General features: G+C 44.9%; 97 protein-coding genes, 1 tRNA gene and 2 pseudogenes (1 of these 100 running past the window's edge). 49 read left to right on the forward strand and 51 right to left on the reverse strand.

Annotated features, from left to right (window positions below):
• Window positions 1-175: 175 nt before the first annotated feature.
• Both QUA97_RS02510 and QUA97_RS02515 read right to left on the reverse strand, forming a co-directional pair.
• Window positions 176-1,363, reverse strand: coding sequence for a tetratricopeptide repeat protein (locus tag QUA97_RS02510; RefSeq protein ID WP_333192762.1), 1,188 nt, complete (start codon window positions 1,361-1,363; stop codon window positions 176-178).
• A gap of 62 nt (window positions 1,364-1,425) precedes the next feature.
• A complete protein-coding gene (locus tag QUA97_RS02515; RefSeq protein ID WP_194069855.1) occupies window positions 1,426-1,632 on the reverse strand; it encodes a hypothetical protein in 207 nt (68 codons plus the stop codon).
• 104 nt (window positions 1,633-1,736) lie between these two features.
• On the opposite strand from QUA97_RS02515, the gene QUA97_RS02520 reads away from it, so the two are divergent.
• On the forward strand, window positions 1,737-2,006 hold the full coding sequence (locus tag QUA97_RS02520) for a GlsB/YeaQ/YmgE family stress response membrane protein (RefSeq protein ID WP_194069857.1): 270 nt from the start codon (window positions 1,737-1,739) through the stop codon (window positions 2,004-2,006).
• Window positions 2,007-2,259: 253 nt separating this feature from the next.
• On the opposite strand, the gene sppA (QUA97_RS02525) is transcribed toward QUA97_RS02520, so the two are convergent.
• The 3 genes from sppA (QUA97_RS02525) to QUA97_RS02535 form a co-directional block, all read right to left on the reverse strand.
• A complete protein-coding gene (gene sppA / locus QUA97_RS02525) occupies window positions 2,260-4,080 on the reverse strand; it encodes a signal peptide peptidase SppA (RefSeq protein WP_194069859.1) in 1,821 nt (606 codons plus the stop codon).
• A gap of 284 nt (window positions 4,081-4,364) precedes the next feature.
• On the reverse strand, window positions 4,365-5,414 hold the full coding sequence (gene fni / locus QUA97_RS02530; RefSeq protein WP_194069861.1) for a type 2 isopentenyl-diphosphate Delta-isomerase: 1,050 nt from the start codon (window positions 5,412-5,414) through the stop codon (window positions 4,365-4,367).
• Between the two features lie 143 nt (window positions 5,415-5,557).
• Window positions 5,558-6,241, reverse strand: a complete 684-nt coding sequence (locus tag QUA97_RS02535) for an SDR family oxidoreductase (RefSeq protein WP_194069863.1) — start codon at window positions 6,239-6,241, stop codon at window positions 5,558-5,560.
• Window positions 6,242-6,320: 79 nt separating this feature from the next.
• On the opposite strand from QUA97_RS02535, the gene QUA97_RS02540 reads away from it, so the two are divergent.
• Both QUA97_RS02540 and fghA read left to right on the forward strand, forming a co-directional pair.
• Window positions 6,321-7,430 carry an S-(hydroxymethyl)glutathione dehydrogenase/class III alcohol dehydrogenase gene (locus tag QUA97_RS02540; protein ID WP_333192771.1) on the forward strand — a complete coding sequence of 370 codons (1,110 nt, stop codon included), beginning with the start codon at window positions 6,321-6,323 and terminating at the stop codon, window positions 7,428-7,430.
• 89 nt (window positions 7,431-7,519) lie between these two features.
• A complete protein-coding gene (gene fghA, locus QUA97_RS02545; RefSeq protein ID WP_333192774.1) occupies window positions 7,520-8,374 on the forward strand; it encodes an S-formylglutathione hydrolase in 855 nt (284 codons plus the stop codon).
• Between the two features lie 22 nt (window positions 8,375-8,396).
• On the opposite strand, the gene QUA97_RS02550 is transcribed toward fghA, so the two are convergent.
• The gene (locus QUA97_RS02550; RefSeq protein ID WP_194069869.1) at window positions 8,397-8,681 is read right to left on the reverse strand and encodes a tetratricopeptide repeat protein; all 285 of its coding nucleotides are present in this window, start codon (window positions 8,679-8,681) and stop codon (window positions 8,397-8,399) included.
• A gap of 167 nt (window positions 8,682-8,848) precedes the next feature.
• Entirely contained in the window at window positions 8,849-9,763 is a 915-nt protein-coding gene (locus QUA97_RS02555; RefSeq protein WP_333192777.1) for a branched-chain amino acid transaminase, read from the reverse strand.
• A 465-nt stretch (window positions 9,764-10,228) separates the two neighbouring features.
• Between QUA97_RS02555 and QUA97_RS02560 the strand changes: the two genes are divergently transcribed.
• Entirely contained in the window at window positions 10,229-10,597 is a 369-nt protein-coding gene (locus QUA97_RS02560) for a Lin0512 family protein (RefSeq protein WP_194010532.1), read from the forward strand.
• A gap of 150 nt (window positions 10,598-10,747) precedes the next feature.
• Here the strand turns inward: QUA97_RS02560 and QUA97_RS02565 are convergent, their stop codons facing one another.
• The gene (locus QUA97_RS02565; RefSeq protein WP_333192779.1) at window positions 10,748-11,815 is read right to left on the reverse strand and encodes a hypothetical protein; all 1,068 of its coding nucleotides are present in this window, start codon (window positions 11,813-11,815) and stop codon (window positions 10,748-10,750) included.
• Between the two features lie 386 nt (window positions 11,816-12,201).
• Here QUA97_RS02565 and QUA97_RS02570 point away from each other — a divergent pair, with 386 nt between their 5' ends.
• The 3 genes from QUA97_RS02570 (at window position 12,202) to QUA97_RS02580 (ending at window position 14,337) form a co-directional block, all read left to right on the forward strand.
• Window positions 12,202-12,369 (forward strand): hypothetical protein, encoded by a 168-nt coding sequence (locus tag QUA97_RS02570; RefSeq protein WP_194069873.1) that lies wholly within the window; start codon window positions 12,202-12,204, stop codon window positions 12,367-12,369.
• A 132-nt stretch (window positions 12,370-12,501) separates the two neighbouring features.
• Window positions 12,502-12,984 carry a YqhA family protein gene (locus QUA97_RS02575; protein WP_194069874.1) on the forward strand — a complete coding sequence of 161 codons (483 nt, stop codon included), beginning with the start codon at window positions 12,502-12,504 and terminating at the stop codon, window positions 12,982-12,984.
• 633 nt (window positions 12,985-13,617) lie between these two features.
• Entirely contained in the window at window positions 13,618-14,337 is a 720-nt protein-coding gene (locus QUA97_RS02580; RefSeq protein ID WP_333192784.1) for an SAM-dependent methyltransferase, read from the forward strand.
• A 139-nt stretch (window positions 14,338-14,476) separates the two neighbouring features.
• Here the strand turns inward: QUA97_RS02580 and QUA97_RS02585 are convergent, their stop codons facing one another.
• Window positions 14,477-15,577, reverse strand: a complete 1,101-nt coding sequence (locus QUA97_RS02585; protein WP_194069878.1) for an iron-containing redox enzyme family protein — start codon at window positions 15,575-15,577, stop codon at window positions 14,477-14,479.
• 836 nt (window positions 15,578-16,413) lie between these two features.
• Between QUA97_RS02585 and QUA97_RS02590 the strand changes: the two genes are divergently transcribed.
• Window positions 16,414-17,472 (forward strand): potassium channel family protein, encoded by a 1,059-nt coding sequence (locus tag QUA97_RS02590; protein WP_194069880.1) that lies wholly within the window; start codon window positions 16,414-16,416, stop codon window positions 17,470-17,472.
• Between the two features lie 275 nt (window positions 17,473-17,747).
• Here QUA97_RS02590 and QUA97_RS02595 read toward each other — a convergent pair.
• Both QUA97_RS02595 and pyk read right to left on the reverse strand, forming a co-directional pair.
• Window positions 17,748-17,819: transfer RNA gene (locus QUA97_RS02595), tRNA-Thr, on the reverse strand.
• A 196-nt stretch (window positions 17,820-18,015) separates the two neighbouring features.
• Window positions 18,016-19,803, reverse strand: coding sequence for a pyruvate kinase (gene pyk / locus QUA97_RS02600; RefSeq protein WP_194069882.1), 1,788 nt, complete (start codon window positions 19,801-19,803; stop codon window positions 18,016-18,018).
• A gap of 517 nt (window positions 19,804-20,320) precedes the next feature.
• Between pyk and QUA97_RS02605 the strand changes: the two genes are divergently transcribed.
• Together QUA97_RS02605 and crtR are read left to right on the forward strand one after the other, a co-directional pair.
• Window positions 20,321-21,580 carry an RNA-guided endonuclease InsQ/TnpB family protein gene (locus QUA97_RS02605; protein ID WP_194069884.1) on the forward strand — a complete coding sequence of 420 codons (1,260 nt, stop codon included), beginning with the start codon at window positions 20,321-20,323 and terminating at the stop codon, window positions 21,578-21,580.
• Between the two features lie 77 nt (window positions 21,581-21,657).
• Window positions 21,658-22,548 (forward strand): beta-carotene hydroxylase, encoded by an 891-nt coding sequence (gene crtR, locus QUA97_RS02610; protein ID WP_194069886.1) that lies wholly within the window; start codon window positions 21,658-21,660, stop codon window positions 22,546-22,548.
• Window positions 22,549-22,740: 192 nt separating this feature from the next.
• On the opposite strand, the gene aroH is transcribed toward crtR, so the two are convergent.
• Both aroH and sppA (QUA97_RS02620) read right to left on the reverse strand, forming a co-directional pair.
• The gene (gene aroH, locus QUA97_RS02615; RefSeq protein ID WP_228050234.1) at window positions 22,741-23,148 is read right to left on the reverse strand and encodes a chorismate mutase; all 408 of its coding nucleotides are present in this window, start codon (window positions 23,146-23,148) and stop codon (window positions 22,741-22,743) included.
• 317 nt (window positions 23,149-23,465) lie between these two features.
• Window positions 23,466-24,284 (reverse strand): signal peptide peptidase SppA, encoded by an 819-nt coding sequence (gene sppA, locus QUA97_RS02620; protein ID WP_194069888.1) that lies wholly within the window; start codon window positions 24,282-24,284, stop codon window positions 23,466-23,468.
• Between the two features lie 65 nt (window positions 24,285-24,349).
• Here sppA (QUA97_RS02620) and QUA97_RS02625 point away from each other — a divergent pair, with 65 nt between their 5' ends.
• The gene (locus QUA97_RS02625) at window positions 24,350-24,523 is read left to right on the forward strand and encodes a hypothetical protein (protein ID WP_194069890.1); all 174 of its coding nucleotides are present in this window, start codon (window positions 24,350-24,352) and stop codon (window positions 24,521-24,523) included.
• A gap of 130 nt (window positions 24,524-24,653) precedes the next feature.
• On the forward strand, window positions 24,654-25,724 hold the full coding sequence (locus tag QUA97_RS02630; RefSeq protein WP_194069892.1) for a DMT family transporter: 1,071 nt from the start codon (window positions 24,654-24,656) through the stop codon (window positions 25,722-25,724).
• 223 nt (window positions 25,725-25,947) lie between these two features.
• On the opposite strand, the pseudogene QUA97_RS02635 reads toward QUA97_RS02630, so the two are convergent.
• Window positions 25,948-26,349: pseudogene (locus QUA97_RS02635) on the reverse strand (hypothetical protein); the annotation flags it as partial.
• 17 nt (window positions 26,350-26,366) lie between these two features.
• On the opposite strand from QUA97_RS02635, the gene QUA97_RS02640 reads away from it, so the two are divergent.
• From QUA97_RS02640 to QUA97_RS02650, 3 genes are all read left to right on the forward strand, one after another.
• Window positions 26,367-26,546 carry a hypothetical protein gene (locus tag QUA97_RS02640; protein ID WP_333192796.1) on the forward strand — a complete coding sequence of 60 codons (180 nt, stop codon included), beginning with the start codon at window positions 26,367-26,369 and terminating at the stop codon, window positions 26,544-26,546.
• Window positions 26,547-26,779: 233 nt separating this feature from the next.
• A complete protein-coding gene (locus QUA97_RS02645) occupies window positions 26,780-28,261 on the forward strand; it encodes an S-layer homology domain-containing protein (RefSeq protein WP_333192799.1) in 1,482 nt (493 codons plus the stop codon).
• A 331-nt stretch (window positions 28,262-28,592) separates the two neighbouring features.
• On the forward strand, window positions 28,593-29,267 hold the full coding sequence (locus tag QUA97_RS02650; RefSeq protein WP_194070439.1) for an acetoacetate decarboxylase family protein: 675 nt from the start codon (window positions 28,593-28,595) through the stop codon (window positions 29,265-29,267).
• Window positions 29,268-29,558: 291 nt separating this feature from the next.
• Here QUA97_RS02650 and QUA97_RS02655 read toward each other — a convergent pair whose 3' ends face one another.
• From QUA97_RS02655 to QUA97_RS02675, 5 genes are all read right to left on the reverse strand, one after another.
• Window positions 29,559-30,038 (reverse strand): orange carotenoid protein N-terminal domain-containing protein, encoded by a 480-nt coding sequence (locus tag QUA97_RS02655; RefSeq protein ID WP_194070440.1) that lies wholly within the window; start codon window positions 30,036-30,038, stop codon window positions 29,559-29,561.
• Between the two features lie 383 nt (window positions 30,039-30,421).
• Entirely contained in the window at window positions 30,422-33,547 is a 3,126-nt protein-coding gene (locus QUA97_RS02660; protein ID WP_333192808.1) for an MFS transporter, read from the reverse strand.
• A gap of 409 nt (window positions 33,548-33,956) precedes the next feature.
• Complete coding sequence (locus tag QUA97_RS02665; RefSeq protein WP_228050282.1) at window positions 33,957-34,298, reverse strand: hypothetical protein; 342 nt, start codon at window positions 34,296-34,298, stop codon at window positions 33,957-33,959.
• A gap of 84 nt (window positions 34,299-34,382) precedes the next feature.
• Window positions 34,383-35,336, reverse strand: coding sequence for a hypothetical protein (locus tag QUA97_RS02670; protein ID WP_333192810.1), 954 nt, complete (start codon window positions 35,334-35,336; stop codon window positions 34,383-34,385).
• 387 nt (window positions 35,337-35,723) lie between these two features.
• The gene (locus QUA97_RS02675) at window positions 35,724-35,900 is read right to left on the reverse strand and encodes a hypothetical protein (protein ID WP_228050283.1); all 177 of its coding nucleotides are present in this window, start codon (window positions 35,898-35,900) and stop codon (window positions 35,724-35,726) included.
• An 85-nt stretch (window positions 35,901-35,985) separates the two neighbouring features.
• Between QUA97_RS02675 and proS the strand changes: the two genes are divergently transcribed.
• The 3 genes from proS to QUA97_RS02690 all read left to right on the forward strand — a co-directional run bounded on the left by proS (window position 35,986) and on the right by QUA97_RS02690 (window position 43,159).
• Window positions 35,986-37,791, forward strand: a complete 1,806-nt coding sequence (gene proS, locus QUA97_RS02680) for a proline--tRNA ligase (RefSeq protein WP_194070443.1) — start codon at window positions 35,986-35,988, stop codon at window positions 37,789-37,791.
• A gap of 185 nt (window positions 37,792-37,976) precedes the next feature.
• Window positions 37,977-40,949, forward strand: coding sequence for an adenylate/guanylate cyclase domain-containing protein (locus tag QUA97_RS02685; protein ID WP_194070444.1), 2,973 nt, complete (start codon window positions 37,977-37,979; stop codon window positions 40,947-40,949).
• 152 nt (window positions 40,950-41,101) lie between these two features.
• Complete coding sequence (locus QUA97_RS02690) at window positions 41,102-43,159, forward strand: adenylate/guanylate cyclase domain-containing protein (protein ID WP_333192815.1); 2,058 nt, start codon at window positions 41,102-41,104, stop codon at window positions 43,157-43,159.
• Window positions 43,160-43,316: 157 nt separating this feature from the next.
• Here QUA97_RS02690 and rpmB read toward each other — a convergent pair whose 3' ends face one another.
• The 4 genes from rpmB to rppA form a co-directional block, all read right to left on the reverse strand.
• Complete coding sequence (gene rpmB, locus QUA97_RS02695) at window positions 43,317-43,553, reverse strand: 50S ribosomal protein L28 (protein ID WP_194011072.1); 237 nt, start codon at window positions 43,551-43,553, stop codon at window positions 43,317-43,319.
• An 85-nt stretch (window positions 43,554-43,638) separates the two neighbouring features.
• On the reverse strand, window positions 43,639-45,627 hold the full coding sequence (gene htpG, locus QUA97_RS02700; protein WP_333192819.1) for a molecular chaperone HtpG: 1,989 nt from the start codon (window positions 45,625-45,627) through the stop codon (window positions 43,639-43,641).
• 288 nt (window positions 45,628-45,915) lie between these two features.
• Window positions 45,916-47,247, reverse strand: coding sequence for a two-component system sensor histidine kinase RppB (rppB, locus tag QUA97_RS02705; RefSeq protein ID WP_194070447.1), 1,332 nt, complete (start codon window positions 47,245-47,247; stop codon window positions 45,916-45,918).
• 113 nt (window positions 47,248-47,360) lie between these two features.
• Window positions 47,361-48,059, reverse strand: coding sequence for a two-component system response regulator RppA (gene rppA / locus QUA97_RS02710; protein ID WP_194070448.1), 699 nt, complete (start codon window positions 48,057-48,059; stop codon window positions 47,361-47,363).
• A gap of 408 nt (window positions 48,060-48,467) precedes the next feature.
• Between rppA and QUA97_RS02715 the strand changes: the two genes are divergently transcribed.
• Both QUA97_RS02715 and QUA97_RS02720 read left to right on the forward strand, forming a co-directional pair.
• Window positions 48,468-49,472, forward strand: coding sequence for a multicopper oxidase domain-containing protein (locus tag QUA97_RS02715; protein ID WP_194068010.1), 1,005 nt, complete (start codon window positions 48,468-48,470; stop codon window positions 49,470-49,472).
• 162 nt (window positions 49,473-49,634) lie between these two features.
• Window positions 49,635-50,660: a helix-hairpin-helix domain-containing protein gene (locus tag QUA97_RS02720; RefSeq protein WP_194068009.1), complete on the forward strand. Its 1,026-nt coding sequence runs from the start codon at window positions 49,635-49,637 to the stop codon at window positions 50,658-50,660.
• Between the two features lie 99 nt (window positions 50,661-50,759).
• Here QUA97_RS02720 and QUA97_RS02725 read toward each other — a convergent pair whose 3' ends face one another.
• Window positions 50,760-50,954, reverse strand: a complete 195-nt coding sequence (locus tag QUA97_RS02725; protein ID WP_194068014.1) for a hypothetical protein — start codon at window positions 50,952-50,954, stop codon at window positions 50,760-50,762.
• Between QUA97_RS02725 and QUA97_RS02730 the strand changes: the two genes are divergently transcribed.
• Window positions 50,929-51,885 carry an FTR1 family iron permease gene (locus QUA97_RS02730; protein WP_333192832.1) on the forward strand — a complete coding sequence of 319 codons (957 nt, stop codon included), beginning with the start codon at window positions 50,929-50,931 and terminating at the stop codon, window positions 51,883-51,885. The genes QUA97_RS02725 and QUA97_RS02730 overlap by 26 nt on opposite strands.
• 81 nt (window positions 51,886-51,966) lie before the next feature.
• Complete coding sequence (locus QUA97_RS02735; protein ID WP_333192834.1) at window positions 51,967-53,439, forward strand: sensor histidine kinase; 1,473 nt, start codon at window positions 51,967-51,969, stop codon at window positions 53,437-53,439.
• Between the two features lie 651 nt (window positions 53,440-54,090).
• Here QUA97_RS02735 and QUA97_RS02740 read toward each other — a convergent pair.
• Window positions 54,091-54,573, reverse strand: a complete 483-nt coding sequence (locus QUA97_RS02740) for a hypothetical protein (RefSeq protein WP_333192837.1) — start codon at window positions 54,571-54,573, stop codon at window positions 54,091-54,093.
• Window positions 54,574-55,010: 437 nt separating this feature from the next.
• On the opposite strand from QUA97_RS02740, the gene QUA97_RS02745 reads away from it, so the two are divergent.
• Window positions 55,011-55,319 carry a hypothetical protein gene (locus tag QUA97_RS02745; protein ID WP_194068005.1) on the forward strand — a complete coding sequence of 103 codons (309 nt, stop codon included), beginning with the start codon at window positions 55,011-55,013 and terminating at the stop codon, window positions 55,317-55,319.
• A 520-nt stretch (window positions 55,320-55,839) separates the two neighbouring features.
• Here the strand turns inward: QUA97_RS02745 and QUA97_RS02750 are convergent.
• The 7 genes from QUA97_RS02750 to QUA97_RS02780 form a co-directional block, all read right to left on the reverse strand.
• A complete protein-coding gene (locus QUA97_RS02750; RefSeq protein ID WP_333192841.1) occupies window positions 55,840-56,460 on the reverse strand; it encodes a phosphatase PAP2 family protein in 621 nt (206 codons plus the stop codon).
• Window positions 56,461-56,621: 161 nt separating this feature from the next.
• Window positions 56,622-57,869, reverse strand: a complete 1,248-nt coding sequence (locus QUA97_RS02755; RefSeq protein ID WP_194068003.1) for a sensor histidine kinase — start codon at window positions 57,867-57,869, stop codon at window positions 56,622-56,624.
• Between the two features lie 174 nt (window positions 57,870-58,043).
• Window positions 58,044-58,721, reverse strand: a complete 678-nt coding sequence (locus QUA97_RS02760) for a response regulator transcription factor (protein WP_194068002.1) — start codon at window positions 58,719-58,721, stop codon at window positions 58,044-58,046.
• 143 nt (window positions 58,722-58,864) lie between these two features.
• Window positions 58,865-61,960 carry an efflux RND transporter permease subunit gene (locus QUA97_RS02765; RefSeq protein ID WP_333192845.1) on the reverse strand — a complete coding sequence of 1,032 codons (3,096 nt, stop codon included), beginning with the start codon at window positions 61,958-61,960 and terminating at the stop codon, window positions 58,865-58,867.
• A gap of 213 nt (window positions 61,961-62,173) precedes the next feature.
• Window positions 62,174-64,102, reverse strand: a complete 1,929-nt coding sequence (locus QUA97_RS02770; protein WP_370589101.1) for an efflux RND transporter periplasmic adaptor subunit — start codon at window positions 64,100-64,102, stop codon at window positions 62,174-62,176.
• 189 nt (window positions 64,103-64,291) lie between these two features.
• Window positions 64,292-64,489, reverse strand: a complete 198-nt coding sequence (locus QUA97_RS02775) for a hypothetical protein (protein WP_194068000.1) — start codon at window positions 64,487-64,489, stop codon at window positions 64,292-64,294.
• A 284-nt stretch (window positions 64,490-64,773) separates the two neighbouring features.
• A complete protein-coding gene (locus QUA97_RS02780; protein ID WP_194067999.1) occupies window positions 64,774-65,472 on the reverse strand; it encodes a DUF305 domain-containing protein in 699 nt (232 codons plus the stop codon).
• 223 nt (window positions 65,473-65,695) lie between these two features.
• Between QUA97_RS02780 and QUA97_RS02785 the strand changes: the two genes are divergently transcribed.
• The 4 genes from QUA97_RS02785 to gloA all read left to right on the forward strand — a co-directional run bounded on the left by QUA97_RS02785 (window position 65,696) and on the right by gloA (window position 69,478).
• On the forward strand, window positions 65,696-65,941 hold the full coding sequence (locus QUA97_RS02785) for a heavy-metal-associated domain-containing protein (protein ID WP_442922474.1): 246 nt from the start codon (window positions 65,696-65,698) through the stop codon (window positions 65,939-65,941).
• A gap of 216 nt (window positions 65,942-66,157) precedes the next feature.
• Complete coding sequence (locus QUA97_RS02790; RefSeq protein ID WP_333192848.1) at window positions 66,158-68,413, forward strand: heavy metal translocating P-type ATPase; 2,256 nt, start codon at window positions 66,158-66,160, stop codon at window positions 68,411-68,413.
• A gap of 19 nt (window positions 68,414-68,432) precedes the next feature.
• Window positions 68,433-68,942 carry a cupredoxin domain-containing protein gene (locus QUA97_RS02795; RefSeq protein ID WP_333192851.1) on the forward strand — a complete coding sequence of 170 codons (510 nt, stop codon included), beginning with the start codon at window positions 68,433-68,435 and terminating at the stop codon, window positions 68,940-68,942.
• A gap of 110 nt (window positions 68,943-69,052) precedes the next feature.
• Window positions 69,053-69,478 carry a lactoylglutathione lyase gene (gene gloA / locus QUA97_RS02800; protein ID WP_333192854.1) on the forward strand — a complete coding sequence of 142 codons (426 nt, stop codon included), beginning with the start codon at window positions 69,053-69,055 and terminating at the stop codon, window positions 69,476-69,478.
• Between the two features lie 232 nt (window positions 69,479-69,710).
• On the opposite strand, the gene QUA97_RS02805 is transcribed toward gloA, so the two are convergent.
• Complete coding sequence (locus tag QUA97_RS02805; protein ID WP_333192857.1) at window positions 69,711-70,811, reverse strand: SGNH/GDSL hydrolase family protein; 1,101 nt, start codon at window positions 70,809-70,811, stop codon at window positions 69,711-69,713.
• Window positions 70,812-71,107: 296 nt separating this feature from the next.
• Window positions 71,108-72,523: an MBOAT family O-acyltransferase gene (locus QUA97_RS02810; protein ID WP_333192859.1), complete on the reverse strand. Its 1,416-nt coding sequence runs from the start codon at window positions 72,521-72,523 to the stop codon at window positions 71,108-71,110.
• A 383-nt stretch (window positions 72,524-72,906) separates the two neighbouring features.
• On the opposite strand from QUA97_RS02810, the gene QUA97_RS02815 reads away from it, so the two are divergent.
• The 3 genes from QUA97_RS02815 (at window position 72,907) to QUA97_RS02825 (ending at window position 76,433) form a co-directional block, all read left to right on the forward strand.
• Window positions 72,907-75,867, forward strand: a complete 2,961-nt coding sequence (locus tag QUA97_RS02815; RefSeq protein WP_333192861.1) for an ATP-dependent Clp protease ATP-binding subunit — start codon at window positions 72,907-72,909, stop codon at window positions 75,865-75,867.
• A gap of 87 nt (window positions 75,868-75,954) precedes the next feature.
• The gene (locus tag QUA97_RS02820; protein ID WP_193972510.1) at window positions 75,955-76,185 is read left to right on the forward strand and encodes a DUF433 domain-containing protein; all 231 of its coding nucleotides are present in this window, start codon (window positions 75,955-75,957) and stop codon (window positions 76,183-76,185) included.
• On the forward strand, window positions 76,182-76,433 hold the full coding sequence (locus QUA97_RS02825) for a DUF5615 family PIN-like protein (RefSeq protein WP_333192863.1): 252 nt from the start codon (window positions 76,182-76,184) through the stop codon (window positions 76,431-76,433). Before QUA97_RS02820 ends, QUA97_RS02825 begins: the two co-directional genes overlap by 4 nt.
• Before the next feature lie 214 nt (window positions 76,434-76,647).
• Here QUA97_RS02825 and QUA97_RS02830 read toward each other — a convergent pair whose 3' ends face one another.
• Window positions 76,648-76,875 (reverse strand): photosystem II protein, Psb35-related, encoded by a 228-nt coding sequence (locus QUA97_RS02830; RefSeq protein ID WP_194061113.1) that lies wholly within the window; start codon window positions 76,873-76,875, stop codon window positions 76,648-76,650.
• A gap of 465 nt (window positions 76,876-77,340) precedes the next feature.
• On the opposite strand from QUA97_RS02830, the gene treS reads away from it, so the two are divergent.
• Window positions 77,341-80,736: a maltose alpha-D-glucosyltransferase gene (gene treS, locus QUA97_RS02835; RefSeq protein ID WP_194067992.1), complete on the forward strand. Its 3,396-nt coding sequence runs from the start codon at window positions 77,341-77,343 to the stop codon at window positions 80,734-80,736.
• A gap of 149 nt (window positions 80,737-80,885) precedes the next feature.
• Here treS and QUA97_RS02840 read toward each other — a convergent pair whose 3' ends face one another.
• Window positions 80,886-81,206, reverse strand: coding sequence for a 2Fe-2S iron-sulfur cluster-binding protein (locus QUA97_RS02840; protein ID WP_194010552.1), 321 nt, complete (start codon window positions 81,204-81,206; stop codon window positions 80,886-80,888).
• 119 nt (window positions 81,207-81,325) lie between these two features.
• On the reverse strand, window positions 81,326-81,973 hold the full coding sequence (locus tag QUA97_RS02845; RefSeq protein WP_194010551.1) for an RNA polymerase sigma factor: 648 nt from the start codon (window positions 81,971-81,973) through the stop codon (window positions 81,326-81,328).
• A gap of 222 nt (window positions 81,974-82,195) precedes the next feature.
• Between QUA97_RS02845 and QUA97_RS02850 the strand changes: the two genes are divergently transcribed.
• Window positions 82,196-82,990, forward strand: coding sequence for a DUF5131 family protein (locus tag QUA97_RS02850; RefSeq protein WP_333192869.1), 795 nt, complete (start codon window positions 82,196-82,198; stop codon window positions 82,988-82,990).
• On the opposite strand, the gene QUA97_RS02855 is transcribed toward QUA97_RS02850, so the two are convergent.
• The 3 genes from QUA97_RS02855 to QUA97_RS02865 all read right to left on the reverse strand — a co-directional run bounded on the left by QUA97_RS02855 (window position 82,965) and on the right by QUA97_RS02865 (window position 88,787).
• Window positions 82,965-84,107: a three-Cys-motif partner protein TcmP gene (locus QUA97_RS02855; protein WP_333192871.1), complete on the reverse strand. Its 1,143-nt coding sequence runs from the start codon at window positions 84,105-84,107 to the stop codon at window positions 82,965-82,967. The genes QUA97_RS02850 and QUA97_RS02855 overlap by 26 nt on opposite strands.
• 51 nt (window positions 84,108-84,158) lie before the next feature.
• A complete protein-coding gene (locus QUA97_RS02860; protein ID WP_333192989.1) occupies window positions 84,159-87,857 on the reverse strand; it encodes a hydantoinase B/oxoprolinase family protein in 3,699 nt (1,232 codons plus the stop codon).
• A gap of 69 nt (window positions 87,858-87,926) precedes the next feature.
• Complete coding sequence (locus QUA97_RS02865; RefSeq protein ID WP_194067989.1) at window positions 87,927-88,787, reverse strand: M20/M25/M40 family metallo-hydrolase; 861 nt, start codon at window positions 88,785-88,787, stop codon at window positions 87,927-87,929.
• 590 nt (window positions 88,788-89,377) lie between these two features.
• Between QUA97_RS02865 and QUA97_RS02870 the strand changes: the two genes are divergently transcribed.
• Window positions 89,378-89,566 carry an AAA family ATPase gene (locus tag QUA97_RS02870; RefSeq protein ID WP_228050047.1) on the forward strand — a complete coding sequence of 63 codons (189 nt, stop codon included), beginning with the start codon at window positions 89,378-89,380 and terminating at the stop codon, window positions 89,564-89,566.
• A 490-nt stretch (window positions 89,567-90,056) separates the two neighbouring features.
• Here the strand turns inward: QUA97_RS02870 and QUA97_RS02875 are convergent, their stop codons facing one another.
• Window positions 90,057-90,200 (reverse strand): hypothetical protein, encoded by a 144-nt coding sequence (locus tag QUA97_RS02875; RefSeq protein ID WP_333192876.1) that lies wholly within the window; start codon window positions 90,198-90,200, stop codon window positions 90,057-90,059.
• A gap of 17 nt (window positions 90,201-90,217) precedes the next feature.
• On the opposite strand from QUA97_RS02875, the pseudogene QUA97_RS02880 reads away from it, so the two are divergent.
• Window positions 90,218-90,619: pseudogene (locus QUA97_RS02880) on the forward strand (hypothetical protein); the annotation flags it as partial.
• A gap of 226 nt (window positions 90,620-90,845) precedes the next feature.
• Here QUA97_RS02880 and QUA97_RS02885 read toward each other — a convergent pair.
• Both QUA97_RS02885 and QUA97_RS02890 read right to left on the reverse strand, forming a co-directional pair.
• Window positions 90,846-91,832 (reverse strand): DUF6263 family protein, encoded by a 987-nt coding sequence (locus tag QUA97_RS02885; RefSeq protein ID WP_333192877.1) that lies wholly within the window; start codon window positions 91,830-91,832, stop codon window positions 90,846-90,848.
• Window positions 91,833-91,836: 4 nt separating this feature from the next.
• A complete protein-coding gene (locus tag QUA97_RS02890; RefSeq protein WP_194067985.1) occupies window positions 91,837-92,526 on the reverse strand; it encodes a polysaccharide deacetylase family protein in 690 nt (229 codons plus the stop codon).
• A gap of 80 nt (window positions 92,527-92,606) precedes the next feature.
• Here QUA97_RS02890 and QUA97_RS02895 point away from each other — a divergent pair, with 80 nt between their 5' ends.
• The 6 genes from QUA97_RS02895 (at window position 92,607) to QUA97_RS02920 (ending at window position 96,000) form a co-directional block, all read left to right on the forward strand.
• Complete coding sequence (locus QUA97_RS02895) at window positions 92,607-92,900, forward strand: DUF433 domain-containing protein (protein WP_194067984.1); 294 nt, start codon at window positions 92,607-92,609, stop codon at window positions 92,898-92,900.
• Window positions 92,897-93,268, forward strand: coding sequence for a DUF5615 family PIN-like protein (locus QUA97_RS02900; protein WP_194067983.1), 372 nt, complete (start codon window positions 92,897-92,899; stop codon window positions 93,266-93,268). The genes QUA97_RS02895 and QUA97_RS02900 overlap by 4 nt, the downstream gene beginning before the upstream one ends.
• Entirely contained in the window at window positions 93,261-93,446 is a 186-nt protein-coding gene (locus QUA97_RS02905; RefSeq protein WP_194067982.1) for a hypothetical protein, read from the forward strand. Before QUA97_RS02900 ends, QUA97_RS02905 begins: the two co-directional genes overlap by 8 nt.
• Window positions 93,443-94,210 (forward strand): ChaB family protein, encoded by a 768-nt coding sequence (locus QUA97_RS02910; RefSeq protein WP_333192882.1) that lies wholly within the window; start codon window positions 93,443-93,445, stop codon window positions 94,208-94,210. Before QUA97_RS02905 ends, QUA97_RS02910 begins: the two co-directional genes overlap by 4 nt.
• A 326-nt stretch (window positions 94,211-94,536) precedes the next feature.
• Complete coding sequence (gene rd, locus QUA97_RS02915) at window positions 94,537-94,698, forward strand: rubredoxin (RefSeq protein WP_333192885.1); 162 nt, start codon at window positions 94,537-94,539, stop codon at window positions 94,696-94,698.
• A gap of 24 nt (window positions 94,699-94,722) precedes the next feature.
• The gene (locus QUA97_RS02920) at window positions 94,723-96,000 is read left to right on the forward strand and encodes an NAD(P)/FAD-dependent oxidoreductase (RefSeq protein ID WP_442922475.1); all 1,278 of its coding nucleotides are present in this window, start codon (window positions 94,723-94,725) and stop codon (window positions 95,998-96,000) included.
• 278 nt (window positions 96,001-96,278) lie between these two features.
• Here the strand turns inward: QUA97_RS02920 and QUA97_RS02925 are convergent, their stop codons facing one another.
• From QUA97_RS02925 to QUA97_RS02940, 4 genes are read right to left on the reverse strand one after another with little or no spacing between them, the layout of a single operon-like run.
• Complete coding sequence (locus tag QUA97_RS02925) at window positions 96,279-97,178, reverse strand: Rpn family recombination-promoting nuclease/putative transposase (RefSeq protein WP_333192890.1); 900 nt, start codon at window positions 97,176-97,178, stop codon at window positions 96,279-96,281.
• A 55-nt stretch (window positions 97,179-97,233) separates the two neighbouring features.
• Window positions 97,234-97,980 carry a HEAT repeat domain-containing protein gene (locus QUA97_RS02930; protein WP_194070063.1) on the reverse strand — a complete coding sequence of 249 codons (747 nt, stop codon included), beginning with the start codon at window positions 97,978-97,980 and terminating at the stop codon, window positions 97,234-97,236.
• A gap of 50 nt (window positions 97,981-98,030) precedes the next feature.
• Window positions 98,031-98,567 carry a GNAT family N-acetyltransferase gene (locus tag QUA97_RS02935; RefSeq protein ID WP_333192894.1) on the reverse strand — a complete coding sequence of 179 codons (537 nt, stop codon included), beginning with the start codon at window positions 98,565-98,567 and terminating at the stop codon, window positions 98,031-98,033.
• A complete protein-coding gene (locus QUA97_RS02940; protein ID WP_194009759.1) occupies window positions 98,567-98,776 on the reverse strand; it encodes a hypothetical protein in 210 nt (69 codons plus the stop codon). The genes QUA97_RS02935 and QUA97_RS02940 overlap by 1 nt, the downstream gene beginning before the upstream one ends.
• Before the next feature lie 135 nt (window positions 98,777-98,911).
• Here QUA97_RS02940 and QUA97_RS02945 point away from each other — a divergent pair, with 135 nt between their 5' ends.
• Together QUA97_RS02945 and QUA97_RS02950 are read left to right on the forward strand one after the other, a co-directional pair.
• Complete coding sequence (locus QUA97_RS02945) at window positions 98,912-100,282, forward strand: Mbeg1-like protein (protein ID WP_333091606.1); 1,371 nt, start codon at window positions 98,912-98,914, stop codon at window positions 100,280-100,282.
• Window positions 100,283-100,580: 298 nt separating this feature from the next.
• Window positions 100,581-101,939 (forward strand): calcium-binding protein, encoded by a 1,359-nt coding sequence (locus QUA97_RS02950; RefSeq protein WP_333116808.1) that lies wholly within the window; start codon window positions 100,581-100,583, stop codon window positions 101,937-101,939.
• Between the two features lie 324 nt (window positions 101,940-102,263).
• On the opposite strand, the gene QUA97_RS02955 is transcribed toward QUA97_RS02950, so the two are convergent.
• Together QUA97_RS02955 and QUA97_RS02960 are read right to left on the reverse strand one after the other, a co-directional pair.
• Window positions 102,264-103,628, reverse strand: a complete 1,365-nt coding sequence (locus QUA97_RS02955) for an MFS transporter (RefSeq protein ID WP_194070054.1) — start codon at window positions 103,626-103,628, stop codon at window positions 102,264-102,266.
• Window positions 103,629-103,813: 185 nt separating this feature from the next.
• Window positions 103,814-105,826, reverse strand: a complete 2,013-nt coding sequence (locus tag QUA97_RS02960) for an Eco57I restriction-modification methylase domain-containing protein (RefSeq protein ID WP_333192899.1) — start codon at window positions 105,824-105,826, stop codon at window positions 103,814-103,816.
• 151 nt (window positions 105,827-105,977) lie between these two features.
• Between QUA97_RS02960 and QUA97_RS02965 the strand changes: the two genes are divergently transcribed.
• The 6 genes from QUA97_RS02965 to QUA97_RS02990 all read left to right on the forward strand — a co-directional run bounded on the left by QUA97_RS02965 (window position 105,978) and on the right by QUA97_RS02990 (window position 111,469).
• Window positions 105,978-106,220: a CopG family ribbon-helix-helix protein gene (locus QUA97_RS02965; RefSeq protein WP_333091612.1), complete on the forward strand. Its 243-nt coding sequence runs from the start codon at window positions 105,978-105,980 to the stop codon at window positions 106,218-106,220.
• Window positions 106,210-106,491, forward strand: coding sequence for a type II toxin-antitoxin system RelE/ParE family toxin (locus QUA97_RS02970; protein ID WP_333192901.1), 282 nt, complete (start codon window positions 106,210-106,212; stop codon window positions 106,489-106,491). The genes QUA97_RS02965 and QUA97_RS02970 overlap by 11 nt, the downstream gene beginning before the upstream one ends.
• A gap of 194 nt (window positions 106,492-106,685) precedes the next feature.
• Window positions 106,686-108,050 carry an AAA family ATPase gene (locus QUA97_RS02975; protein ID WP_333192903.1) on the forward strand — a complete coding sequence of 455 codons (1,365 nt, stop codon included), beginning with the start codon at window positions 106,686-106,688 and terminating at the stop codon, window positions 108,048-108,050.
• Window positions 108,047-108,844, forward strand: coding sequence for a Rho termination factor (locus QUA97_RS02980; protein ID WP_333192906.1), 798 nt, complete (start codon window positions 108,047-108,049; stop codon window positions 108,842-108,844). The genes QUA97_RS02975 and QUA97_RS02980 overlap by 4 nt, the downstream gene beginning before the upstream one ends.
• A 158-nt stretch (window positions 108,845-109,002) precedes the next feature.
• Window positions 109,003-110,613, forward strand: a complete 1,611-nt coding sequence (locus tag QUA97_RS02985; RefSeq protein WP_333192908.1) for a family 10 glycosylhydrolase — start codon at window positions 109,003-109,005, stop codon at window positions 110,611-110,613.
• Between the two features lie 220 nt (window positions 110,614-110,833).
• Window positions 110,834-111,469 carry a Uma2 family endonuclease gene (locus tag QUA97_RS02990; protein ID WP_333192911.1) on the forward strand — a complete coding sequence of 212 codons (636 nt, stop codon included), beginning with the start codon at window positions 110,834-110,836 and terminating at the stop codon, window positions 111,467-111,469.
• 176 nt (window positions 111,470-111,645) lie between these two features.
• Here QUA97_RS02990 and argF read toward each other — a convergent pair whose 3' ends face one another.
• On the reverse strand, window positions 111,646-112,566 hold the full coding sequence (gene argF / locus QUA97_RS02995; RefSeq protein WP_333192913.1) for an ornithine carbamoyltransferase: 921 nt from the start codon (window positions 112,564-112,566) through the stop codon (window positions 111,646-111,648).
• 226 nt (window positions 112,567-112,792) lie between these two features.
• Window positions 112,793-113,803, reverse strand: coding sequence for a tRNA dihydrouridine synthase DusB (dusB, locus tag QUA97_RS03000; protein WP_194070042.1), 1,011 nt, complete (start codon window positions 113,801-113,803; stop codon window positions 112,793-112,795).
• Window positions 113,804-114,523: 720 nt separating this feature from the next.
• Between dusB and QUA97_RS03005 the strand changes: the two genes are divergently transcribed.
• A protein-coding gene (locus tag QUA97_RS03005; RefSeq protein ID WP_333192918.1) for a glucose-6-phosphate isomerase crosses the window boundary here: on the forward strand, window positions 114,524-115,343 show its 5' portion. Its footprint extends 773 nt past the window's final position; only the first 820 of its 1,593 coding nucleotides appear in the window; it begins with the start codon at window positions 114,524-114,526; its stop codon lies beyond the right edge, outside the window.

Raw genomic sequence — 115,343 nt, forward strand, 5'->3', positions numbered from 1 at the left:
AGTCATTAGTCATTAGTCATTAGTCATTAGTCATTAGTCATTAGTCATTAGTCATTAGTCATTAGTCATTAGTCATGGGGCCCGATCGCGAAGTCGAAGGCTAGTCATTAGTCATGGGTCATTAGTCCTGTCCCCGATCGGGAATATCATTGGTTAATAAAGTAGATATGCCAGCTTAAATTAAGCCCATTTCTTGCAGGCCCCGGCGGAGGCGTTCTGCTTCAAAGGGGCGGGACTGTTCGTGAAGGGCGATCGCTCTTTTGAATTCTGCTAAACTCTCTGGCATTTTGCCAATTTTCAGTAGGGCTACTGCCAAGTTTTGATGAGCTTCGGCGTATTCGGGAGCGATTTTAATGGCTTGTCGGTAATAGGCGATCGCATCTGCTAAATTTCCGCCTGCTTTCAGCGTCAGTCCCAAATTGTAGTGACCTGTGGCAAAATTGGGGTCTATTTTTAATGCTGCTTTGTAAGCTTTTTCTGCGGCCGGCAAATCTCCTTCATCTTTGAGCAAATTGCCCAAATTGTTGTAAGCGCCCAACTTCAGCGCCGGGAAAACATTCGTATTAATTGCCGCTTGATAGTGTTCTTTTGCTTTAGCAAACTGCTGCTGCAGGCAGTAAGCAATTCCTAAATGATAGTTGAGTTCATAAATAATAGAATCATCAATTGCGACATTCGTCAATCCTCTGGTTAATAAATTAATTCCCCGCCCAATTTGCCCGCTTTCTACATAAAGCGCGCCTAATTTGCTACAAGCATAGGCGTCGTTTGGATAGTAAGCTATATAGCGTTCCATTGCTGCTTGAGCTTTTTGGAATTTATTTTTGGCGGCGATCGCATTTTTGTGATAACCAGAGTGGTAAATCGCCACATCGGGGAGAGAAGCTATTTTCCATGTGGGTTCCCTCTGCAAAATCTCAGCCGCGCTGTCGTCTATCATGGCGTGGTAGGGGCGAGAGAAGCGGATGTCGGGGCGATTGCGAAACAAGCGCGAGACGAGGGAATAGGGAGATTGAGATGCACCGATTTCTTGGCGGATGAGATTGATGAGCAACAGTCGATCGCTCTTAATGGCCTGCTTAAGAAGAGGTACAATCTCCGGTACCAAAACCTCATCGGCATCCAAAACCAAAATCCAGTCGCCTCGGGCGTGCTTGAGAGACTCATTGCGGGCTGCTGCGAAGTCGTCGCACCATTCAAAGTCATAAACCCTCGCCCCAGATTCGCGGGCAATTTCACGGGTGCGATCGCCCGAACCAGTATCAACCACGACTATTTCGTCAACAACACCTTTAACGCTGTCCAAAGTCCGCGACAGTGTTGCTTCTTCATTCTTGGCGATCGTGCACAGTGTCAGATTCATAGGATAATTGTAATTTTTTTTACCAGTAAAACACAAAAATTCCGAGAAAAGATTCTCCTATATCAGCGTAAAAAGATAATACTACTGCGGGCGCGTGCTGCAAACCTCAATAGTCCTCCATCGTTGTCATCTAAAATTTCAAATCTCAAATCGGATGCTTTTCCTTTGGCATCGAGCATAAGTACCTTGCGTCGCGAAAAAGATTGGGTTAACTCTTTTGACTGATTAAATAGCCTCAAATTCCGACGATTCACGACAAATTCTACCACTTTCGGTTCCTCCTTACGGTAGAGGTAATGGTGAGTCGTCAGTTGTTATTCTTGGTACATAAGACAAAGAACGAAAGAAAGTTAAGTATTCAGGAGAGAAAGAAATGGGAATTATTGCTTGGGTCGTTTTAGGATTGATTGCCGGTGCGATCGCCAAAGCCATTTATCCGGGAACTCAAGGCGGGGGTTTTCTCGCAACAACAGGTTTAGGAATTGTGGGTGCCCTAGTGGGAGGTTATCTAGGTCAAGTCTTTTTCGGGACAAGCGCCGGAGCTTCATTCGGAGCATTGACTATACCCAGCATAGCTTTTGCAGTCATCGGTGCTATCGTGGTACTTTTCGTCTGGGGATTGTTAACTCAGCGTGCTGCATAAAAAATATTTTCTATTCCCAATCCTGCCGATTTTTAGGGTATTCATAAACCCGGTTTTTTGAAAAACCGGGTTTTTCAGTGAATAGCCCCCGCTGCGATCGCTATAATAAGATTAGTTCGTAGTGAAGACTTTAGTTCTCTGACGGATGCGGACTAAAGTCCTCACTACGAACCTTGTTTATTTAATCGGAAGGGTGCGGCCCAAACCGCTGCTGCACAAACAAAACCCATGCCAAGCGGGTTGAAGATTCAAGTTAATTAATCCGTAAATTGAAAGGCAAGCGAACGTAAACGCCTTGCGGGTCGTTCATTGACTTGACAACAGCCAATTCATCCTGCATTTTCTTAACTTCAGCAGTCAGCGGGTCGAGTTTGGCGGCTGGTTCCAAAACGTGAATGCCTGAAAGTCTTTCCAAAATTCGCTCCTCCAAAGTGCGATTTTTTGGATATTCTTCTAACTGCCAGTTGTCACCTAGTTTCGCTTGCTTCGCCGCGGCCTTGATAGCGTCTTCTAAACCGCCAATTTCATCGACTAAACCCAACTGTTTCGCGGCGGTACCAGACCAAACTCTGCCTTGAGCAATTTCTTGCACCTTGTTTTTTGGCAGTTTGCGGGAGTCGGCGACTTTGGTGATAAATCGATCGTAAATGCGATCGACTACTCTCTGAATATTCGCCAATTCTTGAGGAGTTTTCGGGCGGGAAATCGTTTTACTATCGGCAAAGCGGGCGGTTTTCACCACATCCCAAGTCACGCCGTTGTTAGCAGCCAACTTTTCGACGTTAAATAGCATTCCAAATACGCCGATGGAACCCGTAATCGTACTCGCTTCGGCAAAAATTTTGTTGGAGCCCATCGAAATCCAATAGCCGCCGGAAGCTGCTAAATTGCCCATCGACACGATAACTGGCTTTTTTTTGCCCGTCAGCGCGACTTCGCGCCCGATGACTTCCGCTGCCGTCGCGCTGCCTCCGGGACTGTTAACGCGCAAAACTACTGCTTTTACGTCGTTATTTTCTCGGATTTTCCGCAATTCTCTAGCAATGCGATCGCCCCCTACTTGAGTCGGCCCGCCGTCCCCATCGACAATCTCACCCTCAGCGTAAAGTATAGCAATCTGGTTTTTCTTGTCAGCGCGAGTTGAGTTTTTACTCTCAGCAACTCTCGCGTAGTTTTTCAAGCTAATTTGCTTAAAAGATTTGTCTTCTGCGTCAGTTCCTGTGAGTTTTTTGAGTTCCGTCGCAATTTCGTCAAAGTATACAACTTTATCAACTAACTTGCCTTTGAGAGCTTCGTCAGCCATCAAAGTTCCGCCATTATCTGCCACCGCTTGCAATTGCGGCACAGTCAATTGGCGGCTAGGGCCGATAGTTTTTAGGTATTCTCCCCAAATATCTCCGAGCAGTTTTTGAGTTTGCTGGCGATTTTCGGGACTCATTTGTTTGAGCAAAAACGGTTCCACGGCTGACTTGTATTTGCCGACGCGAGTCACTTGCACTCCCACGCCGTATTTTTCCAAAGCACCAGTCCAGAACATTGCCTGACTGCTAAAACCGTTGATTTCTAAAGAACCGTAGGGATTGATAGCAATTGTGTTAGCAACTGAACCGAGGTAATAATCTCGCTCGTTCCAGTCCATTTCGTAAGCAATAATGGGTTTTTTGGCATCTCGGAAACGCTGTAAGGCCGATCGAACTTCTTTGAGATTAGCAAACCCGCTGCTGCTGGAATCCGAACTGCCTTCGAGATAAATGCCCACGATTTTGGGGTCTTTTTTCGCAGATTCGATCGCGTCTAAAACAGTCCGCAGCGTCACTGCATCGCCCGAATCGTCCGAAAGCACTCCTTGAATCGCCGCACTCGTGCTGCGGTTCGGTTTGCTATCAGTGATATTTAAAGAAAGGTCTAATACCATTACAGACTTATCTTTAACTTGCGGGCCTGAATCCTTAGACGACGATGCCGCGACAGCAATTAGCAGTACCAGCCCTCCCAATCCGACGCCGCCGAGAAGCAACAGTCCGAGGAAGGTTCCCAACAAACTTGCACAAGTATATTTGAGGAAATCTTTCATTTAGATAATTGGTTATTGGTTATTGGTTATTGGTTATTGGTTGTTGGTTATTAGTTATTGGTTGTTGGTTATTGGTTATTGGTTATTGGTTGTTGGTTATTCGTTGTTGGTTATTCGTTATTGGTTATTGGTTATTGGTTATTGGTTAGTTCCTGCCAACTAACAACTAACAACTAACAAATAACCACCAACAAATAACAAATGAGGGCGGGCACGCACCATCCACCGCCCCTACCAACTAACGACTAACAACTAACAACTAACAACTAACAACTAACATCATTCTATCTTAGCCTTTCCAAAACCCCAGAATGTTTTAACTCATGCAAGTTAGCGCAGCCCGTACAGAACATCACGGTAGCGATTTCTGCAATTAGAACCTCAGCTAGGAGGGCTGCGGCTGATTCCGATGCTGCTGCTGCTTCCAAAAACGGCCGCGCCAGCCCTGCAACATCCGCGCCGAGGGCGATCGCCTTGGCTGCATCCAAGCCGTTTTGCAAGCCTCCAGAGGCAATCAGGGGAACATCTGGGGCGGCAGCGCGGGTGCTGACAACGCACTCGGCTGTCGGGATTCCCCAGTCAGCAAAGGTGGCACCCAATCGGCGCTGCTTGCTATCTGTGGCTCGCTCTCCTTCTATTTTCGCCCAAGAAGTGCCTCCGGCTCCGGCAATGTCGATCGCGCTTACTCCGGCGGCGAGCAATTTCTCTGCCATCTTTCCTGAAATCCCGTTGCCAACTTCTTTAGCAATTACTGGGACTGGTAATTTTTCGCACAATTTTGCAATTTTATCTAGCAGTCCTTTAAAGTTAGTATCGCCTTCGGTTTGAACGCATTCTTGCAGCGGATTTAAGTGTAAAATAAGGGCATCGGCTTCGAGAATGTCGATGATTTTTTGGCACTCTTCTAAACCGTAATTGTAGTTTAATTGCACCGCTCCGATGTTAGCAAAGAGCAAAATATCTGGAGCGCGGCGGCGGACGGCAAATGTCGGAGCTAGTTGAGGATTTTCGACAGCGCATCGCTGGGAACCGACTCCCATTGCTAGTTTGTATTCTTGAGCGACATCGGCGAGGCGATAATTGATTGTCTGGGCTAATTCTGTGCCGCCTGTCATTGAGGATATTAACAGGGGAACGGCTAGTTTTTTGCCGAGAAATGTGGATGTTAAATCGATTTGGGTGCGATCGATTTCTGGCAAACAGCAGTGAGCAAAACGGTAGTTTTCTAGTCCGCTGGTAGTTTCGCGAAATTGTACGTCTTCTTCGAGGCAGATTCGTAGATGATCTGCTTTGCGGGTTTCGGTTTGCGAGGGCGGGGTTTGCGGCAAGTTCACAGTGGCTGTTTGGGGAAAGAGTTGTGATTTGGGAATATAGTAATTTTATTTCATTTTTGAGTTTTTTTTTACCGCAGAGAGCGCAGAGGGCGCAGAGGAGTAGAAATGAGAGATGTTTGCAAATTATGTTTTCTGTTGCTGTGTTATCCAGGAACGGTCATCGGTACGCCGTTATCTGAAGGTTTTAATTTCAGCAGCAAAGGCACTGCTTTTTGCACCCACGCTTTGACTGAGGTGTAATTTACCGCATCTTCTCCGAAACAAATGTCTAGCATATCTGTGTGAATTATGCCGGGATTTAAAGGAACTGCTGCCATACCTGGGGGCAGTTCTTGGGCTAGCGATCGCGTAAGTCCTTCGATCGCCCATTTGGAAGCGCAATAGGGCGCGACTTCCGGCGAAGTTGACCTTCCCCAACCGGAACTAAAGTTGACAATTATGCCACTTTTTCTCGCAATCATTGCCGGGACAAAGTGGCGAATTACATTAGCAGTACCTTTAATATTAACATCAATTAGCTGAGAAAACTCTTCGCTGCCGATATTCCAAAGAGGCGCGGGATGGTTGACTAAAGCTGCATTGTTGATGAGCAAATCTGGAGCCTGATTATTTGCCATAATTTCTGTAGCCCAAGCTTTGACTCGATCGTCGCTGGCGACATCCAAACAAGTAAAATAATGGGGTTTACTATATTTTTGGTTGAGTTTTTTCACCGCTTCTGAAGAACGGGCGCATCCCACAACTTTATGTCCCAATTCAATAAATTTTTCGGTCATGGCAAGACCAAGACCGCGACTGACTCCGGTAATTACAATTAATTTTGTCATGATTTACGCTAATTTTGAGATTAAGTAATACAATACATATTGACTGGAAAATTGACAAATCGATCGCAGGAAATAAAGTATGAAAGTAAAAGCAGCAGTTGCTCGCAGTGCCGGCCAACCTTTGACTATTGAGACTGTCGATCTGGACGGGCCGCGGGCCGGAGAGGTGCTGGTGGAAATTAAAGCGACTGGTGTTTGTCACACAGACGCTTACACTCTTTCCGGCGCCGATCCCGAAGGTTTATTTCCTGCTATCTTAGGCCACGAGGGAGCCGGAATTGTGGCAGATGTGGGGCCGGGAGTGACAAGTGTCAAAAAGGGCGATCGGGTAATTCCACTTTACACTCCCGAATGCCGCAACTGCGAATATTGTTTGAGCCACAAAACCAATCTCTGTCAAGCAATTCGCCAGACTCAAGGGCGGGGAGTGATGCCAGACGGCACGAGTAGATTTTCCATAGACGGTGAAAAAATTCACCATTACATGGGAACTTCTACCTTTGCAAATTATACAGTATTGCCAGAAATTGCGGTAGCAAAAATTCGCGATGACGCTCCTTTTGATAAAGTTTGTTTGATCGGCTGCGGTGTCACCACGGGCATCGGCGCTGTCATCAATACCGCGAAAGTAGAACCTGGTTCTAATGTGGTAGTTTTCGGTTTGGGCGGCGTGGGTTTAAACGTAATTCAAGCCGCTCGCCTGGTAGGAGCTAATATGATTGTCGGCGTAGATTTGAATCCCGACAAGCGAGAAATGGCAGAAAAATTCGGCATGACTCACTTTGTTAATCCCTCGGAAGTGGAAGGCGATTTAGTTGCTTATTTAGTAGATTTAACCAAAGGCGGAGCTGATTACAGTTTTGAATGTATCGGCAACATTAATGTGATGCGCCAAGCTTTAGAATGCTGTCATAAAGGTTGGGGCGTCAGCGTAATTATTGGGGTAGCCGGAGCAGGTCAAGAAATTAGCACCCGCCCGTTTCAGCTAGTAACTGGTAGAGTTTGGAAAGGCTCGGCTTTTGGCGGGGCGAAGGGCAGAACTGATGTTCCTAAAATTGTTGATTGGTACATGGATGGTAAAATTGACATTGACAGCTTGATAACTAAAGTAATGCCGATCGAGCAAATTAACGAAGCCTTTGATTTAATGCAAAAAGGCGAAGTAATTCGTACAGTTTTAACATTTTGAACAAACAACTTCTCTCATCTCTCTTCCTCTGCGCCCTCTGCGCCCTCTGCGGTAAAAAAAATCTAATTCCCAAATGAAATAGAATTAACATGATCTCTCACACCCTAAAACTGCACAAAGAATATCAAAGCTTTGGCGGCAAACTCGGCTTTTACAGCCATCAATCCTCAACCTGCAACAGCGAAATGAAATTCACTGTTTACCAACCGCCCCAAGCCCAACATCAACCCGTACCAATTCTCTATTTCCTATCAGGATTAACCTGCACCGAAGAAAACTTTATGGCAAAAGCGGGGGCGCAGCAATTTGCGGCAAAATACGGGTTAATGTTAGTTGCACCAGACACTAGCCCGCGCGATACTGGGATTGCTGGGGAAGATGACAGTTGGGATTTGGGAAGTGGCGCGGGTTTTTATATTGATGCGACAGTTGCACCTTGGAATTCTCATTATCGAATGTACAGTTATGTGGTTGATGAATTGCCGAATTTAATCGCCGAAAACTTTCCAGTGATACCGGAAAAGCAGGGAATTTTCGGTCATTCGATGGGCGGACACGGGGCTTTAATTTGTGCGTTAAAAAATGGCGATCGCTATCTTTCAGTTTCCGCTTTTGCGCCTATTTGCGCGCCCGCAGACTGCCCTTGGGGACAAAAAATCTTCGGTCACTACCTCGGAGGTGATCGAGAGGATTGGAGCGCTTGGGATGCTAGCAAATTGGTTGCCGGATCGCAGTACAACCGTCCGATTCTGATTGACTGCGGCACTGCTGATTCGTATCTTGGTGACGGGCAGTTGTTGCCGGAAGTGTTCGCGGAGGCTTGTGCGAAAGTCGGACAACCGCTAACTTTAAGGATGCAGGAAGGTTACGATCATAGCTATTATTTTATAGCGAGTTTTATGGAGGATCACATTCGCCATCATGCGGCTGTTTTGTGTGAGTAAACTTTGTTCGATCGTTCGGACTTTAGTCCTTAAACCTAATTTGATTGTGCAGGGCACCCCAAGGAACTAAAAGCATATCAGCTATTTGCGATTGTCCTCTCGCCCTGTAAATATCCATAGCTTTCTCAAAATCTTCAATTCCTCCCTGTAAATCTCCAGCAGCAGCTCGAACATCAGCACGGATCGTATAAGCTTCTACAAAGTCAGGATTGAGATTAATTGCTTGAGTAAAAGCTTCAACTGCTTCATGGTACAGCCCTCTACGACCGAGGTCAAATCCTTTTTCATAAAATTCTTGAGATTCCATCGCATTTCTTAATTTCTGCTATTCATCTCGCTTGCATAAAGGAGCGAGTGATGGTTCGCAGTGAGGACTTTTGTCACGAAAATAAGGACTGAAGTCCTCACTACAAACGGGACTGTAGTGAGGAATTTAGTTCTTAAAAGCAGGACTGAAATCCTCACTACAAACGGTTAATTAAGATCGATCGCAAATACCCAGTCTTTGTATTGGCTGTCGCGATTTTCGATAATCCCGGTGAGTTTGTCCAAAATCTTTTGGGTGATGGGTCGGTTTTGAGGCAATTGATAGTTTTCTATTCGGTTGATTGGGGTAATTTTTGCGGCGGTTCCGCAGAGGAAAATCTCGTCTGCAATCAACAGTTCTGATTTATCAACTGGTCTTTCTATGACTTCTATTCCTAAGTCTCTGGCGATAGTTATAACGCTGTCTCTGGTAATTCCTTCGAGGATATCTTGATCGAAACCTGGTGTCACTAATTTACCGTTTCGGGCGATAAATATGTTCATTCCTGAAGCTTCGCTGACTTTTCCTTGGGTGTTCATCATAATCGCTTCGTCGAAGCCGGATTCGACTGCTTCTGTTTTGGCTAAGGCTGAGGTGATGTAAGCGCCGCTAATTTTGCCTCTTAATGGTAAGCTGCGGTCTTCTTGGCGGTACCAAGAGCTAATTCTACAGTTGACTCCTGCTTTGGGTAAGTAGTCGGAAAGTTCTAATCCGTAGACAAAGAAGTCTGTTTCTACGTTGTGCAGTCGGGGGGCAATTCCTAAGCTGGATGTGTAGACGAAAGGGCGGATGTAAAATGATTTTGTGGGCTGGTTTTTTTTGACAAAATTAATGATTATCTGTTGAATTTTGTCGGCGGGTAAATCGCAGTGGAGGAAGCTGGCACTTTGACTTAATCTTTCACAGTGGCGGTCTAATCTAAATAGGAGGATGCGATCGGGATTTTGGGGGTCGGGAATTCCTCGCAACCCGCCTAAAACTCCGGTTCCGTAGTGCAGGGCGTGGGTGGCTATGGAAATGTTGGCGTCGCTAAATGGGAGAAATTGGTTTTGAAAGTAGGCAATTGGTAGAAAACTATCCATGATTGAAGCTGGCGATGAGTTGGGCAGTCCGCGAGGAATGGTGAATTCGGTTATACTACCATAACTTATATCAATTTCATAAAGTAGCGCTAGATATTACCCCCCCCAACCCCCCCGCGAGTTCGGGGGGGCTAAGACTTCATCAGCACATCTTTGAAAAATGGTATTAGACGATTTTAGATACTTCGGCTTTGCTGTACAAGTTTTAGATTCTTCGACTTCGGCTTCGCTGTACAAGTTTTAGATTTTCAATTGAGAATGATTGATGACTATTGGGCTTTGATGCTTGCATACAGTTGCATTATTTGTTGAAACTGGGATGATTGTTTTGTGGTTGTATCGATCGATAAAAGAATATCAATAGCGGTCAGGTTGGGAGATAATTGTATTGTTTTGAGAAAGAGTGCGATCCTCTTTGGGGGCTTCGCTAACGACTGCAAGCAAATATCAACGAAGGGGGTAACTGTGGCACGTAAATGTTTCATCATTGAAATGGGGATGGGTATTGACCAGCACGGACAGGAACCGACTGTAGCGGCGGCTAGGGCTGTACGGAATGCGATCGCCAATAATGCTCTGTTAGGTGTCTGGGAAGTGGCGGGTTTGACTGACCCAAATCAGATGATTGTGGAGGTTAAGGTGGCTGTTCCTTACCCGGAACAAGTGCGGCCCGATGAGGTGTTGGCGGTGCTGCCTTTTGGTAGCAAAACTTTGATTGTCGAACAAGGAGGCATGGTGGTGGCGGGAAGGGCGATCGCCTCTCTGAATGATAAAAATGATGAAATGTTAATCGCTGTGGCGGCTGTGACTGTTTTTGTGGACACTCAGGACTAATTTTGTGGTGTTTGAATAAATCGGCGGTGAAGTGCGATCGCCCGTGAGAAAATTACGCTCGATTTAGGCAAAGTGGTAGGGTGCGTCAGAGATTTTGCCTCAAACACAAGAGAAAAGGCGAGGTTCTGACGCACCCTACAAAATTCAGTGTTACTCCGATCGGGTGAAAGTGCGATCGGACGCTGTACGGTCTTTCCGAAGCAAGTTGAGCAAACCCAACGCGCCGAACGCGCCCAGCCAACCGAAGTTATTGGGGCGATCGCGCCGAGCACTCAAAACTCCAGAATTCGCCCCAGCCGGCGTCACTGTCGTAACGTCTGTCCTAACGTCTGTGGAGCTTCCGGTAGTACCAGTTGTACCTGTCGTACCAGCCGGCATCGGTGTCGTACCAGTCGTATTGGTTGTGCCAGCAGTACCAGTTGTACCAGTCGTATTGGTTGTGCCAGTTGTACCAGTTGTACCAGTCGTATTGGTTGTGCCAGTTGTGCCAGTTGTACCAGTTGTACCAGTCGTATTGGTTGTGCCAGTTGTACCAGTTGTACCAGTTGTATCGGTTGTGCCTGTCGTACCCGTGCCAGCACTTCCAGCAGTGCCTGTCGTACCCGTGCCAGCACTTCCAGCAGTGCCAGCACTTCCAGCAGTGCCAGCACTTCCAGCAGTGCCAGTGGTATCGGTTGTACCCGTGCCAGCATTACCAGCAGTACCAGTGGTATCGGTTGTACCTGTTGTACCTGTTGTACCAGTTGTGCCAGCATTACCAGCAGTACCAGTTGTGCCTGTTGTGCCTGTGGTATCGGTTGTACCAGTTGTGCCTGTTGTGCCAGCATTACCAGCAGTACCAGTTGTGCCTGTTGTGCCTGTGGTATCGGTTGTACCAGTTGTGCCTGTAGTATCGGTTGTACCAGTTGTGCCTGTTGTGCCTGTAGTATCGGTTGTACCAGTTGTGCCTGTAGTACCAGTGGTACCAGTTGTGCCTGTGGTATCGGTTGTACCAGTTGTGCCAGTGGTACCGCTTGTACCCGTGCCAGCGCCTATGCCAGTTGCATCCGTACCCGTGCGAGTGCCTGTACCGCTAGTGCCAGTACCTGTACCGCTGGTGCCAGTGCCTGCGGTACCTCCCGACTGGGCTGAGGCAGGCACTGTTAAGGAAACCGTTGCTAAACCTAAACTACAAGCCCCTGCTAAAATAACTTTCAACAACAATTTAGAAGATTTCATGATTATGCTTGCTTTTGCATTATAGATTCCTGCGATCGGGTTTTGATGCCAAAACAGCAGGTTTAAATTGACAGCGTAACTTACAACTTTTATAAGATTCACTGCGGGACAATCAAGGTAAGGAAGCCCATTGATTGCGGTTACTTTGATTGATTTTCCGTGGAAAATCACACCAAAATGTCCATACTTTATAAGGTATTACCACTCTGGCAACTTCGCCATTCATCTTTAGGAATATTTCGGAAAAGGGCGTTTATTTCAAGTGGATGATATTTGCTTTTGGGGTTTACGAACTCCATCAAAACCTAGGGATGGGGCATATAAACCCGGTTTCTCTGATTTTGAGGATTATTGTTGCGTTCGCTTAGATCCCCCAGATGAGTTAGTTGAATATTTTTTTAGCGCTACGGTTTCTGAAGCTGCTGCTGGCAATTTTGTCCCTCGCAGCCTACGGATCAAATTTTCCCAGCAAACTCAAGGATCTCAAAAAGCTCTCAGGCGATCGCCCGCTGGTTGCCGAATTCGCCCGTAACCTTTCAACGGCAAGGTTTTGATGGGGCGTGGGGCGGTGCCGCAGCGCAATTGCTTGCTGGTCAGTGCGATCGGGCAAAACCCTGATATAGTAAAGCCAAAGGTATGCCAGAGAGCGGTTCTTCTCTCACAAATTTCCCCAGCGGATATCAACTATGCTGCATCGAATTCTTGCCAAAAGTCGCTATCTAATGATAATTGCTGTACTCGGTTCTTTTATAGCCTCTGTGACACTTTTGATCTACGGTGCCCTAGAAACGATCGCTACCATCGGCTACATTATCACTACAGGGCCGATTTCCAGCGAAAACTCTAAAACACTGATTCTCTCCTTTGTCGAAGTTGTAGACTTGTTTCTGCTAGCCACAGTATTTTACATTACGGCACTCGGACTTTACGAACTGTTTATTGACGATCGCATCAAAGTACCAGACTGGCTAGAAATTCACACCATAGACGACCTCAAAACCAAACTCACCAGCGTGATCGTCGTCGTATTGAGCGTATTATATCTCGGTCAGGTAGTTAGGTGGAACGGCGCGGATAACATCCTTCCCTTGGGAGCAAGTATCGCTTTAATAATCGCTTCACTGACATATTTTCTGAATTCGCAGGTGAAAAAGCCCAAGTCAGATTAAGACCTGTTTGAGCAGGGAAACGACCCAAATTTTGCTGATTGAGCAACGGTAACAAAATGGGACTCTCGGCTCACAATAAATTTTATATAAAACCTGTTAATCACTATAGCAATTCTCGCAGGATTTGTAGGAATGCTCGTTACTAGTTCGAGGGAAACCAGGGCCCACAGGCGAGGAAGAGCCGATCTAATTTTGCGCTGAGGCTCTTCCTCGCTGACACTGTTTTCTTGCGAGCGAACTGGGAACCACTTATTTAAATTTATCAACCGATTGCTATATAATTGCCATCTATCAATAGGATGAATTTTATTAATTTTACGTTCGCTCGGAAGTAATAATTTGACAATCGCATCAAGTCAAACAGAAATAGATTTTTCATTTTTATATTTGAGATTGAAGGATTGAGGGATTGATACAGCGCTCAATCCCTCATTTTTGGCTGAAAATGCTATAGATTTTCCATTTTTTGAGTAGAAATTTTAAATGGGGGAATCCAAGGAAAGATGAGGGAGAGATATATTCCTCATATTTTGCTCGAACTGCTATAAAAATTGATTAAATAGCTCTTGAGACAGATGGCTGCACTATTACTTATTCGATATTTTAAAAAAAGTAAACTTTGTTACAGAATTTATGCTCACTTCATCCAATCCTCTGAAACAAGTATTCCACTGCCCGGAAGAATCGGATTTTTACTCGCACTGCTTGGAAAGTTTAGTGTTAAATGCCAGCGACAATTCTAGACTTATCGTAGAGTTTGGTTCGGGAGAGGGAAGTCCAGTTATTAAGTCTTTACTGAGAACAGATTTTAACGGGACAATACAAGGATTTGAGCTAAATAATGTAGCTTGGAAAATTGCTCAATCTCAAATTAAGCAATATCAGATCGGCGAACAATATACGGTCAATAATTGTTCTTTTTTTGATTCGCTTTTATATCAGTCGGCGGATTGTGTTATCTCAAATCCGCCTTATTTGCCTGCGGTGGATGACAAGATTTATCAGCCGCTGTTGCACGGCGGGAATGATGGTTCGACAATTGCTAAGAAGCTTTTATCTTTGGACTGCGATCGAGTTTTGTTGATGGTTTCTAGCTATTCTAATCCTGTGGGTTTGATCGATTATGCCTTGGATCGAGGCTACTCGGTGGCGAATTTTGAGGTTGCACCTTTAACTTTTGGCTATTACAGTTCGGAGCCCAAGGTGAAAAGCGCGATCGCCAATCTCCGAAAACAGGGAATGGCTTTTTATTCGGACAATATCTATCTGCTGGCTGGAGTTTTGTTTCAGAAGCAGCAAAAGTCGCGCAGAGATTTGTCGATCGAACTAATTCAGTTAATGACAGCGTTTTAAGATCGAGCCTTGGTATGGTGCATCATATCAAATCCGTTGGCATCGGAATTAATATTACCAGAAATCAGGACACGGCAATGCCGTTTCCCTACAATTAATCGGGGTAGGGACACGGCAATGCCGTGTCCTCGATCATTCCTTAATTCTGTTCTGTCGCTTGGATCGATCGCACCACAGCAGCACCAGCCCGATCGCCGATCGACTTCTCCTGATCGTAGCCCAACACCAACTCCCAAGCCTCCTGCGGGTATCTGTCAACCAGTGGAATCGCCACCTCATCAAGCATCCAGCGCCCGTGACGTTCGTCTTCGCGGATGTGCAGTTCCCAATAACCCATCGCAGCCTGCGAGAGGCCCAGACGCTGGGCGGCGGCTAGATAATTGCGGTAAGCCACGGGCCCCGCCACTTCAAAATATGTCAGTCCGCCGTTGTAGCGCAGAAAATGGCGCTTGCGTTCCGTCAGCAGGAAATTGTGATTGATGCTGGCGAGCACTTGCCAAGGCACCAAATCGAAATACGCCTCCGGTTCCGTGCTCATCCCGAATTCTGCCAGCATTTGGGCAAAATAGGTCGAGTGTTTGCGGGCTAAGCGACCGCCACCGTATTCTTCGATCAGCACCCGCGTCAGGGTTGACTGAATTTCGTTGCCGGCACCGCCAATGATGCGAGAAACGCGGCTGGCTTCCACTAAACCGTCGAAGGAGGCGATCGCCAGCAAGTGCTTGTATCCCTCTTCAGTCATCTGTTCTCGCAGGTAGCGATCGATCTCAGTGAGCTCTGGATCGACATCAGCGGCCGCGCGATCGCGCAGGGCTTGCTTCACATCCTCAATGTTTTGCAGCGCTGCAACATCGATTTGGGCGATTTCCCATTGCTGCCAGGGTGATTCGATGCGATCGCGCACTGAACGCAAATAGTGCGATCGCTCGTTGTTGTAGCGGCGCAAATCGTCGTACCAAAATAAATTGAGGCGGTTGATGCGGTAGAGCACGCGCTGCAAGAAGCGGTGAGCGGCCTCGTCGGCGGAATCTTCCTGATAAGCCGATCGCAGGGCTGCGGCGATCGCGCTTTCAAAATCGCTGACGAGTAAAGGTTTTGCCGCCACCGTCTTGTCTAAATCATCAACAAGCAGCAAATTGACAAATTGGCGATCGGCTGCTTCATAATTTGGGAGTGCCGGTTGATTTTTGGGAAGACTAGGCGACTCAGAAGAAGAAAGTATCTCTAGGGTGTTTTGCATGGAATCAAATTATGCTAACTCAGATGATTGTGCTGCCTGCCAAAACAGCCAACCTTTGCAGATTGCCGAATATTCTGGCTGCTTATTTTCAAGATACTTAATCAGTCAGCCAGATACACCTTTCTATTGATAGATATTTTTGACTTCCCCTTGTTTTCAGCTCTTCCTTTCTCTTCCTTCGTGTCCTTTGCGCCTTCGCGGTTCGTCAAAAAAAATCCTTCCACATTTATTAATATAGCTGTGTTTCAATTAACTATAATGGAATCAAAAACTAGAATAACGGTAAATTATGGCTGTACAGTTGCTCAAAAAAGTTTTCACCGTAGAAGAATACCATCAGATGAGGTGGATTTGGCGAGCGGCTAAATAGGCATTATTTGCATTCTAGGCGATCGCCAAAATACTCCTCATACAAACTGCATCTCGCACTACCATAATTGCCGATCCCAAATTCCAGCAATCGTCACATCTGCGACAGAGTTAAAACCCGATATTTATCCACCTGTGAAATTTTTTATTTACCAAATAACCAGCCTTCGGTTCAAACCCACGGCGAGCCATCTCACATTCCATAAAAAAAGCTCAAAAAACCAAAAACTTAGTCTGTTTTAACAGACTTAAGCTATTAGTCAGGGAATAAATGCCCTGGCGCAATCGTGGCCAGCGTGAGGATTTCAGCAAATGTGAGTAATGACAATGGTTAAAACTCTGTCAGTCAATCGAGTTAAAATTGAAGAGTTGAGAGGGAAAAATTACGCAAATAAACCTGATTTTTATGTAAGTATTGATATGCTTAAATTTGGTAGCAGCTAATCAGTAATAGGTCAGGGCGATAGGTGTATTCAACTCTAGAGCAAAAGTATCAGCATCTGGAAAAAGAGTTAAGGGGCGGCGCGATCGCCCTTGGTGGCGTTTTATGCACGGGTACTCTCTGGTATTGGCTGGTGGAAAAATGGTCTTTGCTGGATGCAGCTTATATGACTGTATTTACTTTAGCAACTGTCGGCTATGGCGAAATTCACCCCCTCGGTAGCCGCGCGCGAATGTTTACCATGTGCCTGATTTTGATGGGTGTCATAGTGATTGGTTATATCGTCAACCGCTTTACAGAAGCGCTAATTCAAGGCTATTTTCAAGAAGGAGCAAGAATTAGGCAGCAGCGGCGTTTGGTAGATTCTTTGATCGGACATTATATTCTCTGCGGTTTTGGGCGCACTGGGCGGCAGATTGCCTTGGAATTTGAGGCCGAAAAAATCCCTTTTGTGGTGGTAGATTCGGCGATACAGTCGATTGAGGCGGCTTTGGCGCTGGGATACAAGGCGGTGCAGGGAGACGCGACACTCGATGAAATTTTGCTGAATGTGGGGATCGATCGCGCAATTTGTATCGTAGCAGCTTTGCCGTCGGATGCCGAGAATTTATACACTGTGCTGTCGGCAAAAACTCTGAATCCGAAGGTACGGGCGATCGCCCGCGCCACGACAGAAGAAGCCGTAAAGAAGTTGCAGCGGGGCGGCGCCGATGTGGTTGTATCCCCCTACATTACGGGGGGGAAACGCATGGCGGCGGCGGCTTTGCGCCCTCAAGTTATGGATTTTGTGGACGGCATTTTGACGGGAACAGATCGCTCTTTTTATATGGAAGAATTTCTGGTGAATCCGAATAGTTGCGCCTACGTCGGAGAAACTTTGAGAAATGCCAAATTGCGATCGCAATCAGGGGCTTTAGTTTTGGCAATTCGTCGCCCTGACGGCAATTTGATTGTAGGGCCAACTGGAGAAACTGCGATCGAAGGAGGAGATATGCTAATTTGTTTGGGCACTGCCGAACAATTGCGCGCCCTGAATCAAATCCTCAGCCCGCTGAGTTCTCGCGTCCCTCGCCCTCCAAAGTAAAATCAATTAATCAGGACTAAAGTCTGGACTACAAACCTAATTAACCGTTCGATCCTTCGGAATGCCAGTCCTTTCTTCTCTCTTGGTTAATTAATCAATCAGGACTCGCATTCCTCACTACAAACCTAATTAATAGTTAATATCAATTCCGGTTGCACTCCTGGTGATGTCAACAGTCAACAGTCAACAGTCAACAGTGAATTTACTATTCCGATGAAGAGAGGATTTGATATAAATTTAATGGCTTCGTTTTCGCAAAAATAGCTCAAACCCAAAGCCGATGGCGGGATTTGAACCCGCGACCGACCGATTACGAATCGGTTACTCTACCACTGAGCTACATCGGCACAGACAGTTTTGAACAATAGCACAAATTTAAAAAAAAATCAACGAGTTGTAGAATTTAATTCCAAACTCCACAACTGAGAACTTGAGGACGCTGAGCTATAAAAACCCGGTTTCTACCCCAATTTTCGATGCTCGATCGACATTAAAGCAGAAACCGGGTTTTTGACCCTGCAGGCGAACAAAACTCAGAACTTGTCAAACAACCAGTTCCCCGTCAGTTGAGCCTGCTCTTGCGCCGGAATAAACCAAACCCCGCTGCATATCCAGCGTCAGCATAGTGCCGTCCCGAATTATCCGCATCGCATTCTCCACACCCACCATCACCGGCACGCCCAAACGCAAACCGATAATCGCAGCGTGAGAAGTCAAACTTTCCTCCTCCGTCACCACACCTGCTGCTTTGCGAATCATCTCCACAAAATCGGCGCTGGTGCGCTCCACTACCAAAATGTCTCCAGCGCGGAAATTCGACACATCCGTAGCAGTGCGAGCCACCCTGGCCATCCCGCTTACCGAGCCCAAACCGACGCCGGTGCCTCTGCCTAAAACTGCTGTCACTACTTCAACTTTGATCAAATCCGTTGAGCCAGCAACCCCTTGCAGAGTACCGGCGGTCATCACCACTAAATCTCCGTCGGACAATAATTCTTTTTCTTGGGCGACAGCGATCGCAGATTGAAATGTCTGGCCTGTGGAGGGCAAATCTAGCACCAACAGGGGTTTTACTCCCCAGACTAATTGCAGTTGTCGGGCTACGTCTACGTGGGGAGTAACTGCCAAAATTGGAGTTTTCGGTCGGAATTTGGAGACATTGCGGGCTGTAGAGCCGGTTTTGGTTAGTGTCATAATCGCCGCGGCGTTTAGCTGTTCGGAGATTTGGCTGACTGCTTGGCTGATGCCGTTGGGGATCGATCGACCGACATCTTCTACATTTCTAATATTGCGCTTAATTTCTTCCCTCTCGATGCGGATGGCAATTCTCGCCATCGTCGCCACCGCTTCGACAGGAAAATTGCCGACAGCGGTTTCATTGGAGAGCATTACCGCATCAGTTCCGTCGAGAATCGCGTTAGCCACGTCGGAAATCTCGGCGCGGGTAGGACGGGGATTGTTGACCATGCTGTCGAGCATCTGGGTCGCGGTAATCACCGGAATGCCCATGCGGTTGGAAGTCGCAATCAGTCGCTTTTGCAAAATCGGCACGTCTTCGGCGGGAAGTTCTACTCCCAAATCGCCCCGGGCGACCATCACGCCGTTGCAAAGGGCGAGAATTTCTTCCATTTGTTCGATCGCCTCGTGCTTTTCGATCTTAGCAATCACCGGTACTTGCTTGCCCGCACTAGCAATCAGTTCTTTAATTTCCAGCATATCCTGGGGATTCCGCACGAAGCTCAAAGCTACCCAATCGACACCTTGGTCGAGGCCGAACATTAAATCTTTGCGGTCTTTGTCAGTCAGGGCTTTGATTGACAGGTAAACTCCCGGAAAATTTACGCCTTTGTGATTGGAAAGCGGCCCGCCAACGACGACGCGGCAGAACAGTTCTCCCCCGCCGCGGTCTACTTTTTCGACGCGCATTTCTACTTTCCCGTCGTCGAGCAGAATCGTGGCTCCCTCTGGGACTTCCGAAGCTAGGGTTTCGTAGGTGACGGAAGAAATGAGCTCTGTGCCGACAACTGGGCGGCTGGTCAAAATGAAGGAATCGCCGTTTTTGACAGTTATAGAGCCTGTTTCAAACCGCCCCAAGCGAATTTTTGGGCCTTGGAGGTCTTGGAGGATTGCCACCGGCTGGTTGAGTTCAAAGGAAGTTTGCCGGATTAAGCGAATGCTGCGCTGGTGGTCTTCTTCTGTTCCGTGGGAAAAGTTGAGTCGCAAAGTTGTAGCACCAGCTTCTATGAGGTTGCGCAGCACTTGTGGGTTGGATGTGGCCGGGCCAATGGTGGCGACAATTTTAGTTCGGCGTAGGGCTTTTGGCAATTGCATCAGCGGTGTTCTGGGGAGGCGGGTGGAAAGACAGTGGGTCGATTTGAGATTCTTCGACTTGGGCCTACAAGTTTTAGATTTGAGATTTAGTCTACAGATGAATCTGGGATCTGAACTCTTAGTCTAAAATTTGGGGCTGCTGGCGAGTTTTGTGGGAAACTTGTATCCGTTTTTGAGCGGGGTCAAGATGCCTATAATACAAAAACTCTACCATTGTGGCGATCGAATTTGCGATCGGGCGAAATTTTAAATATCCCGTCTCGAAAAGTTAGTCAGCTTGCGGGTAAAACAATTTTAATTTGGGATTGGATATTTGGGATTGTCCCGCGCACCTAAGAGTTTGAGTCCACAGACATCTCTAAACTTAGTGGGCAATACCTTAGATGCAGTTTTTTTACGAAAGTTTACCTTCAACCGCAAGAAGGCTCCCGCCATAACGGTAGTCCGTTTGGCGGTGAGATGAATTGCGGGCAGGATCTATGCTAGAATAGATTACGTCAGATATAACGACGTAACTATGTTGGTGTTTGAGGCAAAACTTCAGGGACAAAACGAGCAGTACGAAAAGCTGGATGAGGCAATTCGTACTGCTCGTTTTGTCCGTAATTCTTGCCTGAGATACTGGATGGATAACCGCTCCATCGGACGATATCATTTGAGTGCATATTGTGCTGTCCTGGCGAAAGAATTTGCTTGGGCAAGCCAACTCAATTCTCAAGCCCGACAAGCATCGGCGGAAAGAGCTTGGTCGGCAATTGCTCGATTTCTTGAGAACTGTAAGAAAAATCACCCCGGTAAGAAAGGATATCCACGGTTCAAGAAAGAACAAACTCATGGTTCTGTTGAGTACAAAACTACGGGTTGGAAACTTTCTGAATGTCGCAGATACATCACTTTTACTGATGGTTTTGGTGCAGGTATTTTTAAGTTGTGGGGGACTCGCGATTTGCATTTCTATCAATTGAAGCAAATCAAACGAGTCAGGGTAGTTCGTCGTGCCGATGGCTACTACGCACAGTTTTGCATCGACCAAGAAAGACTTGAGAAAAAAGAACCCACATTTAAAACTATCGGTCTTGATGTTGGTCTCACTCATTTTTATACTGATAGCGACGGGCAAACTGTTGAAAACCCAAGACATCTGAGAAAGAGTGAGAAGTCTCTGAAACGGCTTTCTCGTCGTCTGTCCAAGACCCAAAAAGGGTCGAAAAATCGAGCTAAGTTGAGAAACAAACTGGCAAGAAAGCATCTCAAAGTAAGTAGGCAACGTAAAGATTTCGCCGTGAAGTTGGCGAGATGCGTAGTCCGGTCTAACGACCTGGTAGCCTATGAGGATTTGAGGGTGCGGAACATGATAAGAAATAGACATCTCGCCAAATCGATTAGCGATGCAGCTTGGACAACTTTTCGTACATGGGTTGAGTATTTTGGCAAGGTTTTTGGTGTGGTCACAATTGCTGTGCCACCGCACTACACCAGTCAAAATTGCTCTAACTGCGGCAAAGTTGTCAAAAAAGCTCTGAGTGTCAGGACTCACATTTGTCATCATTGTGGGCATACGCAAGATAGAGACTGGAATGCGGCGAGAAATATATTAGAGAAAGGTTTACGTACTGTAGGGCATACAGGAACGTCTAGTCTAGAACTAGAAAACGCCTCTGGAGACATCGACCACTGCTTGGGTGAGGAAACTCCTTCAAGTAAGTCGGGTCGTGGAAAGAGGAAGCCCAAAGAGCAATCTTTGGAATCCCCCGCTATATTCGGTACTCCGAATTAGCGGTGGGAAGATGTCAATATAGGGAGACTTGTATCTTATACTACGCAAGGGTGAAATATTAAGGAGTGTTAACAAAGATGTCGGAGGCAGGACGGCCGCTGACAGTGCCGAAAGAGTTTCTGAGTCCTCCCGGTGACTTGAATCCGACGATGCTGTTGTTTTTGAGTGCATTAGCGACGATCGCGATTTCCTTTGTGGGTTACTGGTACGGGGAATGGCCGGATTGGTGTTGTTTTTTGCTGAACGTGCTGGCGTTACACATGGCTGGAACGGTGATTCACGATGCGTCTCACAATGCGGCGCACCGCGATCGCACAATTAACGCTATTTTGGGACACGGTAGCGCGCTGATGTTGGGCTTTGCTTTCCCGGTATTTACGCGGGTACATATGCAGCATCACGCCCACGTTAATGACCCAGATAACGATCCAGACCATTATGTTTCTACTGGCGGGCCTTTGTGGTTGATTGCTGCGAGGTTTTTTTACCACGAGATTTTCTTCTTTAAGCGCAAACTGTGGCGGAAAAACGAACTTTGGGAATGGTTTTTTAGCCGTTTGTTTGTAATTGGAGTGGTTTGTATCTCCATTCAATACGACCATTTAGGTTACGTGCTGAATTTTTGGTTTTCTCCTGCTTTGGTGGTGGGCTTAGCCTTGGGGTTATTTTTTGATTATTTGCCGCACCGTCCGTTTCACGAGCGCGATCGCTGGAAAAATGCCAGAGTATATCCGAGTCCAATTCTGAATATCTTAATTTTGGGGCAGAACTATCACCTCATCCATCATTTGTGGCCTTCAATTCCTTGGTACAATTACAAGCCGGCTTACGAGGCTGTAAAGCCGCTGTTGGATGAGAAGGGTTCTCCTCAAAGTTTGGGAATATTGGAAGGGAAAAAGGACTTCTGGAGTTTTATATATGACATCTTTTTAGGGATTAGGCTGCATCACAAGAAAGCCACTGATTGATAAAAACCCGGTTTCTTCGAGAAGCCGGTTTTTTTGGCAATCTATCCTTAGTAAATCAAACGGCTCTCCCGACATTTTGGCGATCGGTTAATCTAATCTCTGGTAATGGGTAATAGGTTCCGAATCGATCGCCAATTACCAATTACCCCGCAGCCAAATATACATTTTTCCCCAAATATCCGAAAGAGCCGTCTACTTTTCCCCAGCCGCAGCCACCGCCAAATTCCAATCGGGGCGCAAATTTTGAGCTCCCCGCAAATAAGGATGATAAATTTCAACCTGTGCCGGCCAATTAACGTGAATCAAAAAACGGATGCAGCGTTCTAAAGAACCCTTAACGTGCATTTGCTGGACATCCAACAAAGGAACATTGCACCAGCGGGGACGTTCGCGGGCGATCGCGGCCGGAAAGACAGCATCTAAATCGCGGGTGACAGAAAACGTAGCACTAATTATTAATTGCGGATCTAAATTATTTCTTGTTTCTAATTCATCTAAAAGTTCTCTCACCGATTCTCGAATTGCTTCCACCGAATTCTCGCTGGCAGTTGTTGCCCCGCGAATCGCCCGCACTTGCCACTCCACGCAAATATTCTCCATTTTTTGTTTGTTGTCAGTTGTTAGTTGGCAGTAGTCAGTTGTTTGTTGTCAGTTGCTAGTTGTTAGTTGTTAGTTGTTAGTTGTTAGTTGTTAGTTGTTAGTTGTTGGTTGCTCGTTGTTGGTTGTTGGTTGCTCGTTGTTGGTTGTTGGTTGCTCGTTGTTGGTTGTTGGTTGCTCGTTGTTGGTTGTTGGTTGTTAGTTGTTAGTTGTTAGTTGCTCGTTGTTAGTTGTTAGTTGTTTGTTGCAATTACCAACTGCCAACTGCTTTCCTGTCAACTGCTTTCCTGTCAACTGCCAACTGCCAACTGACTATTAAATCACGGGCGATACAGCCACAGCGGTAAACCGCTAGTAGAAAGCTCGAATTCCAGCAAGTTTTTGTAAGCTGAAAGCCCGGATGTATCCAGACTACTCCCCAAGACCCGATTTAGGAAAGGTTTAGCTTTTTCTAGCGTGCAGCACTCGGTTTTTTCCGGGTCGAGACCTGCGAGTTCGGCTGTCCAGCGGCGAGCGTCCTCTTCGGTTCCGAGTCGATCGACCACACCCAATTCTAAGGCTTGCTGACCGCTAAAAATGCGACCGTCGGCAAAGGTTTTGACTTTTTCAACTGGGAGTTTCCGAGCTTCTGCGACGGTTTCGACGAATTGCTGGTAGGTGGTGTCGATCAAGTCTTGCAGAATTTGCTGTTCTGGCTCAGTCAATTGTCGATCGAATGCCAAGATATCTTTATACGGCCCCGATTTAATCACCTCAAAAGAAACGCCGACTTTTTCTAACAGCCCTTCTAGATTGTTACCCCGGATAATCACGCCAATGCTGCCGGTAATTGTACCGGGATTGGCAACGATATGGTGAGCTCCCATGCCGATATAGACTCCGCCAGAAGCTGAAATATTGCCGAAACTGGCGACTATTTTGATTTTTTCTTGCAAACGCTTGAGCGCGCTGTAAATTTCCTGGGAATCGCCGACTGTCCCCCCAGGGCTGTCTATCCGCAGCAGCAAGGCGGGAAATTTGCGCTCTTCAACGGTTTTGAGCGCTTCTAGAACTCGTTTGCGGGTTTCTCCGGCGATGGCTCCGGTGACTTCGATACGGGCGATTTGTTTGCGGTAGCGGGGCTTGAATGGCCAAATCATGGGCAGTTTACAGGCAATGTAGGAAATTTTGTAGCTAACTTCTAGTGTGACTCATCTGAAGGCAGTTGGCTGTTGGTTGTTGGCAGTTGGTTGTTGGCAGTTGGCAGGAAAGCAGTTGGCAGTTGACAGGAAAGCAGTTGGCAGTTGACAGGAAAGCAGTTGGCAGTTGGCTACTTGATGAAACTGAAGAAACCGGGTTTTTTGCAGAGATTCAGGGTTTGAAGCGAATATCTGGGTGAAAAAACCGGGTTTCTGACCGATCGGTCGATCGCACTTAACCCACCTTCGATATATAATTGTAAAAATTGCTTAACAAATCTACCTTATTTTTCTGAGAGCCACTCTCATCAATTATTTGGAGCCCCCGCCATGCAGCTAAAACTTACCGATTCTAAACTGCCCTTTGCGCCGCTGTTGCTAATCGCGCCGTTTTTCCTGTGGGGAACCGCGATGGTAGCGATGAAAGGAGTCATGCCGCACACGACACCGCTGTTTGTGGCATTTGTGCGTTTAGTACCTGCAGGCGTGTTAGTGCTGTTGGCGGCGGCGCTGATGGGAAAGGCACAGCCTGCGGGTTGGAAAGCTTGGCTGTGGATTTCGCTGTTTGCTTTAGTTGACGGTACTTTGTTTCAAGGCTTTTTAGCCGAAGGTTTGGCGAAAACCGATGCGGGTTTGGGTTCGGTGATGATTGATTCTCAACCGCTAGCTGTGGCGATTTTGTGTTTGTGGCTGTTTCAAGAAAAAATTGGATTTTGGGGCTGGTTGGGACTAGCAATCGGGGTAGTTGGGATTAGTTTAATTGGTTTGCCTGATGGCTGGATTTTTGGGCTGTTTCATCCTGAAAGCGCGCAGGTTTCTGGGGGTATGGAACAGTTCTTTGAGGGTGGGGAATGGTTGATGTTGTTGGCGGCTTTGTCGATGGCTGTGGGTACGGTTTTGGTGCGCTGGGTTTGTCGCTATGTTGACCCGGTGGTGGCGACGGGCTGGCACATGATTTTGGGCGGTTTGCCGCTTTTGGCACTTTCGGCTGCAACTGAGTCTGAACAGTTTGTGAATATCGATTTTTCTGGCTGGATGGCGCTAGGTTATTCTACCGTGTTCGGAAGTGCGATCGCCTACGGTTTATTCTTTTATTTTGCTTCTAGCGGCAGTTTGACGAGTTTAAGTTCTCTGACATTTCTTACCCCAATTTTTGCTTTGCTGTTCGGCAATTTGTTCTTGGGCGAGGTGTTGAATTCGCTGCAATCTATGGGGGTAGGGCTGACTTTGGTGAGTATTTATTTGATTAATCAGCGGGATACTTTGGCGGAAAAATTGGGAAAAGTGCGGCACGGTGAAGCTAATTCTGAGGATAAAGTGCAGTTATTAGAGTCACCTGAGTTGAATAAAGTTGAATTTCCCGTAAAATTACGAGCTACAGAATTGGAATCGGAAGTTTAGCGCTTTTAGAAATTTAGGGAGAATTGGTTGACTCTTGAATTAACTGATTTGGAGTTACAATCCTAGGAGTTTTTACCGGAAAATCTCGCGGATTGCGGGTGACAATGGCATCAATTCGATTCAGGGCTATTTCATTCTAAATATATCTTTGAGTATGCTACAACTAAAGCCAGCGAGACGTTGAGCTTGAGCCATGTTTTGAAAGCCATGCTCGGGATACAAATTAAGGGCAAAGTTTCGTGGGATTGCCCAAGACTGAAGGAGTCCAACGGTGCGAATGCGACAAGCATCTTCTAGGCCGGGTGACATCACGGACATAATGGACTTTGTTTTCGACTCCCCAATAGCCTCGAATTCTTTGAGCAAGGCAAGCTGCTGTTTCAGTTAATGAAGTGACGTAGTAGCGAGTTTCGGTAGATAATTCAATGATGTTCGCTCGATAGACATGGCGTTCGGATGCAATTCTAATTAAGGTTTTTAGTCCCGGAAAAGCAGGAATTCCCGTCAAGTCTTGACTGATGCTGACGGTACGTTTTTCAATCCAACCATGCCCTTTATTAATCTGGAATGACGTTTCTTGTGCTTGAAATGTGGCTTGTACTGCGGTCAATAATCCAGATTGATTACCTGGGAGTGCACGTAATGATTGCTACTATCAATTATGGTGTGAGCAGTTGTTTTTGGCTGCTGATGGCATCAAAGGCGAACACAACACCTTTGAGTGCCATCTGCTCAATAAAAGCAGGGATTGCCGTGATTTCATGCGTTTTTGAATCTACATCGCCAGAAATCCACGATTTCCGGCAGCAACACCTAAGGTAAACAAGGCGGTGTCACAGTGCTTGATGATGGCGTTTTCCTGCTCTTCGACGGGTATTGGGTAGGTCTGCAAAGGCTTCGACAATGGCAATTTGAGACATCACATATCCTGTGAATGACTACGATAGTTTATTATCATATCAGCTACTCAATCTGAATGAAATAGCCCTGCTGGTATACTATGTAAACCTTGCGTGAGTTTTGATCGCAAATTTGGTGACAAAGGAGGCTGTTCTATGGTTCGATCGCACAAACGTCAAGCTGTCATCGCTTTAGTCGCAGCTTTGGGCACAATCATGGGAAATTTAGTGTTTCCAGGTCTGAATGTAGCCCCGGCATTGGCCGAGGCCAAATTTCAGGATGTTAAAGACCATTGGGCCCAAGGTTGCATAGAAGAATTAGCAGACAAAAAAATCATCAGTGGCTACTACGAAGACGGCAGTTTTCGCCCGAACCGCCCAGTCAGCCGCGCTGAGTTTGCGGCAATGCTGCGTAGGGCTTTTCCCGATGCAAAAACCGTCCGCAATCCGATCGACTTTGCAGATATTCCCACGAACTACTGGGGTTATAAACCAATTCGAGAAGCTTATCAGACGGGTTTTCTATCCGGTTACAGCGGCAGTATTTTTAACCCGACTGTTAACATTCCCCGCTGGCAGGTTTTGGTAGCATTAAGCAGCGGCTTGAAATATACGCCTACAGGGCCAGCGGCTGAGATTTTGGATGCGACTTTTGAAGATGCGCCGGAAATTCCCGAATTGGCAAGAAATGCGATCGCCGCCGCCGCAGAAAAACAACTTGTGGTCAATTATCCCGCCGTCAAACAGCTAGAACCTACGCGCAATGCAACCCGCGCCGAAGTAGCAACTTTCTTGTGTCAGGCGATCGCCAAACCCGGACAAACAGCCTTAGTTCCCTCGCAATACATCGCCCAAGTCCCAACGAATGTCGGCCCGGCGAGAACCACAGAAACCTCGGAATCTGGGAATATTAGGGCAGAAGTTTCTTTCGTCAAAGAAGGAGAAAATGCCAAAAATATCCGCATCAAAATCATCCGAGACGGTCAAACTTTATTAGACGAACCAGTGCTAATTCCGACTCGTTCTCTAGTAGACAATCCAGAAAAAAAAGCCAACGATGAAGTATCAGAAGGGCGTTTGTTATCGGTGCGAATCCGCGATTTTGACGGCGACAAAGAACCAGAAGTGCTGGCAGATTTAGTCTCAATCAATAGCGGTGTCCGCTGCTGCAATTATTCGTTTATTTACCGCTACGACTCAGCAGCTAAAAAATACACTCACATCAAGCATTTTTGGGGCAATGTCAGCTACGAAATTGTCGATTTTGGCAAAAATGATATCCCGGAGTTCAAGAGTCTAGACGGGCGATTTGCAGAGGCTTTTACAAATTATGCGGATTCTCGGTTGCCGCTGCAAATTTGGCAGTACCGCCAAGGTAAAATGGAAGATGTTACTAAGCAGTATCCCGTGGAAGTATACACAAATTCTGCTGAACTGTGGCTGGAATCTAGGAAGCGATCGAGCGAAGATGCAGAGGTAAAAGGGGTGTTGGCTGCTTTCATGGCCAGCAAGTATGTTGCGGGCCAGGAGGCCGAAGGTTGGCAATTGTTGGACAAAGTTTATCAAGGGCGCGATCGCAATCAATTCTTTGCGAAATTGCGCGAGTTTTTGGTGAGTACGGGATATGGGAGTAAGTAGATAAAGAACCCCCTAAATCCCCTTTTAAAAGGGGAGTAGGGTTTGAGGTTGAACGACTCATGTTTTCGCATTAAGGAAGGGAACTTTCAAGACTTTCTCCCCAGGAAGGTAACACTCGAAAGTTCCGCCAACATCACGACGGCGATATTCTACGCTAATGCTATCTGAGGGGTGATTTTCGGCAAAGGTTTTTACCTGGGACTTTTTGAGAATACAAACATTAAGAATTAAATAATTTTCCAAAAACTTTATGAATAAATACCAAAATTAGTTGCTGTTTGAGAAGTTGAGCTAAAATAAGTATAAAATATCCCACATAAAATCCCTGAAAATGGTATATCCACCTGCACCTTGGAATTTGCAAGGTTATGCTGTTCAGACTTTACAATTAATAGATGTGGCACGGGTGCGTCCCTTGGTTCCATCTGAGTTAGAAATAGTCTCTGTATTGCCAGGAAAAACCCTAGGTGGAGTTTATATATCCTCCTACGGGTTGGGTTCGGTGATGGAGTACAATGAGCTAATTGTCGTAAGCGCGATCGCCAATTATGCAGGAAAATGGGGCGCTTGGATTTCCCACATCTACGTAGACAACCCTCACTCGGTAGCCGGCGGGCGCGAAATTTGGGGACTTCCTAAAGAATTAGCTCAATTTAGTTGGGAAGGCAACGATTCGGTAAAAGCAACACCGCTAGGCTACCGAGTTACAGTTAGCCAAGCAAACCGTCAACTGTGCAGTCTCAATTACAGTCAACAAAGTTTAGCGCTACCTGTACCTTTTAGCGGAAATGTTTTCAGCACCGATCGCAGCAATTTGCTACTATTCAAAGGAGAATTTCAGTCTCGAATCGGTTTGATTAAAGGTAAATTAGAAGTAACTGAAGAAAGTCATTTTGCTAGTTTAAACTTAGGTCAGCCCTTGCTTACAGTGGCCTGTGAAGATATGCGTTTAATGGCCGGTGCGCCGGAAGTTGTGGGAAACATAGCTGCTGAATTCAATTATTAGCTGAAAATTGGTATTGACCTGCAATTCCCGCTTTACGCAGGAATTGCAGGTCAATATTAAATCAACCTTTTGCAGCATTAAAAGCGTTGATGCAGTATGTTCGCAAAAAAAACCGGTTTCTGATTGCTCGTGCTGATTGTACTGAAATTAAATCAATTCCGGTTGCACTCCTCATGATGTTAACAGTTAACAGTTAACAGTCAACAGTCAACAGTCAACATTCAACATTCAACAGTCAACAGTCAACAGTCAACAGTGAATTTACTACTCCGATGAAGAGAGGATTTGATATTAAATTCCAGCCCCTGAAGCGGCTTCAGCACCCATTTCTAAAACTGTACCGCGCAGGAAATCAATTTGCTGCTGAAAATCCATGCCCTTAATCTTTGCTAATAAAGCATTTCCAGCTTCGGGAAGTTTGTAGTCGGAAGGTACGGGAATAATGGTTCCTTCGTCCATTCCTACTGCCAGGAAGTACCAAAAAGCCAGCTTGGTTTCAGGGCTCAATGAGCCGTACATCCGGCTGATTTCAGTATTGGTTTTTGAGGCAATGTCGCGCATTACTTGCAGTTGTTCTTCCTTGGGCAGCGCCTTGACTTGCTCGAACAAACCCTCAGCAATTTCGGAACCGGCAGCACCCGGAGCCGCTGGCGTGATTGACTTGCCCATTTCGGTGTAAACAAACCACAGCAAACCTAATTGATCGTCTACATTCAAGCTCTGCATATCTGCTTTTCCTTGGTCGTAGGCGCTGGTAGTAGAAAATGTCATTTCAGTCTCCAAAATAATATGTATTGCTCTGTTTGTTGATAGCAAAAACTTTTTTTGCTACTCAATAAAAGTTAGCAAATAAATAGGGAGGCTAGAATCTTGCGGAAGGTAGAGATGAACCCCGACAGTAATTGGTGGTGGCGGCTCCGAAGGTGGTAGGAAGTTTACAACTAAAGGATGATGCGGTGGGTCTCAGGTCAATGAGATTGAGAGCGTCAAGTTCGATCGATCGCAATTCAGTTTTTGTTCATTTTTGAGTACCTAAGTGCGATCGCTCGAACATTTTTTGCCGTTGGAGCGAATACGATATTATTCCCAAAAAAATAGGCTGGCACACAGCCAGCCTAGAATCAGGAGAATTTTAATTGAAACTTGTTGAAATTCTAGCTAAACAAACCCGAAATACCGCCGACTGCTATTGCTCCAGCCAGAGCCGAAACAACCACAGAAGTTAGAGCCGTACCGAACAGCCACCAAGCAGCAGTTGCTGCAGCTTCCCGCGCATCTTCTGCTTGCTGCTTGGTCTTTTTCTTGATATCTTTAATGCGTTTTTTGGCTTGCTCTTGCAGGCGTTCCGAGCGCGACAGCACGCTGTCCCTGGCTCCTTCAATTTGGTCGATAATTTTGTTAGCTTGGTCTTCTGAAATATCGGAGCGAGAGCTAATTACTGCGACTAAAGTACCGCGATCGAACTCGCCTAAACGCTCTTTAATCGCGTCAAATCCGGCCTGCGGGTCGTCAAATACTTTGCGGATGTCTCGTTTGATGCTTTCGTAGTTGAGTTCTGGTCGATCGAGCGAATTGAGGTAATCCCGAATTTTCGCGAAAATACCGTCAATTGCTGACTGAAACTTGTCTTGCACCATTTGAAGTTGTTCGACAAATTCGTTGCGGACAGATTCGATACGATCGGCAATTTGGTTGGCTTCCTCTTCGGAGATGTCTTCCCGCTGCGACAGCAAGGCTACCAGCGTACCGCGATCGAAGTGCTTCAGGCGATCGCCCAAACTTTGCATCCCCATTCCCGGCTCGCTAAACAACAACTGCAAATCGCGTTTGATACCTTCGGGATTGAGTTCTTCCTTGTTGGTATTCTGCAAGTAATTTTCCAAACTTCCTTGGAAATCCTTGACAGTTTTTTGAGCGCGAGATGCCAAACGACGGGGCGATTTCACGATGCTGCGAATCGAATCTTGCACGCGGTCGATCGTCCGATTGATTTGTTCTTCGCTCAAATCTTCCCGCTGCGAAAGCAACTTGACCAAGGTTTCGCGATCGACCTGAGACAGCCTTTCCCGCAGCGCCAAAGCGCCTTCTTTCGGATTTTCAAACAATTTGGTCAAATCCCGATTCAGACCTTCAGGATCGAGTTCTTCCAGGTTGGTATTCCGTAGGTACTCACCAATTTTGCCAGTAACTTCCTCGTACTGTTCCTTAGCTTTATCCGCCACTATCTGCGGTGCGTGGACAATGTTGTCGCGCACGGATTCGATTTTGTCGATCGCCCCATTTATCTGTTCTTCGTTGAGGTCTTGGCGCTGCGACAGCAGTTGCACCAGCGTATCGCGGTCGAATTGAGATAAGCGTTCTCTCAGCGCTTTCAATCCCGCTTCCGGGTCGCTTAACAGCGTTTGAAACTCGCGCTCGATCGCTTCAGGATTGAGTTCTTCCTTATTAGTATTGCGGAGATACTCTTCTACCTTTTGCCGCAATTCTTGCGCTTTCGATTTCGCTTGCTCTTGCAATTCTTGAGCTTTGGAAATTACTTGATCGCGCGAACTTTCCAGCCGCCCGATTAACTGATCTGCTTCTTCTGGGCTGAAATCCTCCCGCTGACCGAGCAATTGTACCAAAGTATCGCGGTCAAATTGCGACAGGCGATCGCGCAAAGCCTCAAAACCAGCATCGCGATCGTCCAACAGCGCTTGGAAGTCCTTCTCGATACCTTCTGGATTCAATTCTTCCTTACCAGTCGATCGCAAATAATTCTCAATCCGGCTGCGTAAATCTTGAGATTGTTCCTCACCAGCAGCATCTCGAACAATTCCCAAAACTTCTTGACGGACACCTTCAAGCTGTTCGGCAATTTCCGTCGCCTGTTCCTGACTAAACCCCTCGCGGCGGCCCAAAATCCCTACAAAATATTCAGGATTAAACATCTCTAACTGGCGCAAAACTGCCCCCGGAGAAGCTTCGGGATCGTAAATAACATCCCTAAATTCCTGCTTGATAGTTTCTCGGTTGAGATGCCAAGGTTGAGTATTAAGCAAGTAATTTTCCACATCAGCCTTAGCTGTATTGAAAGGCAGCGCAGGCAATTTATCGCCCACCTTCTCGCTCAAAGACTTAGCTTTTTCCTTTCCTTTTGCAGTTAGTTGCTGCAACTGACCAGAAATTTTTTCAACATCCAAATCCGACAAATCAGTCCGCGACAAAACCGTGCCCACCAGAGCTTCCACACCCAACTGCATCGCCCGGTTCATGCCCCCGCTGGACTCCGATTTGTTGTCCCGATTTTCCAGAATTTGAGACAATTTAGCGTTGAGTTCGTCAGACTTCAGCAAATCGGGAGCCGCAAATTTAAGAAAATCAACTAACTCTAAATTCGGGTCTTTCTTTTCTTGCTGCTTGCCAAATGTTTGCTTCCAAACGCCTTCGAGTTGGTTAGCAACTTGATTTATTTCTTCTTGAGAAAAATCACTGCGACTGCTAATTAAATCCACAAAAGTTTGGCGGTTAACATTCTTTAAAACATCGGTTCCCGCCAGAGATTTGATATCGGCATCCCCCAGCAACTTTTCAAATTGACCGCGAATTTCCTTGACATCTAGCTTCGGCAACTGCAAAGAACCCACATAATCTTGCAGTGTTTCGCGAATGCTCTCCGGGTCTACAGCCGAGCTCAATTCGCGGCGGACAGCAGCCACAGATGCTTCCACAGTATTGACCATTTGGTCGCCCGCCATCTTGCCGCCGATCGCTGAACCGGCAGTACCCATAACGCCTTGAATGCCTGAAAAAGCAGTTTTTATCAAGGAACCAATCATGGAGCCGACGGCGCTAGAACCCAGCCATACCAGGGTTAAAAAGTACGCCGACCAAATGACTACACCAATAATTGCCGCGCCGTCTACCGAGGCAATTGAAGTTAGTTTGACCGCCAGAAAACAAGCTAAAAATAAAGCCAGGTTAACTGTGACTAAAATCCAACCTCCAACTAGACCTTCAGTCTTCCGAATTTTAGTGCCAAAACTTTCGGAATCGTCATCATCATCGGGTAAAGCGTCGTCCCAATTAGATATTTTGGCGGCAATCGAGAAATTTGTTAACAGGAATTGGAAGCCGAAAGCCATAATGACTCCGGCGATTAATGCCACGAAAAACTGAGGACTTAGAAACATCAGCCCTGCGACATCCGGGTGCTGGAACGGGACATCTCTTTGCACCGGCATTTGGGCAATATTGAATTTGGGACTGTACAGCGACATTAATAACTCGCTTTCAAACATAAATTACCTCCTAAATTTTGATGCCGAATCAGGCATATTGAAATTGGCCCCTAACATTTAACTAGGGGAATGGACACTTTTTTGATGGTGGTTTTTTTCGTCAGGCTTTATCTTAAGGAAGCCCTAATTCGTAAAATAAGGATGAATAGTAAATCAGTTCTTTAGTTATGTCATCCTTACTGCTGATTATGGCTCTGGAAGCGGAAAAATAAATCCCTCTAAAGTCAGAAATGAGTTGATTTGCGAGGAGTAGCCGTAGAGTTCGCCCAAAAAATGCAGGTTTGAGGCGGGGGCGACAGCTAGTAATTATCACAGGGGCCGTCAAGACTTTTTATGTAATTAATAGGGCGTGGTTACTTAATAAAGTGCGATGTGGCGCACCCTACATATCGTAGAGTGCGCTGTCTTTTTAGGATTCCGTTTGATTTTTGGGAGCAAAACGAGCTAGTAATTCCGGGCGTTCGAGCTGCATACTCAGTCGCGTGCTTTCAAGAGGTTCTAGTTGAATCAAAGGCTCAATTATTTGGGCTAATTCTTCATCGATTTCGCCAAATCTTACTTGTAATATACTCTCAATAATCTCGCGTTTACCTTGCTGAAAACCTTGCTGAAAACCTTGCTGGATACCTTGCTGAAAACCTTGCTGGATACCTTGCTGAAAATATTGCTCGATACCTCGCTGAATACCTTGCTCGATACCTCGCTGAGTTGCTTCTTCCAGCCGTTGTAAATAGAGCGGTGACAGTTCCATAATTAACTCCCGATTTTCTCGATATATAATAAATATTAAAGTGATATTTAGCGCCCCCTACAGATTGTAGAGCGCGCTGATGAGTTAGGATTTCGTTTGATTTTTGGGAGCAAAACGAGCTAGTAATTCCGGGCGTTCGAGCTGCCTAATCAGTCGCGCGCGATCGAGACTTTCTAGTTTAATCAAAGGCTCGATTATCTGGGCTAATTCTTCATCAATCTCGCCAAATTTCACTTGTAGCATACTCTCAACTATCAAGCGTTGACTGCGCTGGATACCTTGCTGTATACCTTCTTGGATACCTTCTTGGATACCTTGCTGGATACCTCGCTGAGTTGCATCTTCAAGTCGTTGCAAATAGAGGGGTGACAGTTCCATAATTAACTCCCGATCTTCTCGATCTATGTCTTGACGGACTTCTAAAATCGTTCGCAAGTTGTACAACAATTCTAACGCGCTCAACCGAAAGAAATTATCAGAGGGTAATTCTCTCAATTCGGCAATAGCTTGCTTTTGCACGTTTCCCTTCCCCAAAATCCTCAGCCACAGCGTTTCGGGAGTGCGGGGCAGTTGGTGAATGGCAATAATTGCTGCTTTCAGAGACGGACTCAGAAAATAAACTCCATTTACCCAATTTTCGGGTTCGGGAATCGCTCCAAATCCAGCTAACATAACGTCGGAAACCGTCGGCGACAGTATCCAGAGTTGGGGCAAGTCTGCCTCTGCAATCCTGCTATTATCTCTGGCTGCGACTCGTTCATATTCGGCGTGGACATCAAATAGTTTGCCCAAACAACTGCGAATTTCTCCGGTTTGAACAGGACTGCGGAATGGTTCCAATACAGCGGGTTTTGCTGCGATTTGACCCAAAATGCCGAGGGCTGTTGCTTCGACTTCAGGTTCCGATTTGGGGGCAAAAAAAACGTCAACCTGCCTTACTTCTCCAGCAATGTCGAGGCTGGTTTCGACATTGCCGAGAGGGGTTAATAGTTCTTTGAGATACTGTTTTGCGAATTGGTCGTGAATAAATCTAGTCATGAGAATTGTCAGCTATCAAGTGTTTAAAAACCTCGCGACTACTCATCTATTCGCTACTTGTTACCAAGCTATACCAGGTAATGCAGATCGGGAGGCTCGGCCTCCATTGTTACAGCGGAGGCTCTGCTTCTGGAAAATTTCATGCTCTGGCTGGGAACCAGTTAAACCAGTTAAAAACAGTTAAATCTGCTCGTCAAAATTATCAGATATCAACTGTTTAAAACTCTAGTCATCAACTATTAATTATCAACTATCAACCATCAACTGTCAACTTTTGGCAGCATTTGCCATCGCAGTTGCGTCGGCTGCGAATACAGCCGTACTCCTCGAAACGTTGACTGTGTTTGCGAACAGTAGGATAGGCCAGTAAATATAAGGGAATTCCGATTATTTTGTAAAGCAATCGACCAGCAGAACAATATCCCAAATTTCGCTTAAATTAGGTTCTTGAACAAATTCTCCTATTTCATCTTTTAAGGCAAGCCACTGAGATTGCACAGTAGGAGAGTGACAATTATCAAATACTGCCATACCTTTTTCGTAGTTTTGCCAAATTTTATTCATATATTTAATCAAATCCGCCTCACGTCTGATAATATCAGAAGTTAATCTGAGATTACAATCATCCGGTCTTTTAAGGAAATCAGCTATGCGACTCTCTCAAATGCTTTTTGTCACCCTGCGGGAAGACCCTGCAGAAGCAGAAATTCCCAGCCACAAACTATTACTCCGTGCGGGATACATCCGGCGCATCGGTAGCGGAATTTACGCTTATCTGCCTTTGATGTGGCGAGTTCTCAAAAAAGTTTCTCAAATTGTGCGGGAAGAAATGGATGCTACCGGCGCTCAAGAATGTCTCCTCCCGCAATTGCAACCTGCTGATTTGTGGCGGGAATCCGGTCGCTGGGATACCTACACTCAAGCTGAAGGTATCATGTTTTCTCTCACAGACCGTCGCGATACTGAGTTGGGATTGGGCCCAACTCACGAAGAGGTAATTACTACAATTGCTAAGGATATGGTTCGTTCCTATCGGCAGTTGCCTTTGCATCTCTATCAAATTCAAACTAAGTTTCGCGATGAAATTCGCCCGCGTTTTGGGTTGATGCGCGGTCGCGAGTTTATTATGAAAGATGGCTATTCTTTTCACACTAGCGAAGAAAGTTTGAAAAAAACTTATCAGGATATGGATCGAGCCTACAGCAATATGCTGCGCCGATCGGGCTTGGAATTCCGAGCAGTAGATGCCGATTCTGGTGCAATTGGTGGATCTGGTTCTCAAGAGTTTATGGTGCTGGCAGAAGCGGGTGAGGATGAAGTTCTTTATACTGAAGACGGTCAGTATGCTGCTAATGTGGAGAAGGCTGTATCGATTCCTGCTGATGCGGAACCGTCGCCCTTTGCAACTTTTGAAAAGCGGGAAACGCCGGGAACTGACACAATTGATAAACTGGGCAAGTTTTTGAAGTGTTCTCCGACGCAAGTTGTCAAAAATGTGCTGTATCAGGCTGTTTATGACAGCGGTATTACAGTTTTGGTATTGGTAAGTATTCGCGGCGACCAAGATGTGAATCAGGTAAAGTTGCTGAATGAATTGACGAAGTTAGCACCAAATTATCAAGCTAAAACTGTTTTATTTTTGACGGTTCCTGATGCGGAAGCTCAGGGGAAATGGGCGGCTAAATCTTTGCCTCTGGGTTATATGGCTCCGGATCTTGCTGATGATTATATCGCTGGGAGCAAGGAGGTAAATTCTAAGTTTTTGCGTTTGGTCGATCGCACTGCTGTCGATCTAACCAACTTTGTCACTGGTTCTAACGAGTCAGGATACCACGTTGTGGGAGCTAATTGGAATAAAGAATTTCCGCTACCTGCAACGGTTGTGGGTGTCAGAACGGCCAAAAAGGGCGATCGGGCGGTGCACAATCCGGAACAAACCTTGCAAAGCGCCAGAGGTATCGAAGTCGGCCACATCTTCCAATTAGGAACCAAATACTCGCAAGCAATGGGCGCCACCTACACCAGCGAACAAGGGGAAGAAATGCCTTTAATAATGGGCTGCTACGGTGTCGGCGTGTCGCGGCTGGCTCAATCTGCCGTAGAACAATCCTACGACAAAGACGGGATCATCTGGCCAGTGGCGATCGCGCCGTATCACGCCATCATTAGCATCCCCAACATTTCCGACGCCCAACAAGTAGAAGTCGCCGAAAAACTCTACGCAGAACTCAATCAATCTGGCATTGAAACCCTACTAGATGACCGAGACGAACGAGCCGGAGTTAAATTTAAAGATGCTGATTTAATCGGCATTCCCTATCGCATTGTTCCCGGTCGTTCCCTGAAATCGGGTAAAGTTGAAATTGTGGAAAGAGCAACTCACAAATCCCATGAAATTCTCATTGAGGAAGTTAATGCTACTTTGAAAGAGTGGATTGATGCCGCCATCAAATAAGTTTTTATAACGGTAAGGTGCGCGGCGCGCACCTTGCATTATCCCAAAATATCAGTTGTTATGCGTTTAAATTTTATGTCAAAAAACAATCAAACCATAAGTGTATGGGTTTGATCTGCATCCTGAATGTGCAGCTAGCAAGGTGCACAGCCTGCACCATAAATTAACGAGTAATAAGGTGCGATATGAATCTGAATATAAGTCAGTTTCTTCGATTCCCTCAATCCCGAATTTGGCGCTACTTAGCCCAAGTAACTGTCCTTGCGATCGCTTACGCCGTGGGGGCGAGACTAGCATTTGCAATTCAAGGTGTCAATCCCTTTGCTTCCTCGGTGTGGCCCCCCGCAGGAATTGCCCAAGCTGGACTTTTATTGTTTGGCATAAAAGTCTGGCCTGCGATTGTTTTGGGTATATTTATACTCAATTTTGTTAACCCAACTGAACAGATATTAGCGGTTTGGCTGGGAGGAAATATTGGTGCTATTCTGCAAGCTGTTTTTGCAGCAACTGTGCTGCGGCGGCTGGGGTTTCGTCCCTCTCTAGAACGTTTGAAAGATGTAGTTAATTTAATCTTGTTTGGCGGTCTAATTTCTACTCAAATCAGTTGTACTATCGGCGCGCTTTCCATATATTTGGCTGGGAAAGTAGATTTGTCAGAATATTGGTCGCTTCGGTGGAATTGGTGGTTGGGTGACGCAATGGGAGTTTTGATTTTGACTCCCTTAATCCTGATATTTTTTCGTCCTCAAGTAACCGCCTATCGTTTAAAAATACAAACACATCTTCCGAAAAATTATTTAATTTGGCGGGGAGTATGGTTGGTGTTATTAATTGGGGTAAGCTGGCTGGTCTTTGTATCGAAAAATGACACTTCTATTTCTCGCTATCCCCTTGAATATTTGCCGTTTCCTTTGATAATTTGGGCGGCGCTCCAATTCGGTCAGCGGGCCGCTGTTCTGGCATCGTTAGTTGTCTCAAGTATCGCAATTTTAGGCAGTTCTAATGGAGGTGGCCCGTTTATAGCCAAAGCAGAAAATATTAATCAGGCTATTTTATTTTTACAAGCTTTTATGGCTGTAGTTACGATTACTTCGCTGTTATTGGCAGCGACGGTAGCCGAACGCGCAGCCGCCGAAAATTCTCTGCGTGAAAGTGAAATTAAATATCGAGAGTTAGTTGAGAATGCTAATAGTATTATTGTCAAATTAGAGCCCAACGGTAAAATTATTTTTTTTAATGAGTTTGCCGAAATATTGTTTGGCTACAATCAGGAAGAAATCCTGGGGAAAAATGCAGTGGGAACAATTCTTCCCCAAACCGACGACGAAGGGAATAACTTAGAGTTGGTTTATAATGAAATTTTACAAAATCCCGATCGCTTTACTAACTATGAAAATGAGAATATCCGGCGTGACGGATCTCGCATTTGGGTATCTTGGGCAAATAAACCGCTGTTTGATGCAGCGGGAGAACTCCAGGGTATCCTCTGCATCGGCACAGATATCACCGATCGCCGCAACGCCGAAATAGCCTTACAAAAGTTGAATGAAAAGCTGGAAATACGAGTAGAAGAGCGGACAAATGCCCTGAAACAAAGCGAACTTCAGCTACAGAAACAGAAATCGGCATTAATTGATTTAGCCAAAAATAAAGCGCTGAATCAAGGGGACTTAACCAAAGCACTTGAAGAAATTACTGAGACTGCTAGCCGTACTCTGGAAGTTGCGCGATCGAGTGTCTGGTTGTACGATCGCCCTAAATCTAAGATGGAGTGCTTAGATTTGTTCGATCGCACCGCCAACCAGCACTCAAAGGGTATGGAATTAGCAGAAGCAGACTATCCTGTCTATTTTCACACACTTCAAGAAGAACGAGCAATTGCTGCTTTTGACGCGCAAAAAGATTTCAGAACTAGAGAATTTGTGCAAGATTACCTAATTCCGTTGGGCATCACTTCCATGCTAGACACGCCGATTCAAATAGGCGGAGAAACAGCAGGAGTTCTCTGTTTGGAACACGTAGGAATGCCGCGCTATTGGACTATTGAAGAACAAAGTTTCGCTGTTTCTCTAACAGACTCTGTAACTTTTGCAGTAGAAGCGCGGGAACGCCAGCGCGCTGAAGCAGCGCTGCGGCAAGCTGAGGCCAAATACCGCAGCATTTTTGAAAATGCGATCGTCGGCATCTTTCAAACTACTCCCGATGGGGAATATCTCAGCGTCAATCCTGCTTTGATTCGCATTTATGGTTACAGTTCCTGCGAGGAGTTGATGGCAAATTTAACTGATATTAATCGCCAGCTATATGTCGATCAAGAACAGCGCGCTGAAGTCATAGATTTAATGCGAATCAACGGCAAAGTATCGGATTTAGAATCTCAAGTTTACCGTCAAGATGGCAGTATAATTTGGACTGCCGAAAATGCTTATACTGTCTGCGACATACATGGAAATTTGCTTTATTACGAAGGTACTGTTGAAGATATCACAACTCGCAAAGAAGCTGAGGCAGCTTTGCGCTTAGAACAAGAAAAATCCGATCGCCTCCTGCTCAACGTGTTACCACAAGCGATCGCCGAAAGACTCAAACAAGACCAAAGCATCATCGCCGATACTTTTGCCGAAGTAACAGTATTGTTTGCCGATATAGTCGGTTTTACCCAAATTAGTTCCCAAATTTCTCCACCGGAATTAGTTTCCTTGCTTAACGACATTTTTTCTACCTTCGATCGCCTAGCCCAAAAGCACGGATTGGAAAAAATTAAGACCATTGGTGACGCTTATATGGTAGTTGGAGGGCTGCCCCTGCCCCGCAGCGATCATGCAGAGGCGATCGCCCAAATGGCCCTGGATATGCAGCAGGCAATTATTGATTTCAGCCACACCCAAAATCAAGATGTCAGCATCAGAATCGGCATCAACAGCGGCCCAGTTGTCGCGGGAGTCATCGGGATTAAAAAATTCATCTACGATTTGTGGGGAGACACCGTTAACACCGCTTCTCGCATGGAATCCCACGGCTTACCTGGGTGCATTCAAGTCACTTCTGCAACTTATGATATATTGCAGTACAAGTATGTATTTGAAAGTCGCGGCGCGATCGAAGTTAAAGGCAAAGGTGAAATGAACACTTATTTTCTCACAGGCATTAAGTTGTAAAATAAGGAAGAAGGAAGAAGGAAGAGGAAATAAGGAAGAGCAAAAAAAAATGGGGAAAAGGAATAAATAATGTTTAGCTCATATTTATGCAATTAATTAGATCCTAATCGTCTTGGCTGTGGGCATAGCCAGTTAAAAATATAAAGCTCAGTATGAACCAAAACAAAAATCTGTTGCTGCGATTTGCTCAATCTATAAATTGGCAATACTTAGCAAAAATAGCTGCCATTGCCTTTGCTTACGCTTTAGGAGCAAAAATAGCAGTTTCAATCCCCGGCGTAAATAAATTAGCTACCTGCGTCTGGCCGCCCGCAGGAATTGCACAAGCTGCACTTTTATTATTTGGTCGGCGAGTTTGGCCGGGAATAGCTTTAGGCGTATTTTTTTACGAAACTATTAACCTTAATGTGTCTTTAACACTTGCAACAATTAGTGCTTTTTGTGCTTGTTTGCAAGCTTTATGCGCCTTTATTTTGCTGCAAAAGCTCAACTTTCGCCCCTCACTTGAGCGGCTAATCGATGTAGTCAATTTAGTCTTTTGCGGTGCTGTAGTTGCCACTCAAATTAACTCCACTCTCGGCACGCTGCGCCTCGGTGTAACTGGTTTAATTGAGTGGAGCGAATATTGGCAAGTTCGCTGGAATTGGTATCTTGGAGATACATTGGGAATTGTAATTTTTACTCCCCTGCTGCTGATTATATACCAAAAACAAGCCACACGCCATCCACAAAATACAGGCAGTCAAACAATTGTAAATCGAATCAGTGCCGGAATATGCCTGCTGTTATTAGTAACAGTCAGTTGGCTCGTCTACAACTCAAAAAGTGAAAGTAATCTCTCCGGGTATCCCCTCGAATACTTGCCATTTCCCTTGGTAATTTGGGCAACCATTCAATTCGGTCAGATCGGGGCTGTTTTAGCATCTTTCATTGTATCCTGTATCGCCATTTGGGGCGGTTCTCAGGGAGGTGGCCCTTTTATTGCCAAAGCGGACAATATTAATCAGGCTATCTTGTTTTTGCAGGCTTTTATGAGCGTAATTGTAGTTACATCACTGCTGTTGGCTGCCACTGTAGCCGAACGCGCATCAGCAGAGGATTCGCTGCGGCAAAGTGAAATTAAGTATCGGGAATTAGTCGAAAATGCTAACAGCATTATTTTAAAAATAGATACGGAAGGAAATATTACTTTTTTTAACGAGTTTGCACAGAAGTTTTTCGGTTACGACGAAAAAGAGATAATTGGCAAACACGCAGTGGGAACAATTATTCCCGAGATAGATACAAAAGGAAATGACTTGGGAGCAAAGTTGAGAGATATTTTGCAAAACCCAGAACAATACACGCGAAATGAAAATGAAAGTATGCGGCGCAGCGGCGAGCTGGTTTGGGTATCGTGGGCAAATAAACCGCTGTTTGACGCGGCAGGAAAGTTCGCGGGAATGCTGGGAATCGGTACGGATATCACAGAGCGCAGGCGAGCTGAAATGGCGCTTTACAAACTCAATGAAGAGTTAGAATTTAGAGTTGAAGAACGAACTAATGCTCTCAATGATACTTTAAGTGCACTGCGGGTTCAACAGGAACAATCAGAACGGTTGCTGTTAAATATTTTGCCGGAAGAAATAGCCAATCGGTTGAAGCGGGGAGATAGTACGATCGCAGATACTTTTGCTGATGTTACGGTCTTATTTGCGGACATAGTAGGTTTTACTCAATTGAGTTCGCGAGTTTCTCCTACAGAATTAGTTGCTTTGCTCAATGACATTTTTTCGACTTTTGATAACCTAGCAGAAAGGCACGGTTTGGAAAAAATTAAGACGATTGGTGACGCTTATATGGTAGTAGGAGGGCTGCCAATTCCTCGCCCGGATTGCACAGAGGCGATCGCAGAAATGGCTTTGGATATGCAGCAGGCAATTATTGACTTCAGCGATACCCAAAATCAAGATGTTAGCATCAGAATCGGCATCAACACTGGCCCGGTTGTCGCCGGAGTCATCGGGATTAAAAAATTTATCTACGATTTGTGGGGAGATACCGTTAACACTGCTTCCCGCATGGAATCTCACGGTGTGCCGGGAAGCATTCACGTCACCTCTGCAACTTATGAGCGATTGCGAGGAAAGTATGTATTTGAAAGTCGCGGCGCGATCGAAGTTAAAGGCAAAGGTGAAATGACTACTTATTTACTGAAATGCCGAAAATAGGTTTAATCAAGGTTTGTAATCGGGACTTTAGTTTTTTCTTTTCTGATTCGTGGAGAAAAAGTGAAGTTCTTACTAGGAAGGCTTTTTTTGTAAAAGTAAGGGCGATCGCACTTTTAATTTTATACGATCGCCCTTTGTGCTCAATTAGCAAGGTTATTTAAAGCTTGTAAAGGTTAATTCCAGCTTTCTTAGCCATAATTTCCAAACCCTTGTGTTCCAAGGTTTTAATTGCCTTCGTAGAAAGGTGCAATCTTACCCAGCGCTTTTCCTGCGGCCACCAAATCCGCTTCCACTGTAAATTTGCGTCTTGCAACTTGTGAGTGCGGTGGTGCGAGTGAGAAACCGCAAAACCGTTATTCGCCTTCTTCCCCGTTAACTGACATTTCCGTGACATATTGCCCTCCAGACTACTTGTTTGTGATGCAGCCTTTTATTATAGAGCAAGGACTAGGCGCGCAATGCGCGCCACACTTGCAAGATTACATTGCACGTTCAGTTAATTTTGTCAAGACATTGTTCGATCGCTCGACAAACTCTTTCATCCCCTCAGCATCGAAACCCTTCTGGGCCATCAGAGCCAAGTCATAAACGTGGTGACAAATCATACTCGCCAACTGCGCCGACGGAGACTCGCCACCGTCTTGAATAATCGCACCCTGACTCAAATTCGCCAGATTTTGAATCAGCGGGTGAGACGTATTCACCAGCAAAACGTGTTCTTCGGGGAATTCCGCTGCTTGCTGCTGTAACAGCGCCGTCATATCCCGCATCCGGCGCAAAGCTTCCGGTAAAAGGACGATCGCAGGTGGCGCACCCTCCGTAGAGTCAGACTTCAAAGCTTCGGTGCGGATGTTCACTTTCGGCTTGTTGAGAGCATTTTGGAACATTTCTTTAACTTGTTCGCTGCGAGTTTTATTGGTCGCCGGATCGACAATTTCCGCTTCTTTTTCTTTATCAATTAGCGTTTCGTCAATGTCCGAATCAACCCGCAAGAATTTAACATCAGAATATTCTCGTTCCAAGAAACTGATAAAGTGCGTGTCGATGAAAGAATCCATAAACAGCACTTCTAAACCTTGGCTTTTGTGCAGGGCGACGTAAGTTGCTTGAGACGCAGGTTCCGTACAGTAAAACACGCGATTTTCGTGACGTGTTTGATTGCGTTCCAAATACTCTTTCAGTGTCGTGTAAGGCAGTGTCGAAGCGGAACTATCCGATTTCGGAGTCACATCTTGCCACAAATCTCCGTCCTCTGTTTGCACCTGCACTTCTGGGGTTGTAGTTTCTGGCTTGTCCGCTATTGGCTCGTAGGTGCTGCGGTAGATTAAGATATCTTCGACTTGCTTTTTGAACTTGTCATCGTTAAGAGCTCCAAACTTGACAAAAGTTCCGATATCTTGCCAGCAGCGGATGTATTCCGATCGGTCGTCGCGGTAAAGTTCCTTCAGGCGATCGCCTACTTTTTTCGCAATATAGTCAGCGATTCTCCGCACGGTGCGATTGCTTTGCAAAGAACTGCGAGAAACGTTCAGCGGAATGTCGGTACTGTCAATGACTCCCCGCAGCGGCATCAAAAATTTCGGGATAATTTCTTCGCAGTGGTCGCTGACAAAAACCTGATTGCAGAATAGCTTAATATTGCCTTGGGTAACATCAACATCCGGCCGCAATTTGGGGAAGAAAAGAATGCCGTTGACAATAAAAGGATAGTCTGTATTTAGGTGTACCCAAAGCAGCGGCTCGTCTTGGAACGGGTAAAGGTAGCGGTACAGTTCCAAGTAATCTTCTTTTTGCAAATTGCTGGCTGATTCCCGCCAGATTGCTTTGTGTTTGTTGAGTTCTTCTCCCTCAAATTTGATGGGAACCGGCATGAAATCGCAGTAGGTTTTGATTAACTGCTTAATGCGGCTGGCTTCTACATATTCCTGTTCTTCATCTTGGAGAGTGAGAGTAATTGTAGTACCGCGTTCGGTGCGGCTAGATTCTGATAGTTCAAAAGCGGGGGAACCGTCGCAAGACCAATGTACTGCTTGGGAACCTTCTTTGTAGGAAAGAGTGTCAATGTCTACTTTCTTGGCGACCATGAAAGAAGAGTAGAAACCGAGTCCAAAGTGACCGATAATTGCGTCGTCGCCGCTGCCTTGGTATTTTTGAATAAATTCTTCGGCGCTGGAAAAAGCGACTTGGTTGATGTATTTTTTAACTTCGTCGGCGGTCATGCCGATGCCGTTATCGGAAATTGAGAGAGTTTTGTTTTCTGTGTCAATGGCAATGTTGATTTGCGGTTCGCCAATATCGCCGCTATATTCGCCGGAACGGGAAACCATTTTGAGTTTGGCAATGGCATCGACGGCGTTAGAAATTAGTTCCCGCAAGAAGACTTCGTGGTCGGTGTATAGCGACTTCTTGATAATCGGGAAAATATTCTCGGTATGGATAGAGATTGTTCCCTGTTCTAAAACTGTCATAGTTCTTCGCTAGGTATTTTTTAAGAGTCATTCGTCATTCGTCATTAGTCAGTAGTTATCGGTTATTAGTTATTTGTTATTAGTTATGAGTTATTAGTTAACTATCAACTATCAACGTATAGGGCCCGCACGGGGCACTGCCCCTACCAACTGACAACAGCCAACTGACAACAGCCAACTGACAACAGCCAACTGACTAATGACTATTTATTGATTTTGGGCGATCGCGCTATCTTTTGCAAAAGGGATTACCCTAAAAAGATGATTCGGTTTCCCTCACATAGTAGCTTAGAAAGGCAACCGCAGGACAAAGGTGCTGCCAAAACCCACTTCGCTGCGGGCGCTGAGGCTGCCGCGGTGGGCCGTAACGATCGCCTGCGCGATCGCCAATCCGAGTCCCGATCCGCCGGTATGGCGCGATCGAGATCTGTTGACTCGGTAAAATCGATCGAATATGCGCGGTAAATCTGCCGCCGGTATCCCAATACCGGTATCTTGCACCTGAATTATCGCCTCCTGGTGAGTGCAATCTAAAACCGCTGTGACTTTTCCCCCAGGCGGAGTGTATTGAATGGCATTGACAATTAAATTCGTAACTAAACGGTAAAGTCGATCGGCATCTCCGACGACATTCAACGGCTGCTGTACGCGGATTTCGGAGGTTAGCGCTACCTCGGAGGATTTCGCCAAAGCCGCCAATTCCTCGACTAAATCATTCACCAAGTCATTCAAACAACAAAGCTGAGGGCGATCGGATCTCACCTGAGAGTCCATCCGCGCCAACAGCAACAAATCAGCCACTAACTGAGTCAATCGTCGGTTTTGGCGATCGATTGTTCGCAAAATTTCCCGCACTTCTTTTTCATCCAATTCTGGCATCAACAGCGCCGATTCTACAGTTGCTTGAGATGCCGCTAGAGGAGTTCGCAATTCGTGGGCAGCATCCGCCGTAAACTGTTCGATTTGTCGGTAAGAATGATAAATCGGTTTCATCGCTAATCCGGCGAGCCACCAACTCGAAAAACCGACTAAAATCAGCGCTGTCGGCAATCCCAACTTCAAAATTAATTTGACTGCCATGAGATAATCCTTGAAGTCTTGCAAGCTGCGTCCAACTTGAAAATATCCCCAATCTTGCTGTGTTCTTGTGTGCAGCGATACAGATATTTGGTGATAAATATTGCCTTGGATATCAGCGATTTGTTGCCAGTGTTGCGAGTTAAATGTCGGCGGCAATGCTTCGGGATAGGCGCCTGCTGTAGCAATCAAATTCCCTGCATTGTCAAATAAACGAATATAATAATAACTTTGATTCAGCGCGCTTAAAATATGGCGGTTGGGCAACTGTTCTTTCCTGCCGTTAACTCCAATTACGCGGAGGTTTGGCAAAAGTTCATTGACGGTTGGTTCTAGTCGTCCGGGCTGCTGCAGCTTGATTTCTAGGCTGTCGTGCAGCGTCCCCGCTACCGATTCTAATTCGCGGTCAATGGCGATCCAGTGCGCGTGGGCGATCGCCTTATATACGCAAAATCCCAACAAGCTTAAAATCAAACCCATTACTGCGGCATAGGAAATGGCTAATTGCGATCGAGTTCGATTAAATAGTTTGTTTTGATTCACATTAAGTTCAATTAATTTTAATATTTAACAAGGTATCTTGTCGGGGCAGGTTTACTCCAAATTTTAGCAAAAAACAAACAAGCTCAAAAACCTGCCCCCACCAAACAATCAATTTATATCTCTCCCCTTTTCATCCGATATCCAACACCGTAGACAGTTTCAATTAAATTCGCGCAACCAACTGATTCGAGTTTGCGCCGCAGCAAGCGCACTTGAGCGGCTACTACATTGCTAAAAGAATCTGCGCTTGCTTCCCATATCTGATTCCTAATTTGGTCGGTAGTGACAATTTGGTTCGGATGTTTCATCAAATATTCTAGCAGTTGAAATTCTTTGTTAGTCAGCGAAATATTCTGATGTTTCCCGTGGGAATCGAGATAAAAAACAGTGCGACTTCCGCAATCTAAGGCTAGATTGCCGATTTGTAGCTGTTGGGGCTGAATTTGGGGCGATCGCCTTTGCAGGGCCCGCAACCTTGCTAACATTTCCGCCATCCCGAAGGGCTTGACTAAATAATCGTCAGCCCCGGCATCCAATCCCGCGACTTTATCTTCCATCCTGTCTTTTGCTGTCAGCATCAAAACTGGCAAAAAACAATTTCTTTCGCGCAATTTTTGCAGCAGTTCTATTCCCGATAATCCCGGAAGCAACCAGTCAAAAATAGCTAAGGTGTATTGCATCCAATGACTCTCTAAATATTCCCAAGCTTCCTTGCCGTCTTGCGCCCAATCAACTATATATTTTTCCTGCTTTAAGGTGCGTTCGATCGCTTTTCCTAAATCTGGCTCGTCTTCAACTAGCAAAACTCTCATAATATTAATTTACAGCAGTAAATTTGTATACATTGTTAGATCAAATCCTCTATTCATCGGCATAGTAAATTCACTGTTAACATTATGTATGAGTGCAACCGGAATTGATAAGCTGTTGCTCATATAGATTGTGTATGGCGATTGAGGGTCCGATGGGGATCAGGGGAGAGGGGGAGAGAATTTGACGATTTTTGATTGTCATCAAAATATACAATGTTTATTTGCACAACAGCTTATTAGCTGCCGCCAGCGCTAACCCCCAACATATAAGTTGACACACTTAAATGAAATCGTTATGAAATTTCTTGAGTTCGCATAAAAAAATAACAGTTGACATAAATTGACAATAAGCTAAAAATGTCTTATACTCGGATGCAGCCCAAGTTTTGAGAATAATTATCAAGAAGTATGGCAGACTTATCCGATCGCTCCGCGAGCAAAAAGCCGGGGTACTGGACTCGCCGCCAACTCCTACAGCTAGGAATAGCTGGTGCTGGGGTAGCGTCCGGCGCGATCGCACTGCAAAATTTCACCCAAAAGCGATCGGCTGCACCGAGAATACCGCCAATGGCTGCCGATCCAGTCGCAGCTAGCACGATCAATCCGATGCAAATTGCGCGGGATTTTGATTACGGCACGGTGACGCGGGAAAACGGGCGCACGGTGCGGGAATTTCGCATGGAAGCGAACACATCGATCGTCCAACTTAACAGCGCCGTTAGTTTCAACACTTGGAATGTGAACAATCGCGTGCCCGGGCCGACATTGAGAGCAACTGAGGGCGATCGCATCCGGGTCATTTTTTCTAACAAAGCCGGACATTCTCATTCGCTGCACTTCCACGGCGTTCATCCCGTAGAAATGGACGGCGTTAAACCGATCCGAAACGGCTCTGCGTTTATCTATGAGTTCGACGCACTTCCCTATGGCGTGCATCTATATCACTGTCACATTGCCCCAGTGACCCGCCACATCGGTAAAGGACTTTATGGAATGTTCATTGTCGATCCGCCAAAACCTCGCCCACCAGCAGACGAAATTCTGTTAATCATGGGAGGTTACGACGTAAACGACAAACAAAAAAATGAGCTTTACGCTTTTAACGGAATACCCAATTATTATATGAAAAACCCGATCCAGATTTACAAAAATCAGCTTATCCGGCTGTATGTAATGAACATGATTGAGTATGAATCAGCCGTGACTTTTCACCTGCACGCCAATTTTTTTGACCTATATCGCACGGGAATGACTTTAACACCCAGCGAGAAAACAGATGTCATTACAATGGGAGTAGCTGAACGACATATTTTAGAATTTAGCTACAGCTACGGCGGAAAATATATGTTTCATCCCCATCAAGATGCGATCGCCGAAGCAGGCTGCATGGGTTTATTTGAAGTCATCGCTTAACCCAAATCGCGATCGATCTGCGCCGATTTTAGTTAAGAAAGTCTTAAATTATCTACCAAAATTTATCCTAAATAGGTAGAATCATTAACTCGCAAATAATTAAGAAACTTTCTTGATAACAGGCGAGTCAAACTGCACCCAACCCAAAAATCATCAACTGCCATGTTACCATCCTTTCGTCAATTACCGACAGCCGCTGCTACAGCCATCCTCGTTGCTTTGACTGGTTGCGTTTCCACCCCCACCAACACCAGCAGCACCGCCTCACCCACCCCCACTGCTACTACCGCAGCAACAAGCGGCCACAGCATGAATCACGGCGGCAAACCCGGTATTAACATTAATACCGCCATTCTTTCGGAGTTAGATAAACTCGAAGCCAAGTTAGGAATTCCGGCACTTTCTAACAAAATTCAAGCCAGCCGGCCCTACGGAAAAACCGAAGAATTGGTATCTAAAAATGTCATTAATCAAGCCCAATTTGACCAAATTAAAGACATGGTAACTATTGAAGATGTTGTCCTCACAGGGGAAGCTAAAGATGTAGACTACATGACTAAACTTGGCTTGATGAAAGGGCATCTTTTGGTAGCAAAAGAACTCTTGGATGCAGGCAAACCAGACCAAGCCGAACCGCACATCGGTCACCCGGTAGAAGAAATTTATGCCGATGTGGAAGACCAGCTAAACGAGCGAAAAGTTCCCGAATTCAAGACAACTTTAATTAAATTGCAGGATTTAATTAAAGCGGGTGCAAAAGATCCGGCTGAAGTAAATGCAGAATTTAACACATCAATGCAAGCTGTAGATGGAGCAATTGCCGCCCTTCCCGAAGCGCAGCGCCAAGATCCGAAATTCGTGCTGCAAGTGATTAACGGCTTGCTAGATACAGCTAATTCCGAATACGGAGCGGCAGTTGCTAACGGCAAAATTTCCGCAGTTATTGAATACCAAGATTCGCGGGGTTTCGTCATGTACGCGGAAACCCTGTACCAAAATATTGCCGCTCAAGTGGCTAAAACTAACCCGGATATCGACAAAGCAATTGTTGCTAACATGACTGAACTTAAGGCAAATTGGCCAACTGCGATCGCGCCGCCAGCCCCGGTAAAAACCACCGAACAAGTGGCCGTGCTCATTAAGGCGATCGAAAACGACAGCCAAAAAGTGCTCAAACCCGCCTCTTAAAAACGGTTTGTAGTGCGGACTGGAGTCCGCACTACAAACCTTTCAAATATTATCGAAATTAAGTAAGTCTTTTTCCTTCTTCCTTAAGTCGCCGGATAACTAAAGCCTTCTTCCCTCTTCCCTCTTCCCTCTTCCCTCTTCCCTCTTCCCTCTTCCTTCTTCCGACGGACTTACATCCGTTACATCCGTTACATCCGTTACATCCGTTACATCCCGTACATTGCTCGTTGCCGAACTTCCTTCTTCCTTATTCCTTCTAATTAAAAAAATGAATTTCAGCGAAGCATTACCCACATTTGTAATTACCCTCCGCGAAGGAGTAGAAGCCGCCTTAGTTGTTGGAATCGTTCTAGCTTGCCTCAAAAAATCGGGACAAAGTTATTTAAGTCCTTGGGTTTATGGCGGTGTCGCCGTCGGACTTATTGCCAGCGCTTTGATAGGTGTACTGTTTGGCTGGACAATTCAAATTTTGTCCGCATCCAATCAACCCTTTGCACCAATTATGGAATCTCTGCTAGAGGCAAGTTTTGGAGTTTTAGCAATAGCAATGCTGAGCTGGATGCTGCTCTGGATGACCAAGCAAGCGCGATTTATGAAAGCCGAAGTCGAAGGCGCAGTAAGTGCTGCCTTAACGGACAAATCTCATGCAGGCTGGGGCGTATTTAGTTTAATTTTGATTGCCGTTTTGCGCGAAGGATTTGAAACCGTTTTGTTTGTCGTCGCTAAGTTTCAACAAGGCCTTCTTCCAGCCATCGGCGCTTTGGGAGGAATACTTTCAGCCGCCGGAATTGGCGTGCTGCTGTTTAAATGGGGAGTAAAAATTAATATCCGCCTATTTTTTAAGTATATGGGCATTTTATTGCTCTTTATTGTAGCGGGTTTAGTGGTATCTACTTTGGGATTATTTGACAGCGCTGTGAATATTTTATCGCAAGCCAATCGCGAGTCAGCAGGGATGTGTTTCTATTACGAAAGATTTGCCAAAGAGCACTCTTGCATTCTCGGGCCGATGGTGTGGAATACCTCGAAAGTGCTTCCCCAAGAAAAGTTTCCCGGCTTGTTGCTGAGCGCGATGTTTGGGTACACGGACAAGCTTTATGTGGTGCAGGCGATGGCTTATTTCGTCTTTTTATTTACCGTTGGCGGGATTTATCTCCAAAGTTTGAGCGGTAGAGTGTTTTTTCCAATCAAATCAAAAAACAGCACTAACGAAATAGGAAATTAAGTCTAAACAACAGGCTGCATCTATCTAGAAACTTAAAATTAGTGAGATTTAAACCCAATTCAAATTAACTAAGGATTGTTTATGATTGACTTAGCAATTGCTACGGTGTCAGCAAACTCTGGATTTTTTAATTCGGAATGGCTGCAAGTTATCATCGTAATTTCCTATTATGCAATTCCCACAATGCTGGTTTACTCGCTTTACAAAGGGCGAGATATCCCGTTTCAGTGGATGTTTCTGGTATTCGGAGCATTCTTCGTCGCCTGCGGTACAATTCACGTAATTCAAACATGGTATCTGTGGTTTCCTGAATCTTTAGTCTCACAATTCATGAAAGCAATTACGGCTTTTGTCGCTGGGAGTTCAGTTTTGTTGCTGTTAACATTGATGCCTTTTGCACTGGCACTTCCCAGCCCAGCAAGGCTAGAAGCCGCAAATTTAGCATTAGAAAATGAAATTGCAGAACGCCGGAAAGCTGAGACAGCACTGGCTGAACTAGCCGAATTATTGGAACAGCGAGTGCAAGCAAGAACTGGCAAACTTTCCCGAGCAAATAATTATTTAATTAAAGAAGTTCAAGAGCGAAAAAAAGCTAAAAAAGCTCTGCAACAATCTGAAGCAGAATTGAGAATAAAAGCCCGAGAATTAGAGCGAGCTTTGCAAAAACTTCAGGAAAGTCAAGCTCAATTAGTACATACCGAAAAATTATCAGCTTTGGGTGAATTGACAGCAGGAATTGCCCACGAAATTAACAACCCCATCAACTTTATTGATGCGAACATCGCCTACGCCCGCAATTATGTTGAAGATTTGTTGCGTTTGGTCAACCTCTACGGCCAACATTATCCGAATCCGGTAGAAGAAATTCAGGAGGAAATTCAGACAGTAGAATTAAATTTTCTCAGCGAAGATTTGCCCAAACTAATTACTTCAATGAAGGTAGGAACTGACAGAATTTGCGCGATTGTTTCGTCGATGCGTAATTTTTCGCGTTTGGATAAAGATGGCATGAGTGTGGCTTCGATTCACGAAGGAATCGACAGCACTCTGTTAATTCTCCAGCACCGACTGAAAGCGAACGGCAAACTTCCGGGTATCGAATTGATTAAAGATTACGGAAATTTGCCGCTGGTAGAATGTTATGCAGGGCAATTAAATCAGGTGTTTATGAATATTATCAGCAATGCCATTGATGTTTTGCGAGATAGTTCTAATGCGGGTGTTTTGAATTGTCACAGAGGCTGTCCTACAATTGAGATTAGCACGGAAGTCGCGGAGGGCGATCGGGTAATCATCCGCATTTCGGACAACGGCGCTGGAATGACTGAAGAAGTCAAGTCTAAAATATTTAACCACTTTTTCACCACGAAACCCGCCGGTAAAGGAACGGGTTTAGGGTTATCAATTAGCTGCGAGATTGTTCGAGAAAAGCACTGTGGCAGCTTGGAGTGCCTTTCGAGAGTTGGAGAAGGTACTGAGTTTGTAATTTCGCTACCAATCAGGCAGCAGAAGTCTGAAACTAGCAGGTTATTGGCAATGCAGGAAGCAGTTTGAATTTGATCTTTTTAACGGCAGGTAGCCCAACCGGCGGCACTGTTGGTATTAGCAAACAGGTAAAATTCGCTATGAAACAAGGGTTTGAACCCCTGTATAATAGCAAAAGTCCTTGGCGGTCTTTCTGGCTTAAGTTGACACTAGCTGGGCGGGAGGTTCGTGCTACAATAAACGGGAATTTTGACTTTTGTAAAATGAGAGTAAAGCACAAAATCTTTGAATAAGGTGAGGAATATTAGCATTTTGCATGGCTCCTCCTATAATAGTAGTGGGGGCATTAGATGCAAGGATGACGGTAAATGCGGTATAGTCTTTCAAGCTCTCATATGAGGTACTATGCGGCATAGGTCATAGGCCTCCGTGGGCATACCTCACCACGCTTGATAACCGCTATAGCATGAATTAACTTTTTCATCCCAGTCTCCCCTGAAAACTTAACTAATTGTTGTTCTTATTTATTAGCTTGGGTCTCAGAAATGAAATTAAGATGAAAATTTAGCTACTTAAAATTGAATAATTCAATTATAACTTAGCAGGATTTACGCATTTATACCAAAGAAACCGGGTTTTTTCACGAAAATCCTTCGTTGCACCCCAAAAATTAGGCAAAAAACCCGGTTTCTGGTCACCCGTGCCTCCAGGACTGTCAAACTACTGAGTGAATGTAAAACGACCGTCTACTTTTTCTCCGTTAATATCCGCATTCACCTTCACAGGATATTGACCCGGTTCTTTGCCGGGAAACACAACAGCGTAATGTTTGCCCTCTGGATCGTATTTGAGAGCTAGGGTTTGCTGCTTTCCATTCGGCAACTGCACTTGAGCCGTCACTTTTGCGTCAGGAACTGGTTCCTTTTTATCGCCTTTTTGCAGATACAAATCTAAGTGAGTTCCCGTAGCTTCTTTTTCAGGTACAAACTCTAAATGGTAAGCACCAGAATTGACAACTTGACCCCCGTTAGCTCCTTTCGTAGCAGAAGTCGTGGCGGGAGCGGAAGACGCAGGTTGAGAGGCCGCAGGAGGTGGTGGTGGAGTAGTATTTGTATCGCTTGTTTGGTCGGCTTTACCGCAAGCTCCCAAAAAGAGCAATCCGACACTGCCTAGAATAATTAAACTTGACTTGAGCGTTTTCATGTGATTTACTCTGGGCGGACAATGATTGGTAAATTATGGCACTTTGAGACAGCTAGTTAATAAAAATTATTAAAACTTATTCATAAATTAGCCAACATAACTGTTGAAACAATGCTGGGTGAATATCAGTAATTTAAAAACATATCGCCCTTGGATATGAGCAGAGACGACTATTAATTGAGAGATATTTTCACGGTTGATGGTATTTTGGTCTGTGGCTGCGAAAACTTGCACGCTTGATACTTGCTATCTTAAGTGCGATCGCACTCCTCACCGCGACAGCACCTCATTCATGTTCGATCGCCACTTAACCTAGGTTGACTCCCAAAAATGAAATCAAGATGAAATTTCTTAACTTTTAGACAGATAATCTTGCCAAGTTCTTGACATTTGCCCTGTAGAGTGAAATCGCCAACTCACATTGAAGGGATTTAACGGTGAAAACTTCAACTAAAATCACTCTTGTTGACAACTTAAGCAACGGCGAGATTAATGAAGACTCGTTAGCTGCGGATAATGCCAGCACAGACAAGATGCTGGGCGGGCAGACAAAAGATGTGGTTCCACCATTCATTAATAATTTAGACGGCAGAATGTGGCACGATCCACTCGATCGCGCAATAGGTAACGATTTGCTATCCGGTGAAGAAGAGAACGAGAAATCACTTAAAAAATTGCTAACTAAAATAAATCTTGCTAAGTTTTTGACTTTGGCGATCGACAGTGAAACTACCAACCTAAATTGAAAAAATTTAACACCATAAGACCTTCAACAAAAATCGCTCTAGCAGCACCTTTTGTCGGTAGTTGATAACTCAATCGATTAGTCAGAACTGTGTACAGCCAGCAAAATCTCTGGTTGCCGCCATGCCTCGCAATAGCAGCAATCCCCAAGCAGAAGCCAGTGATGGCGACGGCGAAACTAACGACCATGCCAAAGAAAAGCAAGAATTAAATCGCCTGCAATCTAACGATGAATAAAATTGGTTGGTAGTGAGGACTTTAGTCCTTATATTTTGATAAAAACTTCAGTTTTTACTACAAACACCTGCTGATTGCGAGCAACTAACCAAACATTATATAGCGGTAGCGGTTCTCACAAAAGTGAGGTATACCCTATGCTCTATGCCCTATGCCCTATGCCCTATGCCCTATGCCGGATAGTACCTCATATGAGAGCTTGAAAGGCTATATGATAGGGTAGCTTGATTTTTACCACAATCACAAGCTACCCTTTGGCATTCGCTGGAATTGAGCAAAGCAATACTAGACTTGTCTGGTTTGTAACCTCAGCATTGCGATGCAAAGCGTCAGCCAAAGATAGCCGATTCCGTAGCCACCAATGATATCTGTTGGCCAGTGTACTCCTATATACATCCGACTCAGGCCAATAAGAGCGATCGTCAAAACAGCTAAAGTATATATTAATTTGGAAAACTTCGGAAAGTGAGCGGAAAGCAGGTAAGCTAGAAACCCATACATTACAAAACTTCCTAAAGCATGACCGCTCGGAAAACTAAAGGATGTTTCTGCAATTAAGCTCGGAAAAAGATGTGGACGAGGTTTCGTAAAAAACAACTTCAATCCAGTATTTAGAATCAAGGCTCCCAAACAAGCAAGAGCAAAAAATTTAGCTTCCTCGCGGTGATGCTGCCACCATAGAATTCCTAGCGTGACTGCCACAATCACTATAACTACACGGGCATCAGCAAGCTGAGTAATTGTTAGCATCACAGCATCTAGACTCGGATTTGCATATCCGTGCAGCCAGTACAGCCAAGAAGTATCAAAAGCAAAAGCTTCTCGTTCTAATATTTCTTCAAATAGCCACGCTAAAATAAAACTGATTAGCAGACAACTGGTAAGTCCAACTACACCAATTGTCACAATTAAAGTATTTAAGCGTGGGTTGATATGCTGCAACCAAAATTCATATATTTTTCGTAACACAATCAATCCAACTCAACAAAGTTCAAATCATGTACAATTTATCTCACTATTTTTAAATAGTTTTTAATATTCATAAAACATCAATAAAGCGATGTATTTTAACTTATTTTAAAAAAGTGATCTGGCAATTTTACAGTGAAACAACTGCCAACTCCGAGCTTACTGGTGACGGTAATTGAGCCACCGTGATTTTGGGCAATGGTTTGGGCGATTGCTAATCCCAAACCAGAACCTCCATTCCAATAGGAACGAGATTCATCTGCTCGCCAAAACCGCTCAAAAATCAGCTTAATCTGCTCCGGTGCAATTCCCACACCCGTATCTCGCACGCTGACAATGCAATAGGAAACGAGACGGTTGACTGTAATTTCTACTGTTCCTCCAGATGGCGTGTAGTGAAGTGCATTTTGAATCAAATTGGTAAACAGTCGCGTTAGTTGGTTTGAATCACCTACTAAATTAATGTTTTCTGTTAGTTGAGATTTTAAATTAATTTGTTTGAGTTCGGCCCGAGACTGATAAAGCTGAACCAAATTCTCCAAAACTACAGTTAAATTGACAGAAGCTTTATGGATGCTGGCCACTTTATCGGTTCTTGCTAACAGCAGCAAATCTTCGGTTAGCTGCGTCATTTGATTCGCCGCACTAGCAATAGCCTGAAACTTTTCTGCATCTAACTCTCTCATCCCCTCTGGGTATTTTAGTGCTACGGCTAGATTACTTTTTATAGCCATCAAGGGGCTGCGAAATTCGTGAGAAGCATCGGCGGTAAACTGCTTTAAACTTTTAAAACTATCCTCAATTGGCTGCATCGCTAAACGAGTCAATATCACTCCGCCAACACCGCTAAAAATCAAGGCTATCAGGATTCCACTCCCTAGCCCTAAATTGAATTTATTTAAGGTTTCGTCAATTTCATCGAGGGATTGGCTTACTCTTATATAGCCGATTAGTTTACCATTTCCCCTCTCAATTATTGGTAAGGTAATTCCTTGAATTCGATTTTTTGCTGTTGGTAATTGTACTGTCTCGCTGAATGATAATGGTATGGCAAGCACAAACCTACCTTGTTGAATTATCGTATTTCCTTTAGTGTCAAATAATTCCAAACCTTGATTGTTATCAATTATAGTTTGCGCGCTAAAATCAGTATCAAATCTTATACGTCCGTTTTCCCATTCTGTATTGGCAGAGGCTCCTTCTCCTAAAACTGTCAGTTTGTCTGTTAGCTGGTCGGTGAGACTGCGAGCGAAGATTAGTCTAACGCCAATTGCAAAAATACTTAATATTGATGCCAGTACAAGCAGGTAAGATAATAGCAAACGAGAGCGAATTTTTTCAAACATAATGAGGACAAATTATTAGCTATAAAAATTTCAAATATATTGGGAGATATTCAATATATTTGATCTCGAACAAGATTGCATAAATATTTGATATAGAAACCGCAGATGCAACACAGATACAACGCAGATTTTTTGAAGTAATTGAAAAGAAAAGAGTGCTGTTTTTTTAGGTTGTTAGTGATGGCTGCTGAGTCGATAACCAATGCCGTAAACTGTTTCGATAAAATTTTCTGAACTTCCGGCTGCTTTGAGCTTGCTACGCAAATTTGTGATGTGAGTTTTGACTGTTCCTTCTCCTGAAGCTTTATCAAAATTCCACAATTTATCTAAAATTGCGGAGCGTGTCAAAACTTGAGTGGGATTGTTTAAGAAACATTCTAATATCATATACTCTTTGGGAGTTAAAGATAAAGCGTTTCCTGCATAAGTAACGGTGCAGCTAGTGGGATTGAGTTGCAAATGACCGTGGGTTAGAATCAGGGGTTTGGTTTCTGGAATTCTCCGAGATAAAGCTCTAATTCGGGCGGCTAATTCTTCTAATTCAAAGGGCTTAACTAAGTAATCATCAGCTCCTGCATCGAGTCCAATGACTCTATCTAAGGTGGTATCGCGTGCTGTCAGCATCAAGATGAGAACGTGAGAGCGATCGGCACGCAGACGCTTACACAGTGATATACCATCTAATTTGGGCAGCATTAAATCTAACAAAATTAGGTCGTAATTGACCGATCGCGCATATTCCCAACCCTCTAGCCCGTCAGTCGCTATATCTACGACGTGGTTTTGATGCCTTAAGTCTTCTGCAAGGGGTTTGACAATGCGAAGATCGTCTTCAACTAACAAAATTCTCATTTTTTTATATCGAGATATCTTTCTCAACAGTATGATATCGTGCCTGGTCGATCGATCGCAATAAGATTAGTTCGCAGCATCGGACTTAAGTCCTATGCTGCTGTGGATGCAAGGTTGCACTACTAACTGTTTTTTATGATGGTCTATTTACCGGAGATGAGATTAGTCGTTTTAGGTGCTAAGAAGTTTCTAAATTGAGCGTACAAAGCTGGCAAAACTAACAGAGTTAAGGCAGTAGAAGTAAACAATCCTCCTAAAACTACGATAGACAAAGGTTGTAAAATTTCTTTGCCGGGGCCGCCTTCTAAAACTAAAGGTGCTAAACCCAAGGCTGAAGTTAAAGCAGTCATCAAGATGGCGTTGAGCCGTTCCATCGAGCCTTTAATAATAGCTTCTTTAAAGGGCATTCCTTCAGCAAATTTAGAGTTGTAGTTGTCTACTAACAGCAAGCCGTTACGGGTAGCAACGCCGAATAATGTGACAAAGCCAACCAAGGAAGCTACGGAAATTATACCGCCAGTCACAGCTACAGCAATCACTCCTCCAACTAAGCCGATCGGCAAATTAATCATGATCGTAGCAGTTGAAGCAATTGACTTGACAGACAAGTACATCAATACGGTAATTACCAAAAAGGCGATCGCGCTAAATACGATAATATTTTGGGAAGCCCTTTGTTCCGCTTCAAATTGACCGCCGTACTGGATAAAATAGCTAAACGGTAACTGTACCTCTCGTTTTACTTTAGCTTGAATTTCATTCACAACCGATCGCAAATCCCTACCTTTAGCATTAGCCGCCACCACAATCAACCGAGAAACATTCTCGCGGTTAATCGTATTTGGGCCCGTACCGTATGTAACAGTCGCAACTTGCGCCAGGGGAATTTTATTACCATTCGGAGTATCAACCAACAAATTCTGAATAGTTTCGAGGTTATTTCTGGCTTCGAGGTGCAACCAAACAACTAAGTCAAAAGTTTGCTGCACCTCCAAAACTTGTGATACAACTTTGCCATTTAAAGCTGTTTCAATGATTTCCGAAAGTTCTCCAATTTTCAAACCATATCTACCGGCAGCTTGGCGGTTAAACTTAATTTGAATTTGCTGCACCGGCACTTGCGGTTCTAGTTGCAAATCTACAATTCCCTTAACTGTTTTCATTTGCGCTTCAACTTGAGCGCCGAGGCTGCGAAGTTGATTCAAATCCGGGCCAAAGATTTTGACAGCAATCTGACTCCTGACACCAGACAAAACCTCATCCATCCGGTGAGAAATAAAGCCGCCGATATTTGGTGCAACTCCCGGCAATTTAGCAAATTCTTGCCGCAGCGACTCCAAAGTTTTCGACCTATTTTTCATCCCTTCCTCGCTCAAACCAATATCGATGTGAGCTAAATTGACACCAGCAGCATCAGCATCGCCCGGAGCTCTGCCCGATCGCACTTGCACGTATTCAAACCTGCTATCATCCTTAAGTGCATCTTCCATAGCAAAAGCCGCGCTATCCGTCGTCTCCAAAGAAACACCAGGATAAAGTAGAATAGTATTCACCAAAGTTTGCTCCTGAAACTCCGGCAAAAATACCCGTCCAAAGGAAGGTAAAATAACTAAGGCAGCCACCATACTAGCAGCAGCTAAAGCTAAAATTATCGACGAATATCGCATTGAAAACTGGATCAAAAAATGATAGATATGCTTGCAAAATCTTGGCAACCAAGGTTCTTTCACACTCATGGATTTGTTGGGCAACAAAATAGCACAAAGGGCGGGAGAAATTAACAGCGATTCTAGACTAGAAATCACCACAACAACCAAATAAGTAATACCCATAGGGGTAAAAATTCGCCCTTCTACACCGGGCAAAGTAAAAATTGGAGAAAACACCACAATCCCAATTACAGTTGCTCCAATTAAAGAATCGCGCACCTCTTGACTGCCGTCAAAAATCACATCCATCACCGGGCGCGGATGCAGAGAAGACGTATTTTCCCTCAAGTTGCGGTAGGTATTTTCTGCATAGACAATAGCATCATCGATCGCAGTTCCGATCGCCACCGATAATCCGCCCAAAGTCATCGTATTCAATCCCAGTCCCAGCCAATACATCGCCAGCAGCCCGAACAGCCAAGTTAGGAAGAAATCGAGCAAAACCACCGTCAGAGTCCGCCAATTCATCAAAAACGGGATGAGAATAATGGTGACAATAATACTGCCTTCCACTAAAGCCGATCGCACATTTTCCACCGAAGATTTGATATATTCTTCCTGCCGGAAAGTCACTGTTACCTTAATATCCTTGGGTAGAGATTGCTGCACTTCAGCCATTGCTGCTTCAACCGCCTTCGTTACCGTGGGAGTATCAGCAATTGGCTGTCTGTTTACCATCACAATCACAGCTTTTTTGCCGTTAAAACTACCGTTTCCCCGCTCGATCGCACCACCAATCTTGACATCAGCAACATCACCAATTATGACTGGCGTTCCGTGGCGAGATGCGATCGCAGATTGCTGCAAATCTGCTACAGACTCAATCCGCCCCACGCCTCGAATTAACGTTTCGCGATCGGGCGTAATTAAATACCCCCCAGGCGCGTTAACATTCGCAGCGGCTGCCGCTTCTGCCACTTGCTGTAACGACACATTAAAAGCTTGTAGTTTAGCGGGATTAACTAATACTTGATACTGCCGTTGTTGACCTCCGTAAGCGATAACTTGAGCAACACCATTCACTGCCAAAAGGCGATTTGTTACTTGCCAATCTACGAGGCGGCGCACTTCCATTAACGGAGTAGTTTCTGATGTGAAAGCATAGGAAATAACAGTGCCGACAGGAGAAGTTGTAGGAGAAATTTGCGGTGTTTCTACCCCAGCCGGGAGTTTGCTTTGAGCTTGCTGCAACCTTTCAGTTATCAACTGGCGTGCTTGATATATTTCTGTTCCCCAATCAAAGATGACTTTAATGGCAGAAAGGCCCACGGCGGAAGACGATCGCACTGCTGTTACTCCCGGTGTTCCGTTAATCGCACTTTCGATCGGCAGTGTTACTAAAGACTCGATTTCTTCCGGTGCGAGACCCGGTGCTTCTGTCTGAATTTCGACTTGCGGAGGTGCGAAAGGCGGGAAGACATCGAGGGACATTTTCGGGAGGATATATAATGTCCAAAGACTAATAATAATGGTGGCGAGAACGACTAGCCAGCGGCGGTTAATTACCAATCTGAGAATTGTGCTGAACATTTTATTAGCTTTGAGTTTATAGAGCAATAAGGCTCAGTTAGCGCTATTTATAAGCTGGAAATTCCCCTAAATCTCCCTTGAAAAGGGGCACTTCAAGAAATCTCTTCCCCTTTTTTAAGGGTGTTAAGGGTAATCAGCCTTAACCCAAGCGTATTGGTTTGTAGAGGCGGAGTTGTGAAAAATAAATTTCTCAAATATAGCAATCTTTTACTTTTAATTTTTGACTTCTGCCTGTTGATTTTTAACGTGATGGTTGTCATTGTGTAACAATTCATCGTCAATGGCTGGTTGAGAGATGGAAAAACTATTATTTGCAGCATCTGCTATTACTGGGAATTGGCGCCGATTTCCCCAAAAGACTCCGGCGGCAAAAGTTAGGGATGCGAGCGCAATTCCTCCCCCAACTCCCGCCCACAACGGCACGGGTAAATTATTCAAATTAGCTGCTGTTACTTTCGGAGTTGCTTCTTGCTTTTCCCCGGTTTTTGAGGGTTGGCTTCCGCCCCGCAAAGATTGTGCGTAAAGTTGAGGCGCGCGCTGCGTTACTATCAAATCTCCCTCAAACAAACCGCTTTTAATTTCTACTAAATCCCCAGAAGTTTGACCGAGTTCAACTTCAACTGACTGAAAGGCATTGCCATTTTGAATGTAAACCATTTTTTTGCCGTTGGCTTCAACTAAAGCAGCAGCCGGAATTGCCAAAACATCTGTTGCTGTTTTGTCGGTTAAGATGTCCAACTCTGCAAACATCCCCGGCTTTAACTCTCCTTCAGTGTTGTTTAGTTCGGCTTTCACTGGAACTACCCGTGTTTCCTCTCCTACAACCGATCCAATGAAGCTAACTTTTCCCGTAAAAATGCGATCGCCCAAATTAGCAACTTTCACCCTGACTTCCTGGCCCTGTTTTACCTGATTTAGGTCTTTTTCGTAAATATTGGCTGTGGCAAAAACGCGGCTGTCATTTAAGAGAGTCATCAACGGTTTTTCAGCGCTTACGGACTCTCCTGGGGTGATAGCGCGATCGGCTACCGTGCCAGAAATCGGAGTGATAATAGTAACAAATCCTTTGTCATTGGCAATAGTTCCTAATTGTTGGAGCCGCGCTTGATAGGCTGCATCAGCCAAGCGAATCCGCGACTGAGCGACTTCCACGGCAGTTTTGGCGCGTTTGACTTTGTTCTCCGCTTCCAACACTTCCCGGCGGCTCAAAGCCTTGGTAAGTTGAGCTTGTGCTTCTGCTGCTCGGCCTTGAGAATCGCGCAATTCCCGCATTGGCAGGTCTACTTCGGCTTGTTTGATTTCGGTTTCCGCTTTGATAACTTCGGGACGGCTTTTTGCCTTAGCAACAGCCGCTTTGGCTTGGGCGAAGTGCGCTTGCGATTCCAGCATTGTCCGCCGCGCGATCGCCCCTGCGGCTACTAATTCTCGATCGCGATCGAACTGTTCTTTTGCCACAGTTAATTCTGTTTCAGCTTGGGCTATTTCTGCTTGCGCTATTTCAACTTGACGCTGATAGTTTTCTTTAGCAACTTTCACAACCGAACGCTTGTTTACTAATTCTTGCTCTCGGTGGTACTGCTGAGTTGCTGCTGTCAGTTGAGTTTTGGCTTGGGCGATTTCCGCTGCGGATATTTGAATTTGGCGATCGTAATTTTCTGCAGCTAGTTTCAAATCACCTTGCGCTTGCTGCAAATCCGCCTCAGCTTCGGCACGTTTTGAGAGAGATTCAACCCGCAACTGTCCTAATTCTGAACTCGACAAAACAGCAACCGGTTGATCTTTTGATACTTTGTCCCCAGGCTTAACTAGCAACTCTACCACTTTGCCAGCAACCGAAGCCGTCACTTCTACCTTTTGGTTGGGCAAAGTTTCAATTTCTCCCGTGGTTTTGATGCCTATATCTAGTCGCTGGTGAACCGCTGGGGAGACTTTAATTCCTAACCGTTTTGCTGTGACGGCATCGACAGAAATAGCAGCAGGAGCTTGAGAGGTTTCGCCGCTTTGGTTAAATTCATTTCCGTGTCCCGCGTGGGCGAAAACAGCCGCGGGAGAAGTTAGCACCATTAGGCTGAAAAAAGTTCCCGAAAAGGTACTAATAATTGCCTGAGACTCAGAATATTTGTGCAATATCATTGTTGGCATTTTCCTTGAAATCAGGTTGAGTGCCCAAGGCTTAGCGGTTGGTATTTTGCCAAAGTAAGTTAACCGAATTAACGGGAGCTACTTATGAGCCTTTTTCAATAAACGACCGCTAAGCAATGACCAAGAGCTAAAATTTCTCTCCTCAACCTAGTCTTTCACTGCCAAATGAAATTAGGATGAAATTTAGCCTCAGCAGCCCAGATGCCCTCCAGATTCTAAAATACGAATATAAATTTTGCCTAAGGTCAAGGGATTGTGCTTTTTATTTTCTTTCACTGTTGCCAGATATTCTTGCGATTTAATTTCTTTTGTCCATCCGTTCACTAGCTCCTGTACTGCTGCATTTGATTGAGATGTTGTGTTTAGTTCCAAGCTCTGCAACATCATGCAATACCCCTTTATATTTTTTTTTGAGTGACTGTTATACTTTATAATGACTGCTGTTGAATTGTCTACAGTGATTTTACGTAAAAAATGCAATAAAAGGAAGTAGTAAAACTGCTGATAGTCGTAAAGAAGCGATATTATGGTTGATCCCTAACCCTTGTGCTACTATTTCCTTAGCTTAATTTCTGGCTGTTGTGATGCAAGTGTTTCCTGAACAATTAACAGAATGTGATTCATGTCACTCATTTTCTGGCTTTGTGTCACATTTGGTTGAGCCAGCTAAATTACTGTTTGTACCAATTTTGTCGCCACTCTTTCATTTGTTCGATTTCTTGCTTTTGCGAAGTTATAATCTCTTGAGACAATTTCTTCATTTCCGGGCGTTTTGACTTCTTCAAGGCATCTTGGGCCATCACCAAAGCTCCTTCGTGGTGGGGAATCATGGCATTCAGAAACCGCAAATCAAATTGGTCGTCAGCAGCACCTAAATCCATGCTCATCATCATACTTTGCATCTGTTCGGGAGTCATTGCCATCATGTGACCCATTTGAGCTTGATAAGCCATTGGCGTACTGCTGGCTTTGGGATACCAATTTGTTCGCCACTCTTTCATTTGATTAATTTCGCGGTTTTGAGCAGCGATTATATTAGTAGCAAGTTTTTTCATTTCAGGACGTTTGGATTTTTCCAGCACCTCTTTAGCCATGTTTACAGCACCTTGATGGTGTACTTTCATGCCATCAATAAATCGCAAATCGTAGTCGGCATCAGCCGGGCCTAAATCCATTGACATACCGTGATCCATGCCACTCATGTTGTGGTTTTGTGCCATGTTTTGCTGGCTGCTAGCAGGGGTTGCTGTCGTAATATTTGGGGCTTGGGTTTCGCTGGAAGGAGCTTTTGAACAAGCTACTAGCACGCCGCTGGTGAGGGCGGTTAATGTCAGCGCTGCAAACCCTGTTTTTAATGAGATTGATTTCATAGACTTTAGTTAAATCCTTAAAACTGCCATTTATATTGATGTTTTCACAGATAAATGAAATTAGGATGAAATTTTGATTCAGATTTGTAAATAATTATTACATTGCCATCATTTAAATAAATATGTAAGGCGTGCAATGATTACCCTACAAGTAGAATCGGTATAAATCTCAAATCTTAAATCTCAAATTGACTTGACTCTCCTCCTTACAGGAGAGTTTACAATGAAGTTAATTCATTTATTGAGCAGGGTAGTTTCTGCTGAGGTTCACATTATGACTCTACAATTAAAAGTTCCCAAGATGGCTTGTTCTGCTTGTGCGACTACAATCACAAAAGCAGTCCAAACAGTGGATTCAGAGGCAACTGTTGAGGTGGATCTCAAGACAAAAGCGGTCACGGTTCAAACCGCTAAATCGGAAAGTGAGGTGAGAAAAGCGATCGCATCTGCTGGCTATCCTGTCGATTAATATTAAGGCTAACGCCAGCGAGTTCTAACTTTAGGAATACAGCAATTTCATTGTAATTTAATCTTAGGGTGAAATGCTGAATATTACAAATGTAGAGTCCAGCCACCGCACCACTCATTTTGAGCGCAATTCTCCTATGTAATTGGTCAATTCAGTTAGGCTAATTACTAAATACCTTGGCAACCTGCACTCTTATTTAGTTTAGGAGTAACCCCTATGGACAATCTCACACTTAAATTGCGGGGCATGAGTTGTGCTTCTTGTGCTTCTTCTATCGAACAAGCAATTCAGTCTGTTCCCGGCGTAATTGAGTGTCATGTCAATTTTGGCATGGAACAAGCAAGCATTCAATACGACTCTCAGCAAACCAGTGTAGCAACAATTCAAGAAGCTGTTGATGCAGCGGGATATGAAGCTTTGCCACTTCCAGAAATGGCGGCGGAAGAGGATGACAGCGAGCGAAAACATCGTCAAGCTGAGTCTCAAAACTTGCAGCGAAAACTCTGGACAGCCGGTCTCATCAGCATCCTGCTATTTGTGGGCGGTATTCCGGCGATGACAGGCTTGCACCTGTCATTCATTCCCGCATGGCTGCACAATTTTTGGCTGCAATTAGTGCTGACATCTCCGGTACAGTTTTGGTGCGGAAAATCGTTTTATGTGGGAGCTTGGAAATCCCTAAAACGCCGCGTCGCGACAATGGATACTCTGATTGCTTTGGGAACGAGTGCAGCCTACTTTTATTCGGTATTTGTGACATTTTTCCCCGGTTTTTTTACGGCTCAAGATTTGACTCCTAGCGTTTACTACGAAGTTGCAGCCAGCGTTGTCGCTTTAATTTTGTTGGGGAAAACCTTAGAAAGTCGGGCGAAGGGAGAGACTTCGGAAGCTATTCGGAAACTCATGGGTTTGCAAGCAAAAACGGCTCGGATTGTTCGCAACGGGCAAGAGTTGGAAGTGCCGATCGCCCAAGTGGAAATTGGCGACATCGTGCAGGTACGGCCCGGCGAACAAATTCCCGTAGACGGAGAGGTGATTGAAGGTGCTTCCACCGTAGACGAAGCAATGGTTACGGGAGAAAGTTTGGCTGTCAAAAAGCAGCTTGGCGATGAAGTTATCGGCTCGACAATTAACAAAACGGGCAGCTTTAAGTTTCGCACTACTAAGATTGGTAAGGATACTTTTTTAGCTCAAATTGTCAAGATGGTGCAGGATGCCCAGGGGTCAAAGGCACCAATTCAAAAGTTGGCAGACGAGGTGACTGGTTGGTTTGTTCCGGCAGTAATTGCCGTCTCTTTAGCTACTTTTGTAGTCTGGTTTAATGCGACGGGCAACTTGACTTTGGCAACGATTACAATGGTGGAGGTGCTGATTATTGCTTGTCCTTGTGCTTTGGGTTTGGCGACTCCGACTGCTGTGATGGTCGGCACTGGAAAAGGTGCAAGAAATGGGATTTTAATTAAAGGAGCCGAAAGTTTAGAGTTGGCTCATAAAATTCAAGTCATTGTGTTAGATAAAACAGGAACTCTTACTGAGGGTAAGCCGACTGTTACTGATTTTGTCACAATTAAAGGAACGGAGAATAGCAATGAGTTAAAATTGCTGCAATTGGCGGCATCTGTCGAGCGAAATTCCGAGCATCCTGTGGGGGAAGCTGTTGTTAGATACGCTCAATCTCAAGAGGTTGATTTGACGGATGTTAAGGATTTTGAGGCGATCGCCGGGAGTGGTGTGCGAGGGGTTGTCGGCGGAAAGCCGATCGCCCTGGGAACGCTGAGGTGGATGCAGGAACTAGGCTGCGATACTGAATATCTGGAACTGCGCGCGAAAGCTTTGGAAGGTGATAGCAAAACAGTTGTTTGGATGTCTGTAGATGGCAAAATAGAGGCAATTATGGGCATTGCCGATGCCCTCAAACCGTCCTCAGCGCAGGCGGTGAAAGCACTGCAAAAACTCGGTTTGGAGGTGGCGATGCTGACTGGGGACAACCGCGCGACTGCGGAGTCGATCGCCCGATCCGTTGGTATTACTCGCGTTTTTGCGGAAGTTAGACCCGACCAAAAAGCAGCTAAAATCCAAGCCCTGCAAGGGGAAGGAAAAATTGTCGCGATGGTGGGAGACGGGATCAACGATGCACCGGCTTTGGCCGCTTCTGATGTGGGAATTGCGATCGGCACCGGGACTGATATTGCGATCGCAGCCAGCGATATCACCCTAATTTCTGGAGACTTGCAAGGCATAGTTACAGCAATTCAACTTTCGCGCGCCACCATGCGGAACATCCGCGAAAATCTGTTTTTTGCCTTTATTTACAACATCGCTGGAATTCCGATCGCAGCGGGCGTTCTGTACCCGATTTTGGGCTGGCTGCTAAGTCCAATTCTCGCCGGTGCAGCAATGGCTTTTAGTTCAGTTTCCGTACTTACTAATGCTTTGCGCTTGCGAAATTTCAAACCAAAGTCTCTGGCCTAAATTAGGAGTAATTAGACAAATGTTGCACCATCGTCAAATGTGGGGAACTCTCGCGAGTTTAGGAATTGCGATCGGAATGGCATCGGGAGTTCAAGCTGCCGAACCCGTCGCTGCTTCTAATTCAACCACTCAATTTCGCAGCATCGAACAGCCGCTAGGTTTAAAAGTTGGTGTCACCCTCGGTGGTTTGACATTAATTGGTTTGGAGTTGTGGTGGTTTTTGTTCAGTAAAGCAAAAGGTCAGCAAGCTGAATCTATTCAGGGGATACAAGAGTTGACTATTACTGTAGATGGGGGTTACGAACCTGCTAGTGTAGTTGTGAAATCCGGTCAATTAGTCCGGCTGAATTTCTTGAGGCGCGACCCGAATAGTTGTCTTGAAAAAGTGTTGTTCCCAGATTTTCACATTGTGCGAGAATTACCTCTAAATCAGGTAACGGCTGTTGAATTCACCCCTGAAAAACCCGGACGATACCTATTTACTTGCGGCATGAATATGTTTCGGGGTGTGGTAGAAGTAAAAAGGTAAATCAAATAGACAGTTGTCAACCTGCGGCAACTGCGACGGTTGAGGCGCGAGTTTTTTTAGCAAGAAATCGCTAAAATAGATGAAAGCTTAAAAAAATTGGAGTGAGCTAAATGCAACTACTACACACGATGCTCCGAGTCGCCAACCTGGAAGAATCTCTCAAATTCTACACGGAAGTGTTGGGCATGAAACTGCTGCGGCAAAAAGATTATCCTGATGGCAAATTTACCCTGGCTTTTGTGGGCTACGGCGACGAATCAGACACTACGGTTTTGGAATTAACCTACAATTGGGGCGTAACAGAGTACAATTTAGGAGATGCTTACGGTCATATTGCGATCGGCGTTGACGACATTTACGGTACTTGCGAACAAATTAAAGCCCGCGGCGGTAAAGTCAGCCGCGAACCCGGGCCGATGAAACACGGCTCAACTGTTATTGCTTTTGTGGAAGATCCAGATGGATATAAAGTTGAATTAATTCAACTGGAAAATCAAAGCAGCAGTCAGAAAAAAGCTGCAACAAACCCATCCTAGAAACTCTCTTTTTAGGGTACCCGGAAACCAACTTTTGGAGTTAGTTTCTAACTCTAGTTCTGGCGCATCCTAGTGATAGCAAATCCGGGGAAGACGACCCCTTTACGATCCGGCGGTTGAAACCGCGTCTACACAAACAAAGTCGGCCTGCGCCGACTGGTCGATCGAGGGTATCCAAAACCCGGATTTGATATAACAATGCCGCGCCCCTGCACCGTTAGCAAACTGAAGTTTAGGGTTTCTTTTTGGGAGATTTGGGAGGTTGGGGAGATTTTAATATTTTGTCGGCGGCCATTTTGTCAACGATTACGTCGCTGATAATGTGAGCTCCGTGGGAGGTAAAATGCACGCCGTCATTAATTTTTACATAGCCTCGCTTCCCCGATTTATCAGCAACTATCGGAACAAATTTTCCCGATTCTGCAAAGGTTTCCCAAGTAGAAATAAATTCAATTTTGGGAGAAGCTTTTTTAGCATTTTTATAAATATTGTTCAGGACAGGAAAAGCTTTGATATACCGCGATTTATTAGAGTTAGATTGACCTATCCAATACACTTTTCTCACGGAGGACGAGCCAAGTAACTTGGCATATTTGTCAACTCTTTCTTGATAAGCTTTTTGCCATTCTGGGGTCAGAATTGCCCGATATTTTCCTTGAGAATCAATGATATCTTGAGGGTCGTTTCCTCCAAACAAAATTATCACTACATCTGGGCGGTAATCCTGGATGATTTTGCTGGTTCTGGCATACCAGTCATAATAATCTATCCGATTTAATCCGCTGGATACTTTGTAGTCAAGTTTTGTATCAGCGATGTTGTATTTGTTCTTAAGAGTGTTCTGGAGTTGAATTCCTAAGTCGAACATTACGGAATCTCCAATAAATAAAAATTTGCGATAAGGTACGGTTAGTTTGGGTTTGGCTGGAGTTGGTTTTTTTGCAGGTTTTGGGGGAGGAGGTGCGGATTTTGTGGCGGTTTGGACTGGAGAAGTTTCGGCTTTTTTGGGGATGCTATCGAAATTGATATCTTTGATTTTGCTCCAAAAATCTTGTTCTGATTTCCTGAAACTGTCTATTTCTATCTGCCGCGCTGCTTGTTTGATTTCGGGAGTTGCGAAAGGAGTTGAAGCAAAGCTTTTGAGAAATAAGGATAAGTTGGAAAATATTAAAGTGAGAATTACAGAAGTAACTATCAGTAAGATTTCTCGATCTTTCATAGGAAGAAGGAAGTTCGGCAACGGATTATGTAACGGATGTAACGGATGTAACGGATGTAAGTCCGTCGGAATAAGGAAGAAGTCATTAGTCATTAGTTGTTGGTCATTAGTCATTAGTTATTGGTTATTAGTTATTGGTTATTGGTTATTGGTTATTGGTTATTGGTTATTGGTTATTGGTTATTGGTTATTAGTTATTAGTCATTAGTTATTAGTTATTAGTCATTAGTGCTGTCCCCCCAGATCGAACGTCCAACGTCATCAGGAAGAAAGCCCTTCGGCTTCGCTCAGGGTAAAAGAAGGAAGAAGGCCTTCGGCTTCGCTCAGGGTAAAAGAAGGAAGAAGACATATACAGGATTTTTTTTAGCGATCGCTATTTTACGTTTAATTAGGTGGATTTATTTGCTTTTTTAGAAATTAAAGTAAATAAAAGGTGGGACGGTGCTCGGCCCCAACATCAAAATAGCATACACGAACAGCGAAACTAAGACAACTCTCAAGAATATATTTTTTAAGGAAAATACTCTTTGCAAGAGTTGGGAAATTCTCTCGCCCCAAATGTTGATCGCGCCAATGACGGCAATTACTAAATACAATTGCCAAAAGTTAAATTGAAAAGTTGCAGCGGAAAAATTCAGAATTCCCTGAAAAAAATTCATTGCAGTTTCCCAGTTGGGCGTGCCGAAAAATACCCAGCTACAAGTCACAAAGCTAAATGTTAGCAGCCAACTGCAAAATTTAGCAAGTCGGGGAAAGGAATAGTCTAATTTTAGGTGGATAGCTTGGGGAATATCTTTGCATAAATGGTTGACAATCAATCCTAAACCGTGAATTGTTCCCCAGACAATAAAGTTTAAACCTGCGCCGTGCCAAAATCCGCCGATCGCCATTGTTATCAGTAAATTTACGTACTTCCTTAATTTCCCGTATTTATTGCCGCCCAAGGGGAAGTAAACGTAATCTCTCAGCCACTCGGAAAGACTGATGTGCCATCTTTTCCAAAATTCTTGCAAGCTGAGCGATCGGTATGGCATATTAAAGTTGGCAATGGGTTTGAAACCCAGCAAACAAGAGATGCCGTTAGCTAAATCCGAGTAGCCGCTAAAATCTACGTAAATTAAACAGGAATAGGAAATTGCCGCGAGAATTAAATCGATGCTGCTGTATTGCTGGGGAACTGTGAATGGGAGTTGGGTGAAGTTAAATAAAAAACTCGATAAAGTATATTTTTTGAATAGTCCAGACAAAATTAAAACGATGACTTCTTCGATTTGATAGTCGTATTTTTTGGGTGAATTTAGCTGGGTGTAAAACTCCCTAGGCCGCGATATGGGCCCGGAGGCAATTTGGGGAAAGTAGGTAATGTATGTGGCGTAGTCTACAAATTTCGGACAGGGGATTTTCTTTTGGTAGCAGTCGATTAAATGGGAAATCATTCTAAATGTGTAGAAGGATACGCCGACTGGGGCGATTATTTGCAACATTTGAATGCTGGCGGGAATTTGTAGTTGGTTGAGTACCTCAAACAAGGATGTTACAAAGAAGTTGCAATATTTAAAGATGCCGAGGTTGGCTATGTTGAAAATTATGCCGGAAATTAAGGCAAGTTTTTTATATTTGCCGTAGCAGGTGGCTCGGAGAATGATATAATTGTAGGCAGTACCTAAAACTAGGAGTAAGAGAAAGTCGAAACTCCAAAATGAATAAAATAATAAACTGGAAATGAGCAAGACGATTTTATATAAACCGACTTGGGACTTCAAGGATATAATTATGCTAAAAATAATCAGAAAAAATACTAGGAATTGGTAAGTTGGAAATAGCATAAATTTTAGAATATCAAACAACGTTATGGCAATCTATAAAGGTTAAACATACCAATAAAAAGGTTCGTAGGGAGGACTAAAGTCCTTCATGAATGCGGATAAAGTCCTCACTACGAACTTAGGGGAATGGCGATTCTCTGGAGTAGTTGAGAGAATGGGGAACTACTGTATTTTGATAAGTTCGATCGCGCGCTGCGGTCGCAGAGTACAAAAAATCTCCTTGGATTGCGGGCTGCAAGCTTTTGCAAAAGCTCAATTATGTTGCAACTTCGGCAGAATTAACCGCACTCATAGATTCACAATCGTGTTTAAAGATTATGATGGTTGTGAGACGATATATTAACGGATAACAACAGGAATCCCCTTGATTGCGAGGAAGCAACGTGCAGCCAACAGACCCTAGCAAATTTACCGATGAAGCCTGGGAAGCGATTGTCAAATCCCAGGATGTAGCCCGCCGCTTTGCCAATCAGCAGCTAGAGGTTGAACATTTAGCGATCGCCATTCTCGAACAGCTCGCGACAGCAAACACGATTCTCAGCTTGGCTGGAGTAGATGTAACCCGCTTAGCGCAACAGTTAGAAGCTTTTGCCAAACGACAGCCCAAAGTTACCAACGCTGACCAACTATACCTCGGTCGCGGCTTAGACGTGATGTTAGATGCTGCTGAGTCTGCCAGACAGACTGGGCAAGATAATTTTATCGCCATTGAACATTTATTAATTGGCTTAGTAGAAGATGAACGAGTTGGTAGGCGATTGCTGACTAGGGGCGATGGGCCCCCCGGTCGCCCCGGTTACGATCGCAAACCGGCCCCAGGGACGATCGATCGACCAAAACTCGAAGAAGCAATCAAATCAGTCCGCGCCGCCGCTAAAGTCTCAGAAAAAAGTTCCGAAACCGCGAAAGCCGGCCTCCGCAACCCTAAACCCCAAGGAGATAGCGAAGCCAATTCCGACGCCCTCAGCAAATACGGCCGGGATTTGACCGAAGCCGCCAAAGCAGGAAAACTCGATCCAGTAATCGGCCGCGACGAAGAAATTCGCCGCGTCGTCCAAGTTCTTTCGCGCCGTCAAAAAAACAACCCAGTATTAATTGGCGATCCCGGAGTCGGAAAAACTGCGATCGCCGAAGGTTTAGCCCAGAGAATTGTTAACGGCGACGTGCCCGAATCTTTGAAAAACCGCCAGCTATTTAGCCTCGACATGGGCAGTTTAATTGCGGGCGCAAAATTCCGAGGTGAATTTGAAGAAAGATTGCGATCTGTCCTGCGAGAAGTTATCGATTCCGACGGGCAAATTGTCCTATTTATTGACGAATTGCACACCGTTGTTGGGACTGGTGGCGGTGGCAGTTCCGGTTCGGGAATGGATGCCGGAAATTTGTTGAAACCGATGTTGGCCAGAGGCGAATTGCGCTGCATCGGCGCTACAACTCTCGATGAATTCCGCAAGAATATTGAAAAAGATCCGGCACTGGAACGCCGCTTTCAACAAGTATTTGTCGGCGAACCGACTGTGGAAGATACGGTTTCAATTTTGCGCGGATTGAAAGACCGCTACGAACGCCATCACGGGGTAAAAATTACCGATTCGGCCCTAGTTGCTGCTGCAACTCTGTCTTTTCGGTATATTTCCGATCGCTTTTTGCCGGATAAGGCGATCGACCTCGTAGATGAAGCGGCCGCCCATTTGAAAATGGAAATTACCTCCAAACCCGTGGAACTGGAAGGGATCGACCGCCGGGTGATGCAGTTGGAAATGGAAAAATTGTCGATTGAAGGCGAGGGAAAAGGTTCTCCAAGCCCCACCATCAGTCCCCGGATCGAACGCATCAAAACAGAGATTGACATCTTAAAAGTCAAGCAGGAAAAATTGTCCTCTCAGTGGCTGGGCGAAAAGCAGTTATTGGATGGCATCAATAAATTGAAAGCAGAAGAAGACCAATTGCGAGTGCAAATTGAGCAAGCAGAAAGAGCTTACGATTTGAATAAAGCCGCGCAGTTGAAATACGGTAAACTTGAGACGGCGGTGCGCGATCGCGAAGCCAAGGAAGCCGAACTTTTGAAACAGCAAGCTCAAGGTTCTTCCCTGCTGCGGGAAAAAGTTACTGAGGGCGATATTGCCGAAATTGTGGCGAAATGGACGGGAATTCCGGTCAACCGATTGTTAGAGTCGGAACGCCAAAAATTGCTGCAATTGGAAAGCCATTTACACAAAAAAGTCATCGGTCAAGAGGAGGCTGTAACGGCGGTTGCTGCGGCGATCCGGCGGGCGCGGGCTGGTATGAAAGATCCCGGTAGACCGATCGGTTCTTTCTTGTTCATGGGCCCCACAGGCGTGGGAAAAACTGAGTTAGCGCGGGCGTTGGCGGAGTTTTTGTTTGACAGCGATGATGCGATCGTCCGCATCGATATGTCGGAATACATGGAGAAGCACAGCGTCTCTCGGTTGGTAGGAGCTCCCCCTGGATATGTCGGTTACGACGAAGGTGGACAACTTTCCGAAGCTGTGCGGAGACATCCTTATTCGGTAGTGCTGTTTGACGAAGTGGAAAAGGCGCACCCGGATGTATTTAACATTTTGCTGCAAGTGTTGGATGATGGCAGAATTACCGATTCTCAGGGTAGAGTGGTTGACTTTAGAAATACCGTAATTGTGATGACTAGCAATATCGGTAGCGATCACATTTTAGAGGTGTTTGCGAAGAAGGAAAAAACTCCCAAAAAACCTGCTAGTCGCAAGCAGGAAACGAAGGAGGTATCAATTCCCAAGACAGATTATAAAGTTGCTGATGATGGTACTGTCGAGGTGTCAGCTCAGCGAGTTGATATTGATAGTGAAGGTAAGACGGAAAGTAAGTCTGAAAGTAAGTCTGAAAACAAGTATGACAATGAAAAATCCTTGACTCAAGAACGGGAGACAGACGAAGAGTACGAACAAATGTTAAAACGGGTGATGACTGCTTTGCGATCGCACTTCCGACCCGAATTTCTCAATCGGGTAGACGAGATAATTTTGTTCCACACTTTGAGCAAGACGGAACTGCGGCAAATCGTCACTATTCAAGTCAAGCGGATCGAGCGGTTGTTGGCGGAGCAAAAAATTACTTTGGAACTGTCAGATGCGGCGAAAAACCACATCACTGATGTCGGTTACGATCCAGTTTACGGCGCTCGTCCCTTGAAACGCGCCATCCAGCGGGAGTTGGAAAACCCGCTGGCTAACAAGATTCTGGAAAATGCGTTTGTCGAAGGCGATACAATTGCGATCGACTGCAAAAATAACAGTTTGCAGTTTCGCAAAAAAGACTCTCTCCCCGCGCTAGTAGGTAACAGTTTGTAGTTACCGAACAGCTAGGAACAGGCTGTCCGGCCTGTTCCACCAAAAATAAATCTTCTTGTTTCCCAGAAAGCCTGGTAGTTTAAAATTATGAAACAACTAACTAGAATCACTCTGAATCCAGAAGTAATGGGAGGAAAACCCTGCATTCGCGGCTTGCGAGTCACTGTTGGCACGATAGTCGGACTGATGGCATCGGGACACTCACCGTCAAGCATTTTGCAGGCCTATCCCTACCTGGAAGAAGCAGATATATATGAAGCGCTTGCTTATGCAGCCTGGCGAGTTGAAGAAGTAGAAATTCCTCTCAAAATAGCGTGAAAATTTTGATTGATATGAATCTGTCACCTGAATGGACTATCGTATTTACTAAATACGGAATAGAGTCTCTTCATTGGTCTACAGTCGGCGATCCTCGTGCCACAGATCGTGTTATTATGGAATGGGCGCGAGTAAATGACTATGCCGTATTCACTCATGATTTAGATTTTGGCGCACTGCTGGCCGCAACCCAAGCTGATGCTCTAGCGTGTCATTCAAGTACGTATTCAAGACGTGCTGCCTGCTAATATAGAGAGTTTGATTGTGGAAGTGTTCCATCAATTTGAGGCACAAATTGATTCGGGGGCATTCATTTCTGTGGATGAAACGCGGTCTAGGGTGAGAATTTTGCCGATTACACTTCGATAATTATTTATTACCTGTTCCACAAAAATTAATCTGCTTGTGGAACAGGTCAGAAAGCCTGTTATTCAAAATAGTCAAGCCTGCTACTTAATATTACTAATTGCCCATCGTGCGGCTGCCGTAAGCATCCATGCTGTAAGCCGGAACGCGAACGCTGTAATCAATATCTGTTCCAGTCACAGCTTTTGCCAGTTGTTCAAAAGATTCGTCGTTCCAGTTGCGATCGTGGATGGGCTTTGACTGTTCGCCGAGGAAGTATGCTTGAGTGCCAATCACTGAGGCTGCTACCCAACCGACGATTAAAAGGGCGATTACGATAGTCATGGCTGTTTTTCCTTAACTTATGTTGCGTTATGTAAACAAATGTAACAAACCGTGAATGAGAATGTCAAGGTAGTGTATGTTCGTGGCAACCGTCCGGGAGGTAGTAAATACCACACCTTTGAGGAAACTGAGAGAAGGTGAGGACTTGACCGGAAATTTGCGCGTGTAGGGCCTGCAGCGCCGCCAGTATGTAGCGTCTGCTGAGCCCGCACCGATGCAGCATCCGCCACCAGAATCGAATTTTATGCTGTATCCGCGATCGCAGAATTCATGGCATCTTATGATGAAATTTTAGTTAAGAATTTATAATTTTTGCGTTTAAAATTTACGATTAAAACTATGCCGCTAGCATGAGGAACTGGGCAAAGATATGAGTTATGATCTATCAGTTTGGATTTGAAACAACAAATCTTAATTACTAAATCTCAATTACCAAATAACCATTACCAATTACCCCGACAAATTATGGCAATCTCAATGTTAAATGACGATCCCTTGTGGTTCAAAGATGCTATCATTTACGAAGTACCAATTCGCGCTTTTGCCGACAGCAATGCAGACGGCATCGGCGACTTTCAAGGACTGACAAAAAAACTCGATTACCTGCAAAATTTGGGAGTAACAGCCATTTGGGTGCTGCCATTTTTTCCCTCACCGCTCCGAGACGACGGCTACGATACATCTCACTATACCACCGTCAACCCGATTTACGGCACCTTAGATGACTTTAAAAACCTTTTAGAAGCAGCGCACCAGCGGGGAATTAGAGTCATTATTGAGTTGATTGTCAACCACACTTCCGACCAGCACGAGTGGTTTCAGCGAGCGAGGCGCGCTCCGAAAGGCAGTAACGAAAGAGATTTTTATGTGTGGAGCGACACGCTGGAAAAATATCAAGATGCTCGGATTATTTTTCAAGATTTTGAAACATCTAATTGGGCTTGGGATGGGGTAGCAAAAGCTTATTACTGGCACCGTTTTTATTCCCACCAACCCGATTTGAATTACGACAATCCGGCGGTTCGCCAAGCCATCTTAGATGTGGTAGATTTCTGGTTGGCATTGGGCGTAGACGGATTGCGAATGGATGCTGTACCTTACCTGTACGAGCGCGAGGGTACTAACTGCGAAAACTTGCCAGAAACTCACGCTTTCCTCAAACAGTTGCGCCAGCACGTAGATGAGAAATTCCCCAACCGGATGCTACTAGCGGAGGCGAATCAGTGGCCGGAAGATGCGGTTGAATATTATTCGGCTGGGGATGAATGTCACATGAACTTTCATTTTCCGTTGATGCCGCGTCTATTTATGGCTTTGCACATGGAAGATAGCTTTCCGATTAGCGACATTCTCCAGCAAACTCCGCAGATTCCTAATAACTGTCAGTGGGCATTGTTTTTGCGGAATCACGATGAATTGACGCTGGAAATGGTGAGCGATGAAGACCGAGATTATATGTATCGGGTTTACGCTCAAGACACTCAGGCGAGAATTAATTTGGGTATCCGCCGCCGCTTGGCTCCGCTGATGGGAAATAACCGCCGCCGCATTGAGTTGATGAATGCTTTGTTGCTGTCTCTTCCTGGTACGCCGGTGCTTTATTACGGCGATGAAATTGGCATGGGCGACAATATCTATTTGGGCGATCGCAACGGGGTGAGAACTCCGATGCAGTGGAGTGGCGATCGCAATGCCGGTTTCAGCCGCGCTAACCCGCAGCGACTGTACGCGCCGCCAATTGTTGACCCTGAATATCACTACGAATCTGTTAATGTGGAAGCGCAGCGGGGGAATCCGAGTTCTCTGTGGTGGTGGATGAAACGCTTGATTGCTGTGCGCCAGCGCTTCCAAGCATTCGGCCGCGGAACCTGCGAGTTTCTGTACCCAGAAAACCGCAAAGTTTTAGCTTTTGTTCGCACCTATCAAGACGAACACATCCTCGTAGTGACTAATTTATCGCGCTTCGTCCAGACGGCAGAATTAGACCTTTCGCCGTTTAAAGGTGCTGTTCCAGTAGAGATTTTCGGCCGGACTGAGTTTCCGCCAGTTGGCGAATCGCCTTATTTTTTGAGCTTGAGCCCTCACACGTTTTACTGGTTTACTCTTACTGTCAAGCAAGAGGATTTTTCGGTGAACGGTTTGAATACAGATTTGCCGAGTTTGGCGATCGTCGGTACTTGGGAAACTGCTTTTTCTCCTAAAAGTCAGCTCAGCAATATGTTGATCTCTCTTTTGCCGAATTACTTGCAATCCAATCGCTGGTTTAGCGGTGCAGACAGGATAATTCAATCATTAGAAATCAATGAAATTGTGCCTGTTGGATATAAAAATAATGCTGGGGAGCAATCTACGGTTTACATTCTGTTTTTGCATTTGAATTATACCGAAGGTATGGCGGAAACTTACGTTTTGCCTTTAGGTTGGGAAGAACTCAAAAACGAGCCGGACGATCGACCGACGATCGCGCGGCTGCAATTCCCAGAAACCAAGGAAGTCGGAGTGCTATTTGATGCTGCGGGGGACAAAGGTTTTCTGAGCGAGCTGCTGGGGGCGATCGCCACCAATGCCAGTTACCAAGGTACAGCGGGCGAACTCGTAGGAATTGCCGACAATTTCTTGAACTCAGAACAAGATTTATCGCAACTAGAACCGTACCTGTTCAAAAAAGAACAAAGCAATACATCGGCAGGTTACGGCGATCGGTTAGTCCTCAAAATCTTGCGAAAATTCGAGGAAGGAATCAACCCAGAATTAGAAATCGGCCACTTTTTAACCAATCGCCACTTGCTCGAAAACTACGCTCCCATTGCCGGAGAATTGGAATATCGCACAGCCGGTCAAAAAGCAGTTACAGTCGGAATACTGCAAAAACTAATCCCCGACAGCAGGGATGCTTTGTCTTATACATTAGATGCGCTGCGGGACTATTTCGAGCAAGTAATGACAGTAGAAGCAAAGTATGCCAGCGATATTTTATCTACTTCCCCCGAAGATTATTTACCGAGCGCTTTGACCGCACAAATGCGACAGTCAAGCTCGCTACTAGCCGATTTATCCCTAGAAGTACCCGCATTAGCTCGCGAACTAATCAGCTCTTACCTAGCATCAGCAGAACTTTTAGGTCAGCGGACAGCCGAACTCCACCTCGCTTTAGCTTCGGACACAGAAAATCCCGCTTTTGCTCCAGAAAATTTCACCTCATTTTACCAGCGTTCCATCTATCAATACATGAGAAATCTGGCAGGAAGAACTTTGCTGTTGCTGAAAAAGCGGCTGTCTAAACTGCCGCCAGAAACGCAAAAGTTGGGACAAATTCTTCTCAACCGCGAAGACTTGCTGATGGAACGTTTCAAGTCTATTTTGAACTTGAGAATCACCGCCGACAGAATTCGCTGTCACGGAGATTTTCATTTCGGACAAGTTCTGTATACAGGGAAAGACTTCGTAATAATTGATTTTGAAGGAGAACGGAATCGACCGTTAAGCGAGCGGCGGATGAAGAGGTCGCCTTTGCGAGATGTTGCCGGAATGCTGCAATCTTTCAATTACGCCGTTACTATGGCGCTGCGGAACGAAGTAGAAAGTGGGATGATCCGCCCTGAAAACTTACCTGAAATGCAGCAGTGGGCGAATGTTTGGCACCGCTGGGTTAGCCTGACTTTTCTCAAGAGCTATTTGTCAACAGCAGCGGATGCAAGTTTCTTGCCAAAATCTGTACCGGAATTGGAAGTTTTGCTGAATGCTTACATTTTAGAAAAAGCGGTTTCTGAGTTGTCAGATGAACTCCAGTACCGCTTGGATTTGGCAGAAATTCCGCTCCAACGAATTCTGCAATTGCTTCATGTCGAGCGTCAGTCCTAGCTGATTTTTAAGTATTAATAAAAGGTGCGCGCAGCGCGCACCTTTTATTAACTAAATCTGCTTTGATAACGATTTTATCGGCGAATATAATTCGCGACTATACAAACAAAGTCCGCGCAACGCGAGACTCAAGCATAAACAACTTTGCATTACTTAAAATAAAGAGCTGCTTGATACAAAACTTGTTCTTGATGCGTTAACAAAGTACAATCAGAAAGTGGGTAAGCTACACAGGTAACAGCGTAGCCAGCTTGCGATTCTGACGGCTTCAAAAACTTTTGTTCGCTTTGGTCGATTTCACCGCTGAGCAGTTTAGCAACGCAAGCAGAACACTCTCCTTGCTTGCATCCATTGGGCAAGCGGATGCCGGCATCTTCTGCCATATCTAAGATATACTGGTCGTCCGGTACGGCGATCGTGCGATCGAGGGCGAGAGCTTCATTCACCAGCCGAACTTGATAAATTGCCATTTCCACCTCTTATATTATTTCCGAGTTTAAGAAGGAGGCGGTTGAAACTGCTTCTTGTCAAAGGAAGTCCGCGCAAGGCGAGACTGAAGAATAATTGATATTAGCGGAATTATCGGCTGCTAGACAAGTGCTTGTTGATATTCTAGATGTTCATCTAGATAAATAGCGCGAATATCCTCCGGCAGATTTGATTCTAAAGTTTGATATCCTTTTTGGAGCAAAGCCTTGACTTGAGCGGGCGAAATTGCTTCACCTTCTGCTTGCAAATAAGCTGCGATTCGAGTTTCGCTCCAGCGGAAAGTCTGAGCCATCAACACGACTAAACGCGGTAGTGGCGCTAACAATTCTAAGGCTTGTTTGACGTAACACCAGAGGGGAGGCGGAGCGGATTGCAAGGAGTAGTGAATCGACTCTACAGGTGGCAATTCGGCTTGATTGATGCAGATAGCGGTGACATTAATCAGCCAGTTTTGGAGGCTGAGATTTTCGCCCTCAGACTCTGGGATTTCGTGGCGCAAATCGAGGCCTCGGAGCTCGTGATAGATGTGTAGCCAAGTGTGGGCGAACAGGTAATCGCCTTGTACGGGCGATCGCACGGAATGGCGGATCAGGGAGTGGACAATTTGAGCGTAGCGGCAAAAAATTGCCGTGAAGAAGCGACCTTGATCGGGATGGTTTTGAAACAAAGTCAATAATTCGCGATCGCTGTGGTGGAACAGGGATTTAACCACAGGATGGTTGAGTTCGGAAAAAACAGGTGTTTGCACAATTGTTCTGGAAAGGTTGTGGGAATAAATGCTGGTGCAGCATGATTCTACACTACGATCTACATTTAATGCAACTGCTTAAAACTTGTTGATATTTACGTCAATTTAATTATATAATGGAGTTGTAGGTGATCCTGCATCAATCTAAATTGATACATATAAACTATATGTATCCAGCGCACATCAAAAGATAATTTATTGTTTCAAGGGTAAGATTCTTGTATGTCTAGCATTAATACTGGTATCGAATGGACGGACAGAACATGGAATCCAACAACTGGCTGCGATAAAGTCAGTCCAGGTTGTACGCATTGTTATGCAGAAGCATTAACAAAAAGGTTTCATACTAATTTCCCTAACGGCTTTGATTTAACACTCCATAGGAATCGCTTGGAAGAACCAAAGCGCTGGAAAAAGCCTAGCCGTATTTTCGTGAACTCGATGAGCGATTTATTTCATGAAGAAGTGCCCATTGAATTTCTCAAAGAAGTTTTTGATGTAATGCGTGAAACTCCCTGGCATATATATCAAATTCTGACCAAAAGACACGAACGCCTTCGTGAAATAGCTAATCAATTAGACTGGCATGAAAATATTTGGATGGGAGTTTCTGTTGAAAATCAAAACTACGTTAACAGGATTGACTGTTTGCGACAAGTACCTGCAAAAGTCAGATTCCTATCATGCGAACCGCTTTTAGGTGATTTAGAACTCAATTTAAAAGACATTCACTGGGTAATTGTTGGCGGAGAATCGGGGGTAAAACACCGTCCCATGCAACCTGAATGGGTCGATCATATCAAGCAGCAATGTCAAGATGCTGAAGTCGCGTTTTTCTTCAAGCAATGGGGAGGTAGAACACCTAAAGCTGCTGGCAGACTTCTGGATGATAAAATTTGGGATGAGATGCCGGAAGCATGGGCTAAACATCAAAGGCAATTCAAGGGCTACACTTTCAGGATGAGTCGTAACTCAAATAAAGTAGTAGCACCTACTTTCGTGGAAATGAAACTCTGACTTGCTCTCCAAATGTAATTTCTCCTTTTTGCTTCCTTCGTTCACTAGCTGGTGGATCGGCGATAATTTTACCTTGTTGTTCTAGTTTCTTAAGAGCTTCCTTGTAATTTTTACTAATGTAACGCTTGCCAACATGATGCTGATTGTAAATTTGTTCCATTGTCAGTGTTTGACCAGCAAATTCATCAAGAAGCATATTTTCAAGGTCATCGATCGGTTGAAAATCAAAGAGTGAAAGCTGAATAGCCGCCTGACTCTGATTGTATTCAAAAGAGGGTACTCCCTGAGTAAAAACAGAGCTTTTTTTAGCCATAATGTCTTTCATAATTGAGTGACCTAATTTATCCTTAGATACAAAAATCAGATAATGGCTAGTACGGCTACCACTAGATTTTTTGAAGCAAAAATTTTGAACGTGCGACCCTCCAACATCTTTCAATGCTTGACAAATAGCCTCTACAATAGTTGACTCTCGTTCTTCAGGCTGCATAGGTTTAAGTTTTTCCCTTAGCGCATTTGCTCGTTCTTTACCAAAAAGAGAGTTCATGTCTTCCTTGACAAATCTGTTATTTAAATCCATGTTAATTCTGTTGTAATTAAAGAAAAATATGCACTCACTACCCCAATTACTGATGACTGAACCTATTAAATTAATTGATAAGCCTTTATAACCAAAAGGGTCAATAAAAAAAAGTGTCGGTGCTGATTTTATATTATTTTTAATATCCTGGATGATTTCTTCTCCCACCTCCTTATTAAAAATAATTGGTTTGTGTTTTAAGGTGTGTATATCAGGTAAGGATGCTATTGCCTGATCGAGAGACTGAGTATTATTTGGGTCTATATCATTAAAAATTGTTACTAAAAGTTCTCTAATTTTTGGTTCAGCAATGGCACGCTCCAAAATAAGTAATGGTGTAGACTTAGAACCATCTTGATAGCGACCAGGACCCGAAAATAGATCTACGTATGCAATATTTTCTGGTCTTTTTGGGCTTGGTCTTTTTGGGATTTGAGAAATAATTACCTGAGCCCATGCCCAAAAGTATTTAGTGACTATATCAATTTTGACTAAAGACTGTTCTGTCGGCTTATCAAAGAAAGAATTATTAACCATAACTTTGCGTCCCCAATATCAATGATTATTACATTTTAGTGAATTATACTACTATTTTCCTCTACCATAACCGCCGCCACCCGGAGTCTCAATTACAAACACATCACCAGGCTGCATTTCCACACTCGCCGTACTTCCCAACTCCTCAACATTTCCATCAAATCTCTCAACATAATTCCGCCCAACTTTCCCCGATTCACCCCCATGCAAACCGCAGGGAGAAATCACCCGCCGCCCCGATAAAATTCCCGCCGTCATCGCCTCCAAAAACCGCACTCGCCGCACCACTCCATTACCCCCGCGACGATATCCATTCCCGCCGCTATTAGCCCGGATTGCAAAACTTTCTAACAACACCGGAAACCGCCATTCTAATACTTCTGGATCGGTTAAACGCGAATTAGTCATGTGAGTTTGCACCGCATCAGTACCGTCAAAATTTGCACCAGCACCCGAACCGCCACAAATTGTTTCATAATATTGATAGCGGTTATTTCCAAATGTAAAATTATTCATGGTGCCCTGGGAAGATGCGATCGCCCCCAGCGCACAATACAAAGCATCCGTAATATTCTGGGACGTTTCCACATTTCCCGCCACCACCGCCGCCGGATAGCGCGGATTCAGCATACAGCCCGCAGGATTGATGATTTCCAGAGGTTTCAAACAGCCCGCATTCAGAGGAATATCGTCATCTACCAAGGTGCGAAAAACATACAACACAGCCGCTTTACACACCGCAGCCGGAGCATTGAAATTGTTAAATTGCTGAGGAGATGTGCCAGTAAAATCTATTTTTGCACGGCGCGCCGACTTGTTAATTGTAATAGCTACCTTAATCTGTCCGCCACTATCCATCGGATAAGTAAACTCGCCATCTTGCAAAACCTCAATTACCCGCCGCACCGATTCTTCAGCATTATCTTGCACGAAGCCCATATAAGCTTGTACCGTTTCTAATCCGTAACATTCTACCATCTCCATCAGTTCTGCTACACCGCGATTGTTGGCAGCAACTTGTGCTTGCAAATCCGCGATATTTTGTGCGACATTGCGAACAGGAAAATCTCCGGCTGTGAGAATTTCCAGTAATTCTGGTTCGCGAAAATTTCCCTCGCTTACTAGCTGAAAATTGTCCAGTAATACGCCTTCTTCAGTTACAATTTTACTATTCGGAGGCATGGAACCGGGAGTGATGCCGCCGATGTCGGCGTGGTGTCCCCGCGAGGCTACATAAAACAAAGGAAGAGAGGAAGAATTATCAAATACGGGAGTAATTGCGGTGATATCTGGTAAATGCGTGCCGCCGTTGTAGGGATTGTTAGAAACATAAACATCCCCAGGTTTAATTGTATGAATTTGTGCTAAAATCAAAGCTTCTACGCTTTCGCTCATCGAACCTAAATGCACGGGAATGTGCGGCGCGTTGGCAACTAATTGCCCGTTTTTGTCGAATATTGCACAGGAAAAGTCGAGGCGTTCTTTGATGTTGACGGATGAACTTGTATTTTGTAATGTAACGCCCATTTGTTCGGCGATCGCCCGAAATAAATTATTAAAAATTTCCAGCAAAACAGGATCTGATTTAACCACAGATGAATGGGTGTTAACTGCATTCATTTGTGTGGATCTGCGGTTCAAAATTAAATCATTATTTTCGGTGATGGTCGCTTCCCATCCAGGCTCTATAATATTAGTTCCAGTAGCTTCTACGATCGTAGCCGGGCCGCTAATGCAGTCGCCCGATCGCAAATCGTCCCTCCGATAAACAGGCGTTTCCCGCCACTCGCCAGCGACATACATTTGCACGGTAGAGATTGGCTGTTGGGCGATCGATTCCGCGTCACGAGAATTAGCAACTATCGATTCATCCGGCAGATTCATGGTTTCTACAACTTCCACCGAAACCGCTTCCACAATCAGCGATTTTTCCGGCATAATAAAACTGTATCGCTGTCGGTGCAATGTTTCAAACTCAGCCTGCATATCCTCAATATTTCCCGCAGAATTGACCATCAAAACCGAATCACTTCCCTGATATTTAAGATGCAGCTTCCTCACAACCAAAACCTCAGACTCCTTCTCTGTGTTCTCTGCGTCTCTGCGGTTCAATTCCCTCTTTCCCTCCGCCTCCAATTGCGCTAAAACATCCTGTAAATCACCAATTAATTCATTAGTTAATAATTCCTCGATCGCCCTTTCGCGAATAGCCCGCACATCAGCCAAACCCATACCGTAGGCGGATAACACCCCCGCATAAGGGTGAATAAATACCCGTTTCATGCCCAAACTATCGGCGATCGCACAAGCGTGTTGGCCCCCCGCGCCGCCGAAACAGCATAAGGTATACTCCGAAACGTCATAACCGCGCTGAAGCGAGATTTTTTTCACCGCATTAGCCATCTTTTCCACGGCGATCGCCAAAAAACCCTCAGCCACCTGTTCCGCCGTCCTCTCGCCCCCAATTTCCCCCGCTAACTGCACAAATTTTTGCCTGACTACCTCAGTGGCGATCGGCAAATCTCCATCCAATCCAAACACTTTCGGGAAAAAATCCGGTTGAATTTTCCCCAACATCACATTACAATCAGTCACCGTCAAAGGGCCGCCCTTCCGATAGCAAGCGGGGCCTGGATTAGCGCCAGCAGACTCCGGCCCGACGCGGTAGCGCGCCCCGTCAAAAAACACAACGGAACCGCCACCGGCTGCTACAGTGTGAATTGCCATCACGGGCGATCGCAATCTCACCCCAGCAATTTCTGTCTCGAATTCGCGTTCGTATTCCCCGTTAAAATGGGCGACATCCGTCGAAGTTCCGCCCATATCAAAGGTAATAATTTTATCGAAACCTGCTTTTTTGCTGGTTTGAACTGCACCGACAATTCCCCCAGCAGGCCCGGATAAAATACTATTTTTTCCTTGGAATTTGGCGGCATCTACTAAGCCGCCGTTTGACTGCATAAACATTAATTTGGGGAATTGGGAATTGGGAATTGGGCATTGGGCCTTGGGAATTAATAATCCTTCATTCCGAGGATCTACCTCAATTAACTCACTGGTTACTTGTTCGACATAACGCCGCAAAATCGGAGACAAATAAGCATCGACAACCGCAGTATCTCCCCGCGCAACTAATTTCATTAAAGGGCTGACTTCGTGAGATACTGAAATTTGAGTAAAGCCAATTTCTCTGGCTATCTTAGCAACTTGTTTTTCGTGTTCCGAGTAGCGGTAGCCGTGCATAAAGACGATCGCACAACTGCGAATTCCCTCATCGTAGGCTTGCTGCAAAGACGGGATAAAATCGGGATTGACAGCAGTCAACTCCTCACCTGTAGCGCTGTAACGTTCCGCAACTTCGATCGCGCGATCGTACAGCATTTCTGGTAAAATAATGTGGCGGGCAAAAATATTCGGGCGGTTTTGATAGCCAATTCTCAGCGCATCGCCGAAACCTTTAGTAATTAGTAGAATAGTGCGATCGCCCTTACGTTCCAGCAAAGCATTTGTCGCCACCGTCGTACCCATTTTAATCGCTGCAATCTCCCCCGCCGGGATCGATTCCCCCGCCCCAATCCCCAAAATATCGCGAATTCCTTGCACTGCTGCATCCGTGTAGCGATCGGGATTTTCCGACAGCAGCTTGTGAATTACGAGCTTACCATCGGGCTTTTGGGCTACTATATCGGTAAAAGTGCCACCGCGATCGATCCAGAATTGCCAGGAAGTGCGATCGTAAAAAACATTCATATCTTCTTCTCCCATCTTCTTCTTTCTTCCTTCGCGCCCTTCGCGTCTTCGCGGTTCGTTAAAATAAAATTATAGATACCCAATAGCCTCAACCAAACCCCGACAAACACCAGCAAGAAAATCCAAATCCAAAGTCTCAATCTTATCACTCGCTTGATGATAATGCGGATTCCGCATATTAGCCGTATCCGTCACCATAATAGCCGGATAACCATTATCCCAAAAAGGAGCATGATCGCTGCGGCGAGTATCCGGCACAATCAAACCTCGATTCGGCACCGGCAACCACTCGCAAGGCTGACCAGATTTGCGAATATTCCCGCTCAAAGTAATCATATCGCGAACAGTCCGCAAGTTCCCAATTAAAGCAATAAAATTGCCAATATTAGGATAAAAATATTTTAGTCCCGCCGGATAGCTTTGGGAGTTGGGTTTGTTGTTGCAATAACCCAACATTTCCAAAGAAATCATCAACCGAATCTGCTGTTTTTGTTTTTTTAAGTTAGCAGCATGATGGCTGCTTCCCCAACAACCGTATTCTTCCATATCGAAGGCCACTAATTGTACTGGATATTTTAGCGGTTGAAGTGCGAGATTCCTTGCGAGTTCCAGCAAAACAGCCAGCCCAGTAGCATTATCATCAGCCCCAGGCGTACCGGGTACAGAATCGTAATGAGCACCAATTACGATCGGCAAATTTTCTTGCTTCCCCCCCTTAGCAAGGGGGAGATTGAGGGGGGGTAAATCCAAGATAAAATTGTGATGAATTCGCCCGCGCACTGCAAAATCGTCGATTTCTACAGTACCCCACTGTCCCAACTGTTCGCGGATGTATTGCTGGACATAGAAATGTCCTGCGGAGGCTAAGTAAGGATTGCGATCGCGTACAATTTGAATTAGGTGGCCCTGCAGGCGTTCTTTGAGATCCATGCGATCGCAGATACAATGAGTACACTCAGATTATATGGGATTGAATTATGATTGGAGAAGTCAGAATCGAAAATTATAACTCCATAGGATAATTATCCTTATTCTCAGTGGGTTAGTAATTTTTTTTTGATTATACTGAAACCTCTATAAAAAATGCTGCTATTTTCTTTATTTGGAAACATGGGGCCTAGATAAATTTACATCTCTTTTGAAAAAAAACAGAGTTTTTTAAACAAAAATGGTTTAACCTTCAAAAGGATGCCGAATCCTTGATTCCCATATTTGAATTAAATGAATTTATAATTTACTCACCAGAAAACCAAAGGTTACGAGTTTGTGAAAAAGTAGGACAAATTCAACCATTAGGCATTAATGGCGAAGGCTTATTTAAACTTATAAATGTCTTGAGTGCAGACCAAAATAAAGACAAGCTTAATCTAATCAAAACACAGCTGCCATTGATAGATTAGTTTAAAGATTTTGAAATTCCTCACAATTTAGCAGCACTGCAAAATTCTATCCAAATCACACATAGGTACTTAGATACAGATTTAAGTTACTTTGACCAAAGAAGCTCGAATGAAGGATTTTTGTTTTTACTTTTTTACTTTACCTTATTCGTCAGCGATATCACACCTAAATTTTTTGCAATAGATAACATAGATGCTTCCCTCAACCCCCGATTGTGCCGCCGATTAATGCAAGAATTAGTCCAATTAGCAAAAAAACATGACAAACAAGTCATTATTACAACCCCAGGGCTATTTCATTCAGATTGAGTAGCTGATATGATAATAAACTATCGTAGTCATTCACAGGATATGTGATGTCTCAAATTGCCATTGTCGAAGCCTTTGCAGACCTACCCAATACCCGTCGAAGAGCAGGAAAACGCCATCATCAAGCACTGTGACACCGCCTTGTTTACCTTAGGTGTTGCTGCCGGAAATCGTGGATTTCTGGCGATTGGGGATTGCTTAAAAGCCCATCACGAGCAATTAGTAACTTTATTTCAACCGCCTTCGGGGCCCTTACCCTCCGGAGGGCACGATTCGGCGGACATTATTGCGGTTAGAATATCAGACTTATTCTGGTTGTTTATCGAGGTTTTTCGGGATTCAACCTTTGCCAGGAGAAACGATTGCATTGGATGGGAAAGTATTGCGCGGCTCCTATGAATGTCAAGGTGACGACCCAACAGTCGATTCCCATGCAGCAATGATGCTGGGTTTGTGCCTACATTGTAGAACGTGGGTTGATTCTCGATCCCTATGACGTAGATTCAAAAACCCATGAAATCCCGGCAATCCCTGCTTTTATTGAGCAGATGGCACTCAAAGGTGTTGTGTTCGCTTTTGATGCCATCAGCACCCAAAAAAAACTGCTCACACCATAATTGATAGTAGCAATCATTACGTGCACTCCCAGGTAATCAATCTGGATTATTGACCGCAGTACAAGCCACATTTCAAGCACAAGAAACGTCATTCCAGATTAATAAAGGGCATGGTTGGATTGAAAAACGTACCGTCAGCATCAGTCAAGACTTGACGGGAATTCCTGCTTTTCAGGGACTAAAAACCTTAATTAGAATTGCATCCGAACGCCATGTCTATCGAGCGAACATCATTGAATTATCTACCGAAACTCGCTACTACGTCACTTCATTAACTGAAACAGCAGCTTGCCTTGCTCAAAGAATTCGAGGCTATTGGGGAGTCGAAAACAAAGTCCATTATGTCCGTGATGTCACCCGGCCTAGAAGATGCTTGTCGCATTCGCACCGTTGGACTCGTTCAGTATTGGGCAATCCCACGAAACTTTGCCCTTAATTTGTATCCCGAGCATGGCTTTCAAAACATGGCTCAAGCTCAACGTCTCGCTGGCTTTAGTTGTAGCATACTCAAAGATATATTTAGAATGAAATAGCCCTGAGTATAGCAGTCGCCAAGGCCCTTTGGTCATTGCTCCCTGAGCGTAGTCGAAAGGTTCCATAACCATAAATGCTTTAACAACCTTGGCGGTTGCTATATCAGGTATTCCAACCCGATGGAGCGCTTATTTAGAATCCAAAGTCATCTCCATCAACAATTTTGTTTTAATTGTTACTTCTTCGGGCTTCCCTGCCACTTTAATGCTTATTTCAGAATTAGAATTGATAGAGACGACAGAACGAACAGGCATTAATTGATTCAGTCGCATTATAACTTCTCCCTGACCCTGAGACGCAAAATATTTTATGGCCATAGTAGAGCCAGCAGGTAATTGGGATAAAGTCAAATTTTGGGGATTTGCTTGTTGTTCTACGCTAGTTTTGAGAGTAGCAACTCCATCTTGCAAGCCAATCAATTCATAGGTAGCAGTTTGATTCACATTCATGCCACTGACATTAGATGGAAAAGAGATGCGCCATTTAGCGCCTTTCCCAACTGCTTCTGCCGGCAGAGGCGAGGCAAGCTGTTGTAAAGATTTAGACATATTTTGAACCATTTGTTTGGTGTTGTTGTCCGCTTCTTCCGGCAAAGTAAAGCTACCTCCTTTACTCGCGCCCCGACTATCCATGATGAAAGAACCTTTCAATCCAACTAACTTTTTAACTGCCGATCGCATACTATCTAGGGCCGCAGTTGGCAAATTTGGAGTATCAGCAGCAATATCGGCGCTAGCGTATAAAAAATCGTAGTGAATATCTCCATTAGTATCAAGTTTCGTGGCTTTTGTGTCTATAGTTAAGACCATTGTCGGAACTTTATTCACCTTCGTACTTCTGTCGGCTGTAGACACTTCCATCTCCATTTTTACAGCCATAGTAGTCGTTTGTTTAACACCTAAACTTGGTTTTAAACGCAACTGTTGTCGGGGTTCCACTCCGGGATTTAGCAGTTCGACTTGAACGGGTTTCGCGTCCATCCTAGGCTCGGATACGTCACCGGCTGGCTGCTGAACGACAAGTGGAATCTCAGCACTGAGGGACGCAGGAGAAAGCTCGATCGCCCATCCGGCACTTGCCAAACAAAGAGATGTAATAAACAGTGTTTTTTTCATTGACTTAATTTCCGGTTATTTGAATATTTGCCTGTTGCCACAGTCGATCGATTGTTACAAACTTGTAACCTTTATACAAAAGCAATGGAATTATTTTATCAGCAGCAGCCGCAACATCTTCGCCGCCAGAATAGCCGTCGTGGAGTACAATAATTGAACCGTTTTCTGTTTGCTGCACGACGCGGCTAGTAACTTTCATCACCCCCGGCCGCACCCAATCTTCCGGGACGACACTCCACATTACGGGACGATATTCCCACTGTTGCAATAACTCTAATGTTCGCGGCGTAAAAATGCCGTTCGGCGGCCGCACGTCGCGGATTAATTTTCGATCTAAATCGCAAGCTTTGGCAATTGCTTTCTGCGTGTCTTCTAAACTTTGTTTTAGTTCGTGGGTTTTGAGTTTGGCAAACGATACGTGCTGGTAGCCGTGGAGGCCTATCCAGTGTCCGCGATCGCACACTTCTTTAGCCGTTTCTGGATGCCTGTCCACGCAAAAACCTAGCCAGAAAAAACTAGCTTTGATGTCGTATTTATCTAAAATTTTTAACAGTTGAGGTGTGTGCTGACGGTGCGGCCCGTCGTCAAATGTTAGGGCAATTTCTCGGCTGTTGATATCTCCCGTCCACAGACATCTGGGAAAAGCAGATTTGAGGATGGGATGAACGACAGGAAACAAAGGTGCTAGTGGCATTGGTTAATGTTGCGAAAGTGCGATCGGGTAGAAATGAAGCTGCGCTACAATAAAATAAAGTTAACTCAATCGAGGTAAATATGACAACTGCCGTTGATATAGGAACGCTAATTGTCCGCACGCCGGGAACTTGCGGCGGCCGTCCCCGCATCGCCGAAACTCGAATTACCGTAGAAAATATTGCTATTGATTTCAATGCTGGGCTGACTCCAGAACAAATTCTTGATGAAAAACCGCACTTGAATTTAGCACAAATTTATGGCGCATTAGCCTACTATTATGCGAACAAAGACCAAATCGACGCGGATATAGCAGCAGAAAATGCTGAGTGGGAGCGCTTGGAAGCAGAATCTATGGTAGGTAATGTATCGTGACTCAAATTCGTTTGTATCTAGATGAAGATATTCAGAAACAAGCTCTGATATTGGCTCTGCGAAATTCTGGAATAGACGTGTTGACTACCTCAGAAGCTAACAGAGTCAGCTATGTAGATGAAGAACAGCTAATTTGGGCAACTGAGCAAGGGCGAGTCATTTACAGCTTTAATAGGAGAGATTTCAGCAGTTTGCACAGTCAATTTTTAGCGGAAGATAGAAATCATGCCGGAATCATTATTGCACAACAACAGCGTTACTCAGTGGGCGAGCAAATGCGAGGAATTGTGACTATGATGGCTACTAAATCAGCAGAGGAAATGATAAATAACTTGGAATATTTGGGGACTTATATCAGAGATGAATAAGTCTTTGTCAGAGTTGAACGATCGCCAATTACAAAATTCCTTAACTCTTTTGATAGAGCCTCAAACTATCTCCGATCGCATTCACCTCTATCTCAAGATCGATGCGATCGCCCTACAGTGTCCTCCTATACTAAATACCAGCACAACTAATCGACAAACCATCAAGGAGAAACAATGACAGAGGAATATCTAGCAGAACGCACAGTTTCAGCCGTATTTAAGGAAGAAGAACAATTAGACGGCGTAATTCGGCGGTTGCTCGATCGCGGAGTCTCCCGCGACCACATCTCCGTAATGGGCAAAAACTTTCAGTCTAAAACTAAAATTGCCGGCTTTCTGACTAAAAAAGATGTAATTTTAGGAGGCTTGCGAAGCGGGGCGATTTTTGGTTCCTTATTCGGTTCTTTTTTGGGTTTGCTAACTGGCGTGGGCGTGCTGTTTATTCCCTTTGTCGGTGCAGTAGTATCCGCAGGCCCGCTGGGTGCTGTACTGTTGGGTGCAGCTAGCGGCGCGATCGCAGGTTCGGCCGGTGCTGGTCTAGTTTCCGCTTTAGTCGCTTTGGGAATGCCCGAAGAGAAAGCAACTATCTATCAAACCCGCGTTGAAGCAGGCGAATTTCTCGTGATGGCAGAAGTCGCCGCAGATAAATCGGGCGAATTTCAACTATTGCTAGAAAGTGCAGGTGGCGAAGAAGTTTCAGTTAGCGAGATGACGCTGCCGCGCGCCGTCAAAGGTCGCTGCAACAGTCCGGCAGACTTATCTCCAGAAGTGCGATCGCACCTGTCGGAAGCAGCACAAAAAACCTTCATCGAATCCTACAACACCGCATTTGACGAAAGCAACGACTCGATACAAGCAGAACACACCGCCTGGGAAGCCATTCACCAGCAGTACGAAGAAGATGAAACCGGCGTTTGGACTAAGCCTTTAGCGAAAGTCTAGTCTTGCAATCGCGCAGTAAACTAATAAAAAACACCATCAAGCCTCTAGAACTGCTGTTCTGGAGGCTTTGAAGATTTTAGATTTTAGATTTAAAAATGGTGCACAACTTAATTCGTAAAGACTTGGAAATTACCGAAAGTCTCATTACTTTTTGAAAGTGATATAGCAATCCTAAATCATTTGTGAATTTCTTAGTCCCTCCCCTTGGTAAGGGGAGGGTTGGGGTGGGGTAAAAAATTTACGACTAATTTAGGATTGCTATATTGCATTAGGTTGCGTTATCAACTACAATCTACAGGCTTACAATTTAAAATTGAGTTAAGCAAATGCAAAAATACGTTTGTACAGCTTGCAATTACGTCTACGATCCAGAAGTAGGCGACCCCGACGGAGGCATAGCTGCCGGTACTGCCTTTGAAGATATCCCCGAAGATTGGGTTTGTCCCACTTGCGGGGTGGCAAAATCCGATTTTGAACCAGAAGAATAAGCGAGAAAAAATTTGTCCGATCGAATCCTCAAAATTACAGTCATAGGTGGCGGTGCAGCGGGTTTTTTTAGTGCAATTACCTGCGCGAAAACCTACCCCCAGGCCCGCGTCACTTTACTAGAAGCTGGCCGACAAGTCCTAGCAAAAGTTCGCATCTCCGGTGGCGGGCGCTGCAACGTCACTCATGCTTGTTTTGACCCCGGTGTTTTAGTGCAGAATTACCCCAGAGGAGGGAAAGCTCTGCGCGGTGCTTTTACTCGATTTCAACCCCGCGATACTGTTGATTGGTTTGCCAGTCACGGTGTGAAATTGAAAACAGAAGAAGATGGGCGAATGTTTCCGATTACAGATGATTCGGGGACAATTGTTAACTGTTTGATCCGAGCTGCTGAGGATGCAGGTGTGAAAATTCGCACGGGCGATGCAGTCGTTTCAGTACATAAATTAACTGGCAATAACGCAGAGGGCGAACAAGGGGGCACTGCCCCTACGGATGAAACTAGATTTGAAATTGAGTTGAAATCCGGGGAAAAATTGCAGTGCGATCGCATTCTGCTCGCTACAGGTAGCAATCCGTCGGGTTTTAAGTGGGCAAAAGAGTTAGGTAATACTGTAGAACTGCCCGTTCCTTCTCTATTTACTTTTAATATTTCTGACAGCAGAATCAAAGATTTAGCCGGAATTTCGGTTCCTAATGCTAAGGTGAAATTGCCGGGAGCTAAATTAGAACAAAGCGGGCCTTTGCTAATTACTCACTGGGGTTTAAGCGGGCCTGCTGTACTCAAACTTTCGGCTTGGGGTGCGAGATTTTTGCACGATCGCCATTATAAAACATCTGTGCTGGTTAATTGGCTTCCCCAGTACAATGCGGAGGTTTTGCGGCAGCAACTGCTAGCGGTTAAATCGCAGTTGTCGCACAGATCGATCGCCTCTAGCTGTCCGTTTCCAATACCGCGCCGCCTCTGGGAACGTTTGACAAGTTCGATCGGCATTGACGAACAAAAACGCTGGGCCGACTTATCCAACAAAATCCTCGATCGCCTCCTGCTAGAACTCATTCAAGGCGAATATCAGATTTCTGGAAAAGGCGCATTTAAGGAAGAATTCGTCACCTGCGGCGGTGTTAACTTAAAAGAAGTCGATTTCAAAACAATGGAAAGCCGCCGCTGTCGGGGACTTTTCTTTGCTGGCGAAATCTTGGATATCGACGGCGTGACGGGTGGTTTCAACTTCCAAAGTGCGTGGACTACGGCGTGGTTGGCTGGAATCGCGATCGGCAAATCGGACGATTTGGGATTGTAGATTGGGGATTTGGGATTTGCGATACAGTCAGAAACCGGGTTTTTTGGGAAAATATAGGTTTATACCCGCAGATTTGGTAAAAAACCCGGTTTCTCTCAGGTAAAGGCGGGGAGTGGCGATCGGGAACCTGACTTGTGAGATTAGATCGGACGATCGCGCTTTCAACCGCTGCTATACAAACAATAAAATCGGTTTGCAGTAAGGACTTTAGTCCTGATGGACTCAAAGACAAAAAGAAGATTCAAGTCCTCTCGATCGAACTAAATGAGTGTAGAGATTCATCCCGAAACCGATTCAAGCCAAGCAATCAAATCCTCTTGACTGCTAAAATCCAACAAATTTTCACCTAAATCATCCAATTGTTCGGGAGATAGCTGCTGGATGCGAGTTTGAATTTCCGGCGAAACCTCACCTGTGCGCCGCGCTATTTGACGCAGAATTAATGCTATCTGTCCTTCAATTATGCCTTCTTTGCGGCTTTTAGTAATAGCACCGCGCTGGTCTTCAAAAAACATTTCTCGCTTTTCTAATTCGGCTAATTCATCAACGCTTAAATTAGTTTTGCTGGCGATGGAAAAAGCTGTATTAATTTCTGGTATTGATGCAAATTTTTCGGGAATTTCATCAAGTTTAGTAGCGTTTTTGATAAAATAAACCCAGCTTTGAATCAGGTTTTCGACTTGCTCCAGTTCTTTATTAAATTTCGGCAGTTCTACAAAAAATAATTCTATTTCTCTGTAATATTCGATGTTTTCTTCAACTTCTTTAAAAACAAAATGGGTGAGAAATTTTTCGGTATTTTCAAACAGCACAAAATCTGTAATTGTTAAAGCAATCACAGGATTTAATTTTGAGTAGCCTTCTCTCGGTTTGAGCTGAGTCGCGTAGGTTTTGGCTGCATTGTATATGACACGCTTAGTAAAAGCTTCTACATTAATTACCTGCATTTTGATAATGACAGTTTTGTTGCCTGTAATTTTGGCTTTGACATCCAGGTAAGTGTCTTTTAAACCAGTTATGCTTGGTGCGGCGTAGGGGTCGATGATTTCTAAATCTTGAATTGTCGGCTGTGCGTTGTAGAGCATCGCATTCAGGAAGCTAATCAAAACTTCTTTGCTCTGAGGCGAAGCAAAAATCTTTTTGAAGCCAAAATCTGTTTTAGGATTGATGAATGTCATAATTGGTAACGGGTAAGGGGGAATTAGTAATCGGTATTTTATTGCGATAATTAGATCACAAAATTCCTTCCATTTCTAAATCTTCAATTATCTGCAATCCGCGCGGGTCGCCGACTCGCAACAGGGAAGATTTTGCATCTTCCCGCACGCCCATATCTGCATCTTCTTCTAAAGATTCAATTAAAGCGTCGATCGCCCCAGCGTACACTACATTATTCGGCAATTCCCGCGCCAGTTGTCCGATCGCCCAAGCAGAGTTGCTCCGCACAGCAGATACAGCATCTCCCCGCAGCGATTCAATAAGCGGCGGAATCGCTGCAATCACCACATAGTAACCAACTTTTGCCATTTGACCCAGAGAACTCGCCGCCCACAAACGTACCGCCGAAATATCAGTTCTCAAAGCATCAATTAAAGATGGCAAAGCGCGGGGATCGCTGCAATTTCCCAGGGCCCAAACTACCCCTTTGCGAACGTAACCGTTCCAGTCGCAGTTAAGCTGCTCGATGAGCGGTTCCACAGCATCGGGACTCGGATTTCGCCCCAAAGCATAGGACGCGCTTACCCGCACCAAGGGGCAACCGTCTCTCAACAAATTAATTAAATGCGAAATCGCGCGATCGTCCTGCAATTCGCAAAAAGCCCGCGCCGCAATCATCCGGTGCTGAGGTTCCGGGGATTCCAGCAAAGGCAGCATTTCCTCTGGATCTGGCAGCGGGGGTTCGGATACGTCAAATCGATCCAAAGGGCTTTCCAGTTCCGTCTCAGTATCAAGGGTGTTGGGGTAGTCGTTATTGTTCATAAAAAAACTTTACCGCACTGAGGATGCTACGGGTGCAACTGAGTCAGCCGTCAAAGTGATTTGTTCATCCAGACAGAATGGCTTTGATAGCCTAACTTTTGATAGAGATTCATAGCAGGCTGATTGCTCAAAAAAACTTGTAAACCAATTTGCCGATCGCCCCTGGAACGTGCCCAATTTTCAGCATGAATCACTAAAGCTGCACCGAGTCCCTGACGGCGGTGTTCCGGCGCGATGTATAGCAAAAAAATGTGACCGTGGCGCAATCCAGTGGTTTGGTCGATCGCATTTCCCAGCCACAAACATCCGACAACCGATTTGGAATTTGGCGCTGGAGATTTGGGATTGAGATACTGCGAGGGAAGCACGGGCAAACTTTCTTGCTCTTGGGGGCTGTTTTTCAGGCACTCTATCCACCAAAGCGGCGTCTGGTTAGAAAAATACTGTTCGACAGTTTGAGACAAATGTCCCAATTCCCCATCCGGGTAAAGCTCTCGGTAAGTCCGGTGCAGGAACTTTACCAGTTTTGCCCGATCGAGTCCCGATCCCGATCGCAGCGCGTAGCCCGGTATTAGTTGAGCAGACATCAACGGACTCGGACACCGAGAGCGACATCATTTAGGCCCAAGAAAATTGGATTCACCACTGCTGCTTGCTTTTGGGGGATCTCTTCCTCAATCGGTGCCGGGGCAGCCATGTCAGCCGGCAAAAAGATGCGAGCGCTGACTGATACCAGAGCTACGAAAAATATTAATATCGCTATAAAGGGAGCAATGTATTGACGAATGATAGCCATAACCGCAAAAACTTAATTCTTGAGTTGATTTTATCAATTGTACCATACAAATCTTGTCAGCTATAATGCTGCCATTGGACAATTAGCTCTCAAAAAGAGCGATCGCCAGTACCAACAAACACAAAATATAAGATTATGAGTGCCTCGCCAGCAGTTTATGAAGCTCTAGCTAAGTCAATTGTTTTTTTGAATCAAAAGCCCAACGCGCAGAATGACGTGGCGCGTTTCCTGGATACTAACGGCTACTATATCGATCGCATATTCGACGACCGAGAAACTGGATTTTATGCGATCGGCTTCGGTTCCTCCGACTCCCGAAATCCGCCAGTCCTCGTATTTAGAGGTACAGATTTCATCGACGGCGATACTATGTTTTCCGACTCCCGCGACATCGGCTTACCAGAATTTGAAAAAAACAAAGATAGCATCAAAAGCTGGCTCACAGAAATCGGTCAAGATACTGCTAAAAACCCCAGCAAATTATTGCCCGATATCGTCGGTCACAGTTGGGGCGGAGCGATCGCTCAAATCACAGCCACCGAATACACATCTATCACCGGCGACATATTTACCTTCAACTCTCCCGGAGTCTCAACCACTACATTCAACGCTTTTCGGAAAAATCTCAGCAGAGTTGGCAACAAAAATGTCAATCACTACATTGTCAGCGGAGATTTCGTCAGCTTGTTTGGCGAAGCATTTATACCGGGAAAAGTATTTATCCAAAATTTTACAGATCCGAGCATTAATCCCTTAACTGTTTTGGCAAAACATCGAACAGAAAATTTATTAAGCGCTCCGCCCGCAGATTTTTTCCAGAGGCAAATTTCCGTCGAAGACTTAAACCAACCCGACTTTGCTTATAACGACAACGACTCAGATTTTAACGAATTTATCGCAGCGCTAAATTTTGCCCTGCCCAGTGTGTCAATAGCAATGAGAAAGAGATCGGGTGTAGAGAGTTTGAGAACAGCACCAGAATTTTCTTTTGTGCAGTTAATCAGAGAAATACAATACGGTTTAGCTCCTCTGCAATCGAATTATTTATTGGGCGACATTCGCAACAATACTGCTACCGGTGGCAAGGGCGAGGATACCATGATCGGCAGCAGAGGTAACGATACTCTCAGAGGAAATCGAGGTAATGACAGCATCACCGGTGATGAGGGTGACGACTTCTTGTACGGCGGCAGAGATAACGATTATTTGGAGGGTGGCGACGGAAACGATTTGATGTCCGGCGAGTTTGGCAACGATATTTTGATCGGCGGTGCGGGGCGCGATCGCTTTGTATTGGAATCCGGCGGCGGAGGCGATGTAATTGTCGATTTTAAAAAGGGTGAAGATTTAATTGCACTATCGCGGGGGCTAACTTTTCCTCTAATTATAGTCCGCCAAGGTGGTGAGGGAGCTGTAATTTCTATCCCAATTACTGGCGAAATTCTGGCTACTCTCACAGGCGTGTCGGCTAGCGAGATTACTCAGTCTGATTTTGTGCAGCTTTAGTACGAGAAAAATTTGTAGTTTTGGTATAGCCTTTCTCAAAAAGATGAGGTACTATCCGGCATTGAGCATGGGGCATACCTCACTTTTTTGAGAACCGCTATATCGTAAAAGCGAACAAACCTTAGCAAAAAATATGACGTATTTTTTGCTAAGTTTTATTGGCTTTTTTGGTTATGATTTTACAATTTTATAACTACAAAATTGGATAAATTAATATTGTTAATTAATCAAATTTACAGTAAAATCAATTAACCAGGTTAAACACTAATGCCCAATTCAAATACAGGAAATAAAAAATATGCCTTCCTCCCCCGCCGTTTACGAAAATTTAGCGAAACAAGTTGCTTACATAGATGACAACCCCCAGTTTCAAACTGTAGTTCAAACTGGTTTGAGCGCTGCCGGCTACCAAATCGATCGCACCTTTGACGATCCGACAACTGGGTTTCACGCGATCGGCTTAATATCCACCACCCCAGACAAACCGCCAGTTCTCGTATTTCGGGGCGTTGACCAACCGCTCGACGAAGTTGCCAACACAGACCCGCGAGGCATCGGTTTCAACCAATTTGAAGCCAACAAACAAGCCCTAGGAAATTGGCTGACAGAAATCGGTCAAAATACAGCCAAAAATCCCGGCCGCTTGCCACCAGACGTTCTCGGACACAGCTTGGGCGGTGCCTTAACCCAGCTAGCCGCCAGCGAATTCACATCTGCGATCGGAGATGTGGTGACATTCAATTCTCCCGGAGTCGATCAAAGCACAGTCAATACTTTTACACAGAAAGCCGGTACCAGCAAAAATGTAACTCACTACATTGTTAGCGGCGACTTTGTGAGTTTGGGAGGAGAAGCTTTTCTGCCAGGAAAAGTGTTTTTACAAACATTTACCAACCCGATTATTAACCCGCTATTAGTTCTAGAAAAGCACACGCAAACAGGTTTATTAACAACTCCTCCTCTCGGTTTTACTCAAACAGAAATTTCTGCCAACCAATTGAGCAGCCCAGAGTTTACTTTTACAGATTCAGATTATTTAGAACTGCTAGCTGGCGTAGACTTTGTGCTGCCAGAATTGGGAGCTGCCCTGCAATCGCGCAGCACCTTCGAGCAATCGAGAAACGCTCCGGGAGCATCCTTTTTCGGAAACATTCTGGCCATCCAAAATGCTCTCAACCAATCTCAACCTAATTATTTATTAGGCGACGATGCCAACAATACAGCCACAGGTTTTGGCGGCGACGATATTATTATTGGTAACGGGGGAAATGACACTCTCATCGGCAGTCGCAACAATGATATTATCAGCGGTGGCACCGGCAACGATCAGCTATTTGGCGGCAAAGGAGATGATAATTTGGATGGGGGAGATGGGGACGATACACTTGTTGGTGGAATTGGTGCCGATATCTTAATTAGTGGCCTTGGACGCGACGTATTAGTGTTAGGAGCCGGCGCAGGTACAGATACAATTATAGACTTTCAACAGGGTCAAGATTTAATCGGTTTGACCAAAGGTTTGACTTTCAACCAACTGAAAGTTACTCAAGGCGATGTTTCAACAACGATCGAAATTGCCAGTAACGGCGAAGTTCTTGCCAGTATTCCTGGCATTTCAAGGAGTCCGCTAACAGCTAGCGATTTTATTGCGATTTAGTTCGCGGCTGGCCATACAGATATTCGGTAGGGACACAACATTGTTGTGTCCTTATTTTATGAACGCAAGCGCACATAATTTATACTCCAATACGCTTGGGATAAGAATAATCTGATTTCCTTTCACAAGTCGGGAACTCTCATAAATGCGTGAAATGAAATTCGTCGGAAAGCGCTAACCCAAGCGTATTGATTTATATTCATTCCATGATTACAAACATCAATATTCCTCTAGGGAGGGGTTCACCGAAATCTCCAAAAGTAGTGCAGACATTGGTAAACCCGACCCGCCCGAATATTATAGTTATAGCGATCGCACTTGATATTAATCGAAATCGTCCAGTCCAGGTCTGGGCATGGATGCTAGTTTTTTCTCATCTTCTAGGGGCAGAAAGAAAATCGTCAGCATACCGGGAATCACAGCCAGCGCGCTCATCAAAAAATAATTTTGATAGCCGAGACTCGCCTGCAAGTAGCCGCTAAAAACGCCCGGAATCAGCACTCCAGCGGCCATAAAAGCCGTTGTAATTGCATAGTGGGATGCTTCGTATTCAGGGCGGACAGTCCGCATCAAGAACACTGTATAGGCAGCTACGCCAAGTCCGTAAGTAAATTGCTCGATCGAATTTACGGCATAAGCCCATTCAATCCCCGGTTGATTGATAGCCAATAGCCAATAAAGCACGTTAGTCGAATTTTGCAGAATAGCCGTCGGCCACATCCATTTTTTCAATCCTTGTTTGGCAATTAAATAGCCGCCCAGCAACCCTCCTATTAACAGAAACATTACCCCTAAAGTACCGGATAATAAGCCCATATCCGACGTAGAAACTGCTAATCCTCCTTTCTCAACTTTATCCATCAAAAATGGAGGAGCCATTTTAAACGTCAAGGCATCGCCCAAGCGAAAAATCAAGACGTAAGCCACAATCCAACCTATTTTATCTTGCTGAAAATAAGTTTTAAATGCTTCAATAAAGCTGGTTCTTTGTTGAGGAGTGTCGGATTCCAGAGCGTAATTGCGAGGATAGGGAAGATACCACCGCTGAAAGAGATATATCAGCACAAACATAATCGCACAAATGCCAAAGGCTGTCGCCCATCCGTAGTTAAGCGCCGACACGCTAAAATCCGAACCGAAAAGTGACAGCGGAATGTTTTGATATATTTTGGTGTCGCCTGTATTTCCGGTCACTAAATGGTTTTCGGCCAGTTTCCCGGCTAAGAACACCAATAAACCGCTACCGGCAATGACAGCACCTCTATAAGCCGTGTTGCGAACCCCGACAAATAGTGCTTGTTGGTCTTTATTTAGAGTGTTTAAATAAAATCCGTCAATGGCGATGTCGTGAGTAGCTGACACAAAGGCGATCGCCGTAAAGATCACAAGTGATATAATAATTGGTGCAGGCGTTAATACACCAAAAGCCAGGAAAGCAAACAGAAAAGCACAAATGATTTCGGTGGTTAAAATCCACTTGCGTTTGGTGGAATACAAATCAACTACTGGGCCCCACAAACCTTTTAAAACCCAAGGAAAAGACAACAGACTTGTCAATCCGATCAATTCGTTGCTGGTTCCCATACCTTTCAAAAAAATCACCGACATTAAATTAACGACGGTGTAAGGGAGACCTTGAGCGAAGTATAATACTGATACCCACAATCCAGCGTTATGCTTTTTTTCCATTGCAGAGATATTTTACCTAGTTACTTATTTGATTTACTGAGTGCGATCGACAATTCCGGTCAATTCAACCCCTGGCATCACAGTATATGCCATTCCGATGCCAGCGGCAGCCATATAAATAGTGCATTTTAGCATCATTCTGGCTCAAAACTATTTTCATTTTTTGAATAAGCCTGCAAAAATTTTTATCCGTTAAAAGAAACGAGGTAAGCCCGAACATTCTTGTTCCAGTCATAAGTGCCATAGGTTCGCAGCAGTTCCAAAGCACTTTCTTCTATCTGATATGCAGTTTTTGGACTATTCACCGGACGTTCGGGACTGTCAGGATTAACAACAATTAAACCTGCATCTAGAAACTGATGCACAGTCTGGCGGCGCACAGTTTCCCGCGTATTTGGTGCATATTTTTTACTGTACTCCTCCTCCATAAATTCCATAATTGGTGTGATTCCCCGAAGTGGAGATTTTGCCAATTCCCAAGCATCCTTTGGCTTGAGGTCAAGCAAAGCCAGAAGGGTTAAGGCGGAACGTTCGTTAAGCTGACCTTTGGGAAAACCCAGCGCTGCAAGTATTTCTAGAGATTCATCAATACGGTTCTTGATTGTCATTGGGCTATTTTCTAACGGATTGGTCGCCTTCAGCAGTTGTGTCTCGACAAGTCGATCGAGTTCCCGCTGTGTAGGAAATATTTCTCTTATTTGAGCGCCAAGTAAAAGTAATTGCTCTAGATTAGGATACTTCAAATTGCGTAAATCCGTAGCATTAACTTGAGTGTGTCCGTTGAACAGTCGGAAAAACCCATCTACCAAACTCGAATTTAGATAAACAGTCAATCCCCGCGCTAGAGTGAGGTCTAATCCGCGTCCTTGTTGGTGAAAGTAATTTAAATGGTTTTCAAAACCAACGCTAGAATTATTAATTTTGTCGGAATCCCAAACAACTGCAACAATTCGCTTTTGTTCTTCCTTTGACGAAAAGCGCTTGGTCAAAACATAATGTTCGTTGGGTACGAGGAGTGCAGCAGTTTTTTCGGTAATTGCTAAAGCTTGGTGCTTTTTGGTGGCGGTGGGATATTCAACAAACCCAGCCGATAAATGGGCTGGATAAATCAGTGGAACTGCATCTTTTTCTAGTTCTAGCCGCAAGTCAGAACCAACGCGAAAATCTACAACTTTTCCGGTGGAAACTGTCAAACCTAATTCTTGTAGCGTGCAAGTAAATTGAGCCATTTGCTCAACTAATTGCTGGCTGAGGGCATCGGGCAAAATCCGAATAAATTGCTCGGAATCTTTGGGGTTAACTACATCAGTATATCGTATATTATGACACAAAATTAGATCGGCATCAGCACTGTTACTTGAGGTAATCGTTACAGTATCTGGCTTTTCTATTTGTTTTGTAGCGCGCACAATAATTGTTTCTTGCAAAACAGCATCATCGCGAAATATTTCCTGTCGCGATTCAAAGATATGTATTTGGCGTAAAGCCATCATTTGTAGGAAGACTTTACGAAAATCTCGAAAGTATAAACCGTTGCAACAACTGCGGGGAGTAATTGACACTAATTCACCGTTTGGTTTGAGCAAGCTAGCGGCGGCAATCATAAAACCAGTGTAGAGATTGCCGGTTTCTACTCCTATAGAACGCAGCCAGGTACGCACTTGGGATTTAGCTGGGATTTTAGCATAGGGAGGATTGATGATTGCATGGGTGAATTCCAGTTTTTTTGAGTTTGTAAATAGATTGGAATTCAACATTTCAGCAGTTTCTTGAATAAAGTCTACTCTGCAAATTTTACTGGTAAAAATTATGCCAAAGTTCTGACATTCAATTCTGCACAATTCTAAGGTTTGTTTGAGGTAGTCAATCAAAATAATATCAATTTCATAAGCTGTTACCTGCATGGTTTGCGGTTTGTTTGGGCGCTGGCAAAGCTCGCAAACAACGGCTGCTATCAGGGAACCAATTCCTGCACCAGCATCTAAAAGCGATATATCGGGACAGTTAAATTCAAACATTCCCGCCATCAAACTTGCGACTGAGGAAGGTGTTAAAAATTGTCCTTTTTCTCCTCTCTGGTTTTGCTGCAGTTTTTTGGTTACTTCTAACCGCAGGAGGTCTACTCGATCGAGTAAATTGTTGGCTGTTGTGTTGCTGTCGCCCGGAATGGCTAGGGTTGGAAATTGTGGTGCTATCATTTGTTAAGAAAAGTGCGTTAGTGAAGCCCGCCCCTGCGGGGGCTGCGCCAACGAAGAGGATCGCCAGTTTAGTTTATTTTCGTCCCAAATTGGGATCTATAGGCTATCATGGTAGCATTCTAATCTCTTCCCCTAACAGCAAGAGGCAGCCATGAATCAAGAAAATGTGACGTTTCCAATTGATAGCGAAAAAAAAGAGGCGCTGAGGGCGATCGCTACTGTTATGGATCGGGATCTCAGTTATGTTTTGAATGAAGCCATCGCTTCTTATCTGGAGATTTATCAATGGCTGCTAGATGAGATTAACAAAGGGGTTGCCGAGGCCGAAGCTGGAGACTTTGCCGGCGATGATGAAGTCCAAGCAGTTTTTGCCAAATTGACTAATGAAAATTAAGTGGCTGCGACAAGCTTTGCGAAATCTAGAACAGGCTCACGCATATATTGTCAAAGACAATCCAGAGGCAGCAAGGCAATTAATTTTAAGGATTCAGAGTGCTGCAGGTCAACTCGCAGAGTTTCCTTTTACGGGCAGAGTTGGTCGCGTAGAATCTACTAGAGAACTTGTCATTTCCAATACATCTTATCTTATCATCTATCGAGTAAAAGAAGAAAGTGTAGAAATTCTCCGAGTCCTTCACACATCAAGAAAGTATCCAGAAAATTAGGTGATGTTTTCGATCGCCTGTTCAGTGTATTTTCGCCAAAAATCTCACGGATGTGCGAAAATGTCAAGCGCACTCTAAAATATATAACTTATCCAAAAGTATGTTGACTGTTCATATAGCTAGAGCGCAAGGTAGCTAACGATGACACAAACTGAAACCAAGCGTTATAATTTTACTTAAATATCTAACTGTAAATGATGACAACTATCAACTGGGGTCAAGTTTTAGATAGCATTCCAGAGAATGCCATTGAAGCGATCGTCAACTCTCAATTTGTGTCGGTTCTAATAGAAGCACTTGGATTCACTAAAAATGACCAGTTTCCACAGTTTCCAACAGGTCAGGGTGCTCAGAAAGTAGATTTCGCAGCGCGTAAAAATACTGAGAGTGAGAAGTTTTTGTTCTCTCCTGTCGCTCCCTACTTACTTGTTGAAGGCAAGGGACGGGCAATAGCGACAGGAGCTAAAATTAACTTAGCGGAAGGTACTCCCAAATATAACGAGTCTAGGGAACAGATTAAAAGATATCTGCTATCTCCTAAATGTCAAACGGCTCAATGGGGCATTATTACCAATGGCATTCATATCCAGTTATTTCGGAGGCATGGGAAAGTTGTAATTCCAGCAACTGCTTGCACTCTGATTAACAAAAGTAATATTAGTGCCACTGTCCAACATATCAAATCTTTGATTGACAACCCGCCCCAGGCATTGACGGTTTGTATCTATAACAATAAAGGAGGAGTGGGCAAAACGACAACAACGCTCAATTTAGCCTCAATTTTGCGAAAAGATAAAAAGAAGGTTCTAGTAGTTGATTTTGATTCACAAAGAGATTTAACTAGAACTCTTGGGCTAGACGTAGGAGCTATTACTTTATCTGACTGTCTGACTGATACAAAAGCAGATGTTAACAAAACAGTTGTTCATTTTACTCACATTGACAAGCCAGGAAAAATCATACATTTTTTTGACGTGATTCCATCAAGTGAGGACATGGAAGACTTTACAGATCAGCGTCTAGCTGAATCAAAAATTCAAAAAGGTGCAAAAAGATTGCGAGATATCCTTAAACCTTTTGTTTTTAAATATGATTACATATTGATTGATTGCCCTACCCAATGGTTATTTTTCAGCCAAAGCAGTGTTTATGCCTCTGATGTTGTTCTCATCCCTACCAAGCATAATGGATTAGCCTCACTACACAATGCAGCTAGGGTGATTACGCAGTTTATTCCTGAAATTAAAAAAGTAAGAGCAGATGGTGGGCCAATTGCCCTACCAATCTTTTTCAATGGAGAGAAGCTCACAGATCCTGCCCTTCAGACAGCCAATCAGGAAATTGGAAAAATAATTGATCAAGCTAAAAAAGATGGTTTTGATCTGCTACCATATTATTGGCCTAAATCTACAAGTGGAAAAGATATTAAAACTATCTTCAGTATTCCCAGTTATGCTAGTGTTGCTAATGCTGCCTTCTCTCACATTCCCGCTGTCTTTCTCAACAAGATCGCTTTAGAACACTATTCGGGTCTAATTAAGGAGTATTTCTTAGAATGAGTAAGTATGATGACATCGGTAAGCTGATGCACCTGCCATTAGCTGATATTGAACCAGGAGAACCCTGCTCTGAATCAGAGTTTATCATCACCGCCGCAGCCGAGGCAGTTCTGCAAGCTGGCGGACACAATTGGATTCCTGTGATTGTTAAAGAAACAGGTGATTATCAATATCAAGTAGTCAGCAATTCGTTTATTTATGCAGTCGCTCAACAAGCTGAACTAGAGCGAGTCTGGTGCATAATCATTGAGCCAGAATCTAAAAACATTGAGCAAGCTAAAATTCTGGCAAGGGAAACAATACCAAAAGTTAACTTGAACACAGCATCAAGAGATACTATTCTCGCTGCACTTAGATATTTGGTTGCAGAACCAGGAAGTGCATTGAAGGGATTGGATGTTATTGTAGCAGCTAATCGCATTTCAGCAGCCAATCGGGAAACCTGGTCAAACTTTAACCCTATTATCAGCTTAAAATGTGCCATTACTAAGGGTAAAAAGTTGGATGCACTTGCCAAAGTCTTCTTTCTCTCGCCTGCTCCAGTTGCACCGCCACCGCCAGCACCTGAAATAGTCAGTGTGAAACGTGCATCAAGAGATGAAATTTTCGATCGCCTCAATTACTTATCCACTAATAAAATAGGAGGCTTTGAAAATATCGATGCCGAAAAAACAGCCGATGCTATCTTCACCGCGAATAAAGGCAAGTGGAAAAGCCTAACTCCAATTTCCAAACTTGAATGCGGCATTGATACAGCAAAAATGAAAATCATTAAAACGCTATTTAGCCTGTAAAACTAGGTTCAATCGGGTGGCTAATTCATCCGATCGCCCTTCCAGAACAAAGTTTCGCCCTATAAGTTGCTCTAACGCAAAGATGTGCGAAAATGTCAACCGGACTCTCAGACCAAAAGTCCGTAAAAGACAGTTCAACGCTCTCTCACACATTGTTCATGCGTACACACAAAACATTCTTTTTGTCAAGCCTGTTCGCGATCGGCTTAACAATTAGTTTTCTGCTGATTCCCGGCTGGTTCTCAAACCTCCCAAACCGGGCTAACGCCACACTTCCGCCGCAAACCGCCGAATTTCGGGCTTTCTGGGTGGACGCATTCAATCCAGGTTTCAAAACGCCTCAAGAAGTCACCAAGTTGATTGCAGACGCACAGCGGGCCAATGCAAACGCGATCGTCGCCCAAGTCCGCCGCCGGGGCGATGCTTTTTACACCAGCGCGATCGAACCCCGCACCACCGATCCCAACGTTCCCCCCGGTTTCGATCCCCTCCAAGATTTGATTGACAAAGCCCACGCCGCAGGCATTGAAATCTACGCTTGGATGGTGACGCTGCCGGTGGTTTCTGGCGGCAAACTTCCCGCCGGTCATGTTTGGCAACAACACGGATCTTCAGTCGCAGGCAGAGATAATTGGGCGATGTTGACTTCCAGGGGGGAATCGCCCGGTTTCCTCGATCCCGGCCATCCAGACGCTTTAGATTATACAGTTTCCGTCTATTTGGACTTGCTGAAGCGCTACGATGTAGACGGCGTGCAGTTGGATTACATCCGCTACGGCGGCCCGAATTGGGGCTACAATCCTACTTCGATCGCCCGTTTCAACCAGCAAAACGGTCGATCGGGCAAACCCGCACCTACAGATCCCGCCTGGATGCAGTGGCGGCGCGAACAAGTGACAAATTTAGTGCGGAAGCTATACGTAGAAGCCCTGGCGATTAAACCGCGCGTGAAAATTACTGCGGCGACAATCGCCTGGGGAGACGGCCCGAAAAGCGATCGCGACTGGATGCAAACGCAACCTTACAAAGAAGTTTTGCAAGATTGGCGCGCTTGGCTGGAAGAAGGTATTCTCGACATGGCGATGCCGATGACTTACCAGCGCGAATACAAGCGATCGCAAAAACTCGCCTATGACAACTGGATCGAGTACGCCAAAAACCACCAGTACAACCGCCAAATTGCGATCGGCCCCGGCAATTATCTCAATTACATCGAAGACACCCTCTCGCAAGTCCGTCGCGCCGAAGCCTCCTCAGCCCTTGGGAATCACGTTGCGGGTACTGTGCTGTATTCCTACGCTAGCAGCAACCTGTACACCAACGTCGAACTGCGATCGGGCGGCAACAGCAGAGATTTACCCCGCCAGCCTTGGAAATACCTGCCGAAAAGCAACGATCTATTTTACACCGCCCTCTCGCAGCCGAGTCAATACGTTGACGGCGCTACGGGCAGAACAATTCAAACTCAGCCGGTGTGGGCCATGCCGGCAGCGGTTCCCGATATGCCTTGGAAGTCGCGGCCTACTGCTGGGGCGATCGCCGGAAATTTGCAGCAGTGCGAACGAACTTGCGACGGTGCGAGTTTGACTTTGCAGGCGATCGATGCTAGCAGCAAGGTGCGGCAACTGCGTGCCGATGGTAAAGGATGGTTTGGGGCGATCGAGCTTTCGCCCGGTTCATATCAGTTGAAAGTTGACGGAAGTCAGGTTCAACAAACAGTTGATGTTGTCGCCGGTGAAGTTACAAAAGTTAATTTCGCCAGTTTGTAGTTTGTGGGGTTCCCAGCGCATACCTTACTAATTTTTTGATTGATTGCAGATATGTAGGTTGGGCAGAGTGAAACGCAAGTTCATTCTTGGACTCAACCTACATTTTTTTTATTAACCGCAGAGGGCGCAGAGGGCGCAGAGGGAGATCGGAGAGAGGCAAGGGTTTAATCAGTTACGGGGCAATTCTTAGGTCGGTGAGTGAAGTAGGATTTACTCAGAAGTGTTAAAATTAAATTATCCTGGATTGAAGTGCGCTATTGTCGGTGAAGCTATGTTAATCACAGAAGCCCCTTTCACGCTCCGCAAATGGACGGTTAAAGAATATCAAAAACTCGGAGAAATCGGGTTTTTTCACCCAGAGGAACGAGTTGAATTAATTTCAGGAAATATTCTCAAAATGAGTGCCAAAGGAACTGCCCACACTTCTGCCACTAGACGCACTGCGACGCTTCTGCGCGATATTCTCGAAAACCTGGCTGCTGTCTATACTCAAGATCCGATCGCCCTCGATGACAATTCCGAACCAGAACCTGATATCGCCGTAGTCAGAATCGATCCCTTGGACTACGCTACTCACCATCCGACTCCTTCAGAAGTATATCTAATTATCGAAGTGGCAGACACCAGCTTGGCTTACGATCGCGAAATTAAGGCCAAAATCTACGCGCGATCGGGAATTGCGGATTATTGGATATTAAATGTAAATGAGCGACAACTTCATGTTTTTCGAGAACCGACTGAAGACGGGTATCAAAGCGAAATAATTTTGGGGGAAAGCGCGAGTATTTCACCGCTGCAATTTCCTGCTTTTAATATCGCAATTCAGCAAATGTTGCCGCCAATTATACTCAATTAAAAAGCTTACTGATTTTTTTTATTAACCGCAGAGGGCGCAGACGGCGCAGAGAGGGAAGAGGAAGACAAGTATTTAATCTGTAGCTGTGAACCAGGGGTTTAAACCCCTGGCGGACTGCCGAACTGGCGACATATTTACTGGGGAGATATTTCAGGAATGAAGTCCTTACTACAAACTTAATCGCTTTCTAGAATTCCCGCCAGCAAAGCTTGCTGAGCGTGCATCCGATTTTCTGCTTGCTCCCAAACGCGCGATCGCGAACCTTCAATCACCGCATCCGTAATCTCTTCATCCCGGTGTGCCGGCAAACAGTGCAGTACAATTGCATTGCGATCGGCAAACTCCAGCAATCGCTCATTTACCTGATAAGGCTCAAACAAGGGAATCCTGATCTTAGCTTCTTCTTCCTGTCCCATACTCGCCCAAACATCAGTATAAATTACTTGAGCATTCTTAGCCGCCGCTTCCGCATCAGAAGTTACTGTAACTTCTGTTTTTCCATTAGCAATTGCCTTAGCCTTTGCCACAATTTCAGGATTAGGACGAAAATCTTCAGGACAAGCAATTCTGACATTCATTCCCGTCATAGCACAGCCCAACATCAGGGAATTAGCCATGTTGTTGCCGTCGCCAAAATAAGTTAATGTCACTCCTTCCAGCCTGCCAAAACACTCTTTAACTGTCATTAAATCCGCCAACACTTGACAGGGGTGTTCATCATCTGTCAGCGCATTAATTACAGGAATTTTGGCATAATTTGCAAAAGTTACTAAATCCTTTTGCTCGAAAGTCCGAATCGCCAAAATGTCTAAATATCGGTCTAAAACTCTGGCTGTATCGACTAAAGGTTCGCCGCGGCTGACTTGCGTAACGTTCGGATTGAGGTCAACAACTTGCCCTCCCAACTTGTACATTGCCACCGTAAAACTCACCCGCGTTCGGGTTGAAGCTTTAGAAAATAACAAGCCGAGAACTTTAGTGCGTTTCAGCTTGACCATTCCCGATTTTAAACTGGCTGCTAGATCCAGCACATAATTTAATTCGTCAATACTTAAATCTGCCAGACTTAATAAATCTCGCCCTTTTAATGAATCCATACTTTCCCCATACACAAATTTCTAGCTGTGTCTTAAATCTAAGCCCGCTTGCGTCGGGTTTTGTTTCTGTTACCGCTGTTTTACTCCGCCCAAAAACGGAGATCTATCCACGACGCTTGTACGTGGATAGATCGAAATTTTAGACTTTTGTTCCAGATCTCAGATCCATCTGTGGAGTAAATCTAAAATCTAAAATCTAAAATCTAAAATTGACTGTGGATCTGGTTTATGCGGGTAATTGTTCGATCGCGCGATCGATCCAATCGCAACCTTGCTCCACCGTTTCTACCACCGCCAACACGCCCCGCAATTCCCCAGCGCCTGGGAAACCTTTAGCATACCAGGTTAAGTGCTTGCGCGCTTGAGACACACCGCTTTGACCTTTATATTCCCACAAAGCCCGCAGGTGTTCCTTAGCACATTCGAGTCGTTCAATTGGTGTCGGAGGTATCTTTTCCACACCAGTTTTCAAGAAATGATCGACTTCTCCCACCAAAAAAGGATAGCCCAAAGTCCCCCGCGAACACATCACTCCGTCAGCGCCAGTTTCTTGAAGACAGCGCACCGCAGCTTCCACTGAAAAAATATCCCCGTTACCAATTACAGGAATCGATAAAACTTCCTTAACGCGGCGAATCCATTCCCATTTTGCCGGGCCGGTGTAACCTTGCGATCGAGTGCGACCGTGCACAGTAATCATTTTTGCTCCCGCATCTTCCATCCTCCGAGCAAATTCCAAAATATTAATTTCTTGGTCAGTCCAACCGATGCGAGTTTTAACAGTCACAGGAACATCTACAGCTTCCACCACCGCCCGCACAATTGCCTCGGCCGTTTCCGGATCTCGCAGCAGCGAAGAACCGCCACCGTTTTTAGTAATTTTGTTCACCGGACAGCCCATGTTAATATCAACAGTATCCGCTCCTTCTGCTACGGCTTTCTGCGCCGCTTCTGCCAAGAAATTCGGCCGACAGTCAAATAATTGAATGCTAATCGGGCGTTCGTTTGGATCAATTTCCATAATTTTTGGCAATTGCTTCACGTAGTGCAAACCCGTAGCGTTGACCATTTCGGTGTACATCATCGAATCCGGGGCGTAGCGGCGCACCAAACGGCGAAATACTAAATCAGTAACACCTGATAAGGGCGATTGCAGGACGCGGCTTTTTACTTCCAAATCGCCTATTTTGAGCGGAGTTGCTAATCTTTCTTTTAATTCTGGAGATAAAGTAAGCATAGTCGATCGCACTTTAATTCTAATATCTGTATATTCTACTACAACTAAGATATTTTTTCAGTTATTAGCCAAATCTTGAGCCGAAGATTGAGCGATATCATTTTCACTAGATTATCCCAAATAACCAAGGAAGGTTCGTAGTGCGGACTTAAGTCAGCTCTCAAGTTGCGTACTCTTGTAGGCGCGCTAACAGTTTTTGTAATGGTAATCGACCAGACATGACATCCTATCATTGGCAGCAAATCACTTGTGCTACTGTCATTACAAAACCAAGTGAAGCAATCGCTCTTGCTTGAGATTAGTTTTCTCAGCAGCCACACAGTTTTGCAATCGCGGGTATGGAGGCGGACATTAGGACAGCGAAAAGAATACTTAACCAGACTGCAATATCTATTTTACTGCGGGCGATCGCTCGAATTCGAGTATTGTCAAACCAGAACCCAAAGCCTAACCCAGACAACACTTAAATCTATTTGCGGCTATCGCTTGACTTTATATCTATCTATGGGGTTTAGCCATCAATGGGCGATCGACCTACCAAAAATGCCGTCCAAGTCATATTTTTATTGTTGAATTCTGCCGAACCCAGCCTTTTGCCTTCCTAGGACAAATGCTTAAATTTTATTGGGATTCTGCAAAAACTATACATAACATCGTTTTAAACTACAATTGGTTGATTCCCGACGACGATCGAACATTATAAAAATTTTAGAGAATTCTATGGACGCCAAAGCACTCTGGCAACGCTACCAAGACTGGCTTTACTATCACTCTGGATTGGGACTTTATCTCGATATCAGCCGCATGGGATTTGACGACGCTTTCGTAACAGCACTCAAACCCAAATTTGACAAAGCTTTCCAAGACATGGCAGCTTTGGAATCAGGTGCGATCGCCAATCCCGACGAACACCGCATGGTGGGTCACTACTGGCTCCGAAACCCCGATTTGGCTCCCACTCCAGAATTAAAACAACAAATAATTGAAGAAATTGCACAAGTCGAAGAATTTGTCAAGAAAGTTCAAAACCGCGAAATCAAACCGCCCTTTGCTCCGCAATTTACCGACATAATCTCGATCGGCATCGGCGGTTCCGCCCTCGGCCCCCAATTTGTCTCCGAAGCCCTATCCCCAGACATCCCGCCCCTAGCAATTCATTTTATCGACAACACAGATCCTGCAGGGATCGATCGCATCCTCAACAAAATCAAAGACAAACTCAGTAGCACCCTAGTAATTACCATATCCAAATCCGGCGGCACCCCCGAACCCCGCAACGGCACCATCGAAGTTCAAAAAGCCTTCGCCGCCGAAAAACTAGACTTCGCCAAACAAGCAATTGCCATCACCGGCACAGACAGCAAACTAGACAAATTAGCAAAATCCCAAGGCTGGATTGCCACCTTCCCCATGTCAGACTGGGTGGGAGGACGCACCTCAGAACTCTCAACAGTAGGACTTTTGCCCGCAGCTTTGCAAAACATCGACATTCGGGCCATGCTAGACGGCGCTAAAGTCATGGACGAAGCTACCAGAATTC

Source organism: Microcoleus sp. CZ3-B2 (genome assembly GCF_036705055.1).
Taxonomy (GTDB): Bacteria; Cyanobacteriota; Cyanobacteriia; order Cyanobacteriales; family Microcoleaceae; genus Microcoleus.

What these genes read in the sequence shown, in the direction of transcription:
- QUA97_RS02510 (WP_333192762.1), bottom strand. Translation starts at nt 1,363, where the DNA reads ATGAATCTGACACTGTGCACGATCGCCAAGAATGAAGAAGCAACACTG.
- QUA97_RS02520 (WP_194069857.1), top strand. Translation starts at nt 1,737, where the DNA reads ATGGGAATTATTGCTTGGGTCGTTTTAGGATTGATTGCCGGTGCGATC.
- sppA (WP_194069859.1), bottom strand. Translation starts at nt 4,080, where the DNA reads ATGAAAGATTTCCTCAAATATACTTGTGCAAGTTTGTTGGGAACCTTC.
- QUA97_RS02535 (WP_194069863.1), bottom strand. Translation starts at nt 6,241, where the DNA reads ATGACAAAATTAATTGTAATTACCGGAGTCAGTCGCGGTCTTGGTCTT.
- QUA97_RS02540 (WP_333192771.1), top strand. Translation starts at nt 6,321, where the DNA reads ATGAAAGTAAAAGCAGCAGTTGCTCGCAGTGCCGGCCAACCTTTGACT.
- fghA (WP_333192774.1), top strand. Translation starts at nt 7,520, where the DNA reads ATGATCTCTCACACCCTAAAACTGCACAAAGAATATCAAAGCTTTGGC.
- QUA97_RS02550 (WP_194069869.1), bottom strand. Translation starts at nt 8,681, where the DNA reads ATGGAATCTCAAGAATTTTATGAAAAAGGATTTGACCTCGGTCGTAGA.
- QUA97_RS02555 (WP_333192777.1), bottom strand. Translation starts at nt 9,763, where the DNA reads ATGGATAGTTTTCTACCAATTGCCTACTTTCAAAACCAATTTCTCCCA.
- QUA97_RS02565 (WP_333192779.1), bottom strand. Translation starts at nt 11,815, where the DNA reads ATGAAATCTTCTAAATTGTTGTTGAAAGTTATTTTAGCAGGGGCTTGT.
- QUA97_RS02575 (WP_194069874.1), top strand. Translation starts at nt 12,502, where the DNA reads ATGCTGCATCGAATTCTTGCCAAAAGTCGCTATCTAATGATAATTGCT.
- QUA97_RS02580 (WP_333192784.1), top strand. Translation starts at nt 13,618, where the DNA reads ATGCTCACTTCATCCAATCCTCTGAAACAAGTATTCCACTGCCCGGAA.
- QUA97_RS02585 (WP_194069878.1), bottom strand. Translation starts at nt 15,577, where the DNA reads ATGCAAAACACCCTAGAGATACTTTCTTCTTCTGAGTCGCCTAGTCTT.
- pyk (WP_194069882.1), bottom strand. Translation starts at nt 19,803, where the DNA reads ATGCAATTGCCAAAAGCCCTACGCCGAACTAAAATTGTCGCCACCATT.
- QUA97_RS02605 (WP_194069884.1), top strand. Translation starts at nt 20,321, where the DNA reads ATGTTGGTGTTTGAGGCAAAACTTCAGGGACAAAACGAGCAGTACGAA.
- crtR (WP_194069886.1), top strand. Translation starts at nt 21,658, where the DNA reads ATGTCGGAGGCAGGACGGCCGCTGACAGTGCCGAAAGAGTTTCTGAGT.
- aroH (WP_228050234.1), bottom strand. Translation starts at nt 23,148, where the DNA reads ATGGAGAATATTTGCGTGGAGTGGCAAGTGCGGGCGATTCGCGGGGCA.
- sppA (WP_194069888.1), bottom strand. Translation starts at nt 24,284, where the DNA reads ATGATTTGGCCATTCAAGCCCCGCTACCGCAAACAAATCGCCCGTATC.
- QUA97_RS02630 (WP_194069892.1), top strand. Translation starts at nt 24,654, where the DNA reads ATGCAGCTAAAACTTACCGATTCTAAACTGCCCTTTGCGCCGCTGTTG.
- QUA97_RS02640 (WP_333192796.1), top strand. Translation starts at nt 26,367, where the DNA reads ATGATTGCTACTATCAATTATGGTGTGAGCAGTTGTTTTTGGCTGCTG.
- QUA97_RS02645 (WP_333192799.1), top strand. Translation starts at nt 26,780, where the DNA reads ATGGTTCGATCGCACAAACGTCAAGCTGTCATCGCTTTAGTCGCAGCT.
- QUA97_RS02650 (WP_194070439.1), top strand. Translation starts at nt 28,593, where the DNA reads ATGGTATATCCACCTGCACCTTGGAATTTGCAAGGTTATGCTGTTCAG.
- QUA97_RS02655 (WP_194070440.1), bottom strand. Translation starts at nt 30,038, where the DNA reads ATGACATTTTCTACTACCAGCGCCTACGACCAAGGAAAAGCAGATATG.
- QUA97_RS02660 (WP_333192808.1), bottom strand. Translation starts at nt 33,547, where the DNA reads ATGTTTGAAAGCGAGTTATTAATGTCGCTGTACAGTCCCAAATTCAAT.
- QUA97_RS02665 (WP_228050282.1), bottom strand. Translation starts at nt 34,298, where the DNA reads ATGGAACTGTCACCGCTCTATTTACAACGGCTGGAAGAAGCAACTCAG.
- QUA97_RS02670 (WP_333192810.1), bottom strand. Translation starts at nt 35,336, where the DNA reads ATGACTAGATTTATTCACGACCAATTCGCAAAACAGTATCTCAAAGAA.
- QUA97_RS02675 (WP_228050283.1), bottom strand. Translation starts at nt 35,900, where the DNA reads ATGAATAAAATTTGGCAAAACTACGAAAAAGGTATGGCAGTATTTGAT.
- proS (WP_194070443.1), top strand. Translation starts at nt 35,986, where the DNA reads ATGCGACTCTCTCAAATGCTTTTTGTCACCCTGCGGGAAGACCCTGCA.
- QUA97_RS02685 (WP_194070444.1), top strand. Translation starts at nt 37,977, where the DNA reads ATGAATCTGAATATAAGTCAGTTTCTTCGATTCCCTCAATCCCGAATT.
- QUA97_RS02690 (WP_333192815.1), top strand. Translation starts at nt 41,102, where the DNA reads ATGAACCAAAACAAAAATCTGTTGCTGCGATTTGCTCAATCTATAAAT.
- rpmB (WP_194011072.1), bottom strand. Translation starts at nt 43,553, where the DNA reads ATGTCACGGAAATGTCAGTTAACGGGGAAGAAGGCGAATAACGGTTTT.
- htpG (WP_333192819.1), bottom strand. Translation starts at nt 45,627, where the DNA reads ATGACAGTTTTAGAACAGGGAACAATCTCTATCCATACCGAGAATATT.
- rppA (WP_194070448.1), bottom strand. Translation starts at nt 48,059, where the DNA reads ATGAGAGTTTTGCTAGTTGAAGACGAGCCAGATTTAGGAAAAGCGATC.
- QUA97_RS02715 (WP_194068010.1), top strand. Translation starts at nt 48,468, where the DNA reads ATGGCAGACTTATCCGATCGCTCCGCGAGCAAAAAGCCGGGGTACTGG.
- QUA97_RS02720 (WP_194068009.1), top strand. Translation starts at nt 49,635, where the DNA reads ATGTTACCATCCTTTCGTCAATTACCGACAGCCGCTGCTACAGCCATC.
- QUA97_RS02730 (WP_333192832.1), top strand. Translation starts at nt 50,929, where the DNA reads ATGAATTTCAGCGAAGCATTACCCACATTTGTAATTACCCTCCGCGAA.
- QUA97_RS02735 (WP_333192834.1), top strand. Translation starts at nt 51,967, where the DNA reads ATGATTGACTTAGCAATTGCTACGGTGTCAGCAAACTCTGGATTTTTT.
- QUA97_RS02740 (WP_333192837.1), bottom strand. Translation starts at nt 54,573, where the DNA reads ATGAAAACGCTCAAGTCAAGTTTAATTATTCTAGGCAGTGTCGGATTG.
- QUA97_RS02755 (WP_194068003.1), bottom strand. Translation starts at nt 57,869, where the DNA reads ATGTTTGAAAAAATTCGCTCTCGTTTGCTATTATCTTACCTGCTTGTA.
- QUA97_RS02760 (WP_194068002.1), bottom strand. Translation starts at nt 58,721, where the DNA reads ATGAGAATTTTGTTAGTTGAAGACGATCTTCGCATTGTCAAACCCCTT.
- QUA97_RS02765 (WP_333192845.1), bottom strand. Translation starts at nt 61,960, where the DNA reads ATGTTCAGCACAATTCTCAGATTGGTAATTAACCGCCGCTGGCTAGTC.
- QUA97_RS02770 (WP_370589101.1), bottom strand. Translation starts at nt 64,102, where the DNA reads ATGCCAACAATGATATTGCACAAATATTCTGAGTCTCAGGCAATTATT.
- QUA97_RS02775 (WP_194068000.1), bottom strand. Translation starts at nt 64,489, where the DNA reads ATGATGTTGCAGAGCTTGGAACTAAACACAACATCTCAATCAAATGCA.
- QUA97_RS02780 (WP_194067999.1), bottom strand. Translation starts at nt 65,472, where the DNA reads ATGAAATCAATCTCATTAAAAACAGGGTTTGCAGCGCTGACATTAACC.
- QUA97_RS02785 (WP_442922474.1), top strand. Translation starts at nt 65,696, where the DNA reads ATGAAGTTAATTCATTTATTGAGCAGGGTAGTTTCTGCTGAGGTTCAC.
- QUA97_RS02790 (WP_333192848.1), top strand. Translation starts at nt 66,158, where the DNA reads ATGGACAATCTCACACTTAAATTGCGGGGCATGAGTTGTGCTTCTTGT.
- QUA97_RS02795 (WP_333192851.1), top strand. Translation starts at nt 68,433, where the DNA reads ATGTTGCACCATCGTCAAATGTGGGGAACTCTCGCGAGTTTAGGAATT.
- gloA (WP_333192854.1), top strand. Translation starts at nt 69,053, where the DNA reads ATGCAACTACTACACACGATGCTCCGAGTCGCCAACCTGGAAGAATCT.
- QUA97_RS02805 (WP_333192857.1), bottom strand. Translation starts at nt 70,811, where the DNA reads ATGACTAATGACCAACAACTAATGACTAATGACTTCTTCCTTATTCCG.
- QUA97_RS02810 (WP_333192859.1), bottom strand. Translation starts at nt 72,523, where the DNA reads ATGCTATTTCCAACTTACCAATTCCTAGTATTTTTTCTGATTATTTTT.
- QUA97_RS02820 (WP_193972510.1), top strand. Translation starts at nt 75,955, where the DNA reads ATGAAACAACTAACTAGAATCACTCTGAATCCAGAAGTAATGGGAGGA.
- QUA97_RS02830 (WP_194061113.1), bottom strand. Translation starts at nt 76,875, where the DNA reads ATGACTATCGTAATCGCCCTTTTAATCGTCGGTTGGGTAGCAGCCTCA.
- treS (WP_194067992.1), top strand. Translation starts at nt 77,341, where the DNA reads ATGGCAATCTCAATGTTAAATGACGATCCCTTGTGGTTCAAAGATGCT.
- QUA97_RS02840 (WP_194010552.1), bottom strand. Translation starts at nt 81,206, where the DNA reads ATGGCAATTTATCAAGTTCGGCTGGTGAATGAAGCTCTCGCCCTCGAT.
- QUA97_RS02850 (WP_333192869.1), top strand. Translation starts at nt 82,196, where the DNA reads ATGTCTAGCATTAATACTGGTATCGAATGGACGGACAGAACATGGAAT.
- QUA97_RS02855 (WP_333192871.1), bottom strand. Translation starts at nt 84,107, where the DNA reads ATGGTTAATAATTCTTTCTTTGATAAGCCGACAGAACAGTCTTTAGTC.
- QUA97_RS02860 (WP_333192989.1), bottom strand. Translation starts at nt 87,857, where the DNA reads ATGAATGTTTTTTACGATCGCACTTCCTGGCAATTCTGGATCGATCGC.
- QUA97_RS02865 (WP_194067989.1), bottom strand. Translation starts at nt 88,787, where the DNA reads ATGGATCTCAAAGAACGCCTGCAGGGCCACCTAATTCAAATTGTACGC.
- QUA97_RS02875 (WP_333192876.1), bottom strand. Translation starts at nt 90,200, where the DNA reads ATGATTGCTACTATCAATTATGGTGTGAGCAGTTTTTTTTGGGTGCTG.
- QUA97_RS02885 (WP_333192877.1), bottom strand. Translation starts at nt 91,832, where the DNA reads ATGAAAAAAACACTGTTTATTACATCTCTTTGTTTGGCAAGTGCCGGA.
- QUA97_RS02890 (WP_194067985.1), bottom strand. Translation starts at nt 92,526, where the DNA reads ATGCCACTAGCACCTTTGTTTCCTGTCGTTCATCCCATCCTCAAATCT.
- QUA97_RS02895 (WP_194067984.1), top strand. Translation starts at nt 92,607, where the DNA reads ATGACAACTGCCGTTGATATAGGAACGCTAATTGTCCGCACGCCGGGA.
- QUA97_RS02905 (WP_194067982.1), top strand. Translation starts at nt 93,261, where the DNA reads ATGAATAAGTCTTTGTCAGAGTTGAACGATCGCCAATTACAAAATTCC.
- QUA97_RS02910 (WP_333192882.1), top strand. Translation starts at nt 93,443, where the DNA reads ATGACAGAGGAATATCTAGCAGAACGCACAGTTTCAGCCGTATTTAAG.
- rd (WP_333192885.1), top strand. Translation starts at nt 94,537, where the DNA reads ATGCAAAAATACGTTTGTACAGCTTGCAATTACGTCTACGATCCAGAA.
- QUA97_RS02925 (WP_333192890.1), bottom strand. Translation starts at nt 97,178, where the DNA reads ATGACATTCATCAATCCTAAAACAGATTTTGGCTTCAAAAAGATTTTT.
- QUA97_RS02930 (WP_194070063.1), bottom strand. Translation starts at nt 97,980, where the DNA reads ATGAACAATAACGACTACCCCAACACCCTTGATACTGAGACGGAACTG.
- QUA97_RS02935 (WP_333192894.1), bottom strand. Translation starts at nt 98,567, where the DNA reads ATGTCTGCTCAACTAATACCGGGCTACGCGCTGCGATCGGGATCGGGA.
- QUA97_RS02940 (WP_194009759.1), bottom strand. Translation starts at nt 98,776, where the DNA reads ATGGCTATCATTCGTCAATACATTGCTCCCTTTATAGCGATATTAATA.
- QUA97_RS02945 (WP_333091606.1), top strand. Translation starts at nt 98,912, where the DNA reads ATGAGTGCCTCGCCAGCAGTTTATGAAGCTCTAGCTAAGTCAATTGTT.
- QUA97_RS02950 (WP_333116808.1), top strand. Translation starts at nt 100,581, where the DNA reads ATGCCTTCCTCCCCCGCCGTTTACGAAAATTTAGCGAAACAAGTTGCT.
- QUA97_RS02955 (WP_194070054.1), bottom strand. Translation starts at nt 103,628, where the DNA reads ATGGAAAAAAAGCATAACGCTGGATTGTGGGTATCAGTATTATACTTC.
- QUA97_RS02960 (WP_333192899.1), bottom strand. Translation starts at nt 105,826, where the DNA reads ATGATAGCACCACAATTTCCAACCCTAGCCATTCCGGGCGACAGCAAC.
- QUA97_RS02965 (WP_333091612.1), top strand. Translation starts at nt 105,978, where the DNA reads ATGAATCAAGAAAATGTGACGTTTCCAATTGATAGCGAAAAAAAAGAG.
- QUA97_RS02970 (WP_333192901.1), top strand. Translation starts at nt 106,210, where the DNA reads ATGAAAATTAAGTGGCTGCGACAAGCTTTGCGAAATCTAGAACAGGCT.
- QUA97_RS02975 (WP_333192903.1), top strand. Translation starts at nt 106,686, where the DNA reads ATGATGACAACTATCAACTGGGGTCAAGTTTTAGATAGCATTCCAGAG.
- QUA97_RS02980 (WP_333192906.1), top strand. Translation starts at nt 108,047, where the DNA reads ATGAGTAAGTATGATGACATCGGTAAGCTGATGCACCTGCCATTAGCT.
- QUA97_RS02985 (WP_333192908.1), top strand. Translation starts at nt 109,003, where the DNA reads ATGCGTACACACAAAACATTCTTTTTGTCAAGCCTGTTCGCGATCGGC.
- argF (WP_333192913.1), bottom strand. Translation starts at nt 112,566, where the DNA reads ATGGATTCATTAAAAGGGCGAGATTTATTAAGTCTGGCAGATTTAAGT.
- dusB (WP_194070042.1), bottom strand. Translation starts at nt 113,803, where the DNA reads ATGCTTACTTTATCTCCAGAATTAAAAGAAAGATTAGCAACTCCGCTC.